The 115,343-nt window shown below is 45.6% G+C and carries 84 protein-coding genes, 1 tRNA gene, 6 pseudogenes and 1 riboswitch (1 of these 92 running past the window's edge); of the genes and pseudogenes, 46 read left to right on the forward strand and 45 right to left on the reverse strand.

Annotated features, from left to right (window positions below; all coding sequences use genetic code 11):
- Together NDI35_RS00005 and NDI35_RS00010 are read left to right on the forward strand one after the other, a co-directional pair.
- Positions 1-126, forward strand: a pseudogene (locus tag NDI35_RS00005) (photosystem II q(b) protein); the annotation flags it as partial.
- A gap of 438 nt (positions 127-564) precedes the next feature.
- A complete protein-coding gene (locus NDI35_RS00010) occupies positions 565-1,335 on the forward strand; it encodes a GerMN domain-containing protein (protein ID WP_445310941.1) in 771 nt (256 codons plus the stop codon).
- 129 nt (positions 1,336-1,464) lie between these two features.
- Here the strand turns inward: NDI35_RS00010 and NDI35_RS00015 are convergent, their stop codons facing one another.
- The 3 genes from NDI35_RS00015 to efp all read right to left on the reverse strand — a co-directional run bounded on the left by NDI35_RS00015 (position 1,465) and on the right by efp (position 3,202).
- A complete protein-coding gene (locus NDI35_RS00015; protein WP_006631662.1) occupies positions 1,465-1,857 on the reverse strand; it encodes an ArsR/SmtB family transcription factor in 393 nt (130 codons plus the stop codon).
- 30 nt (positions 1,858-1,887) lie between these two features.
- A complete protein-coding gene (gene accB / locus NDI35_RS00020; protein ID WP_445310942.1) occupies positions 1,888-2,445 on the reverse strand; it encodes an acetyl-CoA carboxylase biotin carboxyl carrier protein in 558 nt (185 codons plus the stop codon).
- A gap of 199 nt (positions 2,446-2,644) precedes the next feature.
- Positions 2,645-3,202 carry an elongation factor P gene (efp, locus tag NDI35_RS00025; protein ID WP_445310943.1) on the reverse strand — a complete coding sequence of 186 codons (558 nt, stop codon included), beginning with the start codon at positions 3,200-3,202 and terminating at the stop codon, positions 2,645-2,647.
- A 424-nt stretch (positions 3,203-3,626) separates the two neighbouring features.
- On the opposite strand from efp, the gene NDI35_RS00030 reads away from it, so the two are divergent.
- The 3 genes from NDI35_RS00030 to thiL all read left to right on the forward strand — a co-directional run bounded on the left by NDI35_RS00030 (position 3,627) and on the right by thiL (position 6,332).
- The gene (locus NDI35_RS00030) at positions 3,627-4,751 is read left to right on the forward strand and encodes a peptidylprolyl isomerase (RefSeq protein WP_445310944.1); all 1,125 of its coding nucleotides are present in this window, start codon (positions 3,627-3,629) and stop codon (positions 4,749-4,751) included.
- Positions 4,752-4,989: 238 nt separating this feature from the next.
- Positions 4,990-5,304, forward strand: a complete 315-nt coding sequence (locus NDI35_RS00035) for a hypothetical protein (RefSeq protein WP_190739081.1) — start codon at positions 4,990-4,992, stop codon at positions 5,302-5,304.
- A gap of 32 nt (positions 5,305-5,336) precedes the next feature.
- On the forward strand, positions 5,337-6,332 hold the full coding sequence (thiL, locus tag NDI35_RS00040) for a thiamine-phosphate kinase (protein WP_445310945.1): 996 nt from the start codon (positions 5,337-5,339) through the stop codon (positions 6,330-6,332).
- Between the two features lie 55 nt (positions 6,333-6,387).
- Here thiL and NDI35_RS00045 read toward each other — a convergent pair whose 3' ends face one another.
- The 4 genes from NDI35_RS00045 to NDI35_RS00060 all read right to left on the reverse strand — a co-directional run bounded on the left by NDI35_RS00045 (position 6,388) and on the right by NDI35_RS00060 (position 13,241).
- On the reverse strand, positions 6,388-7,863 hold the full coding sequence (locus NDI35_RS00045; RefSeq protein ID WP_445310946.1) for a hypothetical protein: 1,476 nt from the start codon (positions 7,861-7,863) through the stop codon (positions 6,388-6,390).
- The gene (locus NDI35_RS00050) at positions 7,850-8,209 is read right to left on the reverse strand and encodes a hypothetical protein (protein ID WP_445310947.1); all 360 of its coding nucleotides are present in this window, start codon (positions 8,207-8,209) and stop codon (positions 7,850-7,852) included. The genes NDI35_RS00045 and NDI35_RS00050 overlap by 14 nt, the downstream gene beginning before the upstream one ends.
- Before the next feature lie 121 nt (positions 8,210-8,330).
- Positions 8,331-11,942 carry a CHAT domain-containing protein gene (locus NDI35_RS00055; RefSeq protein ID WP_445310948.1) on the reverse strand — a complete coding sequence of 1,204 codons (3,612 nt, stop codon included), beginning with the start codon at positions 11,940-11,942 and terminating at the stop codon, positions 8,331-8,333.
- 276 nt (positions 11,943-12,218) lie between these two features.
- Positions 12,219-13,241, reverse strand: a complete 1,023-nt coding sequence (locus tag NDI35_RS00060) for a tetratricopeptide repeat protein (RefSeq protein WP_445310949.1) — start codon at positions 13,239-13,241, stop codon at positions 12,219-12,221.
- Positions 13,242-13,448: 207 nt separating this feature from the next.
- On the opposite strand from NDI35_RS00060, the pseudogene tnpC reads away from it, so the two are divergent.
- A pseudogene (tnpC, locus tag NDI35_RS00065) lies at positions 13,449-14,907 on the forward strand (IS66 family transposase).
- 109 nt (positions 14,908-15,016) lie between these two features.
- On the opposite strand, the gene NDI35_RS00070 reads toward tnpC, so the two are convergent.
- A complete protein-coding gene (locus NDI35_RS00070; protein WP_445310950.1) occupies positions 15,017-16,207 on the reverse strand; it encodes a cysteine desulfurase family protein in 1,191 nt (396 codons plus the stop codon).
- Between the two features lie 92 nt (positions 16,208-16,299).
- On the reverse strand, positions 16,300-16,701 hold the full coding sequence (locus tag NDI35_RS00075; protein ID WP_333072821.1) for a DUF7682 family zinc-binding protein: 402 nt from the start codon (positions 16,699-16,701) through the stop codon (positions 16,300-16,302).
- Between the two features lie 191 nt (positions 16,702-16,892).
- Between NDI35_RS00075 and NDI35_RS00080 the strand changes: the two genes are divergently transcribed.
- Together NDI35_RS00080 and NDI35_RS00085 are read left to right on the forward strand one after the other, a co-directional pair.
- On the forward strand, positions 16,893-18,557 hold the full coding sequence (locus NDI35_RS00080; protein WP_445310951.1) for a DUF655 domain-containing protein: 1,665 nt from the start codon (positions 16,893-16,895) through the stop codon (positions 18,555-18,557).
- Positions 18,558-18,885: 328 nt separating this feature from the next.
- The gene (locus NDI35_RS00085) at positions 18,886-19,530 is read left to right on the forward strand and encodes a hypothetical protein (protein ID WP_445310952.1); all 645 of its coding nucleotides are present in this window, start codon (positions 18,886-18,888) and stop codon (positions 19,528-19,530) included.
- Between the two features lie 137 nt (positions 19,531-19,667).
- Here the strand turns inward: NDI35_RS00085 and cax are convergent, their stop codons facing one another.
- A complete protein-coding gene (gene cax, locus NDI35_RS00090; RefSeq protein ID WP_333067675.1) occupies positions 19,668-20,768 on the reverse strand; it encodes a calcium/proton exchanger in 1,101 nt (366 codons plus the stop codon).
- 293 nt (positions 20,769-21,061) lie between these two features.
- On the opposite strand from cax, the pseudogene NDI35_RS00095 reads away from it, so the two are divergent.
- Positions 21,062-21,262, forward strand: a pseudogene (locus NDI35_RS00095) (Uma2 family endonuclease); the annotation flags it as partial.
- Positions 21,263-21,454: 192 nt separating this feature from the next.
- Here the strand turns inward: NDI35_RS00095 and NDI35_RS00100 are convergent.
- A pseudogene (locus tag NDI35_RS00100) lies at positions 21,455-22,816 on the reverse strand (IS5 family transposase); the annotation flags it as partial.
- A 67-nt stretch (positions 22,817-22,883) separates the two neighbouring features.
- Here NDI35_RS00100 and NDI35_RS00105 point away from each other — a divergent pair.
- Positions 22,884-23,381 carry a Uma2 family endonuclease gene (locus NDI35_RS00105; RefSeq protein ID WP_445310953.1) on the forward strand — a complete coding sequence of 166 codons (498 nt, stop codon included), beginning with the start codon at positions 22,884-22,886 and terminating at the stop codon, positions 23,379-23,381.
- 225 nt (positions 23,382-23,606) lie between these two features.
- Here NDI35_RS00105 and NDI35_RS00110 read toward each other — a convergent pair whose 3' ends face one another.
- From NDI35_RS00110 to NDI35_RS00125, 4 genes are all read right to left on the reverse strand, one after another.
- Positions 23,607-24,227 (reverse strand): DUF6391 domain-containing protein, encoded by a 621-nt coding sequence (locus tag NDI35_RS00110; RefSeq protein ID WP_445310954.1) that lies wholly within the window; start codon positions 24,225-24,227, stop codon positions 23,607-23,609.
- Between the two features lie 177 nt (positions 24,228-24,404).
- A complete protein-coding gene (locus tag NDI35_RS00115) occupies positions 24,405-25,118 on the reverse strand; it encodes an MORN repeat-containing protein (protein WP_333064846.1) in 714 nt (237 codons plus the stop codon).
- A 105-nt stretch (positions 25,119-25,223) separates the two neighbouring features.
- A complete protein-coding gene (locus NDI35_RS00120; protein WP_445310955.1) occupies positions 25,224-25,976 on the reverse strand; it encodes an MORN repeat-containing protein in 753 nt (250 codons plus the stop codon).
- A gap of 183 nt (positions 25,977-26,159) precedes the next feature.
- Positions 26,160-27,614, reverse strand: a complete 1,455-nt coding sequence (locus NDI35_RS00125; protein WP_445310956.1) for a hypothetical protein — start codon at positions 27,612-27,614, stop codon at positions 26,160-26,162.
- Positions 27,615-27,816: 202 nt separating this feature from the next.
- On the opposite strand from NDI35_RS00125, the gene NDI35_RS00130 reads away from it, so the two are divergent.
- From NDI35_RS00130 to NDI35_RS00150, 5 genes are all read left to right on the forward strand, one after another.
- Entirely contained in the window at positions 27,817-28,488 is a 672-nt protein-coding gene (locus NDI35_RS00130; RefSeq protein WP_445310957.1) for a retropepsin-like aspartic protease family protein, read from the forward strand.
- Between the two features lie 424 nt (positions 28,489-28,912).
- Positions 28,913-30,511, forward strand: coding sequence for a 2,3-bisphosphoglycerate-independent phosphoglycerate mutase (gene gpmI, locus NDI35_RS00135; protein ID WP_445310958.1), 1,599 nt, complete (start codon positions 28,913-28,915; stop codon positions 30,509-30,511).
- Positions 30,512-30,638: 127 nt separating this feature from the next.
- Complete coding sequence (gene secG / locus NDI35_RS00140) at positions 30,639-30,878, forward strand: preprotein translocase subunit SecG (protein WP_333263731.1); 240 nt, start codon at positions 30,639-30,641, stop codon at positions 30,876-30,878.
- Positions 30,879-30,979: 101 nt separating this feature from the next.
- Positions 30,980-31,726, forward strand: a complete 747-nt coding sequence (locus tag NDI35_RS00145; protein ID WP_445310959.1) for a peptidase — start codon at positions 30,980-30,982, stop codon at positions 31,724-31,726.
- 74 nt (positions 31,727-31,800) lie between these two features.
- Positions 31,801-32,235, forward strand: coding sequence for a bis(5'-nucleosyl)-tetraphosphatase (locus NDI35_RS00150; RefSeq protein ID WP_445310960.1), 435 nt, complete (start codon positions 31,801-31,803; stop codon positions 32,233-32,235).
- 301 nt (positions 32,236-32,536) lie between these two features.
- On the opposite strand, the gene NDI35_RS00155 is transcribed toward NDI35_RS00150, so the two are convergent.
- Positions 32,537-33,016: a rhodanese-like domain-containing protein gene (locus tag NDI35_RS00155; protein ID WP_333072833.1), complete on the reverse strand. Its 480-nt coding sequence runs from the start codon at positions 33,014-33,016 to the stop codon at positions 32,537-32,539.
- Between the two features lie 411 nt (positions 33,017-33,427).
- On the opposite strand from NDI35_RS00155, the gene NDI35_RS00160 reads away from it, so the two are divergent.
- From NDI35_RS00160 to NDI35_RS00170, 3 genes are read left to right on the forward strand one after another with little or no spacing between them, the layout of a single operon-like run.
- Positions 33,428-34,147, forward strand: a complete 720-nt coding sequence (locus tag NDI35_RS00160; RefSeq protein WP_445310961.1) for a hypothetical protein — start codon at positions 33,428-33,430, stop codon at positions 34,145-34,147.
- Positions 34,148-34,201: 54 nt separating this feature from the next.
- Positions 34,202-36,118 (forward strand): ATP-binding protein, encoded by a 1,917-nt coding sequence (locus NDI35_RS00165; RefSeq protein ID WP_445310962.1) that lies wholly within the window; start codon positions 34,202-34,204, stop codon positions 36,116-36,118.
- Positions 36,115-37,575: a DUF1802 family protein gene (locus NDI35_RS00170; RefSeq protein ID WP_445310963.1), complete on the forward strand. Its 1,461-nt coding sequence runs from the start codon at positions 36,115-36,117 to the stop codon at positions 37,573-37,575. The genes NDI35_RS00165 and NDI35_RS00170 overlap by 4 nt, the downstream gene beginning before the upstream one ends.
- A gap of 59 nt (positions 37,576-37,634) precedes the next feature.
- Here NDI35_RS00170 and NDI35_RS00175 read toward each other — a convergent pair whose 3' ends face one another.
- From NDI35_RS00175 to NDI35_RS00185, 3 genes are all read right to left on the reverse strand, one after another.
- A complete protein-coding gene (locus tag NDI35_RS00175) occupies positions 37,635-38,351 on the reverse strand; it encodes a Uma2 family endonuclease (protein ID WP_445310964.1) in 717 nt (238 codons plus the stop codon).
- Between the two features lie 133 nt (positions 38,352-38,484).
- The gene (locus NDI35_RS00180) at positions 38,485-41,496 is read right to left on the reverse strand and encodes an EAL domain-containing protein (protein WP_445311219.1); all 3,012 of its coding nucleotides are present in this window, start codon (positions 41,494-41,496) and stop codon (positions 38,485-38,487) included.
- A 267-nt stretch (positions 41,497-41,763) separates the two neighbouring features.
- Positions 41,764-42,597 carry a prohibitin family protein gene (locus tag NDI35_RS00185; protein WP_445310965.1) on the reverse strand — a complete coding sequence of 278 codons (834 nt, stop codon included), beginning with the start codon at positions 42,595-42,597 and terminating at the stop codon, positions 41,764-41,766.
- Between the two features lie 652 nt (positions 42,598-43,249).
- On the opposite strand from NDI35_RS00185, the gene nfi reads away from it, so the two are divergent.
- From nfi to NDI35_RS00240, 11 genes are all read left to right on the forward strand, one after another.
- Positions 43,250-43,903 carry a deoxyribonuclease V gene (gene nfi, locus NDI35_RS00190; protein WP_445310966.1) on the forward strand — a complete coding sequence of 218 codons (654 nt, stop codon included), beginning with the start codon at positions 43,250-43,252 and terminating at the stop codon, positions 43,901-43,903.
- Between the two features lie 454 nt (positions 43,904-44,357).
- Positions 44,358-44,588: a KGG domain-containing protein gene (locus tag NDI35_RS00195; protein WP_006631632.1), complete on the forward strand. Its 231-nt coding sequence runs from the start codon at positions 44,358-44,360 to the stop codon at positions 44,586-44,588.
- Positions 44,589-45,211: 623 nt separating this feature from the next.
- A complete protein-coding gene (locus NDI35_RS00200; protein WP_445310967.1) occupies positions 45,212-45,739 on the forward strand; it encodes an FHA domain-containing protein in 528 nt (175 codons plus the stop codon).
- A gap of 102 nt (positions 45,740-45,841) precedes the next feature.
- Positions 45,842-47,845, forward strand: coding sequence for an FHA domain-containing protein (locus NDI35_RS00205; protein ID WP_445310968.1), 2,004 nt, complete (start codon positions 45,842-45,844; stop codon positions 47,843-47,845).
- A gap of 157 nt (positions 47,846-48,002) precedes the next feature.
- Positions 48,003-48,431, forward strand: a complete 429-nt coding sequence (locus NDI35_RS00210) for a hypothetical protein (RefSeq protein ID WP_445310969.1) — start codon at positions 48,003-48,005, stop codon at positions 48,429-48,431.
- A 171-nt stretch (positions 48,432-48,602) separates the two neighbouring features.
- Positions 48,603-49,742: a DNA cytosine methyltransferase gene (locus NDI35_RS00215; RefSeq protein WP_445310970.1), complete on the forward strand. Its 1,140-nt coding sequence runs from the start codon at positions 48,603-48,605 to the stop codon at positions 49,740-49,742.
- Between the two features lie 195 nt (positions 49,743-49,937).
- Positions 49,938-51,281: a tRNA (N6-isopentenyl adenosine(37)-C2)-methylthiotransferase MiaB gene (gene miaB, locus NDI35_RS00220; protein WP_445310971.1), complete on the forward strand. Its 1,344-nt coding sequence runs from the start codon at positions 49,938-49,940 to the stop codon at positions 51,279-51,281.
- Between the two features lie 534 nt (positions 51,282-51,815).
- A complete protein-coding gene (locus tag NDI35_RS00225) occupies positions 51,816-52,886 on the forward strand; it encodes a D-alanine--D-alanine ligase family protein (RefSeq protein WP_445310972.1) in 1,071 nt (356 codons plus the stop codon).
- 261 nt (positions 52,887-53,147) lie between these two features.
- Positions 53,148-54,230 carry an AI-2E family transporter gene (locus NDI35_RS00230; protein WP_445310973.1) on the forward strand — a complete coding sequence of 361 codons (1,083 nt, stop codon included), beginning with the start codon at positions 53,148-53,150 and terminating at the stop codon, positions 54,228-54,230.
- Positions 54,231-54,761: 531 nt separating this feature from the next.
- The gene (locus tag NDI35_RS00235) at positions 54,762-56,051 is read left to right on the forward strand and encodes an HhoA/HhoB/HtrA family serine endopeptidase (RefSeq protein WP_445310974.1); all 1,290 of its coding nucleotides are present in this window, start codon (positions 54,762-54,764) and stop codon (positions 56,049-56,051) included.
- 246 nt (positions 56,052-56,297) lie between these two features.
- Positions 56,298-57,170, forward strand: coding sequence for an MBL fold metallo-hydrolase (locus NDI35_RS00240; protein WP_445310975.1), 873 nt, complete (start codon positions 56,298-56,300; stop codon positions 57,168-57,170).
- Between the two features lie 11 nt (positions 57,171-57,181).
- On the opposite strand, the pseudogene NDI35_RS00245 reads toward NDI35_RS00240, so the two are convergent.
- The 4 genes and pseudogenes from NDI35_RS00245 to gcvH form a co-directional block, all read right to left on the reverse strand.
- Positions 57,182-57,280 (reverse strand): annotated as a pseudogene (locus NDI35_RS00245) (radical SAM protein); the annotation flags it as partial.
- 196 nt (positions 57,281-57,476) lie between these two features.
- Positions 57,477-59,165, reverse strand: coding sequence for a glycoside hydrolase family 44 protein (locus tag NDI35_RS00250; protein WP_445310976.1), 1,689 nt, complete (start codon positions 59,163-59,165; stop codon positions 57,477-57,479).
- A 164-nt stretch (positions 59,166-59,329) separates the two neighbouring features.
- Positions 59,330-62,281 carry an aminomethyl-transferring glycine dehydrogenase gene (gcvP, locus tag NDI35_RS00255; RefSeq protein WP_445310977.1) on the reverse strand — a complete coding sequence of 984 codons (2,952 nt, stop codon included), beginning with the start codon at positions 62,279-62,281 and terminating at the stop codon, positions 59,330-59,332.
- A gap of 294 nt (positions 62,282-62,575) precedes the next feature.
- Entirely contained in the window at positions 62,576-62,965 is a 390-nt protein-coding gene (gene gcvH / locus NDI35_RS00260; RefSeq protein ID WP_333067642.1) for a glycine cleavage system protein GcvH, read from the reverse strand.
- Between the two features lie 59 nt (positions 62,966-63,024).
- Here gcvH and NDI35_RS00265 point away from each other — a divergent pair, with 59 nt between their 5' ends.
- A complete protein-coding gene (locus NDI35_RS00265) occupies positions 63,025-63,858 on the forward strand; it encodes an alpha/beta hydrolase (protein ID WP_445310978.1) in 834 nt (277 codons plus the stop codon).
- Between the two features lie 111 nt (positions 63,859-63,969).
- Here the strand turns inward: NDI35_RS00265 and gcvT are convergent, their stop codons facing one another.
- From gcvT to NDI35_RS00280, 3 genes are all read right to left on the reverse strand, one after another.
- Complete coding sequence (gcvT, locus tag NDI35_RS00270) at positions 63,970-65,121, reverse strand: glycine cleavage system aminomethyltransferase GcvT (RefSeq protein WP_445310979.1); 1,152 nt, start codon at positions 65,119-65,121, stop codon at positions 63,970-63,972.
- 193 nt (positions 65,122-65,314) lie between these two features.
- Positions 65,315-65,387, reverse strand: a tRNA-Ala gene (locus NDI35_RS00275).
- A gap of 153 nt (positions 65,388-65,540) precedes the next feature.
- The gene (locus tag NDI35_RS00280; RefSeq protein ID WP_333079270.1) at positions 65,541-65,744 is read right to left on the reverse strand and encodes a hypothetical protein; all 204 of its coding nucleotides are present in this window, start codon (positions 65,742-65,744) and stop codon (positions 65,541-65,543) included.
- Positions 65,745-66,105: 361 nt separating this feature from the next.
- Here NDI35_RS00280 and NDI35_RS00285 point away from each other — a divergent pair, with 361 nt between their 5' ends.
- Together NDI35_RS00285 and NDI35_RS00290 are read left to right on the forward strand one after the other, a co-directional pair.
- Entirely contained in the window at positions 66,106-67,746 is a 1,641-nt protein-coding gene (locus NDI35_RS00285) for a DNA methyltransferase (protein ID WP_445310980.1), read from the forward strand.
- Between the two features lie 33 nt (positions 67,747-67,779).
- Positions 67,780-69,489: an Eco57I restriction-modification methylase domain-containing protein gene (locus NDI35_RS00290; protein ID WP_445310981.1), complete on the forward strand. Its 1,710-nt coding sequence runs from the start codon at positions 67,780-67,782 to the stop codon at positions 69,487-69,489.
- Between the two features lie 88 nt (positions 69,490-69,577).
- Here NDI35_RS00290 and NDI35_RS00295 read toward each other — a convergent pair whose 3' ends face one another.
- The 3 genes from NDI35_RS00295 to NDI35_RS00305 all read right to left on the reverse strand — a co-directional run bounded on the left by NDI35_RS00295 (position 69,578) and on the right by NDI35_RS00305 (position 70,597).
- Positions 69,578-69,871, reverse strand: coding sequence for a type II toxin-antitoxin system Phd/YefM family antitoxin (locus NDI35_RS00295; RefSeq protein WP_445310982.1), 294 nt, complete (start codon positions 69,869-69,871; stop codon positions 69,578-69,580).
- Positions 69,864-70,193 carry a XisI protein gene (locus NDI35_RS00300; RefSeq protein WP_445310983.1) on the reverse strand — a complete coding sequence of 110 codons (330 nt, stop codon included), beginning with the start codon at positions 70,191-70,193 and terminating at the stop codon, positions 69,864-69,866. The genes NDI35_RS00295 and NDI35_RS00300 overlap by 8 nt, the downstream gene beginning before the upstream one ends.
- Positions 70,194-70,282: 89 nt before the next feature.
- Positions 70,283-70,597: a XisH family protein gene (locus NDI35_RS00305; protein WP_445310984.1), complete on the reverse strand. Its 315-nt coding sequence runs from the start codon at positions 70,595-70,597 to the stop codon at positions 70,283-70,285.
- Between the two features lie 65 nt (positions 70,598-70,662).
- On the opposite strand from NDI35_RS00305, the gene NDI35_RS00310 reads away from it, so the two are divergent.
- The gene (locus NDI35_RS00310) at positions 70,663-71,082 is read left to right on the forward strand and encodes a hypothetical protein (protein WP_445310985.1); all 420 of its coding nucleotides are present in this window, start codon (positions 70,663-70,665) and stop codon (positions 71,080-71,082) included.
- Positions 71,083-71,147: 65 nt separating this feature from the next.
- Here NDI35_RS00310 and NDI35_RS00315 read toward each other — a convergent pair whose 3' ends face one another.
- A complete protein-coding gene (locus tag NDI35_RS00315) occupies positions 71,148-75,875 on the reverse strand; it encodes a glutamate synthase-related protein (RefSeq protein WP_445310986.1) in 4,728 nt (1,575 codons plus the stop codon).
- A gap of 1,140 nt (positions 75,876-77,015) precedes the next feature.
- On the opposite strand from NDI35_RS00315, the gene NDI35_RS00320 reads away from it, so the two are divergent.
- From NDI35_RS00320 to NDI35_RS00340, 5 genes and pseudogenes are all read left to right on the forward strand, one after another.
- Positions 77,016-82,508, forward strand: coding sequence for a trifunctional serine/threonine-protein kinase/ATP-binding protein/sensor histidine kinase (locus tag NDI35_RS00320; protein WP_445310987.1), 5,493 nt, complete (start codon positions 77,016-77,018; stop codon positions 82,506-82,508).
- 178 nt (positions 82,509-82,686) lie between these two features.
- Complete coding sequence (locus NDI35_RS00325; RefSeq protein ID WP_445310988.1) at positions 82,687-84,819, forward strand: phosphodiester glycosidase family protein; 2,133 nt, start codon at positions 82,687-82,689, stop codon at positions 84,817-84,819.
- 215 nt (positions 84,820-85,034) lie between these two features.
- Positions 85,035-86,432, forward strand: a complete 1,398-nt coding sequence (locus tag NDI35_RS00330; RefSeq protein ID WP_445310989.1) for a protein kinase domain-containing protein — start codon at positions 85,035-85,037, stop codon at positions 86,430-86,432.
- A 513-nt stretch (positions 86,433-86,945) separates the two neighbouring features.
- On the forward strand, positions 86,946-87,128 hold the full coding sequence (locus NDI35_RS00335) for a transposase family protein (RefSeq protein ID WP_445310990.1): 183 nt from the start codon (positions 86,946-86,948) through the stop codon (positions 87,126-87,128).
- 139 nt (positions 87,129-87,267) lie between these two features.
- Positions 87,268-88,054, forward strand: a pseudogene (locus NDI35_RS00340) (ISAs1 family transposase).
- A gap of 275 nt (positions 88,055-88,329) precedes the next feature.
- On the opposite strand, the gene NDI35_RS00345 reads toward NDI35_RS00340, so the two are convergent.
- A complete protein-coding gene (locus tag NDI35_RS00345) occupies positions 88,330-89,406 on the reverse strand; it encodes a metal ABC transporter solute-binding protein, Zn/Mn family (protein WP_445310991.1) in 1,077 nt (358 codons plus the stop codon).
- A 90-nt stretch (positions 89,407-89,496) separates the two neighbouring features.
- Here NDI35_RS00345 and NDI35_RS00350 point away from each other — a divergent pair, with 90 nt between their 5' ends.
- Together NDI35_RS00350 and NDI35_RS00355 are read left to right on the forward strand one after the other, a co-directional pair.
- Complete coding sequence (locus NDI35_RS00350) at positions 89,497-90,216, forward strand: metal ABC transporter ATP-binding protein (protein ID WP_445310992.1); 720 nt, start codon at positions 89,497-89,499, stop codon at positions 90,214-90,216.
- A 96-nt stretch (positions 90,217-90,312) separates the two neighbouring features.
- Entirely contained in the window at positions 90,313-91,149 is an 837-nt protein-coding gene (locus NDI35_RS00355) for a metal ABC transporter permease (protein ID WP_445310993.1), read from the forward strand.
- Positions 91,150-91,307: 158 nt separating this feature from the next.
- On the opposite strand, the gene NDI35_RS00360 is transcribed toward NDI35_RS00355, so the two are convergent.
- From NDI35_RS00360 to NDI35_RS00375, 4 genes are all read right to left on the reverse strand, one after another.
- On the reverse strand, positions 91,308-92,414 hold the full coding sequence (locus tag NDI35_RS00360; protein WP_445310994.1) for a WD40 repeat domain-containing protein: 1,107 nt from the start codon (positions 92,412-92,414) through the stop codon (positions 91,308-91,310).
- Positions 92,402-93,373, reverse strand: coding sequence for a CobW family GTP-binding protein (locus tag NDI35_RS00365; protein WP_445310995.1), 972 nt, complete (start codon positions 93,371-93,373; stop codon positions 92,402-92,404). Before NDI35_RS00365 ends, NDI35_RS00360 begins: the two co-directional genes overlap by 13 nt.
- 182 nt (positions 93,374-93,555) lie before the next feature.
- Positions 93,556-94,590: a cobalamin biosynthesis protein CobW gene (cobW, locus tag NDI35_RS00370; protein ID WP_445310996.1), complete on the reverse strand. Its 1,035-nt coding sequence runs from the start codon at positions 94,588-94,590 to the stop codon at positions 93,556-93,558.
- Between the two features lie 368 nt (positions 94,591-94,958).
- Positions 94,959-95,366, reverse strand: coding sequence for a DUF1636 family protein (locus NDI35_RS00375; RefSeq protein ID WP_445310997.1), 408 nt, complete (start codon positions 95,364-95,366; stop codon positions 94,959-94,961).
- Positions 95,367-95,391: 25 nt separating this feature from the next.
- Positions 95,392-95,538: riboswitch (cobalamin riboswitch) on the reverse strand.
- Between the two features lie 269 nt (positions 95,539-95,807).
- On the opposite strand from NDI35_RS00375, the gene NDI35_RS00380 reads away from it, so the two are divergent.
- Together NDI35_RS00380 and NDI35_RS00385 are read left to right on the forward strand one after the other, a co-directional pair.
- On the forward strand, positions 95,808-97,847 hold the full coding sequence (locus NDI35_RS00380; RefSeq protein ID WP_445310998.1) for a serine/threonine protein kinase: 2,040 nt from the start codon (positions 95,808-95,810) through the stop codon (positions 97,845-97,847).
- 205 nt (positions 97,848-98,052) lie between these two features.
- Positions 98,053-99,309 (forward strand): serine/threonine protein kinase, encoded by a 1,257-nt coding sequence (locus NDI35_RS00385; RefSeq protein WP_445310999.1) that lies wholly within the window; start codon positions 98,053-98,055, stop codon positions 99,307-99,309.
- Here the strand turns inward: NDI35_RS00385 and NDI35_RS00390 are convergent.
- From NDI35_RS00390 to cynS, 3 genes are all read right to left on the reverse strand, one after another.
- Positions 99,301-99,903 carry a type IV pilin-like G/H family protein gene (locus tag NDI35_RS00390; RefSeq protein ID WP_445311000.1) on the reverse strand — a complete coding sequence of 201 codons (603 nt, stop codon included), beginning with the start codon at positions 99,901-99,903 and terminating at the stop codon, positions 99,301-99,303. The genes NDI35_RS00385 and NDI35_RS00390 overlap by 9 nt on opposite strands.
- A 55-nt stretch (positions 99,904-99,958) precedes the next feature.
- A complete protein-coding gene (clpX, locus tag NDI35_RS00395) occupies positions 99,959-101,341 on the reverse strand; it encodes an ATP-dependent protease ATP-binding subunit ClpX (RefSeq protein WP_445311001.1) in 1,383 nt (460 codons plus the stop codon).
- Positions 101,342-101,568: 227 nt separating this feature from the next.
- Positions 101,569-102,012: a cyanase gene (cynS, locus tag NDI35_RS00400; protein WP_445311002.1), complete on the reverse strand. Its 444-nt coding sequence runs from the start codon at positions 102,010-102,012 to the stop codon at positions 101,569-101,571.
- A 439-nt stretch (positions 102,013-102,451) separates the two neighbouring features.
- Between cynS and NDI35_RS00405 the strand changes: the two genes are divergently transcribed.
- The 4 genes from NDI35_RS00405 (at position 102,452) to NDI35_RS00420 (ending at position 108,614) form a co-directional block, all read left to right on the forward strand.
- A complete protein-coding gene (locus NDI35_RS00405) occupies positions 102,452-102,796 on the forward strand; it encodes a slr1659 superfamily regulator (protein ID WP_445311003.1) in 345 nt (114 codons plus the stop codon).
- Positions 102,797-102,943: 147 nt separating this feature from the next.
- Positions 102,944-105,079 carry a PAS domain-containing sensor histidine kinase gene (locus tag NDI35_RS00410; RefSeq protein WP_445311004.1) on the forward strand — a complete coding sequence of 712 codons (2,136 nt, stop codon included), beginning with the start codon at positions 102,944-102,946 and terminating at the stop codon, positions 105,077-105,079.
- 543 nt (positions 105,080-105,622) lie between these two features.
- Positions 105,623-105,898, forward strand: a complete 276-nt coding sequence (locus NDI35_RS00415) for a hypothetical protein (RefSeq protein ID WP_445311005.1) — start codon at positions 105,623-105,625, stop codon at positions 105,896-105,898.
- A 130-nt stretch (positions 105,899-106,028) separates the two neighbouring features.
- On the forward strand, positions 106,029-108,614 hold the full coding sequence (locus NDI35_RS00420) for a PAS domain S-box protein (protein ID WP_445311006.1): 2,586 nt from the start codon (positions 106,029-106,031) through the stop codon (positions 108,612-108,614).
- Between the two features lie 70 nt (positions 108,615-108,684).
- On the opposite strand, the gene NDI35_RS00425 is transcribed toward NDI35_RS00420, so the two are convergent.
- The 7 genes from NDI35_RS00425 to NDI35_RS00455 all read right to left on the reverse strand — a co-directional run.
- Positions 108,685-109,146: a VOC family protein gene (locus NDI35_RS00425; protein WP_445311007.1), complete on the reverse strand. Its 462-nt coding sequence runs from the start codon at positions 109,144-109,146 to the stop codon at positions 108,685-108,687.
- A gap of 490 nt (positions 109,147-109,636) precedes the next feature.
- Positions 109,637-110,122 carry a glutathione peroxidase gene (locus tag NDI35_RS00430; protein WP_445311008.1) on the reverse strand — a complete coding sequence of 162 codons (486 nt, stop codon included), beginning with the start codon at positions 110,120-110,122 and terminating at the stop codon, positions 109,637-109,639.
- A gap of 289 nt (positions 110,123-110,411) precedes the next feature.
- On the reverse strand, positions 110,412-111,305 hold the full coding sequence (locus NDI35_RS00435; protein ID WP_445311009.1) for a DUF2382 domain-containing protein: 894 nt from the start codon (positions 111,303-111,305) through the stop codon (positions 110,412-110,414).
- A 221-nt stretch (positions 111,306-111,526) separates the two neighbouring features.
- A complete protein-coding gene (locus NDI35_RS00440; protein WP_445311010.1) occupies positions 111,527-112,387 on the reverse strand; it encodes a DUF2382 domain-containing protein in 861 nt (286 codons plus the stop codon).
- Positions 112,388-112,777: 390 nt separating this feature from the next.
- Entirely contained in the window at positions 112,778-113,293 is a 516-nt protein-coding gene (locus NDI35_RS00445; RefSeq protein ID WP_445311011.1) for a DUF1499 domain-containing protein, read from the reverse strand.
- A gap of 68 nt (positions 113,294-113,361) precedes the next feature.
- Positions 113,362-115,020, reverse strand: a complete 1,659-nt coding sequence (locus NDI35_RS00450) for an adenylate/guanylate cyclase domain-containing protein (protein ID WP_445311012.1) — start codon at positions 115,018-115,020, stop codon at positions 113,362-113,364.
- Positions 114,995-115,343, reverse strand: the end of a protein-coding gene (locus NDI35_RS00455; RefSeq protein WP_445311013.1) for a response regulator. The gene runs 2,210 nt beyond the window's last position; 349 of the gene's 2,559 nt are visible here — the last part of the coding sequence; its start codon lies beyond the right edge, outside the window; the stop codon is at positions 114,995-114,997. The genes NDI35_RS00450 and NDI35_RS00455 overlap by 26 nt, the downstream gene beginning before the upstream one ends.

Below are 115,343 nucleotides of genomic sequence, written 5' to 3' on the forward strand. Positions count from 1 at the left end.
GTCATCAACCGCGCTAACTTGGGTATGGAAGTAATGCACGAGCGCAATGCTCACAACTTCCCGCTTGATTTGGCTGCTAGTGAAGTCACTCCAGTGGCAATGGTTGCTCCTTCTATCAATGGCTAAGTTTTAGCTATCGATTGACAAAAAGCGCTCCTAGTAATAGGGGCGCTTTTTGTTTGGGGAAAAATATTTTTAGAGACCGGCTTCTATCCGTTAAATCCCTTAAATCCGTTACCCCGTTTACCTCCGTTACATCCATTCGTTGCTTTCCTTCTTCCTTTTTACTTATTTTTTCTTCCTTTATTCTTTAATTTTTTATGATTACTATAGAATATAGCCACTAGGCCGATCGAGATACTGTGACATACTCCACGGGCGAAATCTTATATTATGGTCTAGGATTCCAATAGTCGGATTCAGAATATGTTGGGCTTGCTATAAAGTGTTCGCTAGCAGCAATGCAATTGTGTCAATTCCCGAATCTAACCATAGACAAATGTAGCTGATCAGGAGTCGCTCCTCACCGTCCCAAGCGCTCTATCTGTAAGGAGAATTTGTATTATGAAAGATGGACAAGAAGTACGCCGCGTCTCCACCGCAGTGATTGCTGGTGTTTGCGGATTGGCTTTAGTGGCGGGTGGGGGCATTGCCTGGTGGACGGCGAATCGTTCGCAAACTCCCGCAGACACACAGTCTTCCGCTCCGACTAACGCTCCGGCGCTGTCCCCAAGTCCTGCGGAATCGCCTGTTGTAATTATCCCGGTGCCCCCTCCAACTCCTGTCCCAGCCCCTACTGCTCAGACGCCTAACGCTCAGACGCCTAACGCTCAGACGCCTAACGCTCAGACGCCTAACGCTCTGGTGCCAAAGTCCTCGCAGCCAAAGCCTTTGCCGCAGACTGATGTCCAGACAGTGCAAGTCTACTGGGTTAAAGATGCCAGCGGTAAATTTGAGGCAGTTCCTACGAAAGTAGCTGTCAAACAAGCTGACAAGCCTGATGCAGCTTTACAAGCTGCTTTTAACAGTTTGTTGGCTGGGCCGAAGGATGGAACTGTTTCTAGCGAAATTCCGAAGGGGACAAAACTCAGGGGTTTGAGTGTTAAGAATGACGGAGTTTATGTCGATTTGTCGGCCGAATTTACTTCGGGGGGAGGGAGCAATTCGATGACTGGCCGGTTAGGGCAAGTTATCTATACGGCTACGAGTTTACAACCGAATACCAAGGTTTGGATTTCGGTGGAAGGGAAGCCTTTAGAACTTTTAGGCGGCGAAGGTTTGGAGGTGGCTCAGCCGAGTACCCGCCAAAGTTTTGACAAAAATTTTCCCCTTTAGTAATTATGAGTCATTAGTTAGGAGTCATTAGTTAGGAGTCATTAGTAACCGGTCTGAAGGCAGAGAGTAGGGATTGATAACTGATGACTCATGGCTGATGACTCATGACTGGGGGCTGGGCACTAATTTTCAGTGCTTCGTAGTTAGACTAAATGCCCGAAAGTGTAGGGCTTGCTGTTCGATCCTGCTGGCAAGCCGATCGCACACCATATTACACAGCTCAAAAATTAACTCGTCTTGCACCTTATAATAAGCTGAAGTTCCTTCACTCCGGCGAGTGAGGATACCAGCTTGGAGCATGAGTTTTAGGTGCTTAGAAACATTGGCTTGACTCGTTTGAGTAGCTTCCACCAATTCTTGCACGCATTTTTCGCCGTCGCGAAGCAAGTTCAAAATTCGTAAACGCATGGGTTCGCTCAAAATACTGAAATACTCAGCAACTTGTTGCACGACCTCTTGCGGGACAGGCTGGGATGACTTCATCAAACTCACCGGAGAGAAGTGATCGGGAAATATTAGCATTTATTCTGTCCATAACAATAAAGTAATCCTTTAATCCGGATTAATTCGCATCAACACTTGACCGTATTCGACAGGTTCGCCATTTTGAACTAAAATTTCCATCACTTGACCGGAGACTTCATCAGCATCGATCTCGTTCATCAGCTTCATCGCTTCGATAATACAGACTGTCTGATTGACCTTGATGCGATCGCCCACATTGACAAAAGGCGGCTCGTCAGGGGCCGCAGCGCGATAAAAGGTTCCTACCATCGGCGAGATAATTGGCACCCATTTCGTATCGACAGAAGCAGGTACGGCAGCAGGTACGGCGACAGGGGCGACGGGTACAGGGGCAGCCAGATCCGCTGCTAAATTTTGGTCAACAGCAGGAGGTGACGCTAATGTGGGGCTAGCAACAGCGGCCAACGCGCTCGGAGCGACTGTCGCCACGGCAGCAGGGAGAGCAGCAGAGGTGCCTGGTGAACTTGCCAGACTGCCTTTGCGTACTGTCAGTTCAATATCCCCACTTTTTAATGTCAGTTCCGAAATGCCAGTTTTGTCTAATACAGTTAGCAAGTCACAAAGCTGGTTTAAGTCTAGTTGCACAGCAGATTCAAGGGTAATTGAGAATTGAAAATTGAGAATTGAGAATTGAAAATTCAGAATCAGGCGAAGCTAGGAGCATCAACGACTTTGGAGGCAAAAGGGATAGTTTTTAAGCTGTGAGCAATGAGTATTGAATTTGCACTTCTTTAACTCATAACTCAGAACTAAAAACTAAAAACTCCCTTTTCCTTCCTCGTTTCTACTCTCGGCCGAGGTACTTGTCTTCACGAGTATCAATCCGAATCCGTTCTCCAATGGAAATAAATAGAGGCACCATAACCTGAGCTCCGGTGGAGACGATCGCGGGTTTGCTGCCACCGGTGGCAGTATCTCCTTTGACTCCGGGATCGGTTTGCAGCACTTCCAAGACCACAGAGTTGGGAAGTTCCACTTCCAGGATTTGGTCGTTCCAGCGCAGGATGTTGACTTCCATCCCTTCACTGAGGTACTTGACACGATCGCCTATTTGCTTAGCACTAAGGCGACTTTCCTCGTAAGTTTCCATATCCATAAAGACGAAATCGTCGCCCTCTTTATAGGTATGCTGCATCACACTCTTTTCCAGGTTGGCTTGAGGCATTGTCTCGCCCGCCCGGAAGGTTTGTTCTACTACGTTTCCGGTTTGGACGTTTTTTAATTTTGTCCGCACGAAAGCCGAGCCTTTTCCTGGCTTGACGTGGAGGAATTCGATAACCCGCCACACGCCGTTATTCCATTCAATTGAAACACCTGGTCGAAAGTCGTTACTGGAGATCATATAAATTTTTGCGGGCAATCCCGTCGCCTTGAGGCACGGGGGAACTACAGTCAGTCGATTTTAGATTTTAGATTTTAGATTTTAGATTTACTCCACAGATGAATTTGGGAGATTGAACCTTGGTCTAAAATTTTCATCTCTCCACGACAGGAGTCTGGGGATTGTATCCGTTTTTGAGCGGGTCAGGTTAAAGCTGCAGTCTAGCTGACGGCATCAAAAAGCAATTGGCATTTTATTTTACCGTTCAAAGGGAGCAAGTGCTTTACTGAAATGTTAATGGCAGTGGGCTGTTGTCAGTTGACTGTTGACTGTTGTTAGTCGGCATCTCCCTCCCGGGCCGAAGGAACAGACACTTTAGATGGGTAGCAGCTCAGAAGGCCGACAGCGCTGTGGGAAGATAATAGAGGCAATAAAAGTTAAAGTTATGTTGCATTGGCCTAATTTCTCGATCGATACGTGCAAGCGCTGGGGCAAAACCGTCGCTTTAGCGCTTCTGCTGTTCACTCTCTCCCTGAGTTTCAGTGCAGTCTCCCATGCCAAACGCCCCAGCAGCAGTATGCCTGCAGGGAATGCGATTACGGACGGCAGGGCGCTGCTGCGCTTCGCTTTACCTATTGACAATCAGACTGTGCGAGATTTGCAAATCAGTCTCGAAGACATTAATAACCACATACGGGCAAAACGTTGGGGGCCCATTAGCAGCGATGTCAGCAAGGCTTCCAGGATTCTCAACCTTCGCGAATCTGACCTTTTAGAGAGTATTCCCGACGCCAAAAAGCCGGAAGCTGAGGCGCTAGTTGCAGGAGTCAAGGAGAAAGTTGCTCAACTGGAAAAGGCTGTTGAGTCTAAAGACAGGGACAAAGTGATTGACTTGAAATCCACAATCCTAGGTTCCGTAGGCGAACTCGAAGAGTTGATGGTGACAAAGTTTCCATTTGAGGTGCCGGCCAAGTATGCTAATCTGCCTCAACTCAAAGGGCGCGCTACTGTGGCTGTACAAACTGAAAAAGGGGAAATTACTGTTGTGGTTGACGGCTACAGCGCCCCGGTTACGGCTGGTAATTTTGTGGATTTGGTCGATCGAGGTTTTTATGACGGTTTGCCGTTTATTCGATCGGAAGAATCCTACGTTTTGCAAACGGGAGACCCCGAAGGCAAGGAGGTTGGTTTTATTGACCCAGCTACTGGCAAATACCGGAATATACCGCTAGAAGTGCTCGTCAGGGAGGAAAAAGAACCTATTTACGGGATTACTCTAGAAGATGCGGGGCGTTATCGCGACGAACCTGTTTTGCCTTTTTCTGCTTTCGGTACGGTGGCGATGGCCCGCACTGAAACTGAACCAGACAGCGCTTCTTCTCAGTTTTTCTTTTTCTTGTTTGAACCTGAACTCACTCCCGCTGGCCTGAATCTGTTGGACGGTCGCTATGCTGTTTTTGGTTACATGATTGAAGGAAAAGAAGTTTTGGAGCAACTAAAGCAGGGAGACAAGATTGTATCTGCTAAGGTAGTTAAAGGAATCGAAAATTTGGTGCGACCTCAAGTTTAATTAATGACGGCGATTGAAATCGCTGCTTGTCAAAAGTGACGGCGATTGAAATCGGTTTTACACAAACAAAGCCCGCCTGCGCGGGCTGAAAAAATCAAGAGTGACTGCGATTGAAATCGTTTCTAGATGGTGAAGGAGATTGAAATCGCTTCTGCACAGATACATCCCGCCTCAGCGGGCGGGAAGAAGAGATAATTTTTATAGTTTCGTTATTGAAATTAGGAATTAAATCGAGAATATGGCTATTTTACAATTTTTATTGGTAATGGGTTTGGGCGGATTCGCAGGCTTGTTGATTGTGAAAAATGTGAATGAAAGCAAGCAAAAACAGCGGTTGGATGAGGCTTTTTATCAGTTATTGGAAACTCAAAACAGTCAAATTTCGTTGATTCAACTGGCGGCTAATGCTAGGGTTGAGGCTGAAGTGGCTCAGCAGTATTTAACTCGGCAAGTTAAAATTTTTTCGGCGGTTTTAGAGGTAGATGATGAAGGGGATACTTTTTATAGGTTTCCTAGGTTGCGCTTGCCACCGAGTTCGGGTAAGGAATGGTGAAGTGAGAAAGTGCGATCGACTAATTCAAATTTATGCAAGTTAAAGATATCGGTGAACAAGGCCTTTTAAGAATATTGCAAAAATTCTGCCCTGCAGAGATAGTGGGTGATGATTGCGCTGTCATGGCTACAAATGCCAACCAATCTCTCGCTATCACTACAGATATGTTGGTGGATGGAGTGCATTTTAGCGATCGCACTACGGGGCCTTATTACGCAGGATGGCGCGCCGCAGCCGCGAATTTGTCGGATCTGGCGGCTATGGGAGCAAAGCCTCTGGCGGTGACTGTAGCCCTCGCTGTGGCGGCGGATACGGCTGTGGAGTGGGTTGAAGAGTTTTATCGGGGGATGACGGCTTGCTTGCAAGAATATCATACGCCGATCGTCGGTGGCGATGTTGTGCGATCGCCCGTGGTGACTGTGGCGATTACGGCTTTTGGACAAGTTGAGTGCGATCGTACCATTAGTCGGTCAAATGCGCGATCGAGTTGGGCGATTGTGGCTACTGGGGTTCACGGAGCCTCCCGCGCGGGATTAGAATTGCTGTTAAATCCAGAATTCGGGCAAAATCTTACAGAAGTCGATCGAGCTTCCTTAATTCTCGCCCACCAGCGCCCTAAACCGAGGCTGGATGTTTTGCCGGTTGTTTGGGAAATTTTAGATTCTGCGGGTGAGTTTTCCATCGCCGGAATGGACAGCAGCGACGGTTTAGCTGATGCGATTATTCAAATTTGTCGGGCTAGCGGTATTGGCGCAAAGGTCGATCGCACAAAACTACCAATTCCCGATATTTTCAGCGAAATCGTATCAACCGAAAAAGCTTTAGATTGGGCATTATACGGCGGAGAAGACTTCGAGTTAGTGCTGTTTTTGCCCATCGCGAATGCTCAGTTATTAGTGGAAAAAATAGGAAATGGAGCCGCGATTGTGGGAATCGCTACTGAGAGCACCGATATCTGGTTGACTGATAGCACCGATATTTATCCTGATGCTATATTAAAGCTCGATCGAGGATTTCAACACTTCTGAATTATCTCTTATCTTAGTCTCGCGTTGCGCGGACATCGTTTGTGTAGCCGCGGTTTCAACCGCCCGGTTCCTGATTCGACAGTTCTTCCACCTCCGACGAGGTAGGATTAACTGGTGGACTTTGGGAAGCGCGTAATTGTGAAACTGAGTTACGACCCAGCAATCTCAATCTACCATTAATTTTCCATTTCCCATTAATCAAACCAACAACTCCAGCAACAATTACCACAGCCAGGAGACTCCACAACAGGCTAGCTATAGCAGGATGAATGCGATCGCCCGCTTGAGGTATTCTGATAACTAGGGGTGTCTGAACATAAGCAGAAACAGCAGAAACCACAATCCCTCCAGCCCCTAAGCCAGCACCTAATATTTGAATAGTTTTTTCCAAAGAGCGATCGCTTTCTGTTTGTTCAATTTCTACAATTCCTCCCACTAAATCTACCGCAATTTTAATCAAATCAGTGCCATGTTTAAAATAGCCTAAATCTCCCTTAATTTGTTCTTGAAAATACCGACAACTTCTATCAACAAAAAACTTAAATGTTGTCAATTTATCAGGAGATAATTGCCATTTATCGCCAATTTGCAACAACTTTTCTTGATAATTATAAACCTGAATACTAATCGTGTTATTGAAATCTTCTAAATATTCCAATGCTCTTTCATAATTCAAACTTTCTCGAAGTAACTCTTTTAGTTTGATTTTTAGATACTTTAAAGATTCATCTATATTAACACTTGGCCCCGAATTAACCTCGGTTGGCAATCCAATCCGAGTCACTTCTGTAATTTTTGTTTCCAAGCTTTCAATTGTTTGCTCAATTTCTAAATATCGTTCCTTAAGTAGAGCGTAATTTCTGCGACTATCAATAAAAGCTTTAGTGATTTTATGGCGGTGATAAAATAGCTCAAACAAAGGTTGAACAATCTTGGCTAATTTTCCCTCAATGTCATCATCAACCAGATAAACAAACACCTGTATTTCCTTTTTGGGAGAACTATACTCAAAAATCGGAGAATCGAATAATTCATCAGCATGATAAAAAGGTGGACGCACAGATACTTCTGGGAAGAGATGCTTTAAACATTCATCTGCAACTTGGCGGAAGTCATTTTTACTTGGCTGTTGATAAGTTTTTGATTTGTAAGTAATCAAAATGGTTTGTCCTAGCCAATTTTCATGACTATCAGCAACTAGGAGATTATTAACACTAAATTGTTTTAATGCTGTAATTTCTAGGTCTTTGTTTTCCTCAGTTTCTGGGCTGCCAATTCTCCCTAAAATGCCTTCACTATCATCGAGACGGCAAAATTTTAAAGAACCATTGATTTGATTTGAATGCGTGAATTTCTCGGCTCTCGTGAGGGGATAACTGAGGTTTGCTTGAGAAAAAACTTTGCTTTTGTCGGGGCTAAAATGTTGCCAGAAGTTATTTGCCCAAGTCCAGATTGAGTTAGCTTCGGTTTTGCTTTCGCTGCTGAGTTGGTAGCTGTAGATATAGATTTGGGGATGGTCAATTTTTAGCATCTGGTGCGGGGGGATTTGAGCCTTGATCAAGGCGTGTTTTCAAGTTTGCTTCTAGCTTTTTGATATCAGGATAGGTATTCGTGAGTGTGTCATAGCCCGGTGTGACTTCGGATTCTGCATCATCGAGATTTTTGCGTTTGAGAGCTTTGATTTTGTCTCGGACATCTTTAAACTGGCGATAGAGTAGATTGATAGCATTTTCTACTGTATCATTGTCGGCACCAGATTCTGCCAAAGGTAGAATTTTGGTAATTAATTCTTCGATAAATGGGGGAGTAAGAATTGCAGGTGCGGTGGTAATGGCTGTGTAGATTTGGGACAAAATATCGACTTCATTTTCACTCATAAATTTACCTCACAAATGGATGTACAATGTCAAGTGCTGTAGAGGCGGTTTTCACCAACAATAATTGCCGAAAATCAATCATCTCATATACTTCGACTACGCTCAGTAACCCGCCCCCGAACTATAAGCCGATCGCACAAAATGCTCCCCAATGATAAACATCGCCGTAGGGTTTTTCACCCACATCGTATCCGCCTAATTCCTTGAGTATCCGCTTTTGCTGGGAAGCCTCGAAACTCTCCGAACCTTCCACCCATTCTAGCAAATCAGAAGTAGTGGCCGACTTAAACCAGCGCTGGGTATCGTGGAGGGCTTGACCAATGCTAACTCCAGGTTGCAGTACCTCATAGAATTTTACCATGATCAAGGCAGTTGAGAGGTCATTGACAGCCCAAAGACTGGCCAAAGTTCCCATTGCTCCCGCGTAGAGAAATCCCGTCGGTAATCCAATATAATCGGAGCGATTCTGCGTATCAATTAGCGCGGTTTCGCAGGCGGAAAGCACCACGAGGCGGCACTGTTTGAATCGCAGTCGGAAAATTTCAGCCAAAGTCAGGCATTTGTCAATATCGGCTGTTTTGCCTTCGCGCCATTCAACATAACGCTCAGGGAGGGGTAGGCACGGGGGCACTACCCCTACGGGATCATTGTTTTCATCGGCGCTGGTAGGGGCGGTGCCCCCGTGCCCGCCCTCTGTGGTGGGAAGGGGTAGGCACGGGGGCACTACCCCTACGGGATCTGCCGCGATGATACCCCCTGACAAAATCAGAAACGACTTCAGCGGATCGTCAGCATTAAACGAGCCGTGACAGGAAAAATGCGCGCAATGAGCATTTTCTAACTGCTCTAAATATTGTTCCAAAAGATTAGTTTTACTCGCTTGTGAACCCGGAAGAATTTGACTGATGGCGAATTTGGGGGCGATGCTGGCCACTTCCACATCGGTGTATGGAAGATCCAAGGTGGGGTTTTGCAGGGCGAGGAGTTGGTCAAAATTCGGCTGGATTGTAATCTGTTGCAGGAGTTGGCAACTGGGGCTGTATTGAATTCCTTGGGTGAATCTATCTAACAAGAATTCGTCGTCAGTTAGGGGTAGGGCGTGGAGGGGGAACAGGTGCAGCATCCAGTGGGGAATTAGGATTAAGCGGGTATTTTCTGAGGGCAGAATTGTGGTGATTTGGAGGATTTCGGCAAGACGCTGGAGATAGTCGGAGAGTTTGGTTTGCCAGTGGGTTTTGCTTTTTTTGTAGTCGGCGCGGTAGTCGTTAACTAAGTCGATTAATTCATCGCATTGACGATTGCGATGCACTGTCAGCACGTCGGGGTAAGTGAGGACAAAGGTGATGATTTCTTTGTCGGTGATGTACCACTCAATTAAGGCGGTGTCTGGGGTGAGGAGTTGGGTAATTTCGGTGAATGTAATGGGTTTTAGGACTTGGGGGGTTTCCTGTTTTTGGGCGATGACTTCGGCAAGGTTGCGGGCTTTGTTGGCTTCGGCATATTCTAGTGCTTCTTGGTTGCTTTGGCGATCGAGGCATACTTGCACCATACCTTTGTAGAGTCTATCCCACTGCAAATCGTGTTTTTGCTTGGTTTCATCCCCCGATTCTAACTCTCGTAATTTGGTGGCTCCGGTTATGGCATTTTTAAAGGTATTGTAGGCACTTTGGAGAGTTGCTGCTTTTTGGTTGGTGTCTTCTGGTTTTTCTTGGTTGATGTTGTCTAGTTTTTCCAGATAAGTCCAGCCCCGGTTATTTAAGGTTTCTACATTATTGAGCGGGAAAGCCTCAAGGGTACGAACTGTTAAAGCAGCGTCATAAAAGCCGATCGCCCGTTCCAGATTATTCGCCCGCGTACCGTTGATTCTGTATAAGTAGGCACTAGCTAGGTTATTTTGAGTCATTGCCCAATCTTCAGGGAAATCCTCAAGGGTATAAACTGTTAAAGCTGCCTCATAAAAGCCGATCGCCCGTTCCAAATTATCCGCCCGCGAACCGTTGATTCTGTTTCTGTAGGCATTAGCTAGGTTATTTTGAGTCATTGCCCAATTTTCAGGGAAATCCTCAAGGGTATAAACTGTTAAAGCTGCCTCATAAAAGCCGATCGCCTGTTCCAGATTTTGGGCCTGCGAACCCTTGATTTTATCACTGTAGGCAAGAGCTAGGTTATTTTGAGTCATTGCCCAATTTTCAGGGAAATCTTCAAGGGTATAAACTGTTAAAGCAGCGTTATAAAAGCCAATCGCCCGTTCCAGATTATCCGCCTGCGAACCCTTGATTTTATCACTGTAGGCAAGAGCTAGGTTATTTTGAGTCATTGCCCATTTTTCAGGGAAATCTTCAAGGGTATAAACTGTTAAAGCAGCGTTATAAAAGCCAATCGCCCGTTCCAGATTATCCGCCCGCGAACCGTTGATTCTGTTACTGTAGGCATTAGCTAGGTTATTTTGAGTCGTTGCCCATTTTTCAGGGAAATCCTCAAGGGTATAAACTGTTAAAGCTGCCTCATAAAAGCCGATCGCCTGTTCCAGATTTTGGGCCCGCGAACCCTTGATTTTATCACTGTAGGCATTAGCTAGGTTATTTTGAGTCCTTGCCCAATTTTCAGGAAAATCCTCAAGGGTATAAACTGTTAAAGCAGCGTTATAAAAGCCAATCGCCCGTTCCAGATTTTGGGCCCGTGAACCCTTGATTTTATCACTGTAGGCAAGAGCTAGGTTATTTTGAGTCTCTGCCCATTTTTCAGGGAAATCCTCAAGGGTACGAACTGTTAAAGCAGCGTCATAAAATGCGATCGCCCGTTCCAGATTTTGGGCCCGCGAACCGTTGATTCTGTATAAGTAGGCATTAGCTAGGTTATTTTGAATCTCTGCCCATTTTTCAGGGAAATCCTCAAGGGTATAAACTGTTAAAACTGCCTCATAAAAGCCGATCGCCCGTTCCAGATTTTCTGCCCGCGAACCGTTGATTCTCTCACTGTAGGCAATAGCTAGGTTATTTTGAATCATTGCCCAATTTTCAGGGAAATTCTCAAGGGCATAGACTGTTAAAGCTGCCTCATAAAAGCCGATCGCCCGTTCCAGATTATCCGCCCGCGAACCCTTGATTCTGTTTCTGTAGGCATTAGCTAGGCTATTTTGAATTTGAGCATATTTTTCACTCCCCGGTTCCAGATTACTTAACAATAGTTGATAACCAGTAATAGCAATTTCAATATTATTCGCTCTATTCCCACGGGAAAAGTTACTAATATCAATACTCAATTTTCCAATGAGGCCGACAATTGAGCTAATTGTTTCTGGATTTTCGCCATCAAGTAACTTCTCGGCTAATTGCTGTAAAGTTTCGGCAAAACGGGCATTGAGGAGATGTTGCCGTTGATCGAGCATGGGGTAAATTACTTGAATATCGCCCTTGCTATCTTGTTCTGCTTGCAATAATTCTAGGATAAAGTTTGCATATTCTTGGGGATTTTCACCTTGAGAGTTATTGCTATCTCCGCCATCGTTCATATCGATGAATTGCCCTAGCTGACTGGCGAGATTTCGGAGGAAGTTAGCGCCATTCTCGCCTCCTTGTTCTGCCAAGGTTGATGCTACTAACTCGCAAGTTTCCAGAAATCCGCGATCCAATAATTCTGAGTTATCCTGTAATATCTGCGGTTCGTCTCCGTTGGGGCAATTCAGCAGGGTGTGAATTAATTGCTCGTAGGCTGCGATGCGGGTTTCTTCCATTGTGGCGAGTTGTCAATAACACCGGTATTTATTTTATCATGATTGGGGGTGGGTTTTTGGGTGGCGAGAAACCGGGTTTTTGCGAAGATATTTAATCGGAGGCGAAGATATCGGAAAAAAACCGATTTCTGAGATGGTGCGTGGTGACGAGAAACCTGGTTTTTGCGAAGATATTTAATCGGAGGCGAAGATATCAGAAAAAAACCCGGTTTCTGAGATGGTGCGCGAAGATGTCGGAAAAAACCCGGTTTCTGAGATTGTTAAAGCTGTATCACTTTAAGCATTAGCCAGCTTCTTTTTAATCATTGCCCAATACTCAGGGAAATCCTCACGGGTATATACTGTTAATGCTGCTTGATAAAAGGATCTCGCCTTTTCGAGATTTTCATCCCGCGAACCGTTGATTCTGTCATTATAGGCATTACCTAGATTATATTGAATCATGGCCCAATCTTCAGGAAAGTGTTCAGGGGTACGAACAGTTAAAGCAGCCTCAAAAAATGCGATCGCGCGATCGATATTTTCCGCCCGCGAACCGTTGATTCTGTTGGCGTAAGCAGCAGCTAGGTTATTTTGAGCCATTGCCCAATCTTCCGGGAAAGCCTCAAGGGTATATACTGTTAAAGCAGCGCCATAAAGGGCGATCGCCATTTCCACATTTTCGGCCCGCGAACCCTTTATTCTGGTAATGTAGGCAGCAGCTAAGTTGTTTTGAGTTTGAGCAAACTTTTGGCTTCCGGGTTGCCGATTATTTAAAACAAGTTGATAAGCAGCAAGGGCAATTTCAATATTATCGGCTCTATTCCCACCGGAAAAATTACTAATATTAATACTCAAGTCTTCAACGAGACTGACAATTGAATCAATAGTTTTTGCATTTTCCCCACCAACTAACCTCTCGACTACTTGCTCTAAAATGTCAGAAAAACGAGCATTTAGGAGATGTTTTCGTTCAGCTAGCATGGAGTGAATTACTGCTGTATTGCTATTGCTACCATCTTCTGCTTGCAATAATTCTAGAATAAAGTTTGCATACTCTTGGGGATTTTCACCTGCGGAGATATCACCATCGTTGATATCGATTAATGGTGCTAGCTGGCCGATCAGCTTCCGCAGGAAATTAGCGCCGTTTTGTCCTCCTTGCTGTGCCATTTTTTCTGCTACTAACTCGCAAGTTTCCAGAAATTCGACATCCAACAATTCTGAGTTATCTTGTAATATCTGCGGTTCTTCGCCGTTGGGGCAATTCAGCAGGGTGTGAATTAGTTCTAGGTAGGCTTGGGCGCGGCTTTCTTCCATTGTTGGGGAGTTGTGAATAATATCGAGATTTATTTTATCATGGTTGTGCGTGGGTGGCCAGAAACCGGGTTTTTGCGACAATCTTTGATCGGAAGCGAAGATATCGGAAAAAACCCGGTTGCTGAGATTGTCGGTGGGTGGCCAGAAGTAAGGATTCAGGTAAAAAATAGTGAGCGTGAGAGCTGAAAAATATGGTAATGTAGTCAGATGAGCGAAAAGTCAGAGTTATCAGCAGCACTAAAATTAGAAATGGTTGACCAGTTGAGCCACCAGGAGCTGGTCAAAATTGTGCTCACCCAACAGAAGCTGATTGAAAAATTACAACTCCAGCTCGAAAAGCTCCAAGAGAGACAGCCTAGCAATAGCAAAACATCATCGAAACCCCCATCAAGCGATCTGATACAGAAATCAGAGACAGCCAAAGTTGACAACTCAAAAGAGTCAGAGTCCGAGCCAAAGCGCAAACCAGGAGGACAGCCGGGACATATCGGCAAAACCCGAAAAGGATTTGGGCGAGTAGATAGATATCAAATCAGCACTCCTGACTCTTGCGAGCATTGTGGTAGCAGAGAATTAAGTGATGCGATCGGTTATAGCAAGCAGCAGGTAGCCTGCTTAGTTGCCTTACCTATTGAAGTGGTGGAATATCGACGAGTCAAATGTCAATGTCATGAATGTGGAGCAATAGTAATCGGCTCACCAGCATCCGGGATAGTTCCAGGACAAGACTTAAGCATCAACCTACAAGCATTATTGAGCTGGTTAGGTAATTATGGGCACATATCCTATGAAAAACAACAAGAATTTCTGCACGAACTAGGTGGAATTGAAATTGGGATCGGGACATTACAAGCAACAAATGCGCGGGTAGCTGATGCTGTCAAACCCGCCGTTGAAGCCTTATGGCAATGGGCACCATTACAAGCTTTCCGTCCATGTCGATGAAACTCCGTGGTGTGTCAAGGGAGTCAAAGAATGGTTGTGGACAGCTACGGGTCAAGATTTTTGCCTGTTTCATGCTGCGGATACTCGGAGTAGAGCCGAATTAGAGACGATGCTGGGGCATGAATTTGCTGGAGTGTTGAGTTCCGATGATTTTAGCGTATATAACGGTGTGATCGTGGGAGCGCAGCAGAAATGTTTAGCCCATTTACGGCGACATTTTAAGAAAGTTCTGCAAATCGGCCACGGTAACAATGCTGTCGTCGCAGAGGCATTTTTGGAATTAATTGATGAGGCATTTCGACAACATCAAAAATGGCGGCAACACCCCCAAGAGATTGATTATCAGACTTGGGCGAGGGACTTTAAGACCAAGCTGGAAAAATTGTTAAATACTTGGCAAGGTCATGTGGGTCATGCTGCCGGATTGTTATTGCGCTCGTTGCGTGATAAAGCGCAACAGTGGTGGTACTTTTTAGACCATCCGGAAATTCCCCCTGATAATAATTTGGCAGAACGTTCTTTGCGATTAGCCGTGACTAAACGTAAGGTATCTGGGGGTTCCCGGTCAATGTCTCGGTTTGAACAAACTGCTGATTTGTTATCTGTGATTCAGACTTGTCGGTTTCAGGGTAAAAGCGCAATGGCTTTTTTCCGTGATGCTATATCTGCCCATTCTTGTAACTTTTTTATGCCTTCTCTTATTCCTCAATCACAGACCTGAATCCTTACGGCCAGAAACCGGGTTTTTGCGAGAATATTTGATCGGAGGCAAAGATATCGGAAAAAACCCGGTTTCTTAGATTGTGTGTGCAGACAAACCGCCCGGTTTTCTAATTCCGACACAATGCTACTTTGGGCATTAATCTATCCAAAATTTGCTCGATCGCAATTACTGTCCAATCAATATCAGCTTCTGTGGTTTCTCGTCCTAGAGTCAATCGAATTCCACCAACTGCACCGATTTCGTCATATCCCATTGCTAATAATATCGGACTGGGAGTTAGTTTGCCGCTGCTACAAGCAGAACCGGAACTAATGCCAATTCCTGCTAAATTTAGCTGCCGCACTAGAGTTTTGCCTGTGATTCGTTCTGTATCTCTCTGTTGATAAGGGCGGGAAGAAGGGGAGACTATGCAAAAACTGACGTGGTGGGGGAGTCGGAAATATCGATCGCCAGTTGGTACTAAACTGGGTACGTGGGATAATCGGTCAAAAAGCCGATCGCGCAATGCAATTAACCTCGGCGTTTCCACATCTATTTCCTGCAATGCTAACTCCGCCGCCACCCCAAAACCGACGATTGCCGGCAGCGCTTGTGTCCCGGAACGCAGTTTCAATTCTTGACCACCACCGCCTAACATTGGCACTAATTCTACTCCCGGACGCACGTAAAGCGCCCCCGCACCTTGTGGCCCGTAAAGTTTGTGACTGGAAAGGGAAAGCAAGTCTACGGGCAGTTTCTGCACGTCAACTTGCAGCTTGCCGGCCACTTGAACTGCATCGGTATGAAACATGATATTGCGATCGCGCGCAATTTGTCCCAATGCCTCTATTGGTTGCAGCGTCCCAACTTCGCTTTGTCCGTAAATGATTGAAATTAACACTGTATTCGATCGCAGCGACTCTTGCAAATCCAAAGGGTGAATTCGCCCAAATTTATCCACGGGTAGGCGCGTCACTTCCCATCCCAACTGTTCGAGTTGTCGCGCCGGTTCTGCTACTGCGGAATGCTCTACGTTGGAGATAATGATATGCTGCGGCTTGGTATAAAGACGCGCAATTCCCATTATTGCCAAATTGTCCGCTTCAGTGCCCCCACTGGTAAAAATTATCGATTCCGGTAGCGCGTTAATCAAGCTAGCAACCTGCATTCTTGCTAATTCTAAAGCTGTCGCAGCCCTTTGTCCCCACTCGTGCAAACTGGAAGGATTACCCCACTGCTGAGTCAGGGCTTTTTGCATGGCTTGAATCGCTTCTGGGCGTGCGGGTGTTGTGGCACTATAGTCGAGGTAAATTTGCATGATAAATAACTAATTAATGAATGTTGACTGTTGACTGTTGAATGTTGACTGTTGTGAGTGGCTACCAATAACCAATAACCAATAACTGATGGCTAACTTCCTGGTTTGCAGACGTTGTAGTCTTCGTGCGACAAAACTTTTTGGGGTATTAAGAAAGTGCCGCAATCTTCACAAAGCATTCTGTAGTTGCGAGTTACAGGAATACTGATTATCAAACGGTTGTGACGCAGGCGTTTGCCGCCGAAATCTCTGTAATTCTTATTTTCGCCCAAAGCTGCTATAATTGCGCGGGCTTTAGTAACTACGTGGTCGGGCAGACCTCTGAGATCGATGATATCTCTAGCAAATGATGCTTCCCTCTCTTGTTTTTTGGTTTGTTTTTGTGTCAACACTTCAACGTAATGCTGCTGCGCCACCAACTCTTGCGTGCAGCGATGGCACGCTTTACCATATCCTTTGTGACCGCACGGAAAAATTCTTTTTCTTTTAGCCATAAAGCAGCGGTATAGGGTTTGACCCACGCCCCTGAATGCTGCTACCCTACCAGTGATGCTTCCGGCATCGAGGCAGTTCTACAAGACGCAAAATCTATTCCCTTGCATAAATTTAATAGGTTGTAACTTTACTTGATCCAATAGCTTAGAACTGTGGGATGGCTAATAACCTCTATATTTTTTAAAATTTTGTGGCTGTATTGTATTATCATTTACTCGGTTTCTGTTGTGCTGGGCTGGTGGCGCTCAATCTGGCGGGCTGCGGACAAACAAAGCAAGACGTGCAGAATTTACCTCTCAGTCTGGCTCCATTGCCTCAAGACCCCTTGTTGCAAGTATACTTCAATCAGTCGATCGCTTCGAGTTATACAGAGCCTTACCGCCAGCAAACTAGACCTGGAGATGATTTAGAAAACTCGATCGCTGTGGCGATCGCCAATGCTGGATCGACGGTAGATGTTGCGGTTCAGGAGTTTCGCTTGCCCAGTATTGCGAGGGTTTTGGCCGATCAACAGCGATCGGGAATTAAAGTGAGATTAATTGTCGAACATATCTATAGTCGCCCTTGGAGCGATTTTACAGCTCAGGAGTTAGCGAAATTACCGGAAAGAGAGCGCGATCGTTATAACGAATTTGTGCAACTTGCCGATCGCAATAAAGACGGTAAATTGAGTGCCGATGAAATCAAACAAAACGATGCTTTGGTAATTGTCAAGGATGCGGGTATTCCTGTAATTGACGATACTGCTGACGGCAGTAAAGGCAGCGGTTTGATGCACCACAAATTTGTGGTAATTGACGGCAAAACCGTAATCGTCACTTCTGCTAATTTTACCACAAGCGATATACACGGCGATTTCAAGACATCCGCAAGTCGCGGCAATGCGAACAATTTGCTAAAAATTGAAAATGCTCAAGTAGCGCAACTATTTACTCAAGAATTTAACATCATGTGGGGCGACGGGCCCAAAGGCAAACCGGACAGCAAGTTTGGCATCAAAAAGCCGTTTCGTCAAGTGCAAAAAGTAAGAGTAGGGAATTCAACAGTTGCGGTGCAATTTTCGCCGACGACTGCGACTTTGCCTTGGGAAAAAAGCAGCAACGGTTTGATAAATCGAACTTTGAGTAGTGCGAAAAAGTCGGTTGATTTGGCACTGTTTGTATTTTCGGCTCAGCGGTTGTCAAATACTTTGGAAATTCAAGCTAGCCGGGGAGTTGCGGTGCGAGCTTTAATTGACTCTAACTTTATTTATCGCTCTTACAGTGAAGGGTTGGATATGATGGGGGCGACTTTGATGCAAGATTGCGGGTTAGAAACTGACAATCGCCCTTGGAGAAAGCCGCTGACTACGGTGGGAGTGCCGTTGTTACCAATGGGCGATCGCCTGCACCACAAATTCGGCGTTGTGGACGGCAAAACGGTACTTACAGGTTCTCACAACTGGAGTGAGGCGGCAAATCACGGGAATGACGAGACGCTGCTGGCGATCGAGAGTCCCGTAGTTGCAGCCCATTTTGAGCGAGAGTTCGATCGGCTTTACAAAGGTGCAACCTTGGGAATTCCCGCCCGAATCAAACAGAGAATTGACGCTAAGAAAAAAGAGTGCGATTCACTACAAGCAGCATCAAAATCGGCGAGTGCTAAACCTCAAATTGCTGCGGGTAAAAAGTTAGTTAATTTGAATGCCGCGACTCAGGAAGAATTAGAAACCTTGCCCGGAGTTGGCCCGAAGTTAGCCGAGAGAATTATTGCAGCGCGGCAACAGCAACCTTTCACCTCTTTGGAGGATGTGGCACGGGTACAGGGAGTCGGGGACAAGATTTTAGAGAGATGGCGCGATCGAGTAACTTGGTAGTTAAGTTCATACTCCTGAGATGTTGCACCATTCTCAATTACTTGTTTAGGAACAGGCTTTTCGGCCTGTTCCACAAGAAAATTCACTCTTTGTGGAACAGGCCGAAAAGCCTGTTCTTCAGAATGGTGCAAGATGTGAGTAATCAGGACTTCATTCGTGACTCTAAAAAGTTCACAGTCATAACTTCCGTCCTTCTTTTCGCAACTCAGCATCCAAGACTCAAGTCCTCACTAGAAACCTATTCGATCCACTTTGACAACACCTCACGTCTCAAGTTAAAATAACTCCCAAACAAAATGCTATCTATTCACATGAGAGGTAGAGAGAGATGGAACACGCCAGATTTGTTACGGGGAGGTCACAAATCAAATTTCTAGCTATTTTCATGGGGGCAATTTTTTTGACGCTAGCAGCTTTCACAGTTGGCGCCCAGCAGACTAACGACGCACAATTTAGGGTCAAAAATGAAAACACTTTTAATATTAATTTGATTCAATTTAAGCGCGTTGAATATGTAGGTGCGTGTGCAGGTACTGTCATCTCCCCCGATTCGCAAAGCGCTCGATTTGTTTCCCGCAGGACTCCTCCGGGACCTAACAGGAGGGTAATGATTAAAAATGTGACTGATGGCATGGAAACTAACCCATATCCTTACACAGACCGAGGTTACGACAAAGGGGAGTTTTCCGAGGATTTTGGATTTAAGTTGGGTAACAGTCACAAAACAAGAACTTTTTCGGTTTTAGAGGGAGAAAATAAGTTTCTCTATGAAATTAAAGAAAATGACCAAGTTATAGAACAGGGCGCGCTTACGGCTGAAGTTTCTATACAAAGCTTAGGTACTTTTCCCCGTCAGCAAATTTGTGAAAATAAGATAGAATGTAAAGATACTTCTGATTGTCGCGATCGTAAAGGCAGAAAAAGAAGTTGCAGGCAACAGTGTTTTCCTGTTCAACAGTGTCGCTGTCCCTAACTACTTTCTGTCCCCAAAATATTTTCTTTAATTAATGGCAAAAGACTAAGAGGAATAACAAACCAGAAAGAAGATAAGTTATTTTCAAGGGAAGAGGGGCAACCACGGGAGATTGCCCCTGCAACAAAATTATTGGCTTAAGTAATCGGATGAAAGTAAAATGCGGCTCCTAAGACGGTGTATGTTGCTAAAAGCAGCACTCCTTCAAGCCAATTAGAGCGGCCGTCGAGACTGATTAGATTGGCAATTGTCACTGCGATGGCAACTGCAACTACTTCAAACGGATTGAAGTTTAAATCCATCGGCTGATGAATCACTAATCCGATAATCACCAACACCGGTGCTACCAGCAAAGCAACTAGCAAACTCGAACCCATCGCGACAGAAACTGACAAATCCATATTGTTTTTCATCGCAACTCCTACCGCAGTTACATATTCCGCCGCGCCGCCAACAATCGGCAACAGAATTACCCCTGTAAACAGCGGCGTCAATCCCAATCCTTTGGTAGTTTCTTCGACAACACCAACGAAAATTTCTGATTCAAAAGCAACGGCAACAGTTGAGGCAACTAGCACTCCTATCCACAGCCACAAATTCGGTTTGTGCGTAGTAGATTCCTCTTTGGTATTTTGCGGATTTTCTGATTCTAGTTCTAGTAACCCAACATCGTAAAGATAGCTGTGAGTTTTTAATGAAAATAGCAGAGTTAGAGCGTAAACTGCGATTAGGACGATCGCAGTTATTAAGGAAAGATTCTGAATGGCTGCGGGCTCGACCCCATTCGAGGTATAAATTACCATTGTCGGCAGCAGGATGGCAATCACTGCTAGAGTCATTGTGGAACCGTTTACCCGCGCGATAATGGGCTTAAATTCCTGTTCTTTGTAGCGGATTCCTCCTAACAGCATGGAAAATCCCATGACTAAGAGCAAGTTGCTAATAATTGTACCGGTTATGCTGGCTTTCACAATGTCAATTAAGCCAGCTTTCAGGGCAACTATGGCAATAATTAATTCCGTAGCATTCCCGAAGACTGCATTTAATAAGCCGCCTATGGAGGGGCCTGTAACGATCGCCACTTCTTCTGTTGCTGTACTCAACCAAATCGCCAGAGGTATAATGCCTAAAGCGGATGTGATGAAAACTGCCAGGGAACCCCAGTGCAAATACTCAGCGGCGATGGAAATGGGGATGAAAATTAACAGCGCTATGGAAAGAATTTTTTTGATTGACATAGGAACTCGGATGGTGTAAGGAATGGTGAGGTCGAGTTGTCGGGGCGATCGCAAAGTTGATTTTACACTATTCAACTATTCTCTGACAATTCTGGTGGCGAGTGCGATCGATAATTGGGAATTTTTAACCGCAAATGCACGCAGATCGAGGCAGATTAAATATAATAGAATTATATCGACATCGGTGAAAAGATATGTCTCAATCTGTAGTGCCAGTTGTTGAATCAAAGCAAATTGACACTTCACCCACCTTGACATTTGAATAATACCGATTTTATCAAACTGATTCCGAGCTACAATATGAACTGTACAAAGGCAAATTAATTTCGCTGCCAACCGCAACAGTTTTACATATCAAAATTTGCGAATATTTAGTTTACAACTTGCAGCGTTACCTAGCTGAACACAATCTTGACTTAGTAGCAAAAACAGGTTTAGGAGTGAGAACAGAAGAAGATACCTCTCGGATTCCTGATGTAGTTGGGGTTTACTGAATAAGTTAAGAAAAATCGCGTAGACGTAGCCAGCCGCACGCATTGCAATTAATGGGCTATTCAAGCTCCGCAAAACATAAGTTTTTGTTGACTATAACTTGCCCACTTATAGCTTTTAATAATCAGTGAACCGTAAATAGGTGTGATTTTCGGTTTGTGACATAAAAACACACAAAAAACCCCTCTTAATCAGGTAGAAAGGTTCATTACTAAAAAAGTAATAGCAATGGCTGTTTCAGAAGTATTATCAAGTTTTGCCATCACTCGATTTAGGCTAAATCTTCTTTTTCCTTGTCCAAATTTCCCCTCAATTGCATTTCTAATTCTTTCATCTTCTGAGGCTTGTTTCTTTGTTTCTTTGCTCACATTAGCTGGTGGCCTTCCTAAAGGGGGACCACTGATTCTAATTCCTCTTTCTTTACACCAGGCTCGATTTTCCCTGGTTCGATAAATGCGATCGGCATGGACTGATTCTGGATAGCATCCTGTATAATTTTTAAATGCTTCTACTTGTGCTTTTAAGTCTCCTGATTCGTTAAAATTATCCCAACTTATCCGGTCTAAAAATACATATTCTTCACTGCAACTCGCTGATATTTTGGCTCCAAACTCTACAGGTTTCCCTGCTTTTCCTCTGACAATGGGACGGATGTGCGGTTGGCTTAAACTTACTATTCTGTCCGATATACTCTGTTTTTTATTTTCCAATAACCAGAGTTGTTGCCGATAGACTTCTGTGAGAACTAGCAAGGTTTTATATTGCTTTTTGGTCAGACTTTGTAGGGTGGCACCTGATTCGATTAGCTGTTCAATATGAGCGAGGTTTCTTTTGATATATTGCAGTTGTTTTTTAAGGGCTTGGATTTTTTTGTTTCGTTTAGGTCGTCGTTGTTTGGCTACTGCTAAGTAGTCTTTCCTGGCTATTTTTCGGTAGGTTCTGGGTTTTTTATTGATTTTTAGTTTGAGGGATTTATAAAGAATGTCGATGATTTTTTCGGTGTGAATTCTTGCCTTGTTTAATAGTCCTAAGTCGGTGGGATAGCTAATATCTGCTGGGGCACAGGTGGCATCTATGATTAATTTTCCTTGATTGGTTGATTCATTTTTGGCGTCCGAATCCTTTTTTTTTTCAGGCGGCTTTGGGGTGGTTTCGCGCATTTTTTCCACCATTCGTTCGTTGATTTTATTAATTATATTCGCACTAATTCGTTGCCGAAAGTAGACTAATAGTGATGGGTCAAATGGGGGTTCATTACTGTAGGTTGATTGACCGATAAAGTATTGTAGGTAAGGGTTTTCACGGATTTGTTCTACTGTTTCTATGTCGCTGATTCCGAGTTTTTCTTTGATAATTAATGCCCCTAATGCCATCCTAAATGATTTGGCGGGTGCTCCCATTTCGGTGGGGAAATTTTTAGCATAATCTGATTCAAATTCTGACCACGGAATTAGTTGAGCCATTTTCACCCAACGGTTATCTTCTGACAATCTTCCTTCAAAGGGGAGTTCAAAGTCGGATGAGGGGCTTGAGGTAAGCTCAGCTTTTCGGTACACGATCGCAAATGGTGATGCACGGGTTTTGAGCCATTATACCTGTTTTTCTTGCACCCTTACTACTTTTTTGGTCGGAAAACCCATACACTGTTTACTTTTCTCACTGATTCAGCAAGCCCTAGTTGTTTGCACTCAAAGTCTTTTGGAACAAGCTGCTGCTAGACCAGGTTCTGGTATCCTCGATTTTGAGGAAAAGCCCCTGTTAGTCATAGAGGTAGTGAGTCAAAATCGGCGCGCAGATTATGTGATTAAACGAGCTGATTACGAACTAGCTAACGTACCTGAATATGTAATTGTTGACCCTACACCTAACAAGGAACTCGTGCGAATTGTAGCCTTTACTGAAGGTGAAGACATCTATACCCAGACGGATTTTAGGGCGGGGCAACAAATGGTGTCTGTAGTATTTCCCAATCTGACATTATCAGTGAATGAAATACTGTCTCCGCCATTAGTTGAAGGGTTGATTAAAGCGGAACAAGCTCGGTTCCAGGAACTTGAACAACGTGCTGAAAGATTGGCGGTGAGGTTGCGAGAATTAGGAGTAGATCCCGATCGCATTTAGGAGCTTGGATGACCCAGAAGTCCTGAGTTAATTGTTATTAGTTAGATCAAATCCGCTTTGCATCGGAATTATTCAGATATCTATGCTTTTCATCTGCGTGAATCCGCGTCAATCCCTTGTCATCTGCGGTTAATAAATTCTCTTTTTTTGACCGCAGATACAGGCAGATTAACACAGATTAACGCAGATGAGTTAGATATATCGATCGGGCTTGATACTGTGCAACTATTCAACCCAACGTACCCGCACAAAATGAGCTTCGCGTCCCCAGAAGTCGTGACTTACAGTAATATCAACAACACTCAAATTAAACGGAATAGCAGTTGTGACGTACCGCTGAGCTAGAGATCCCACATCTGGAGCTAACTGAGCAGCAGCAGCAGCCGCTGCACCCAAACCTAACAGTTGCAGAATGGGCCCGCGAGGCAGGGCTAAATTGATGCCAACAGCAAGTCCAGCCGTTAGCAGCATTGCCACCGACAAATTCGTGCCACAGCGGGGATGTACAGCTAAATCCCATTCTCCGCTGCCAATCCGCTGCAAAGCCTCGCGCACTGCCTGACGCAACTGTGCAATGTTAACGTGGCCATAAAGATAAAACCCTTGGTCTGTGGACATCCCGCCCAATAACTCATTATCGGTTCTTGCTGTCGTCGCACCAATCGATTGGCCAAGTACCCAAACAGTAGCGTGTTCCAAAGCATGAACTTGGCGCAAAGCCAATATTTCCTTCAAGCCGGGCACAAAATTGAGTTGTCGCAACAAATCAGCATCTTGAGTCCGCTGCGGGGCAAAGTCGAAGGGAAACTGGCCGGTGTGGCCGGAAGCAGAAGCAGTAGTTGTCATATCAAAACGCCTCCATTAACTCCATTAAGTGGATATTTAACATTAGCAATTCGCTTGAGAAAAAGCCGGTCATAAATTATCAATAGTTTTGACTTTAAAACCTAGCAAGGGCAGGTTTTGTGCAAAAATTATTAGCCCTCAACCTGCCCTTACTAATAGATCGCACTTATTCCCAGTTTATTGCTCTTGCCGCTGGCCGTCGCGGAATACTCCCGGAATTCGCCGGCCTCTGGTATCAATAATTGTGCCTTTGCCGTGAGGCAATCCCTTGCGTAACTCTCCCTGATAGCGGATACCGTTGGAGAACGAACAGTTACCCCTGCCATCAAGTTCTTGAGTATAGAACTGTCCCGAACACCGACTGCCGTCAGCGCGGGTGAACGCTCCCGTACCTAAAGGCTTGCCTCCTAAAAATTGACCCACAAAGCGATCGCCATTAGCAAAAATGAATTGCCCTTGTCCCGTGGGCACGCCTACTTTTTGATCGAGAGAAAACGACCCTATATAGCGATCGCCATTAGTAAAAATAGCTGTCCCGGAACTAACTTTGCCATCTCGGAATATGCCCTCGACGCGAGCGTCGTCCTTAAATATAAATTGTCCTCGACCATTTGGTTTGCCGAGACGGAACTGCCCCTCATAGCGATCGCCGTTGGAATATATGTATACCCCAGTGCCACTGGGCAAACCATTGACGAACTGTCCGATGTAGCTATCACCGCTGTCATAATCACACCTAACTCTACCTGTAGGGATAGCTGGCACGCAGCGACCGGTTCTAGCTTCTGTTCCTTGCGCCATTGAGGGCAAGGGATAAGTCGCGTAACTACCAATTCCCGACACTGATGCAACTAATAAAGCGATTCCACTGATCCAAGAACGGGAAATCATCAATCAACTTTCTCCTATGCGCTGTTAGATATTATCTTCTTCTGTCCTTTGTCTTTTGTCCCATTTGTTGTCAAAACTTGGCTGAAAACCTCAATCATTTATCCTTTACGAAACTCCGGGCTTGCCGTTGCGAAATACCCCCGGAAAGCGCCTACCGCTAGCATCGATCATCGTCCCGACACCGTGAGGCACTCCCTTTCGCAATTCTCCTTCATAGCGCGTCCCGTTGGGGAAAGTGCAGGTGACACTAGCATCAAGTTCTTGATTAAAAAACCTGCCAGAACAGCGAGTGCCGTCTTTGCGTACTAATACCCCAGGGCCAAAGGGCGAGCCTGCAAAGAATTGTCCTTCATAGCGATCGCCATTGGTATAAAAAAATTGACCCCGCCCTGCTGGTTGGCTGCTAATAACTTTAGTCTGAAGGTTCTGGACGACTCCGAAGTCTCCCACGTAGCGCTCACCGTTGGGGAAAACGACCGTCCCCGATCTCATCGTGCCGTCTTGGAACACGCCTATGTAGCGGCCATCATCTTTAAAAATGAAGGTCCCTCTACCATTGGGCACTCCCCTCCGAAATTGTCCTTCGTAGCGATCGCCATTAGCGTACACGTAGACTCCGCTGCCGTCGGGGAGGCCGTTAACGAAGTTTCCCTCGTAGTTATCGCCTGTCTCGTAATTGCATTTCACTCTTCCCGTAGGAAGGCTGCCTTGGCAGAAGGGAGAGCGTTTTTCTTCTTCTGGTTTTGGGTCAGGTGTTGCTTGAGCCATTGATGGCTGGGGATTCAAGAGATTAGTGGCGCTGCTGATACAAGAAGCAACTAATATCACCATCCCCAATTTTTGAATTGAACCGAGCATGATCAATCTCCTTTAACTTCCATTACTAATAGGGATTTTCTAAAAGCTAATACTTGCTGAAAAGTCCTCTATTTTTTAATCCCTCTACTAATTTTACCTTCAGGTTCGAGATCTGCCCTAAATGCAAAAAGGCAAAAACTCTCATTTTTGCCTTTAGCATTTTTCCTGCTTTACTGTCAATTTTCAGCGTCGCGCTGAGCTATTCGGATTTGGGAGACGGCTAATAACTGCATTGGCTGGTTGTGTTTGGCGACTGGCGGGTTTTTCGCCAACACCTTTGGCTACCTCAACGCCGTTTTCCTCCAGAATCACGATCGGATCTGCTCCTTGCTTGAGATCGACCCGCTTCACCAACACTTGCCCGTTAGACAGCCGCTGCCCGACTTTGACATATCGGCTGGTTGGTTCATTCGGTACTTTGACAATCACTTGCGTCTCGTTCCCGACTTTTACCACCCCGCTGACTTCAGTGCCTGTAGCGAGGTCAGTAGAAGGCGGTGGGGGAACTACTGGGATGACGGGAGGCGGGGGCGGATTGGGGTCTACCCACTGGGGCGGGCGCTGGTCTACTGGCAGTTCCGGCAGATCCGGTACTCCTATGGGTCTCGCTGCTATTGGCTGGGGCGGGCGCGGGGGTGCTGGAGGGCGAGGCTGGCGAGGCTGCGGATTCCGCCCATCTTGGGTTCTACCTCCTATTGGCCCAGTTGTACGACGACCGGTGCCCGGACCTGTTCTGGCAACAGGATTTGGGTCTCTCCATGGGGGCGGGCGCTTGTCTACTGGCAGTTCTGGCAGATCCGGGACTCCTATGGGTCTAGCTGCAATGGGTTCGAGTCCAGGCGGGGATGTACGAGTACGACCTAACTGAGGAGCATCTAGCCCCGGAACTATGGGCGGCAAGCCAATTTGTCCCCCGGTGCCTCCGGGTAAGGAACCATTTCTGCCACCGCCACCGCCACCTAACCGAGGAGGAGTTCCCCCTGGTGGAACTATGGGACGCGAGTCAATTTGCGCCCCATTACCTCCTGGAAGTAAAGGGCCTCCCGATCGAGCTCGTACTTGCTGAGTGCCTCCTCGACCGTCCGTGGGTGACCTGGGGATAGTAACCGTCTGATTAGGCCTGTTAATTGGGGGGGGAGCCAATAACTCGGGAAGTTCGGGTAGCACGGCAACTTGTCGCTGTGGCAGTTTGGGGATTTCTGAGGTAGTCCCACCCGCTCCGTTGGCTCCTGGAGGGATTTGTAATGTGATCGGCGGCAGCGGCCCAAAGGGGTCTAACTGAGAAGGATTCGCTGTCACAGGGCCTTGGGGCACTGGCTGAAGCGGAAGCGTTGGATTCCTGTCCTTTTTGTCGCCGATATTTGTTTGAGCCTGTCTTGCTCGTTCGTCTGGGTTGGTCGATCTAATTAACCCTGGAGGCTGGGCGGCTACTATTGGAGACTGGAAAGTCTGAGTTCCTGGAGTGGGGCTGGCAGAGGCTGCCGGAGACGGAGAGGCTGCACTAGGGCTGGGGCTGGGGCTGGCTGTGTTGCTGGCCTCGTCGCCACCGCATCCTCCGATCGAGAAAGCTAGTAGTCCTATAGTCGCAAAATATAAAAGTTTGTGCATTGCCGATCGCCCCCAAATGCTTAATTTCAAGATATCCAGCAAGGCTCTGCAATTACAGCCTGTTGCCGTTTATCAGTTTATCTGTGTTTCGATGTTATGTGATCGCTTGAAAATTGCCAAGTTTTCCTCACGATCCGATCGGACTCTTAGGGCGATCGGTTTTTGGGAGCGGGTTAGGATATCAGTGGCGGTCGTTGTTCGACATCATTGAATCAATTAAGGTATTTAGATAATGGCAAAAGTGATTCTCAAGCGGATTTGGCGATCGGGCTTTGTTTTTGCGATCGTTCTGGTGGGTGTGGGATCGGTACGGGACGGCGAGGTGCATTCTGATTCACATCAGCCAGAAACTCAGGTGATGACATTGGTTCCCGATGTGAGTTCCCAGCAGCACGCGCGGCGCAGCTATCCCGAAGGGAATCGCACTATCACGCGATCGGGATTGACAACTGGCAAATTGTACTCTCAGTTTTGGAACCCGTCAAATCGTGGTGCCAAACCCCCAGCAAATCAACCGGCTAAGCCACGGGGGAATCCACAGGTATTTCAAGCTAAAATCAAGCGCCGCGCCGGCGGGACGCCGGTGATTGATGTGGTATTTAACGGCAACAAGACTTTTGAGATGATTCTCGATACCGGGGCCAGCGGCACTTTGATTTCTCAGCGGATGGCTACTGCACTGGGAGTGAGGCCGGTGCGTACCATCAGAGCGGGGATCGCTGACGGTAGCGTTGTCGAGTTCCCGATCGGTCTAGTGCGATCGATTCGGGTTGGGGGTGCTGTGATCCAAAATGTCGAAGTGGCGATCGCCAAACAAATGCCAATAGGTCTGCTTGGTCACGATTTCTTTGGCAATTACGATGTCACAATTAAAAAAGATGTTGTAGAATTTTATGTCCGCTGAGAGTGAGCTGATTCGGAAACGGATTTGTGCTCAACTGGTTTAAAGTTATTCCCAGCCCAGTCAAGGGTTTTAAATTTATTGGTTGAGGCGGTAGCAAAATGCAACCAAGTGTGGTATCGTTCTTAGTGTTTCAAGAGCCACCGACGGTTAAACTATCCCTGAAATGCGGCCACAAAAGCACGGCTGCTGTTGGTGAGATCGGTAACACTCTCCGACAACGATTCACAGTACAAGGCAAGGCAATCAATTAAACAATTCCCAAAGCAGGTGGAAATTAGTTCCCAAAATGCTGTGGCTGAGGGAATTTTGGTTGGCATTGTTCAGCCGGAGCCGAGAAAATATGTAAACTGATTAGCGGCAGATGTTCCGCAAAATCGGAAATCATGACGATCGAGAAATTAATTATTGTAAATAAGGTATTCACATGGCACAAGCGTCTGTATCTCCTGTAGTGCTGATTATTCTAGACGGCTGGGGTTATCGTGAAGAACAAGACGGAAATGCGATCGCCGCGGCGAAAACACCCGTGATGGACAGTCTCTGGGCCGCTTATCCCAGAACTCTGATTAAAACATCGGGCCGGGCGGTAGGGCTTCCTGACGGGCAAATGGGTAATTCAGAGGTTGGTCACTTGAATCTGGGCGCGGGCCGCGTCGTTCCTCAAGAGTTGGTGCGGATCTCGGATGCAGTCGAAGACGGTTCTTTGCTCGACAACCGCGCGCTGGTTGAGCTTTGCGAGAAAGTCCGCGCCACGGGCGGCAAGTTGCACCTGACGGGTCTTTGTTCTGAAGGCGGGGTTCATTCCCATCTCAGTCATATTAAGGGTTTGCTGCAATTAGCAAAGGCACAGGGAATTTCTGAGGTTTGCATTCACGCGATTACAGACGGCCGTGATACTACTCCGAAAGAGGGTGTCGAAGCTTTAGGCAAGATTGAAAGTTATATCGCAGAGGTAGGGGTGGGTCGGATTGCGACCATTAGCGGCCGCTACTACGCGATGGACAGGGACAAGCGCTGGGATCGGGTGCAGCGGGCTTACGAGGTGATGACGACTGAGGGTGCTCCTGATGGTCGATCGGCTGTTGATGTGTTGCAGGCCTCCTATGCTGAAGGAGTGACTGACGAGTTTGCTGTTCCGACTCGGATTTCTCCGGGGGCGGTGGCATCCGGGGATGGGGTAATTTTCTTTAATTTTCGCCCGGACAGGGCTAGAGAATTGACTCAGGCTTTTGTATCTCCCGATTTTAAGGGGTTTGAGCGGCAGTTAATTGAGCCGCTGGCGTTTGCGACTTTTACTCAGTACGACCCGAAACTGTCGGTAATGGTGGCTTTTGAACCGCAGAATTTGAACAATATTCTGGGTGAGGTGATTTCTAAGCACGGTTTGCAGCAGTTGCGGACGGCAGAAACTGAAAAGTACGCTCATGTGACTTATTTTTTTAATGGGGGTCTGGAAGAGCCTTTTATCGGGGAACACCGGGAATTGGTGCAGAGCCCGATGGTGGGGACTTACGATGAGGCGCCCCAGATGTCGGCGGACATGGTGACGGATGGGGTGGTGACGGCTTTGGAAAGAGGCATCTATTCGTTTATGGTGATTAACTACGCTAACCCGGATATGGTTGGTCATACGGGGATGATGGATGCGACGATAATTGCGATCGAAACTGTGGATAAATGTTTGGGGCGGCTGTTGAGTGCCATTAGTAAAGCTGGCGGAACGGCAATTATTATTGCTGACCACGGAAATGCTGAGCAGATGTTTGACGAGGACGGGAATCCCTGGACGGCTCACACTACTAACCCAGTGCCATTTATTCTGGTAGAAGGTGAAGGTCGGAAGATTCCGGGTCACGGAACGGATGTTCCTCTGAGGGCGGATGGTTGTTTGGCGGATATTGCGCCGACGATTCTGGAGCTGTTGAGGTTGCCTCAGCCCCCGGAGATGACGGGACGTTCTATGATTCGATCGGCTGAGTTTGAAGTTCGCGCCAATCGCACTCCTGTGCGAGTCCGATTGTAGCAAGGCTCGGCGAAATCTTGCTAAAGGTGGGGACACGGCGGCGTGTCCCTAACTGAGTTTGTGTGCGATCGACCGAATTTGATATGATAATAAATTACCGATTACTAATTACCAATTACCCCAGATTATGGATATTGTTTCTGTGTTACAAGTTATCTGGTCTTTGTCTGCTTTAGGACTTGTGATTTTTGTGTTGCTGCACAGTCCTAAAGGCGATGGTATTGGAGGGATTGGCGGACAAGCTCAATTGTTTACCAGCGCCAAGAGTGCAGAAACGAGTCTGAACCGGATTACTTGGGGTCTGTCTATTGTTTTTATGGGTTTGACTGTGATTTTGAGTGCTGGTTGGTTGGCGCCTAAGTTATAAGATTCGGATTTTTAACCGCAGATGAACGCAGATAGACGCAGATAATATCAAGTTCATCTGCGTTTATTTTCGTCTATTTTCGTCTATCTGCGGTTGCAAAAATGCGGTTGTGGAAAGTTACAGTAAAACCTCGATTGCTGGCTGGTTTGGGATTGGCTTTATGTTGTTTTAGCCTGATAATTTTTAGTCAGGTTAATACTCCGGCGGCGAGTCTTTCTTCTCTCCCGAATAGTTTTCCGAATCCACAGGTTCACCCTTTGCCGCCCACGCTAGCGAATTGGCAAGATTCCACGGATAGCGGTGATTATTTTGACCAGGTTAAGCCACCGAATTTCGGTCATTTGTTGTGGTCAAAGTTTCCGATTCAGGTTTATGTTGAGCGTCCAGTTGATGCTAATAAGTCTGAAGAATGGGTGGCGGCTGTATTGGATGTGGTGCGGGAATGGGGGGTTTATTTGCCTTTGGAAGTGGTGGATAGTTCGGAGGTGGCTGATATTAGGATTTTACGTCGGGCTCCGCCTTTGCGTCAAGGAGTTTTGCGATCGCGCTCTGGAGAGGCTACCTATGAATTGTATGCCCGTCGCGATGGGGATAAAACAGTTTTATCTCATCGGTTTTCGGTTTATTTGAATCCGAATCAAGTGGGTAAGTATATTCCGGCGACGGCGCGGCACGAGTTGGGTCACGCTTTGGGAATTTGGGGCCACAGTTTGATGGAAACTGATGTGCTTTATTTTTCTCAGGTGAGAAATCCTCCGCCTATTTCAGCGAGGGATGTTAATACTTTGAAGCGGGTTTATGAACAGCAGACTCGCTTGGGGTGGGAATTTCAGAGACTCGGCGATTGAAATCGCATCTACACAAATTAAGTTCGCTTACGCGGACTAAAAAAACATAATAGTTAATAGGAAATATCAGGAAAATGAAAGATGAATGTTTTGGGATTGTGCCAATTTTTGGAAAGGAAGCTGATGCTTTGTTTTTGCTGATTCAACATCAAGCGGGACATTGGGCGTTTCCGAAAGGTCATGCGAATCCGGGGGAATCCCCAGCGGAAACGGCAAGGCGGGAATTTGAGGAGGAAACTGGTATATCGGATTTTGAAATGCTGGATGAGCCGAGTTTTACCGAACACTATTCTTTTGTTAAGGATGGGGAGCCGATTGAAAAGACTGTGACTTACTTTTTAGGTTTTGTCAATTCGATGGAAGTTGTTTTGCAAGAGGAGGAAGTTCAAAATTCTGCTTGGCTTTCTTTTGAGGAAGCTGTTAAACGGATTACTTTTGATGCAAACCGCTTAATGTTTGGGGAAGTTAAGGCATATTTGGATGGCAGGAAGTTAAGAGTCGGTGGTTGAAACCGCTACTAGACAAACGAAGTCACTCTGTAAGAAACTAAGAAAATTGAGGCAGGATTTGGTATAAGTCAATATGGTTCAGTTAAGCCCGATCCCCCCTAGCCCCCCTTAAGAAAGGGGGGACAATAAGTTACTCAAAGTCCCCCTTCTTAAGGGGGATTTAGGGGGATCTCCGGGGAATAAACAGTTTTAACCCAAGCGTATTGGGGTATAAGTTCTGATAGAAAAACCCGGTAACTTTTGCGATACCGGGTTTATTAAGTGTCAGATTTTATGGGCGACTCCTGCCGCCAATCTGAGGTTATTTGTTGATTTTCTGAGCTTCGGCGTGGTGTTGCAAGCGAGAAAAAACGTTGTAGGCGTCGGGGCCGGGAGTATCGTGTTCTAGAGCGCCGTCGATGGGGCCGTCAATGGCTTTCCAAGCAGGAATTCCGCCTTTTAGTTCGGCTACTTTTTGAAAGCCTGCTGCGCGGAGAAGATTGGCAGCTTCGGCGGTTTGTTGGTCGTTTTCGCCGTAGATGTAGATGTCGCGGATGGGTTCTAAACTCGATTGTGCTCGAGCGACTAATTCGTCCATTGGCATCATGACGGCGCCGGTAATGTGACTTTTGGTGAAGCTTTCAAAGTCACGGGCGTCGATGATTGTGAGTCCGGGTTCGCCCCAATCTAAACGGGCTTTGAGGTCGTGGCTAGATGCTTGAGCTTTTAAACCGGGAGGGGTGGGAGTTAAATCGGGAAGTTTTTCTTTGATGTCGGAAATTTGGTCGGGAATATTTTTCATGGGTAAAATGTTGTTCAATGTTTTGATTGCTATTGCAATGTAACAAGATGTTTAGGTTGAATTCGTCTTTCTAAAGGCTGAATCTGGCATTGAACTAAAGTCGCAGTTAAGCTGGGTTGCAGGTGGTTAACTAAGGTTGGGATCGCTAGATTTGTTGAGTTTGCTAGAGGAAAGCGGGCTGTGCTTCAGATTGTTTTATCGCATTTATTGCAGAGAATTGGAACTGCGATCGCTCGTTTGATTCGCTATTTTATCAAAAGAACACATTTTAGTCAATTCCAATTATTTTTAAATGAAATTTGCATAAGTTGTGGGTAGCCTCCGGCGTAATTTTGCGGAAAAGTTTAAATGTTTCCCAGCAAGGTTTCTGGTAAGATTTGATAGTAAGAACAAGTATTTAAAGGTATAGATATGTCTGAGAAAGATGAAATTCCGGTGCCTCAAACTTTGACACCGGAAGAGCAAGCGGTGTGGGATGCGAAGGCTAAAGTTCGGGTACTGCTGAATTTGTGGGATTTGAGCGGCGGGAAGATGAAGGTGAAAAAGGGGGAGTTGACTAAGCGGATTGTGCGGACTAATGAGACGAGTCAGAGATATGTGGAAGTGCTCGGCGAGTTGCAGGCGACTGGGGCGATCGAGTATTCGCTGATAAATCGGGTGACGATGGTGGAATTGAGCGCGAAAGGGAAAGAAGTTTTAGCGCAGGGGCTCAAAAGTAAGGATTCTCTGTTTGAGTTTGATGGTTCTCAAATTGGTACTCGGCTGGGAAATTCTTTGTTGAAGTGGATTCGGCATCAGGATAGTGCGGCAAGTGTTGCGGTTGAGAAGGGGAAGGCAGATGTAGGGACGATCGCATCCTATGACGATTTTAAGGTTGTGGCGCTGGATGTGTATGACAGCTTGAACCGGGATTATAACTTAGACGATTTAGTGCCCATTTATCGGATGCGTCGGGCGATCGGGGAAAGGGTAGGGCGATCGGAGTTCAATGAGTGGCTGTTGGAAATGCAGGCTAATGACATTTTTCAACTTATAGGTGGCAGTGTAGAAGACAGCGCCCCCGACAAAATCGAAGATTCTATCACCACAAAAGTGAACGGTTTGCGCTGCTATGTCAAGCGTTTAACCTAATTAACTTGAGTTAGTAGTGCATTCGCTCCTTTATCTTCACACGGACACAAAACGATGAATGACTTTCACTCCTCAATCCCCGATCTCAATAAAGCTATTGCAAGTCAAAACCCTTTTGACAGATCGTTAATAGTCAGGAGCAATGATATTTGGAAGCCAAGTTTTCCTGACGTTCCTTCTATAAATGCTCATGCCTCTGATGCTATCTTTCAGGCGATAGAGCAAATCCGCGCCGGGTATCGTACAGTTAGTGGCATCACGATCAAAGCTGAAAAAGGTCTAGGAAAAAGCCACCTCATCAGTCGGATTCGCCGCCGCCTTCTAGAGGAAGGTGGTTCTTTCTTTGTTTATATGAGCGACGTAGACTATGGAAACTTAAACCGAGTCCACGCTAACTTTCTCACCACTTTGTCTTTAAGCCTGAAACAGATTGGTAACGAAGGCGTAATGCAGTGGCAAGAATTAGCAACTGCTTTGATCAATGAGGCATTAGGAAAAACTCTCATACCTCAAAATTTAGTCAAGCAATTTTCGGGGGCATTAGCTAAAAATCCTAAATTAGTTGATACCTTAACTGCCAAAGTGCTTCAAATTAAGCCAAACATCGAAAATCCTTATTTGATCCAGGCTATTCTGTGGACACTTGCTTCAGATAAAGTGAGCTTTGCAACCAACTGGCTGTCTGGAAAAGCCTTGGCACAAGCACAAGCTGATGCAATGGGTTTACCAAATTCTACAGAAGAGGATAAAGAAGGTGAAGCATTTCAGACTGTCTGCCAAATTTTAGACTTAATCGGTGATTACAGAACTCTAGTAATTGGATTTGATGAGTTAGAGAGTGTAGATCGGAATGAAGCTGGTTTCAGCAGGGCGCAGGTCGTCGCGCTCTTAGTAAAAGACCTGTACGGTAAAATTAAACGAGGTGTCTTAATGACAGCTATCTTTGATGAAACTTGGCAATTTCAAATTAGAGCATTACCCCAGGCAGAGTCAGTCACAGCTAGAATGGGTGAAAAGATTTTTGATTTACAGTATCTGAATGCTGATGATGTATTGACTCTAGTTTCTCAATGGCTCAAAGAATTTTATGAGAGTAAAGGTTTAACTCCACCTTATCCCGTTTATCCTTTTAATGAAGGTGAATTAAGAGAACTGGGAAAAGAAAGGTTAATTGTCAGAAAGGTTTTAGAGGAGTGTGCTAAGAATTGGAAAGTACCTAACGATCCTACTCCACCGCCAACAGCAGCAGATCCACTCCATCAAGTTGAACTTGCTTTTAACAACGAACTGAATGCACTTGAGGAAACAATCGAGAAATATTTTGACGATAGCAATATTTTAGCCGAGGCTCTATATTTCGCCTTCCTTGCACTCAAAGGCGAGACTGTGGAACGATTGCAAGTTGAGGAGATTGAAAAGGTACAAACTAAAGCTGTAGACAAAGGTTATCTCCACTTTAGAGTTCGAGGCCAAGAAGATGGAAGGTCTACCAAGATAGTAGTAGCAGTTGTTCAAGAATCGGGGGCAAAGTTTGTCAGTGCCGCATTAAAGCGATTAATTGAGTATCAAAAGTTTGATATGACTCGTGGTTGTTTAGTTCGTTCTAAAGATGTTAAACCGAAGACAGTAGGAAAACAGTGTTTGGATCAACTTCTTTCTCAAGAACTAGGTGGAGAATTTGTCAAGCTTGCAAGTGAAGATATCAAGCCTCTCTTAGCTATTTATTTTGTCAACAAGGCTCGCACAGATTACGATGTAACCGAAGACCAAATACTGGAGTTTATTGTTCAGAAAAAGCTCGCGGCTGAGAATTATATAATTTGTGAAATTCTTAGCGATCCGTCGGGTCAGATTCCTAATGGGTTGGTTGATGAAAATGAGATAGCTGAAAGTACCTCCATACCTGATACAACGGAAATTAACAACCTCGACGAAGCCCTTGATAATTTATTAGGTCAAATAAGTGGATGAGTTATTCTGTTTTTGTTGATACGGCTTTGCAGTTACCTGCGCCAGATGTGGAAGCCTTAATCGAAGGGCGAGTGATTGCAGCCATGCCTCGAATTTTCATCGAGCCTGGTAGGTCATTTGCCCTATATCCAGCCAATATCTCGATTAATTTGCTCCCCCCTGAGCAATACTACCGATCGAGTTTTTTACCAATTGCTAACACCTCATTTTCTCAGTTAACTTCTGAGACGATTTTGATAAAAGCTTGGGCTAAATGCGAATTTTGCAAAATACTAGACGATCGAGAATCATTAGAGGCTTTGTCGCAGTTAACAGTGTGGACAACAGAGGCATTACAGCAAATTATCCTGCAACGACGTTATATTTTTCTAACTCATCTTCGCGTTTATCTGCTACCTCAGCCACTGGAAATGCCAGTGCATCCCAGCGGCAACTTTGTATCTTTGCCAAAATCCCTAACTGTTACTGATTCAACTCCAGTGTTGAGCGAGTCTATCTTTGCTAAACGCCGTCAAAAGCTGGAAAAACTAGAGCCTCCTGAAGATCCACAATTGGAAGAGTTGCAAAGTGCATTAGTGCATTTATCCACCACCAACCCAAAAGCCAAACAACTAGACGCAGAAATCAAAATGTTTCTAGGTTGGAGTAGCGATAAGCCTGTAAAACCAATCAAACCGGATTTAGCTTGGATAAATACCATAGCAGCTTTGGGAAATCGCACCAAAGAACTAGATACAAACAAAAGCAACTATCAAGCAGGAACAGACTTTGAAATTGTAGTGCGCGATAGCCTTGAGTTTTTGGGATTTACCATAGATTATGCTCACAAAGGTGGTGCTGGCGGCTTAGATTTATTATGCTCAAAACCTTACCCCTTAGTTGGCGAGTGCAAAGCCGGTAAAAAAATCCCTAACGATACAGCAGTTCAATTGCTGAATTTAGGAACGCTACGGCTCAAAGATAAAGAAACACTCGCAAAAGCAACTAAGTTGATTATTGGGCCTGGCGTTCCAACTCCTCAACTTATGGATGCAGCAAAAGTACACGGTATGGCAATTATGAACCCTGAAACGCTTGAGAACCTGGTTAAACTTCAAAGCAACTATCCTAACTCGGTGGACTTATTTAAACTTAAAAACTACTTAAAACCGGGACAATCTGATGATGAAGTTGCTAAATATATTGAGCAAGTTGAACAAGAAATTAAAGTGCGATCGCACGTTCTTTCTATTCTGAAAAAGTATCACGAAAATTCTGGTTCTGAACAAGCAAGTGTGGATGCTCTTAGCGGTGCGTATTCAATGTCTAACCCACCCAAGAAGTTGTCCCGCGAAGAGTTGCACGAAATGTTAGTAGAACTTTCTTCTCCTCTGACAGGTTATGCAGGGCGAATTAAAGGCGAAAACTCAGGGCGCGATCGCTTTTATTTCTTGCGCGATTTGCCGCTAAATGATTAAGATACGTCAAGGGCGATTCCCTGCGGGATATCTTCGCTTCACGTACTTCATCCAATTTCCTACACCGCATCAGGATCTACGCCCAACTCCCGCAACCTCGCCGCCAATCTTTCAGCTTTCTGCAATTGAGCTTGTTCTGCCTTAATTAACCCTTCCACCAATGGCGGATCTAAAATTTCATTGACTGATAATCTCAGATTGGGAAATACTACAGATTCCATTTCCTCACCAGGCAAGAAATCTGTATACGTGTAACCCTCTTCACCTTCAATCAATGCAAAAAGCCGGATTTTTTGCTTGCCCCTTTTAGGGTCAACAAGGCAATATTCTGGCACATTCGCTAATTCGTACTCTCCGCGTTTAATCACGTAATCTTCGCGGCGATTTTCGCTGACTACTTCTACCACTAACAGCGGCTTTTCATCAAATTCGAGGATACCTGCACCGGGTCGAGCAGCAGCTTGTTCCAAAAGACTTTGAGTGCAGACAACTACATCGGGAATCCGAGATTTATCTTCATCTGTTCTCACTCCCAGACCCGTTTTTACTACTAAGTCGATATTGTGTTCAGCTAGGTAACGCTGCAATTGGTAAACTAAATATTCGCAAATTTTGATGTGTAAAACTGTGGCTGTTGGCATCGGGATTAATTTCCCTTTGTACAGTTCATATTTTACATCAGATTCTCCTTGATAAAATCGGTATTCTTCAAAAGTTAATGTCGGCGAAGTATCGAGCTGTTTTTCTTCGACTGCTGGCACAACAGATTGAGACATATATTTTTACCTATCTCGATAGTTTTCTATTATACTCAATTTTGATTTTAACACTCAAGGCATTGAGTACGAAAAGATCGATCGCCCTTAGTGACAATCAAGCAATTTGATTCGGTTAAATATTTGGTTTAGTTCACCATTTGGGCGATCGCCTCAACAAGGCTGTAGCTGCCTCACTGTCGAGAGGTTTAGAGAAAAAGTATCCCTGACCGTACTCGCAGCCGATCGCCCGCATTTGAGCCAATTGGACGGCGGTTTCGACACCTTCTGCCACTACCTCCATCCCCAAACTGCGGGCCAGCATGACGATCGCCCGCACGATTTCCAAATTTTCGCCCATTTCCCCAATTCGACTGACAAAAGAGCGATCGACCTTCAAAATATTAATCGGGAACTTGTGCAAATAACTCAGAGACGAATAACCAGTGCCGAAATCATCAATACACAGCCCGATCCCCAAGTCTCTCAACTGCGAAAGCATCGCTGCCGCCGCTTCCCCATCTTCCATCACCACAGTCTCAGTAATCTCCAACTTCAAACAGCGAGCGTCAACACCCGTTTCCTGCAAAACTTGCTTAATTTGCTCGATCGATTCGGGTTCTGCAAACTGCCTCCCGGAAAGATTTACTGCGACTGTCAGCGGCGAATTTCCCAGAGGTAAATTCAAACTCTGCCACTTAATAATTTGGCGGCAGCTTTCGTTCAAAACCCACAAACCCAAAGGGGTAATTAACCCTGTTTCCTCCGCCATCGCAATAAATTCCATCGGGGAAACTAAACCCCTTTCCGGGTGCAGCCAGCGCACCAGCGCCTCAAATCCGATAACTGAACCACTTGTTAAACTAACGATCGGCTGATAATAAACAGTAAAAGGACATTCCAATTTTAAAGCAGTCACTTGCGACTTCGGACGCTCCAATCTCCGATCGGTTTCACTCATCGGCGAGTTGTCCGCCGCCGTCCCACAGGCGAAATCCACTATCGAAGATTTCAAATTTAGTTCTTCAACCGACTCCCGCAAATCGTGTTCCAAGTGCATCAAAGCCACAGCTTGAGTGTGCATCGCACTGGTAAAAACTTCGTAGCGAGCTTTACCGAGAGCTTTGGCCCGGTACATCGCAATATCAGCATCGCGCAAAATATCTCCCGGCCACTGATATTTGTTGGTACTTAAGGCAATGCCGATGCTAGCAGTAATTAAAACTTTATTACCTTCCAAATAAAGCGGTCGTTCGATCGTTTTGAGAATTTCCTTTGCTTGGGCGATCGCCTCCTCAACACCTTTAATTTCCTCCAGCAAAATCACAAACTCATCTCCCCCCAGACGAGCCACCGTATCGCCGGGCCGCAAACAAGTCAAGAGACGGCGAGCCACAGCCACCAACAGCCGATCGCCCGTGCGGTGTCCCTGACTGTCATTAATCACCTTAAACCTGTCCAAATCCAGAAACAACACCGCAAACTGCTCGCTCGGATGCCGTTGGGCGCGGGCAAAAGCTTGCCCCAACCTGTCAGTAAACAAAGCACGGTTCGGCAACTCCGTCAGCGCATCGTGCAAAGCATCGTGCAACAATTGTTCTTCAGCCATCTTGCGCTCAGTCACGTCGTGACAGTTGACCACAATTCCCCGCACCGAAGGTTCGTTGAGCAAATTCGTCGCCACCGCTTCCAACACGCACCAGGAACCGTCCTTGTGCTGCACTCGGTATTCCGCCATTCCCAGGCTAACTCTCGGCGTTTGCATGACACCTTTGAACACTTGATCCACTATCAGCAATTCGTCAGGGTGAATCAAGTCAAATATAGATCTGCCGAGGACTTCCGCCGTCGGGTAGCCCAAAATCCGCTCTAGGGAAGGAGATACATAGCGGCAAAAGCCTTTCTCGTCGAGAATCACAATAATGTCTCTAGCATTTTCAATCAACGATCGAAAGCGCTTCTCGCTTTGCCGCAGCTCTTGTTCCGTGCGCTTTTGGTCGGTAATATCGGTATTCATGTAAATCAGACCGACAATTTTCCCTGTGCGGTCTTTAATAGCATCTGCCCGCAGCAACACTTGCAAAGTTTCACCGCTTTTAGTGCGGTTGGTAATTTCACCAAACCAAGAATAACCTTCGGCGATCGTGTCGAGTACCTCCCTGGCGACTGCGGGGTCAGCAAAAACTGCCGATATACCTCCGGCTAGTTTACATTCCTCTGCGGTGTCCCATTCAAATAGCTGAGAAAACGCTTGATTTTGATAGATGTGAGTGCCGTTGGCATCGCTGATGCCGATCGCGTCACTCGAACTTTCCACCGCCTTGCGAGTCAGCACCAGAGCTTCTTCTGCCCGCTTGCGCTCGGTAATGTCAATCCCTACCAGACAAGCTGCTTTGCCCCGATCGTACTTTTGAGCCACAATCAAATAGTATCCCTCCGACTGTCCCCCGTCGGTTTGTACCTTAACGTTGAGTTCTTTAACCGCTTCCGTAGCGTCGCCGGCAAAAAACTCCACCACAAAAGAGTTAAAATCCGAGCTAGCGCCCAGAAAACCAATATCTTGACCGACAAAAGCCGACGGTGGCAAACCATGCAGTTTGGCTAAGTGCTGGTTAACCCCCAAATAGCGCAAATCCGAGCTAATCCAAGATACTGTTCCCGGAACTGCTTCCAAAATCGTTTGCAGTTGGTCGTTAGCTTGCTGCAATGCTTGCTGCACTTCACAGATTGGTTCCGACAAGTCAGACTGAACTCCTACGAAGTGAGTCAAATTAGCGTTGTCGTCTCGCACTGGAGATAGCGATAATTTGCTCCAAAAAGGAGTGCCGTCTTTGCGGTAATTTTTGATTGGTGTCTGGATTTCTCGACCTTGGCGCAAGGCCTCGCGGATCTTAGCTACGGTAGTTCGATCGCTATCCGGGCCTTGCAAAAATCTGCAATTACGCCCCAAGATGTCACTGGCGCAGTAACCTGTCATCCGTTCAAAGGCCGGATTGCAATAAATTATGGGACAATCGGGTGCATTGGCGTCAGCAATGACAATGCCGCAGCTAGTAGCTGCCAAGGCTCGATCGCGCAGCCACAGGGCTTCTGACGCAGTTTGGCGATCGCCGGCACTCCCCACTTCACCTAAATTAGAAATTGACTGGTTCTCCCGATCTCCCATCAGCCGAACTTTCAAGCAAACCTTTACAATTTCCGAGTTGCTTCTTACTTTAACGTTTTTCAGGACTCGCGCAACGTAAATTGTATCTGGGCATTTAAGTAAGCGGGATTTCACGTTAGTTGCTTGGTATTTTCTACCCTTGCTGTTGGGCATTTAAAAAAGCACATCTTCACATCCGCAGTGCAAAACCCTCTATTCTTCTCCCCCTCAGACTCTCTCCCCCTCTCCCCTTCTCCCCGCGCCTTGGCAATCACGATCGGCAGCAGCTTATTTAGCAGGAGTTGCAGCTTGAGAAGTCGGCGGCGCAATATTAATTAATGGCAAAGTTCCGCCTCCTCCCATTACTGTCGGAAACTGGCCGTTCCATTTTTCAATTGCTTGTTGCTGCAAAATTTCGGCTGTTAAAGTTTGCCGCTGCAAGCGTTGAGCTTCAGCTTTACCTTTAGCGCGGTTAATTTCTGCCTGAGCATCTTGGGTGGCTTTTTGAACTGTAAATTCTGCTTGTTTAGCTTCTTGTTCTGCTATTTGTTTGGATTCGATGGCTTTGCTAAATTCTGGAGAAAAGCCAAAATTTATTAACGAAACATCTCTGACGATGACGCCGTAAGGTTCCAAGCGCTTTTTGAGGCTGTTGTCAATTTCTGTTTTGAGTTCCGTGCGCTTAGTGATAATTTCTTCGGCGGTTTTTTTAGAAGTTGCTGCTTTTAGAACTTCCGAAATTGCCGGACTCAGAATGCTGGTCACAATTTGTTCTTCGTCTCCCACTTGTTGGAAAACTTGATTTACTTTGGCGGGGTCAACATTCCAGTTAACTGCCAAATCTGTAGTAATACTTTGCAAATCTTTGGATGCTGCATCTGCTTTCAAATCTGTTTTTTGTACGCGCACGCTGATAGTTTTTACAGAGGTGACGATCGGTAAAATTGGGTGGATGCCTTCATCTAAAATCGCGTCTTGAACTTTCCCGAAGCGCATCATAACGCCGCGTTCCCCTGCGCCGACGAGGGCAAAAGGTCTTAAAATTAAGGCGGCGATGATGAAGACGATGCCACCGACTAAGTAGAGAGCTAGGTTGTACCGGACACTTTGCATGGTTTTCATATGTTGATTCACCTAGTTTTTTTACTGGATATTAGTTGTCTATTCGCTCTTATCTAAGATTATAACTTCCTGTTAATGGTGCAACAACTCATAAATTCATTTATTTTTTTCATAAAAGTCATAGGATTTTGAGCGTCGGAAAGCTTCTTAAATCAAAAAGATATTAGATTGCCGTTACATTGAGGCTCTGGTATGAACAATGGCATTTGTACCTAGCTGAAATTATTGATTAATAAATGTTTCAATGGTCTTGACAAAGAGGTTTTTTTTAGATAAGGCAGAAGTAAATAGATAGCTCGATCGCTCTGCGACAAGGGATAAAATGGCTATGGGAAAGAGAAAGCTTTCTAGAAAGCTAAAAAAACAGCATCACATAGGTATTTTTCGTAAATTTTGAGTAGAAAATTGGAGGTGCGTGCCGATAAAACCTGTGGGGGTTGCTTCAAGCACAAGCGAAAGATAGAATTTCACTCTCCGACCTACAGACTCTATTGGTAGAATTGGCATCGGCCCACCTTGCTCAACCCTCCTGAGTAGAAAAAAGACTCCTTGGGCCAGCTAGGAATTTATAACTACAAACGATAAAAATCTGAGTTTAAAAATGGCCGAAAATAAGTTAAGCTTAGATGAGAACGGTTGAAGAAAAATCAAAATGTTGCAGCGACACCCTTGGCCGCAGACAGTTGAAGAGGCGATCGCCATTCAAGAACAGCTTCGGTCAGAGGTAATTACCGCCAATCAACTGGAGACAGTTCGCTACGTCGCAGGCGTAGATGTCGGCTACGACAGTGCAAACGATGTATCGCGGGCCGCTGTAACAGTTCTGAGTTTTCCCGACTTGCAGTTACAGCAGCAAGCTGTGGTTCGCAGTCCTACAACTTTTCCTTATATTCCGGGTTTCCTGTCTTTTCGAGAAGTGCCTGCAGTTCTCGAAGCTTTGGAAAATATCAGTTTGACGCCAGACTTGATATTGTGCGACGGTCAAGGACTAGCCCACCCCCGGAGATTCGGTCTTGCGTGCCATTTGGGGGTTTTGACACGGATTCCCACGATCGGAGTTGCCAAAAATCGATTTATTGGAGAACATTCAGAAGTCGGACTCGATCGGGGCAGTTGGCAACCCTTGCTGCTGGAGGGATCAACGATAGGCGCAGCGCTAAGGACGCAAACAGGGGTAAAGCCGATGTATGTTTCGATAGGTCATAAGGTAAACTTGATAAGTGCGATCGAGTACGTCCTGCGCTGCGCCCCAAAATATCGCTTACCAGAAACAACTCGATCGGCAGACCAACTAACATCGGGATAACTGGCAAGCGCGGAAGGCATCAAAAAAAAAGTAAAAAGACCAAAAAAGCATCCGTCTTTGGACTTTTAATTTTTGAGGTGGCGCCGCCCTAGTTAAAAAATCCTCTGAGTCTACCGCCAATCAGCTTTCGGTTCCATCCTTCCAGCGAACTAAAGAATGACTATACCTGAGAAAGAGGTATAAAAGTTGGGGGGGTTTATAGAATGATTGAAAGACAGTAACCAGCTTAAAACATTGTCGGCTCTAACTATAGTGCCCGGGCGTGAACTATTTTTAGTTCACATTTGTAAATTATGAAAGACTCATCCTGCGAGTTAAACCAAAAGCTTAGATTCGTGTGATGAGGTTTCATAAATTACCGTCGGATATCTCACCACTGACTGGAAGTAACCACGACAGTGGGAGGCGAAGGCGCGATCGAGCTAAAAAATCAGAAACAAACAAGGAGACAGTCATGGCTGAGAAAAGCAAACGCGGATTCGCTTCTATGGATGCAGAAAAACAGCGCGCAATTGCTAGCAAAGGCGGAAAAGCTGCACACGAGAAAGGAACTGCACACGAATTCACCCCTGAAGAAGCCAGACAAGCTGGTCAAAAAGGTGGCGAAGCTGTCAGCAGAAATCGCGAACACATGGCTCAAATTGGTCGCGAAGGCGGTCGGAAAAGCCGCAAGAGCGAAGCTTAAGTCTTTCAAGGCTGGCCCTGTAATGAAAGATTGCACAGTTGCAGCGTTAGAGATAGCACTAGGACAGTGAACGTTTGAGGAGGTGGGGCAATCGAATTTCCCAAGGTAGTTCGATCGCCCAACCTCCAAAATTCGTCACTAGCGCACCAAAGCTTTGCAAATTTGAAAACCCCACAGCAAGTAGTTTTTAGCAATCGCTGGCAAATCTTTAACGGCAATTTTTTAACAAAGCTGCACAGGGGTCAATAATTTTGCGGGAAAGAAAAGCTGGCTAGCGCGAGTCAGTCTCTCAAAACAAGCCAATACGAGCACTAAAAGCCCCGAACTCAGGGCTTTTTTGTTTAGCTGCACATAATATTTTTATATCAATTCCGGTTGCACCCGAATGATTGTTGACTGTTGACTGTTGACTGTTGACTGTTGACGGGCGGGTCGAAAAACTGAATAGTTGAGTGTTAACTGTTGACTCGATTTTATTATTCCGATGCAACCGGAAACGATATTAGAAGGAAGTTCGATCGAGTCGGGCCCAATAATTATAATTAAGTTTTTTGGTGAGGAACTCCGTCCTCAAAATAAATCAGTTAATATTTTTTTATATTTTTGAGCAAACTATACGAATCATGACAAACCAGCTAACTTTAGCATGGACAGAAGCTGGGGTGCGTCAAACTCGAACCATTCAAAACGGACAGCCGAGCAAAAATCCGGGAACCGTGAGGCTAGGGCGCGATCCGGCGAAGTGCGATATAGTATTTTCGCATCCCAGCGTATCGGGGCTGCACGTTGAAATATTTTTTAATCAGGAATTGCAGGAGTATGCAGTGCGGAATTTGCGCCAAAGCAATCCGCCGCTGGTAGATGGAAAAATTCTCGCCCTAGGTGAAGCAAAATTGAACTCAGGAAGCCACATCCATTTAGGGCAAGTGCAAATCGAGGTGGTGAATGTGACGGAGGTGCAGGTAGCCGCGCCCCAGACAGTTTTGCTGGGGCCTCCCGCACCTGGTAACTTTCAACCGACGGGGCCTTCAAAATATGGTTTGCAGTGTCCCAAGTGCAGCCGAATTTCGCCTTACGCGCAGTTGAATGCGGGGTGTCCGTGGTGCGGTACTTCTTTGGCGGCGGCGGCGAGTGTGATGATCTCTCCGTGAGAGTTTGAAAAAGGGAAAATCGGGCTATCCGCTAAACACTCTCAACTTCAAAAATCTTTTTTTGCAGAAAGCTCAAAGCCGACGGCTGATGTTTAAAAAATCATGAATTCTCAACCCTTGCGCCTGCGACTGACTTGGACAGATACAGCTACAGGGGATTGTCGATCCCCCATACTCGACTTACCCATCGCTTTGGGACGAATTTTTGAAGCTATGCCCGCCACAATCAACGGGAAACGAGTTTCTCGAATTGCCCTCAGCAGCAGTCAAGTTTCTCGCTTTCACGCAGTGATTGGCACCGAAGGTAACAGTATTTTACTTACTGACACGGGTAGCCGCAACGGTACTTTTGTCAACGGCGTTCGCCAAACCCGGTGCGTGCTGGCAAACGGGGATATGCTGCAAGTTGGGCCCTACGCGATCGGCATTTCTTTTGCTGTGAATTCCCCTGAAACGCCGTCGGTCAATTTTCACATTTTCTTTAACCCGCAGACCAATGGGCCAGATCCCGCGTTGGGTCAGCCAATAATGTTGCAGCTTCCTCAAACAATTAGTAGGGAAGAATTTCCGCCGATCGCATTTTTGCAAGCTTCTCAAGTGTCAATGCGATCGCTCGAATCTAGGGGACTGCCTGTGACAGAAGTTGATTGGGCTGCCGTTGGCGGCGGTTTGGGCAGCTTTATTTGGGTGGATTTGCTGAGAATTTGCGGCGTGAAAATCGATAGAATTGCGGTTTTGGGCATGGAAAACCAGCCTTACGCCCGCTACCTGCGTCTGTGCCTGAATTCTCAAATTCCGCTGCGGGAACGCCTACGATCGAATTCTGACTCTTGTCCAGACAATATTTGGGGGTGGCCTCCCTATGCTTTGCGGGAAGCTTGGCAGGAATTGCTCAAAGGGCGTTTGGGGATGTCGTTGAAGTTGATGTGGCAGGTATTTGCTGAACCGACTTTTGCCGAAACTTATACGCCTCGCGCAGGGAATGTGTTTGATTCTATTGACAGGGAAGTCGATCGAATTGGGTGGAATCAGATGTTTCGCTACGGTAGAGTGCGGGGAATTCGCAAAACAGATGACGGCAGGTACGCGATCGCTTATTCTCGATCGGATGCGGATCACCGCGAACACGCTTTTTTAATCGCCAAATACGTACACTTAGCCACCGGCTATCCCGCCATTCAATTTTTGCCGGACTTGCAAGCTTATCGCGAAACAACCCAGGATTTTGAGTCGGTTGTCAACGCTTACGAAAGCCACGACGGCGTTTACGAAAAATTGGAGGCCAGGGGCGGCAGCGTGTTAATCAGAGGTCGGGGAATAGTCGCTTCGCGGGTGGTGCAGCGAATTTACGAAGCGCGACAGCGGAACCGTAATATTCAAGTATTGCATTTGATGCGATCGCCCAAACCTCAAGGTAACAAATTTAAACTCGCTGAGCGCAGCGTCGAAAATCACTACGAATTTCAACCTTTCAACTGGCCGAAAGCTTGCTGGGGTGGGGAACTCCGCGTACTTTTGGAAAAAGCCGCCCCTGAATTGCGGCCGCAGTTGCTCACAGACTGGGGCGGCACTACCACAGCCCAGCGCAGCGACTGGCGGCGGATTGTCAAAGAAGGCTTAAGTCAAGGATGGTATCAAATTACCTTCGGGGAAGTCGAGCGAGTCGAGCGCGACAGTCAAAACCGCACCGTGACGTACATTCAGGAGAAGGAACTTAAAGGGCAAATTAAGTTAGAAGCTGATTTTATTATTGATGCTACGGGTTTGGACGCTAAGGTAAAAACCAGTCCCCTGTTAAACGATTTGGTAGTTCAATACAATCTTCCCCTCAACGGTTTGGGGCGACTGAGTGTTAACAACGATTTTGAAGTGCCCGAATTGCGGAATTCTTCTGCTAGCAACGGAGAAGGCCGGGTATACGCAGCAGGCGCGATTACTTTGGGTGGGCCTTACGCGCCGGTAGACAGTTTTTTGGGCTTGCAATACGCCGCCTTGCGTTCTGTTGAAAGTCTGGCCGCCCACCGAGTTGCTGGTGTTCGGAAATTGAGCGTTTGGCGATCGTTTGTGCAGTGGTTGAAGTGGATTTTAAATAAATCTCCCGACTAATTTGAAGGACGAAGTTCGGCAACAAGCAATGTACAGGATTTAAGGGATTTAACAAAGTTTCCCATTCAATCTAAAATCTAAAATCTAAAATCTAAAATCTAAAATCGAACAACCTTCCCATTCAATCTAAAATCTAAAATCTAAAATCTAAAATCGCATGACTCCCACCTTATCCGGCCGTTGGCAAACTCGGTTATTGCTATTTGCAACCGTAGGCGTTTTAGTAACGCTGCCGTTTTTTATAGGTTTAATGACCTCCAAATCTGGAGCCATTTTTTTCTGGATTTTAGGGTATGTAGCGATTTTTGGTCTCGGCTGGGATGCTTTATATATCTACATCCAGCAGTTTCGCTGGGATCGAGATTGGCCCGGCGCGTTTCAATTACTCGCTGGAATTTGGGAAGCGCTTTTTGTGTTATTTTTAATCAAAATTATCGGTTTGCCGGGGATACCTGCAAAAGATTTTGACTTGGGAGCTTTTGCTTGGCATTATAGTTTAGTGTGGCTGGCTATTTATCTGGCATCCCAAACACTGATGCGGATTTTGTTTCCCCACTGGCGTTTCCGAGGCGGGCAATGGTTGTAATAATACCTGTAGCGGCGGTTTTTACCAACAATAATCGCCTCAAACCCGCCCCGGCTATTCTACCAATTCCCAATTCCTAATTCCCAATAGAATTTATAGTCAGGTATACCGAGCCCTGGGCACCCAACATAATTTATAGTAAGCTCAACTCAAAATTGCTGTGATCCTTCAATGCACCGTCCTCCTTGTATTTTCTCATTTTTTTCGGGTTCTGGCTTGCTCGATCTGGGTTTTGAGTCGATCGGCTTTAATGTAGCGTATGTCAATGAAATTTTCCCACCTTTCATGCAAGCATACCGCTATTCTCGGCAGTGCCTGAATTTGCCACTACCAGAATACGGATATTGCGAAGGAGAGGAAGCAGATGTAACTCGACTGGTAGGGGGAGAACCAGCTTTTCGCCTGCGGGAATTAATGCAGGATGCCCGCAAGCATCACGATATTGTAGGATTTATCGCGGGGCCACCTTGTCCTGACTTTTCTATTGGTGGCAAAAACCGAGGTCAAGAAGGAGATAAAGGCAAACTTTCCGCTTCATACATTGAATTGATTTGTCAGCAGCAGCCAGATTTCTTTTTATTTGAAAATGTCAAAGGTTTGTGGAGAACAAAAAAACATAAAGCTTTTTACGACCAACTAAAACATCAGTTGGCGGATGCCGGGTACGTTTTTGGCGAACGTTTAATTAATGCGATAGAATACGGGGTTCCGCAAGATAGGGAGAGAATTATTTTGATTGGACTTAGAAAAAACCTTGTCAAAAATCTGGGCATTTCCCTAGAGGAAAAAAGCCCAATGTTAGCCGAAAGTTTATTTCCTTGGCAAAGTCAGGTATTATATCCCAAATCAGAAATTTTTTCTCATCCTTGGCCTGATAGAACTGCCTTTGCAGGTGAGGGTTTCTTGCCTTGTCCTGATGGCATTCCTCAAGATTTAACGGTAGAATTTTGGTTCCAAAAAAATGACGTTCTCAACCATCCCAATGCCAAACACTATTTCCAACCCAAAGCAGGCCTTAAGCGGTTTGCTTCCGTTGATGAAGGAGATGATTCAAAAAAATCTTTCAAGCGATTGCACCGATGGCGTTATTCACCAACAGCTTGTTACGGCAATAACGAAGTTCACTTGCACCCTTACAAACTTCGCCGGCTTTCTGTTGCAGAAACACTGGCTATTCAGTCACTGCCAAAAGATTTTGCACTGCCGGCCAAAATGACGTTGACTAATATGTTTAAAACTGTTGGCAATGGGGTTCCTTATTTGGCGGCACAAGGTATTGCCAAAACAATTTTACAGTTTTTATATCACTAAAAAAACAGAATAGCCAGATACCCGACTTCGCAGATTTTGTCGGTATCTAAAACTATTTGTAGCGATAAGGGGCGCATTGCACACCCTCTAATTATTAAAATTCCCAATTCCCAGACGTATGTCGTTTAACAGAGAAGTGTTATAATAAAGTGTTAAGGTTGAAAACCTATATTTTTTATTTGCCTGCAATTCGCCATGACCGTTAAACCCCGCCGCTATCACATCACTACTTTCGGATGCCAGATGAATAAAGCCGACTCGGAACGGATGGCCGGCATTCTGGAAAATATGGGCTTTGAGTTCTCGGAAGACCCGAACGAAGCTAGCTTGATTCTCTACAATACTTGCACGATTCGCGACAATGCCGAACAAAGAGTTTATTCTAACCTCGGAAGGCAAGCTCATCGCAAGCGCCAAGAACCGGGTTTAACTTTAATTGTAGCTGGATGCGTGGCGCAGCAGGAAGGTGAAGCGCTGCTGCGGAGAGTACCGGAATTAGACTTAGTAATGGGGCCGCAACACGCTAACCGACTTGAAGATTTGCTGGAACAAGTTTTTGAGGGCAATCAAGTTGTGGCGACTGAAGCTGTTGAGATTATGGAGGATATTACTAAGCCGCGCCGCGACAGCAAGGTGACTGCTTGGGTGAATGTAATTTACGGCTGCAATGAACGCTGCACTTATTGTGTTGTCCCCAATGTTCGCGGGGTTGAACAGTCGCGAATGCCGGAGGCAATTCGGGCGGAGATGGAGGATTTGGGCCACCAAGGCTACAAGGAAGTAACTTTGTTGGGGCAAAATATTGATGCTTACGGGCGCGATTTGCCGGGGACAAAACCGGACGGCAGCAACCAGCATACTTTGACGGATTTGCTTTATTTTGTGCAGGATGTGCCGGGAGTCGATCGCCTCAGATTTGCTACTAGCCACCCGCGCTATTTTACGGAAAGATTGATTAAGGCTTGTGCTGAATTACCGCAGGTTTGCGAACATTTTCACATTCCTTTTCAGTCCGGGGATAATGATGTTTTGAAGGCGATGTCGCGAGGCTATACTCAGGAGAAATACCGCCGGATTATTGATACAATTCGCCATTATATGCCGGATGCTTCGATTACTGCGGATGCGATTGTCGGTTTTCCTGGGGAGACGGAAGCCCAGTTTGAGAAGACTTTGAAGTTAATCGAAGACGTTGGTTTCGATTTGGTGAATACTGCGGCTTATTCGCCTCGCCCTGGGACGCCAGCGGCTTTGTGGGAAAATCAGTTGAGTGAGGAGGTGAAAGCCGATCGCCTGCAACGAATCAATCATGTAGTTACAACAACGGCGATGGAACGATCGCAGCGCTATTTCGGACGCACTGAAGAGGTTTTGGTGGAAGTCCAGAATCTCAAAGATTCAACTCAGGTGATGGGACGCACTCGCGGCAATCGTCTCACATTTTTTAAGGGCGATATTGCAGAATTGGCGGGTAAAATTGTGCGGGTTAAAATTAAAGATATTCGCGCTTTTAGTTTGACTGGAGAAATGGTGGAATAGTTTTGAGTTTTGGGTTTTGAGTTGAATTACCAAAAATAATGTTGGCCAACTCAATACTCAAAACATAAATTTTATGGTGTCAAATCGCCACTTTATTCCTGGCAAAAAATAATTTACTACCAGCAGCAAATTATGCAGAAACTAATTCGCATTTTGCTACCAATAACTATTTCTAAAAATAAGCAGGACTGGAGTCTTGAATTCCGGGAATATCTAAGTGCGCTGAAAGACGATGAAGGAAATAAACAGTTTCAATTCAGGGCAAGAAACCGGGATCGAATGCGGAGTGGAAGGATGCAATTTTTGAGTAACTGTGGCTGTTTCCTGTGGATTGTGGCGACGTTTTAACTGAAAATGACCGGGGGTGAATTTAGGCTTTTGACAGGCGGGAGGGGGGATTTTAACCGCAGAGATCGCAGAGAACACAGAGGAAGAGTGGGAGGGAGGAGATAAGTAGTTTTAAGGCGGTTCGTTTCTGCGTTGGCTGCGCTAACTGCGTGTATATTTGTCAAAAAGTGCTAGGAGTATTGAAAAATGACAACGATGCGGATCGGGCTATTGTTCGGGGGGCGATCGGGCGAACACGAAGTCTCAATTAGTTCAGCGCGGGCGATCGCCCGTGCCCTCGCTGCGGAGGAAAATGCCTCTAAATACGAAGTTCTGCCTTTTTACATCCAAAAAAACGGCCGCTGGCTGTCGGGAACATTACCTCAACAAATCTTAGCCACCGGAAAACCTCTGGAAATAGAGGAACAAACAGGACAAGACGACTCTCCCGCTGGACAGTTTCCTAATTTTAATGCCGTAGATGTTTGGTTCCCTGTTTTGCACGGGCCAAACGGCGAAGATGGTACGGTGCAAGGATTGCTGAAATTAATGCAAGTTCCTTTTGTCGGTTCCGGGGTTTTAGGTTCGGCACTGGGAATGGATAAAATTGCCATGAAAATGGCTTTTGCTCAGGCTGGTTTACCGCAGGTAAAATACATCGCTGTCAACCGTTCTGAAATCTGGTCTAATCCTTGCATTTTCCCCAAACTGTGTGATAAAATTGAAGCAAATTTGGGCTATCCTTGCTTTGTAAAACCCGCTAATTTGGGCTCGTCTGTGGGAATTTCTAAAGCTCGATCGCGCGCTGAATTAGAAGCAGCTCTCGACAGCGCCGCCAGCTACGACAGGCGGATAATTGTCGAAGCTGGTGTGGTTGCTAGAGAATTAGAATGTGCTGTTTTGGGTAACGACAACCCCCAAGCTTCAACGGTGGGAGAAATTACTTTTCAAAGCGATTTCTACGACTACGAAACTAAATATACCCAGGGACAAGCCGACTGCTCAATCCCGGCAAAAGTCAGCAGTGCGATCGTCTCGCAAATCCAAGAAATGGCAGTGCAAGCATTTTTGGCTATAGACGCGGCAGGTTTAGCGCGAGTAGACTTTTTCTACATTGAATCAACCGGAGAAGTTTTGATTAACGAAATCAACACTTTTCCCGGCTTTACAGCTACCAGTATGTATCCGCAAATGTGGGCAGCGGACGGCATTTCTTTCCCTGAATTAGTAGACCGTTTAATTCAATTAGCTCTCGAACGGCACGGGGAAAAAGGTTGAATCCCGCGCTGCAAACGGCTGCCTTGCCAACAGCAAAAAATATTTTTTTCGCAGGTGATATATCCATACCAGCGGAAACGATATAACATGGTTGTGGCAGGCACTGCCTGCCAGCAACCTAATTTCCGCTGCGGGTCGAGCAACTGGGAATTTTCAGCAGTCGGGTATAAATAAATGCACTATAAAATGGTTAACAGAGAACGGCAAATAGCAGTGTCAATCTCACATCTTGCATCTCAAATTTTAACTCGGTTAACTTAGATGAGACGTTTCACTCAACTGCCGCAGTGGTGGACTTACGGACTGGTATTTCCCCTAGCGGTACTCAACTGCTGGTTAGCCCTCCTAGTCTTTGAATATTTTCGCGCCCTGATTACAGTTTTGGTAGTGGCTACAGTGCTGTCTTTTTTGCTAGATTATCCAGTGCGCTTTCTGCACAGATACGGCTTGAAGCGCGATCGAGCAGTTTTGTCGGTATTGTTTTTGACTTTACTGGTATTGGTGGTTTTAGGTCTAACTCTGGCTCCCATTCTGCTAAACCAAATCACTGAACTCGCCACCCGACTGCCGACTTGGATAGTTTCTGGCACAGAACAGATTGAAGCATTCCACAATTGGGCGGAAAATCGCAATCTCCGCATTGATGTTAGCGGTTTGACTACCCAATTGAGCGATCGACTTTCCTCTCAATTGCAGTCTCTCACTGGCGAAATTCTCAAATTTGGCTTGGGTGCTGCAGACAGTCTGTTGAATTTCCTCCTCACAATAGTCGTGACATTCTACTTGTTATTGCACGGCGATCGCGTATGGGAAGGATTGTTTAAATGGTTTCCCTCCAAGCTGAGCCTTCAATTGCGAGAGTTGCTGGCGCGAAGCTTCCACAACTACTTCGTCGGGCAAGCAACTTTGGCGGGTTTGATGGGACTGTCTATCACTGTTGCTTTTTTAATTTTGCGAGTTCCCTTCGGATTGCTGTTCGGTTTGGGTGTGGGTGTAATGACTATGATTCCCTTCGGGGCACCTTTCAGTATTTGCATTGTCAGTTTGCTGATCACATTAAACAACTTTTGGCTCGGCGTCACAGTTTTAGCTGTCGCTACAGTAATTGAGCAAATAATTGAAAGCGGGGTTGCTCCTCGGTTATTAGGCGGTTTTATCGGTCTCAATCCTGTGTGGATTTTAGTGGCGCTGCTGGTGGGGGTTAAGGTGGCGGGAGTAGCAGGTTTGTTAGTGGCTGTGCCGATGGCTGGTTTTATTAAGAATACTGTTGATATTTTGGAAAGTTCGAGGAACAAGTCGAGGGAAATCGATTCGGTTAGTTCCATTGAACCTATGGAGCAATAAAATTCCTCCATAGGTTCAAATTTTAGATTTGAAGAGAGTTTTTGCAGGCGATTCTGACTTAGGTTTACTTGGTACTTTAGCTTGAGGCTTTACAGGTTTTTTACTTCCTGCTTTAGGGTGAGGCTTTCCGGTGCTTTAGCTGTTATCCTTCCTAGATGCAGGCGGGGTCAAAAATCCCGTTTCTAGGTTAACGTCGATCGGTCACAACGAAGATTTTGCCTCGAATCCTGGTTTTTTTGAGTGCAGGATTGTTGTTGACTTCGGATATCAATCCTGTGAAAAGTTTGCGGGAAATACGGAATATGCGAGCTGGCTAGCGTAGTTTGTATTATCGCACTCAGACAGCAATTCGCCAGTGTAGACCCTGTTCGATCGCACTCAAAAGCTGGAATCCACAAACAATTTGCCTGCCACTGTCCGGTTTCTACCCCAGCTTGTAGGGTAAACCCCACCAGTCAAGCAGACCTCATCAATGATTGAATTAAAATTAAAGAACCTTTAGTTGTAATTTAATTACAGTAGGTGCTAAAAATGCAAAATCCTAATTATAACTCTCCCTCTAACTCCCACAAACTCAATACTATGTCAACCAAAAATATGCCTGCTACAACTGTGCGTTCTCGCCGTTTTTATGTGCCTAAAAAACTGGCTTTTTTATCCCTTGTTTTGCTGGGTTCCACCGCAACTGTTGGGTGCAACGCCCTAACTTCTCAAGTTCCTGGAAGTTCTAACGCTATTCAAGCTGAACCTTCAACTACAGCGCCAATCTCAGCGTTGCCTGCCAATATACTGCCCTCTCAAGACTCTAATTTTGTCACTAAAGTTGTGCAGGAAGTCGGCCCGGCAGTGGTGCGGATCAACTCCTCTCGCACGGTGACAAACCAAGTTCCCGATGAGATACCTGAGCAATTCCGTCGCTTCTTCGGTTCAGAATCTCCGATTGCGCCGGGAAATCGGGTAGAACGGGGTTCCGGTTCGGGTTTTGTTTTTGGTTCTGATGGCCGCATTTTGACTAACGCTCATGTCGTTGACCGCGCGGATACGGTGACGGTAAAACTGAAGGATGGCCGCGAATTTGTCGGCAAGGTTTTAGGCGTAGATACAGTTACTGATGTGGCTGTTGTTAAAATTGAAGCTAACAATTTGCCTGTGGTGAGTTTGGGCAAATCTGAAGAGTTACAGCCGGGAGAATGGGCGATCGCGATCGGCAATCCCCTCGGTTTGGACAATACTGTGACTGTGGGCATTATTAGCGCTACAGGCCGTTCTAGCGCCGATGTCGGTGTTCCCGACAAGCGCGTCAACTTTATTCAAACTGATGCTGCGATCAATCCCGGCAATTCAGGTGGGCCACTGCTGAACCAGCGCGGTCAAGTTATCGGCATGAATACGGCTATTATTCAAGGCGCTCAAGGATTGGGTTTTGCGATTCCGATCGATCGAGCACAACAAATTGCCGACCAATTAGTAACAACAGGAAAAGCCGAACATCCTTATCTCGGCGTTCGGATGTTGAGCATTACTCCCGCAATCAAGAGAGAATTTAATAACAATCCCAACACGAAATTGAGGCTGACTGAAGATAAAGGCGTGTTAGTTTTGGGAGTTGCTAGAAATTCTCCGGCGGCACAAGCTGGAGTTCGCCTTGCCGATGTGATCAAGAAAATCAACGGTACAGAAGTAACTGATGCTGGCAGCGTACAGCAAATTGTCGAGAAAAGTACAGTGGGCAGCGATCTGCAGCTTGAATTGAGCCGCGGCGGACAACCTGTTACTGTGGCGGTGAAAGCGGGTGCTTTTCCAGCGGATCAGCAGCGGTAGAATTGTTGATGGCAACTTAGATATTGCACCATTGTCAATAATCCTTTTATGAACAGGCTTTCCGGCCTGTTCCACAAGAAAATTAATCTCTTGTGGAACGGGCCGGAGAGCCCGTTTTTGAGAATGGTGCAAGAGGTGAGTTTTAACCGGATTGTGCTATGAGACGGTTTCAACCCCCGGCGGGATGTGGGGGTACTCATTATAGTAAGTTACCATAATTTATATGGGTTATTAAGAGGTAGAACAATGGCTAACATTAATCGGAGGCGTACTGAAAATATTAATGGTAACTTTTATGTAGACAATACCTGCATTGACTGTGATACTTGTCGGTGGATGGCACCTGAAGTATTTGGTCAAGCGGGAGAACAGTCTGCAGTTTACCACCAGCCAACTAATGAAACTGAAGAAATACGATCGCTCGCGGCTCTTTTGTCTTGTCCCACAAGTTCGATCGGCACTGTAGAAAAACCCAAAAGCATCAAACAAGCCCAGCAACTGTTTCCCGCACTCGTAGCAGAAAATGTCTATCACTGCGGCTACCACTCTGAGAAATCCTACGCCGCAGCCAGCTATTTAATTGTCCGCCCTGAAGGAAACATTTTAGTTGATTCTCCCCGTTTTGTGCCGCCGCTAGTTAAAAATATAGAGGCAATGGGCGGCATTCGCTATCTGTACTTGACTCACCGCGACGATGTGGCCGATCATCAACAATACCACGATCATTTTGGGTGCGAGCGCATTCTCCATGCTGACGAAATTAACACGGGTACTCGCAGTGTAGAAATTCAATTGTCAGGCAGAGAACCGCATCAAATAGCAGATGACTTGTTGATTATACCTGTTCCCGGCCACACGAAAGGTCACACAGTTTTGCTTTACAATAACAAGTTTTTGTTCACCGGCGATCATCTTGCTTGGTCGGAAAGTTTGCAGCAGCTAGTTGGCTTTCGCCAAGCCTGTTGGTATTCTTGGCCGGAACAAATCAAATCTATGCAGCATTTAGCTAATTACTCGTTTGAATGGGTGTTGCCGGGACACGGCCGCAGGTATAATGCCGATCGACAAACAATGAGCAATCAAATGCAAAAGTGTGTTGCTTGGATGCTCAATGCTTAATGCGATCGGGTTCATAACTCCGACTCAGCCAGATTCATTTGACCCCGGTAGCCGGTGAAAATCCGACTGCCATCTTTGAGAATGTGAATCTCCATCCGATCGCTCGCCCATTCCTATCTCTATTCTCGACCTCTGCGTGAATCTGCGTCAATCCCTTGTCATCTGCGGTTAATACATTCTCTTTTTTTGACCGCAGATGAGGTCAGATCAACACAGATGAATTCCGGTTGCACCATCGGGAATTGTTCACTGTTGACTGGATTTTACTATTCAGATGCTACCGGAATTTAGATAAGTTAAGTCGCACTAAGAATTAGCCTTGGGAATAGCCACCAAAGTCATAGAATTAGCGGGGTAAGTTGCCTGGAATCCAGTATCACTGACAACTAAATCGCTCTGACGGACGATCGCCTGCAAATTCGCCTCGCTGTAAGTGTAAAATTCAGCTTTCCCCCCCGGTTTAAATCCTGTCAAACTCAAGTTGCTGGTCAAATTTTTGTTGGTTTTATTAATAATTACCAGCGTCAGAGTACCATCACTGCTGCGATCTGCTCCGTAGATTGACAAAAGTCCCTGATCTTGGCTAAGTGATCGCACCCAAGTATCGCCATACTTACCGCCTTTTCCATCGTAATTCATGTACATTCGGAAAGCATAAGCCCCCGGTTCCGAAGACTTCGGAGGCCCCCACAGCGTCGCTAAATCGAGTTGTTCTCGCCCAAAAATCCCCAGTACGTCGGCTTGGGCTAAGGCGCCGTTCATCGACTCCAAACCGCCCCAATTGTATTCAGTAATGGCAATTTTTGTACCGGGATAATCCTGTTTAACCCACTCTCGAAACCGGGGAATAATTGTTAAGGGTGGATTGTATTTTCCTATCCAACTTTCATCAGTATAGGTAGCATCCCAGAGAGAACGAGTCGATCGCAGTCGCAGCGCTTGGGTTTTGGCATCGCCGGCGGGACAATTGGCCAAACAGATATCGTCCGCCGCAGGATAGTAGTGTTCGTCGAAATAGTCGAGAATCCGAACACCTTTTTGCTTTTCATAAGCGCGCATTTGTTGCAAGTACCAGCGCGCAAACCAGACACCGCCGTGTTTTTCGCGATCGCCTTTTACGAGAGAATCCACATATACAGGCCAGGCAAAATCCGACGGCCCAAGTACCTTAGCCGTGGGCTCGGTAGCTTTTACCATTGACGCATATTGATAAGTGCGATCGCGCAATTCCTCGTAACTCGTTGCTTCTGGATGAACATCGCGGTGAGTGTTTCCCCAGCCACTTGGTTCGTTGTCCATTTGATAAATTTGCACACCGCCGTTAGCAGCAGTACCGTGGGTTTTAACTAAGTGTTTAACCCAAGCTTGTTGAAAAGCTGGGTCGCTAATAATACTGACATCAAGGCGATTATTATCAGTTATCAAAGTACCGTCGGGACGCTTACCGTTACCGCACTTATCTCCTTCTGGAAAAATGTAGGAATTTGTTTTTTCTTGCGGGCCGTATTTGGATACTCTAAACCCGCAGTTCCAAGTGCTAAATTTATTTACATAGCCAATCATTGGAATTGTAACGATGCTTTTGCTGCCGTTTTGGCGGTTGGTTTGGACAATTTTATCTATAGAATCGCCGGGAACAGGCTTTTTATTGTCACCGCCACCTATGAAAAAGAAGTCATCGCCTCTGTTGGAAGAATCGACAAGCCAATTGTAGCGACTGGTGTGATTAGCCCCCCAGCGTTCCACTGGAATTCGTAACTCTTGCGCGAGTGTGGGATCGATCGCATAATCATTCATACCGTAGATGTCGGGACTGATGGGATGTCTATCCGTTGTCACATCAACAGACAAAGCCGGGCCGATAGTTTGGGCGATCGCCATTTTGATGTAAGCTGTTGTTGCCACTACCCCCAAAGCAGCCAAAAAACCTAACAATAATAGGATAATCCAACGCGATTTATTTTCGGGAGCCAACCACAAAAATCGTTTATTCATTTTTTATTTTACCTGGGGATGTTTGGATTCTTGTATTACATTGTTTTCGGCGCGTTTATCTAGCTTGATAAGCTGTTATACATTTAAATTTTATTTTTTGGGCTGGCTAGAAGCACCCCACAAGAGTATATGTGTAAGGTGCCCATTGCCCCGGAGAGACTTATTTAACCTTGACTGTAAGCCTCCATTGGTAAACAAGAACAGACAAAATTGCGATCGCCAAACGCATTATCTATCCGACCCACCGCCGGCCAAAACTTATGTTCGCGAGTCCAAGGTGCCGGATAAGCCGCTTGCGCGCGAGTATAAGGACGATTCCACTCATCAACCATCAGAGATTCTGCGGTGTGCGGCGCATTTTTCAAGACGTTATTTTGCGCGTCAACATTACCGTTTTCAATCTCCGCAATTTCAGATCTAATTGCAATCATTGCATCGCAAAAACGGTCTAATTCCTGCTTCGATTCGCTTTCTGTCGGTTCCACCATCACCGTACCAGCGACCGGCCAAGAAACCGTCGGCGCGTGATAGCCGTAATCCATCAAACGTTTAGCGATATCTTCAACTTCAATAGCCGCAGACTTTTTGAGCGATCGCAAATCCAGAATACACTCATGCGCCACTAAACCCGCTTTCCCTTTGTACAAAACCGGATAATAAGATTCTAAGCGTTTTGCCATGTAATTAGCATTAAGAATTGCTACTTTTGTTGCCTCAGTTAAACCCACTCCTCCCATCATCCGAATGTACATCCAAGAAATAGGCAAAATGCTAGCACTTCCCCAAGGCGCTGCGGAAACAGCACCAACTGATGTTTGTTGACTGTTGACTGTTGACTGTTGACTGTTAAGAATAGAATGACTGGGCAAAAATTCCACCAAATGAGACATTACCCCAATCGGCCCCATTCCCGGCCCGCCGCCGCCGTGGGGAATACAGAAAGTTTTGTGCAAATTCAAGTGACAAACATCAGCACCAAAATCACCGGGGCGGCACAAACCAACTTGAGCATTCATATTTGCGCCGTCCATATAAACTTGTCCGCCACAGTTGTGGACAATATCGCAAATCTCTTTAATTTCTTCCTCAAAAACGCCGTGCGTTGATGGATATGTCACCATCAAAGCCGCCAGTTCATTTTTGTGTTTCTCTGCTTTTTTATGTAAATCGGCAACATCAATATTGCCCTGAGAATCGCACTCGACAGCAACTACTTTCATCCCCGCCATCACCGCGCTAGCCGGATTTGTACCGTGGGCTGACTGGGGAATCAAACAGATATTTCGGTGAGATTCGCCTCGGTGTTCGTGGTATTGGCGAATAACTAACAAACCCGCGTATTCGCCTTGGGAACCAGCGTTAGGCTGCAAAGAAATTCCCGCAAAACCTGTGATTTCTGCCAGCCACTGTTCTAGTTGCACGAACATCATTTGATAGCCGCGAGTTTGATCGCGGGGTGCAAAGGGATGTATCTTGCCAAATTCCGCCCAAGTCACCGGCATCATCTCTGCTGTTGCATTCAATTTCATTGTGCAAGAACCCAATGGAATCATCGATGTGTTCAGCGATAAATCCTTGGCTTCTAAACGGTGCAAATAGCGCAAAAGTTCAGTTTCTGAATGGTAGCTGTTGAAAACTGGATGGGCGAGATAGCTGCTGGTGCGATCGCAAAAATCTGGCAATGTCAGATATAAACTCAATGCGTCTGCATCCAGCGGAATGTTGAGAGCATTCTGCCCGTCCGCCCTGATATAATCTTTATCCTGTGCAAAAATTTTCCACAACTCTTGTACATCTTCAACGCTGACAGTTTCATCTAACGTGATTCCCACTGTCGAATTATCGAAAATTCGGAGATTAATTTTGCGAACTTTAGCAGCTTCTAGAATTTCTGACAGCGGTTTATCTCCCAATTCTACCCGCAAAGTATCGAAGAAATGTGGAGAACCAATTGTGTATCCGAAACTTCTTAAACCGGATGCCAAAAGTGCCGTTAAACTCCATACTTTCTCAGCAATGTCTTTCAGTCCAGACGGGCCGTGATAAACAGCATACATACTTGCCATCACTGCCAGCAAAACTTGAGCAGTACAAATATTGCTAGTAGCTTTTTCGCGGCGGATGTGCTGTTCGCGAGTTTGCAAGGCCAAGCGCAAAGCAGATTTGCCGTTAGCATCTTTAGAAACGCCGACAATTCGCCCCGGAACTTGCCGTTTAAACTCTTCTCGCGTGGCGAAATAGGCGGCGTGGGGCCCTCCGAATCCCATCGGCACTCCGAAGCGCTGAGTGCTTCCTACGGCTATATCCGCGCCGAATTCGCCGGGGGGTGTGAGCAAGCAAAGGCTCAAAATGTCGGCGGCCACTGTGACTAATGCGCCCACTTCGTGTGCCGATCGAATAAAATCGGTATAGTCGTAAATTGCGCCGTCTGTGGCGGGGTATTGCAGGAGAGCGCCGAAGATTGTACGATCGAACTCAAAGCTTTGATGGTCGCCGACAATTACCTCAATTCCCAGCGGCTTAGCGCGAGTTTGCACCACTTCAATAGTTTGAGGGTGGCAATCTTGGGAAACAAAAAACGCTTTTGCCCCCTTTTTGCTGGCGCCGTAACTCACCGCCATCGCTTCCGCCGCCGCTGTCCCTTCATCCAGCAAAGAAGCGTTGGCAATTTCCAAACCCGTGAGGTCAATTATCATGGTTTGGAAGTTCAGTAAAGCTTCCAATCGCCCTTGAGCAATTTCAGCTTGGTAGGGAGTGTAAGCTGTATACCAGCCGGGATTTTCTAGGATATTCCGCTGAATGACCGGGGGTGTGATGCAGTCGTGATATCCAGTGCCGATGTACGATCGAAATACCTGATTTTTTGCCGCAATTTCTTTCAATTCTGCCAAAGCGCTGTACTCGCTTTGCGCTGCGGGAAGTTGTAGGGGTGCAGAAATGCGAATCGCCGCTGGAACCGTTTTGTCAATCAACTCATCGAGGCTGGAAATGCCCAAAACATTGAGCATTTGCTGGATTTCGCTGCGTGTCGGACCAATGTGCCGCCCCGCAAAACCATTGATGGAGGAAAGGTTTTGCTGCTGACTGGGTTCAAGTTGAGGGCTGTAGAGTACCAAGGCGGATTCTCCTGAATAGACTTGTGCTTCTTTGTTTGTAACATTTTGCTAAGAAAACCAGGAAGATTTTCTGCGTCTATCAAAGTGCGACAGTCCGACAGGGGTTTCAACCCCTGTCTCATAGCTAAAGTCGTCTGAAGACGACTGTAGATTAAGGCGCACTTATCGCCACTCCCCGCGCAACTGGTTAGTATTTCAGTCGTCAAAAGACGACTTGTGCTACAAGCCCCGTGGGTTTCAACCCCTGGCGGATTGTGGAATTATCAACGGGCCCCATGCCCTATGCCCTATTCCCTATTCCCCTTCGACCATTTGGCGATACTTCTCGGCGGATAAAGCGTCATCGACTTCGCTGGTGTTGTCTACGCGCACTTTCAGCAGCCACCCGTCCCTGTAGGGGTCTTCGGCCAAATTTTCGGGAGACTCTACAATGTCATCATTGCGTTCTACGACGATACCGGTAACTGGTGCTTTCAAGTCTTCAACCGCTTTGACTGACTCGACTGTACCGAAAGCTTCGCCCTTTTCCAACCCTGCACCGACTTCGGGCAAATCTAGAAACACAATATCGCCGAGTTGGTCAACTGCAAAGGCACTAATGCCGATGGTGGCAATTTCGCCTTCGAGTCGGATGTATTCGTGAGTGTCTAGGTATTTCAGGTCATCGGGGTATGTTAGTGCCATGTCTTTTCTCGCAATAAAAAAGTATTAGTTAAATCTTATTCAACTATGAGCCTTTAATAATGACTAAGTGGAACAAAAAAAATATTAAACGCTTGCTTTTTGGAGAATTTTCTGTCAAAAGACTGATGCGCTCTATAATTTTTATTTACGTATTTCTTTGTTTTTACGGTTTCTTTTTTTCAGAACGGCTAATTTTTCAACCTCCGCCATCTAGCCAGAGTGATAGCAGAGAATTTATCAAAGTTAGCTCAGCTAATGGCGTGAAAATTTCTGCTGTTCATTTTCCTAACCCGCAAGCTAAATATACCATACTTTACAGTCACGGAAATGCGGAAGACTTGGACGGCATTTTGTGGCTACTCAGAGAGATTCGAGATAGTGGGTTTGCTGTGTTTGCCTATGATTATCAAGGTTACGGCACGAGTCAGGGAAATCCTTCTGAGTATAATACTTATCGTGATATTGATGCTGTTTACAATTATTTAACCCAACAGTTGGGAGTACCTGCAGAGCAAATTATTCTTTATGGGCGTTCTGTGGGCGCTGGGCCGGCAATTGATTTGGCTTCACGGGAAAAAGTCGGCGGTTTGGTGATTGAAAGTTCCTTTGTTTCGGCTTTTCGGGTGTTGACGCGGATTCCGATTTTACCCTTTGATAAGTTTGTGAATATTGATAAGATTGGCAAAGTTCGATCGCCTGTTTTGGTGATTCATGGTAAGGCTGATGAGGTGGTTCATTTTTGGCATGGAGAGCAGTTGTTTGCAGCGGCGAAGCAGCCGAAATTGAATTTTTGGGTTGATGGGGCCGGTCATAATGATTTGATGGATGTGGCGGGCGATCGCTATGCTGCAACTTTGCGAAAATTTGCTAAGCTAGTAGATGAATCTTCTTGACCAATATGAGCAACGGGCTAGAAGCCCGTTCCACAACAACACATACACTTACACTTTATTGTGAACCGTTGCTATGAGCAACGCCCCTGAATTAAGGCTTACCTACTTAAGTTAACTAGGTCGGTTTGGCGATCGATAAAATGGTTTTTTCACCACACTAGCCGGATAGTTTTTACCGCGAATTTCGATTTCTAATTGCTGACCGATTTTCGCTAATTTTGCGGGAACAAATGCGAGGGCTACCGCACGATTCAAAGTAGGCGATAATGTACCGCTAGTAACTTCTCCTACTGTTTCGCCTTCAAATATTACCGGATAGCCGTGGCGTGCAATGTGCCGCCCCTGCATTTCTAACCCTACCAACCGCTTCGATACTCCACTCGCTTTCTGCTGTTCCAAAACCTCCCGCCCAATAAAATCGCCTTTGGTGTCGAGGTGAACTACCCAACCCAATCCAGCCTCTAAAGGCGTGATATTGTCGTCTATATCTTGACCGTAAAGAGCCATTGCTGCTTCTAAACGCAAGGTATCTCTCGCACCCAAACCGCAGGGTACAACGCCAGCAGCTAACAATTTTTGCCACAGTTCTTTTCCTACTTCGGCATCCACCATGATTTCAAACCCATCTTCGCCGGTGTAACCTGTTCTGGCGATAAAACTTGGCTGTCCCAAAAGATTTGTTTCTAAGTGGCCGAATGCCTTAATTGGTGCGAGGCTGTCTTCCACAAAAGGCTGGAGATAGTTAACGGCTTCCGGCCCTTGAATGGCAATTAAAACTTTATCTTCGGAGAGGTCTGTAAAACTCAGTTCGCTCAATTCTAAGTGAGTGGTGATCCATGCTTTGTCGGCGATGCGAGTGGCGGCGTTGACAATGATTACTGCACGTTCTTCGCTAGTGATAGGGTCTGGTTCTTGGCAGTAGAAAATAATGTCGTCTAAGATGCAGCCTTTGGCATTTAGCAAGACTGTATATTGAGCTTGACCGGGTTGCAAGCGGCTCAAGTCTGAGGGTACTAAGGGTTGAAATTTTTCTATTACTTGTTTCCCTCTCAAACCAAATTTTCCCATGTGGGAAATGTCGAACATTCCTGCTTGTTGGCGTACTGCTTGGTGTTCGCTGCTGATGCCTGCGTACTGTACTGCCATCTCCCACCCGGAAAAGGGCACCATTCGGCCTTTGAGTTCTAATGATAGGTCGTACAGAGGCGTGCGGGCAAGTTGGCTCGGACTCTCTGGATTGCTGGATTCAGTTGACTTTGCCACAGGTAGCGCTTTGGTTGCGGGTAGACTGTTTTGATTTTACGGGAAAATTGGTTTTCGCGGTGTGTAGCCCGATCGAATTTAATGACACGCCAATGCTGTTTAGGTACAAGTCGCGATCGAATTTAAGCACGCGGTGGTACTGTTTAGGTACAAATTAGGATACGGCAGTGCCGTTTCCCTACTGTAATGTTTATGGAGAATAGCGGGCTCGAACCGCTGACCCCTACAATGCCATTGTAGTGCTCTACCAACTGAGCTAATTCCCCTTTCTTTTCGCGCTCTCAATCATGCCTTAACTGACCAATACTTGTCAAGCTTTTTGGGGAAATTAGTTTTGAGCCTGCGGCTGGCAAGGCTTTCGGCTTTTTTTCCACAAAACTCTCCTCGCTTCTGGACAAGGGTCAATCCCCTACTATGATCTAGTAAGTATGTTGGGATATTTCGGTTAAATGGCTCAAACAAGACCCCATGAGAAAGTAGACGACTAGCAGGGCGGCGGCTGAGACCGCAACTAGAGCACCTGCTAGCATTAGTGAAAATTCCCGTTGCGCGATCGCCTCTTGCATCAAGTGCAAAGACCAGGCAACGAGGGCAACGTCAATTATTAAAATAGAAATCAGCATAAGTTACGATTTGTAACAGCTCACCTATTGTAACAAAACTTTTCGCTCCGTGCAGATAAGCTCAGGCGTATTTAACTTTTGCTGTAAAACGCGGAGGGAGCAGCGGAAAGCTACTGAGAAAAAATGATAGCTTTTGGTGATAATTACAATATGCAAAGTAAATGAGAGCTAGCTCAGCTTTAGAGGTGGCGTTTTTGACTCTTGAGCGAGCGATTAAGAACCCGATAGCTGAGCTTTAGACGCTTTTTTGAGGGGTCAGGGTGCGATCGACCTTTGAGTATAACTGATTTGATAGCAGAAGGTCTGAGCCGCTGTTGCACTTGGATGCTGTAAAATTAACTTTATTAACCTGCTTGAAAAGATGACAAATCGCTCTACTCGCGCCCTTTTTCACAGCAAAACACTCAACACTGCTTTGCGTGCTTTTAGCTTTCCGCAAGATATGGAAGTGCGCCACCAAAAATTGGGAACGTGGATTGCTGCACTTAAAACGGGTACGTTAGACGAAGTTAAAGAAGTTTCGCTGCACGGCAGTTTTATTAATGATATTTTTCAGGATATTTTGGGATATTGCTCGGTAATTCAAGGTGCGGGGAAAGCTTGGGAAATTAACGCGGAACAAACGATATCTGATGGCGGCGGTTCTGCTGACGGGGCGATCGGCTTTTTTACTGCTGCTGGCAATCCTAAAGGCAAAGCCGTGTCCCTGCAAGGTAAAGTGATTGCTCCGATCGAACTCAAGGGAGCGAAAAATGATTTAGACCGTCCCGCATCCGGGCGATCGGAATCAGCAGTTGACCAAGGTTGGCGCTACGCTAATTATACACCAGATTGTCGCTGGATTATTGTCTCGAATTATCGAGAGTTGCGACTTGATCATACCAATAAAACTCCCGCTTATTACGAAAAATTTTTTCTGGCTGACTTGGCGGATATTGCAGCTTTTAAGCGGTTTTACTTTCTGCTGTGTCGCCGCAATTTTTTGCCTAAAAACCAAGATCAAACAGTTTCTGTTATTGACAGACTGTTAAAAGACTCTGAGGAAGCTCAAGAAGAAATTACCAATAAATTATATCAAGAGTACAAAGCAATTCGACTCGCTCTCGTCAAGCATTTTCGCTTTACTGGGCCGCAGGAGATCCCCAACCGCGATCGCGTACTCATCGAAAAAGCTCAAAAAACTTTAGACCGCGTTTTATTCATTGCTTTTTGTGAAGATAAAGGGTTGCTGCCGCGAAACACGCTCAGCACCGCTCACGACCACAAAGACCAATACAATCCTAGATTAATTTGGGAAAATTATCAATCTGTATTTCGCTGGGTTGATGTGGGAAATGATGACCCTCCTGTACCGGGATACAACGGCGGTTTATTTAAATTCGATCCGGTTTTAGACGCACAATTGACTGTGCCAAATCCCTTATGCACTCAGCTTAAGAATTTGACGCGATTTGATTTTGATACTGAAGTTTCCGTCGATATTTGGGGGCATATCTTCGAGCAGTCTGTTACAGATTTGGAAGAATTAAATGCTGAAACTGCCGGACAGGAATACAATCAGAAAAAAGGCAAGCGGAAAACTCAAGGTGTGTTTTACACGCCAGCTTTTATTACTCAATATATTGTCGAGGTTTCTCTCGGCGGCTATTTGCAGCGTCGAGAGCAAGAATTGCGCGATTTATTCCTAATGGGCGAAGTTGTTGAAGTGTCGGTTCAGCCACAAAAGAAAACTGCAATTAAGTTTTGGAAAGCGTATCGAGACGAGGTGCTGCAAAAAACGCGGGTCATCGATCCGGCGTGCGGTTCGGGAGCTTTTTTGATTGCGGCTTTTGATTATTTGATGCAGCAGTACGAAAGAGTCGATCGAGAATTGAATGCTTTGGGATGTAAGCCAAAAGACGGCAACTCCCTTGAATTTGACAGAAGCATTTTAAGCAACAACCTGTACGGCGTAGATTTGTTGCCGGAATCGGCGGAAATTACCAAACTTTCCCTGTGGTAGAAGACAGCGGAACCGGGTAAAACGCTGACTTATTTGGATGATAATATTAAAGCGGGAAACTCGATCGTCGCTGACAGTAATGTAGCAGATACAGCGTTTGATTGGCAAGCTGAATTTCCCCAGATTTTTGCTGATGGCGGTTTTGATGTTGTCCTTGGCAATCCGCCTTACGTGCGACAGGAGTTGCTATCTCCAATTAAACCATACTTGCAAGCAAATTATGAATCATATAACGGCGTAGCAGACCTTTATACTTACTTTTATGAACTCGGGTTAAAGATTCTCAAACCGGGGGGAGTGCTTTCGTATATTGTCACAAATAAATGGCTGAGGTCTGGATACGGCGAACCTCTACGCAAGTTCTTTGCCAGTCAAGGTTTATTAGAGCAAATTATTGATTTCGGACACGCGCCAATTTTTGAGGATGCTGATACTTTTCCCTGTATTGTCGCAGTCAGAAAACCTAACGCTTCTCTATGTATCTCTGAAACTGAAAGCGAGATTGAGCAAGGTAAATCTGAACCTAACTCGCCTGTGATTGTTTGTCCGGTTCCGCGCGAGGAACTTGCTAATATCAACCTTACACAATACGTTCAACAACACGGTTATCAAATTTCGCGATCGCGTTTCACTGCGACTGCTTGGAGTCTGGAACCTCCTGCTGTTGATGAGTTAATGCAAAAAATTAAACAAGTGGGAGTTCCGCTCAAAGATTTTGCAGGCGTTAAGCCTTTATATGGCATAAAAACAGAATTTAACGAAGCTTTTTTGATTGAGGAAGCTACTAAAAATAGTCTCGTTCAAGCAGACCCTAAATCCGCTGAAATTATCAAGCCTTATTTACGAGGTCAAGATATTAAACGCTGGAGTCCAGAGTGGGCAAATCTTTGGATTATTTTGCTGAAATCTAGCAGCGATAGTGTATGGCCGTGGAGTAAAGCAAACGATAAAGCAGAGGAAGTATTTGCACAAACATTTCCATCGGTATATAAGTATATGAAGCCGATGCAAGAAAAACTGTCTAAGCGTTCCGACAAAGGGCGTTACTGGTGGGAACTGCGTAGCTGTGCTTACTACAGGACTTTTGAAAACCCCAAAATTATTTATCAGGTTATTCAAACTTTGCCACAATACGCATGGGATAATTCTAGTGCTTATGGAAATGATAAAACATTCATTCTGGCTAACAGCGATTTATGTCTGCTAGGTTGGCTCAATTCACCGCTAATTTGGTGGTACAGCCATCGAGTTTTTACTCAAATGCTGTCAGGGGCCATTAGCCCAATGGGATATTTATTTGAAACTTTACCGATCGCACCACCCACTGACTCAATTCGTGCCGAAGTCGAACTAATTGTCAGCCGTTTAATTGAAATTGCCAAAACTAATCAAGAAACTCACCGAGATGTCTTGCAATGGCTGGAAATCACTTATTTAATTGATAAACTCGGACAAAAACTCGAAGATTTTTCTGCCCTTTCCTTTGCAGAATTCGTAGCAGAAATCAGAAAGCGAATGCCGAAAACTAAATCCTCCGATCCTCTCGGCGTTGCTGGACTAAAAGCAGTCCGCGAAACTTATAATGAATATGCACCGGCCATTCAATCTCGCAAAGCTGAGGCGTTGAGACTCGAACACCGTTTATCCGACTTAGTTAATCTAGCTTATGGATTGACACCGGAGGAAATAGATTTGATGTGGAAAACAGCACCTCCGCGAATGCCGATCGCCCGACAGATTTGATAGAATAACTGTTTGTAAACCATCAAGTTTTGCCTTTTCCCAGTTGTTTTAGTGTTTCTACAAAGGTTTGGGCACCCACCATTTGAGACTAACTCAGGGCGGATTTTGCAGAATCGCCTAAAAGCATATCTTCTAATTCTATCAGTCGCTCTATCAAGCGCTGATAGGCATCAGCGGACATAATTACGTGACTGGGCTGCGATTTATCAGTGAGTAAAACTGGCTCGACAGCAGCTTGGTTAAAGACTGTCCCCTGTGGATTGCAGGCTTCTGCGAGAGTGTAACTTTGCATAACAGAGGTTATTTTCTGGGTTATGTCTATGTTAGGCAAAACGGGCAGGAATTGGGAGATCGATCGATCGCCAATGTCACGTTTAGCCAACAGCAAACTCGGTATATTGCCGTCTGTAGGGAGCGTAAAATGCCAAAACAATATCTGTCTTGGGAACTCCGGCTTCTACTAATTCATTAGCCACTCCGATTTCTGTTCCATCGCGCTCAATCCAAATTTTGCCATCTTTGATTTCGATGTAGATGATACAGCCAAATACCCGCGTCATATCTTGCCAACCGATATGCAAAACTTGATAGCGATCGCGCTCTTGGTCAAATATTAAATGAGTTTCTGTATCCCTCGGCGAATAATTTTCAGTGCGAGTTTTAAGAATTTTCTGCACCAATTCGCGATAATTTAATTTGTCCACAATACAATCTCCTCCCGCTCTACATTAAAAATTAAAAATCTTAGTTGATGTTCTGCAATTACTCTTTGAATAAATCGGCGATTAAAAAATTACTCGTAAATATCTATCGCTACTGCCAAATACAACACCCGTTCTGGCTGCGTCAATCTTAAAGCTGAACGGTAATTGAGAAATTGACCGAGAGCTGAGTGAAACTCATTTACTTCTGATGCTCCTAGAAACGATTTTATCTCTACTGCTATCTTTTGACCAGCTTTTTCGGCTGCTAAAACTTTTTCCGCCCCTAAATCTATATAAAAATCAACATCTTCAGCCCGGATGAATAGAGGATCGTCTGTAATCGTCCAACCATCTTTTTCTATAGCTATTTTAACTACATTGTGGAATTTATCTTTAGCTGCCATGAATAAACTTTAATTTTGCACTAATTTTAGTATAACCAATAGAAGAAACCGAGGAGGATTGACCAATGGGTAGAAAATACATGATTTTTCGTGCCGAATGGACTGAAGAAGAGGGGGCAGATAATAGGTTATTAGCCCACACAGGGGCATACACTGATATCCTTGCAGAGTATTTTGACTCATCCAACGCACCTATCCCCGCACCGGGGTACAGATTGCTGGAGTTTCACAGCGCTGACGGTTCCGGTTCTAGCACCCACTACCGCACTGGAGACTGGGAAGTGGTGAGGGTGGAAGAGTACCCAACAGCAATACCTAATAACGAGTTTGAGGCGATTGTAGTTGGATACTGCAAATATGTCCCCGCCGAAACTCCGCTGATACCAATGCCAAAAGCTCAGGTTTCGATCGACTCTTTTGGAGATGAATCGGCTTATCAAGAATTCCTTCAGAGCGAGGCAGTTAAAGATTACACCCTAGTGTAACTTAAGTAGATTAAAAAAAAAGGGGCAACTCGCGTCGCCCCTCATCTATTTAACCAGCTACCAAATTAAACTTCTACAGCAATCTTTTGTTCCGAAGCCTCCGGCGAATTCGCTTCACTTGGCGGCACAACTTGCCAGAACTTAGGCAAATATTCCGACCAATTTGCTAAAATCTTCTCAGCTTTCTTGCTGCCAGTTCGATCGCACTGAGCCTCAATCAACTCCTTCAATTGTGCCTCCCCAGCCGCCGTGCAAACCCGCTGCATCTTCACAATCTCCCCGTTGACATGAGCCGGGAAACTCCCATCTTCATCGAGGAAATAAGCCAAGCCGCCAGTCATTCCAGCGCCGACGTTGCGGCCGACTTTTCCTAATACGACAATCACGCCGCCAGTCATGTACTCGCAGCAGTGATCGCCCGCACCTTCAATGACTGCTTTCGCCATCGAGTTACGCACCGCAAACCGTTCGCCAGCTTTACCCGCAGCTAACAGAGTTCCCCCCGTCGCACCATACAAACAAGTGTTACCGACGATCGCATTTTCGGAAGCATCATAAGTCGCACCAGCCGGCGGTGCGATCGCGATTTCGCCACCGTGCATCCCTTTACCAACGTAGTCATTGGCTTGGCCTGACAGTACCAGCGTCATCCCCGGCAAATTGAACGCGCCGAAGCTTTGGCCGGCGCTACCAGTGCAATTGAGAGTGATTTGACCGCTAAAGCCGGTGTTACCGTGTTGCTGTGCGATCGCACCTGCTAAACGTGCGCCTACAGTGCGATCGGTATTCACCAATTTTACACTCTTGCTAACAGTGCCGTGATTGGCGATCGCACTTTGAATCTCCGCATCCGCGAGCAAATCGTCGTCTAACACTGGCCCGTTGGTGTGTACGTCGCCGTGGATCAAGAAAGATCGATCGCTCTTAGTATCCGGTAACTTAGTCAAACAATCCAAATTAATCGCTTGAGTTTTAGTTAGTTGCACCCCCTCGCGCATTTTCAGCAAATCCGCGCGGCCGATGATATCTGCGATCGACTTATAACCCAATTTCGCCAACAAACTCCGCACTTCTTGTGCTACGAAATAGAAGAAATTAACCACGTGTTCCGGTGTACCGGGGAACCGTTTCCGCAAGTGTTCTTGTTGAGTTGTCACCCCCACCGGACAACTATTCATGTGGCAAACGCGAGCCATAATACAGCCTTCTGCAATCATTGCCACCGTGCCGAAACCGTATTCTTCGCCGCCCATTAAAGCGCCTACAATCACGTCCCAGCCGCTTTTAAAGCCACCGTCAACGCGCAGCAAAACTCGATCGCGCAATTTATTTTCCATCAGCACCCGGTGAACTTCTGTCAATCCGAGTTCCCACGGAGAACCTGCGTGCTTAATGGAACTCAGTGGCGAAGCACCGGTGCCGCCATCGTGGCCGGAAATTTGAATGACATCAGCATTTGCCTTGGCGACACCAGCGGCGACAGTGCCAATGCCGACTTCCGACACCAACTTCACCGAAACTCCTGCTTTCGGATTGATTTGGTGCAAGTCAAAAATCAACTGCGCCAAATCCTCGATCGAATAAATATCGTGGTGAGGAGGAGGCGAAATCAGCGTGACACCCGGTTTCGATCGGCGCAAATAAGCAATGTACTCGCTCACTTTCGCCCCTGGCAATTGACCGCCTTCACCCGGTTTCGCACCTTGTGCGATCTTAATTTCGATTTGTTCGGCGTTCATCAGGTATTCAGGAGTCACCCCGAAGCGTCCAGAAGCTACCTGTTTGATGGATGAAGAAGCTGTATCGCCGTTCTGCAAACCTTTCAAGTGAGGTAGCGTTTGTGAGAAGCCGGCCTCGCTCACATCGTTTAGCACTTTGTAGCGCACCGGGTCTTCGCCGCCTTCGCCGGAGTTGGATTTGCCGCCGATACGGTTCATGGCAATCGCTAGCGTTTCGTGGGCTTCCGGGGACAAAGCGCCGAGAGACATTCCGCCGGTGGCGAAGCGCTTGACAACATCGGCTACCGATTCTACTTCTTCAATGGGAATGGAAGGACGATCGCTCTGGAAATCGAGCAAATCCCGCAAAGCAGTTACCGGGCGGTTTTCGAGCTGTTTCTTGTAAACCTCGTAATGGTCGTAGGCACTTTCACCATTTTTGTCACCAATTGGTGTCATTTTTGGTTCGGCCCCATTGCCGTTACTGTTAGTGTGAGCCTTAAAAGTAGTTACAGCCTTGTGCAAAGCCTTCGCCATTTCCGGGCTGTTCATGTGATATTCACCACCCCGGCGGTACTGCACGAAGCCGAAGTTTTCCAGCTTTTTCAGAACCAATTCTGGGAAAGCCTGACTGTGGAAAGACATTACCTCGTTAGCCAGTTCCGCCACACTCAAACCGCCGATGCGGGAAACAGTGCCTTTGAAACCCAAATCGAGTAAATCACCGCCAATGCCGATCGCCTCAAAGATTTGCGCCCCCTGATAGCTAGCCAGCAGCGAAATCCCCATTTTCGACATAATCTTCAGCAAGCCGTTTTCCACCGCTGTGCGGTATCTAGCTTGAGCCTGCGTCACGGTAATATTGGGAACTTTGCCGTGCTGCATCAAATTTTGAGTCTTGGCGTCAGACCACCAGGCGCGCACGCTTTCCAATGCCAGGTAAGGGCAAACAGCCACCGCCCCGTAACCGAGCAAACAAGCGAAGTGGTGAGTGCTCCAACATTGGGCGGTATCCACAACCAGCGAAGTTTGCATCCGCAGGCCGACCTTAATTAAGTGGTGGTGAACCGCACCAACTGCCAGGAAGGGCGGAATATAAGTGCATTCTGCACTCAATCCAACAGAAGATTCGCCTTCTGCCTTCGAGACTCGATCGCTCAAAATCAGAATTCTCGAACCCTCGCGCACCGCTTGAGCCGCGTTTTGACAAAGTTGCTCGACTGCGGTTTTCAAACCTCCAGGCCCGGCCGCAATTTTGTAAAGCGTTGACAATTCGGTTGCTAGGAAAGACTTTTGGTCTTTCAAGACAGACAGTTCAGCGTCGTTGAGTACGGGGGAATCAATTTTCAGCCGCTTGGCATTTTCCGGTATTGCTTGCAGTAAATTGCCCCGCAGGCCCACATTCATCGTCAGCGACATCACCATCCCCTCGCGCAGGGGGTCGATCGGCGGATTTGTCACTTGAGCGAACCGCTGTTTGAAATAGTTGTACAGCAACTGAGGCTTTTCTGACAACACAGCCAAGGGAACGTCGTCGCCCATGCAGAAAGTCGGTTCTTTCCCGGAACTCGCCATCTCGACGATTACCATGTCCAAATCTTCGGCTGTATAACCGAAAGCAGTTTGGGTTGCTAACAGCGTTTGCGAGTCGAGGGTTGGGGTTTCGGCAAAAGGCTGCGGTTCCAAGGTTTCGCGGTGTTTTTGCAGCCATTCGCCGTAGGGATGCCGCTTAGCAATTCGCTGTTTGAGTTGCCAATTTTTGAGAATTTCTTGGGTTTGCAGGTCAACTGCAATCATTTGTCCGGGCCCCAAACGGCCTTTTTCGACAATATCTGCTTCGGGAATATCGACAACTCCTGCTTCGGAGGCCACAATTACCAAACCGTCTTTAGTAATGCAGTAGCGGGCCGGCCGCAAACCGTTGCGATCGAGCGTAGCACCTACTTGTTTGCCGTCGCTGAACACCAGCAGTGCGGGGCCGTCCCAAGGTTCTTGAATGCCGCTGTAATACTCGTAAAAATCGACAATTTCTGGATAAGGAGCCAAATCCGGCTGATTTTTGTAGGCTTCGGGTACCAGAATTGTCAGGGATTCTAGGGGGGTGCGACCGGAGTGCACCAACAACTCCATCACGTTGTCCAAGTTTGCCGAATCGCTGCTTTCGGGATTGACAATTGGGTTGAACGTGTCGATATCAGCTTGACTCCAATTCGGGTGAGCTAAATTCGCTTGTCGGGCCTTCATCCAGGTAATATTGCCCAACAGCGTGTTAATTTCCCCGTTGTGTCCCAGCAAGCGCATCGGCTGGGCTAAGTGCCAGCGGGGCATCGTGTTGGTGCTGAAGCGCCGGTGATAGACGGCAAAGGAGCTTTTATAAGCGGGATTTTTCAGGTCTGGGTAAAATTCTGCCAGTACGGCCGATCGCACCATGCCTTTATAGACGATCGTGCGGCAGGAGAAAGAGCAAGTATAAAAGTCTTGGCGGGTGAAGTTGGGGCGATTTGACAGCGCGTGTCCGATCGTGCGGCGCGCCAAAAATAGATGTTTGTCGAGTTCGTCTCCGGCTAAGTGCGGTGAACTGACTATTACTTGTTCGATTTGAGGTTGATTTTCTAGCGCTTGCTCGCCCAAAACCGACGGTACAATGGGAACTTTGCGCCATCCCACAAGTTTCAGCCCGCGATCGGTCAGAACTTGCTCCACCACCTGCCGCGCTATAGTCGCTTGAAATTTATCTTGAGACAGAAACAGCATTCCCACGCCGCAGTTTTCCCGCGCGGGAGGCACAATTCCCTGTTCGGCAAACCAAGTATCCAGCAATTCCCAAGGAATCGCGGTCATCAAACCCGCACCGTCGCCAGAATCTTGGTCGGCGCTGCAACCGCCGCGGTGTTCCAGACAAGTTAAAGCTGGCAGCGCTTTTTGAATAATCGAGTGGGTGGCTTCACCGCTTTGGTTGGCAATAAAGCCTACACCGCAGGCATCTCTTTCTTCCACTAACCAGCTTTGGCCGGCATAGGGAGTTCCTCGCTCAGTTTGATGCACGTTTCTGTTTGGATCGATCGTGTTACCCATGTTGATTGAATGTTATTTCCGTGATTGTGTGGTTGATGCGTTTTTATAGCTCGGAGAGAGAAGGCTGCCGAGCGGTGGGAGCCTAGTAAACTTTAAGACAGCACATTGGAAGCTGATTTGATTAAAAATTTACGTCTATGCGGCCTGTACTTAGCACTGAAACCCTGTTTGCAGATTTTAAATTATCTCGCTCGCATCCTCTCGGAGATGTCTCCTAGAATACCCTGCTGTTAAAAAGCTGTGATTCTTTGGGAAATCGCCGCCCTGCAACTAGATACATTGCAGGCGATCTAGTTTTTTGTGTGGGTTTTTCCTGAGTTCGGAAGGGTAGCCTTGCGAACACAGGTAGATAGTAACTTTAGCGTTATTTTGCTTGCTGCGCTGTTGAGTTGCTTTCGTCAGCGCCCGCAGACACAAAAGCCACCTGCCCGCTCAGTCGGTAGGTGCAATGTAGCAGCGCGGTTCACAACTGGTGAAACCTGTCTTATTGTGAAGTCAACTCTCAAGCCGCGAACATCAAGTTTATCAAAAAATTGATAAAATTTCACCCATTACAGTCAGAGTTGGGGTGCAAGTCTTGTCAGCGATCGTCCAGAACCCAGGCTAAGATGCCTAGCCGAAAAAGGTTGACAGTTTTCCCTAAGCCTATTTTGTATTTTTTTACCCACAAACGTTTTTGACACTCTCAGATCTACAGACGCGCTTGATTCTTGATTCGTTGATGCGATTTGCTGAGGCAGAATTTCTAACCGCAAGCGTATCTGAAGTAAATACTTTTGCAAAGTATTTACTTCAGATACTGAACTAATACCAAGACGCATCATTAATTAACTTAGCTAGACCAGGATTTTTCACCCTATTTTTTATCATATTAATTAGATTATTAACTTCCTCTTCAATGAACGGCTGTCATTCAATTAGCGTTATACTCCTTCATTTTCTACTTAGCCTAAACTCCAGTATCAATATCTCTTACCTAAAATATTAAGTCTTGTTTTTAAAATGGCGTTTTCCTAATTTGAGCTACAAAGTAGATTAAACTAAGTATAGTTAATCAATAGCACGGCCGATAGAGCGAAAATAGTAGATAGTAACTCTAAAAAGCTTCAGGCTTGACAGAAGCAGTAGGAATACGTAGATATGGCTAGCATAACAAATATTTTTCGAGGATATCAGATTAACGAGCAAATATACGCAGGCAATCGAACTCTAGTTTATCGTGCCCGTCGGTCTTCCGATCAGCAGCCCGTAGTGATCAAACTGCTGCGAAATGACTTTCCCCGCTTCCACGAACTGGTTCACTTCCGCAATCAGTTTGTCATTACTAAAAACTTAGAGATACCCGGCACTGTCAAGGCATACAGCCTGGAAACTTACCATAACCACTATGCTCTGGTGATGGAAGACTTTGGCGGAATTTCCTTAAGTAGCTACCTCGCTAGTCTAGTGTTCGCCAGCAACGAACCCCTAGAAGGCTTGCCCATTAACGAGTTTCTTCCCATTGCCATTCAAATTGCCAACTCGCTTGATGGACTTTATCGCCACCACATCATCCATAAAGACCTCAAACCGGCGAACATTTTAATTAACCCTGTCAGCAAACAAGTTAAGTTGATTGACTTCAGCATCGCTTCTCTGTTGCCGCGCCAAACCCAAGAAATTCAAAATCCCAACCTCCTCGAAGGCACTTTACCTTACATATCTCCCGAACAAACTGGGCGAATGAACCGAGGCATTGATTACCGCACAGATTTCTACTCTCTAGGAGTCACATTCTACGAACTGCTGACGAGACAGTTGCCTTTCCAAAGCGAAGATCCGATAGAGTTAGTACACTGTCACCTTGCCAAGCAGCCTATCCCTGTTCATCACCTCAACAATAACGTTCCATTGGTGCTATCTGAAATTGTTAGCAAACTGATGGCGAAGAATGCTGAAGATAGGTATCAAAGTGCGATCGGACTTAAGTTTGATTTGGAAACTTGTTTGTACCAATGGCAAAAAACTGGAGAAATCGCCTCTTTTAAACTAGGGCAGCGAGATTTGTGCGATCGCTTCATCATTCCCGAAAAATTATATGGTAGAGAGAGCGAAGTATTCTCCCTACTGGCAGCCTTCGATCGCGTGAGTGCCGGAAGCGCGGAAATGATGCTGGTGGCTGGCTTCTCAGGTATTGGCAAAACCGCCGTCGTCAACGAAGTTCACAAACCGATTGTCGCAGCTAGAGGCTACTTCATCAAAGGCAAATTCGACCAATTTGGACGCAGCCAACCCTTCTCAGCTTTTGTACAAGCTTTTCGCGATTTAATGGGTCAATTGTTGAGTGAAACCGACGCTAAAGTTGAGCAGTGGAAAACTCAAATCCTGACAGCATTGGGCGAGAATGCTCAGGTAATCGTTGAGGTAATTCCTGAACTAGAACGGATTATCGGAGAGCAACCACCCGCACCAGAGCTTTCGGGCAGTGCTGCCCAAAATCGCTTCAATCGGTTACTTGAGAACTTCATTCAACTCTTCACAACCAAAGAACATCCCCTCGTCATCTTCTTAGATGACTTGCAATGGGCCGACTCAGCCTCATTAAAGTTGATTCAACTTTTGACGAGCGATCGCGATCGGCACTATCTCTTATTAATTGGAGCATATCGAGATAACGAAGTCAGTCCCGTACACCCTTTAATTCTGACATTATCCGACATTCAACAAACCGGAGCCACAGTCAACACTATTACTCTCGCGCCGCTCGATTGCTTCAATTTGAATTGTTTGATTGCCGATACTCTAGTTTGTTCTAGAGCGTTGGCTATGCCCTTAACAGAACTGATCGATCAAAAAACCCAAGGCAATCCATTTTTCAGCACACAATTTCTCAAATCTTTGCATGAAGATGGGCTAATTACCTTTAATTTGGACGAGCGGTATTGGCAGTGCGATATCGCGACAGTGCGAACCTTAGCCCTGACCGATGATGTTGTCGAGTTCATGGCAATTCAATTGCAAAAGTTGCCAATCCAGACGCAAGAAGTTTTAAAGTTAGCTGCCTGCATTGGCAACGAATTCGATATAGCAACGCTGGCGGTAGTTTGTGAAAAATCTTCTTCAGATACGGCAGCTAACTTGTGGCCTGCTTTGCAAGCAGGGTTGATTCTCCCACTAACTGAAGTTTATAAATTTTTCACTTCAGAGGAGTTTGAATTCAGAAATCAGAATTCAGAAGGAGAAAGCAATACTTCTGACTCGTGGTTCCAGAATTCCGAATCCTGTTATTACAAATTTCTGCACGATCGCGTACAGCAAGCAGCTTACGTTTTGATTCCCGAATCCCAGAAACAATCCACTCACCTCAATATTGGTCAACTTTTGTTGATTAATACTCCAACAACCGAAAGGGAAGAGAAAATTTTTAATATAGTCAACCAGTTGAATTATGGTGTTGATTTAATTGCCGAGCCAACAGAGCGTTACCAACTGGCTGAGTTGAATTTGATCGCGGGGCGCAAGGCGAAGACTGCTACTGCTTATGCTGCTGCACGCAAATATTTAAGTTTTGGCAGGCAAATCCTAGCTCTTGATAGCTGGCAAACTCACTATGAAACAGCCCTGGAACTGCACGTAATAGGGGCAGAAACCGCATACCTGAGCTATGATTTTCAGGACATGGAGGAATTAGCAGCTTTAGTCCTGCACAATGCCAGAACGCTGCTGGATAAGGTGAAAGTTTATGAAATCGAGCTATCTGCTTGTACGGCGCAAGTCAAACCTCAACAAGCCGTTGAAATGGGGTTAGCAGTTCTCAAACTCTTGGGAATCTGCTTTCCCGAAAATCCAACACCGGCAGATATTCAGCAGGGACTAGAACAAACCGCATCACTTTTTGCTGGGAAAAAAATTGCGGACTTTATTGATTTGCCAGAAATGGAAAATCTCCAAAAGCAAGCAGCCTTGCGAATTTTATCAGCTATAGTTTCTCCAGCCTACATCACTGCTCCACTTCTCCTGCCACTGGTTATTGTCGAAATGGTTCAGTTGTCGGTTAGTTATGGGAATGCTCCCTTATCTGCTTTTGCTTACGGCTTGTATGGATTGGTATTAAGCGGTGTAGTTCAAGACATTGAAACAGGGTTTGAATTTGGGCAGTTAGCGTTAAATATTGTGGATTTATTTAATGCTAATTACCTCAAAACCAAAGTGTATTATACAGTCGGCGTTCACATCATACATGGCAAACATCATGTTAAAGAAACCATCCCTCTTTTAAAAGAGGGTTACGCGATAGGACTGGAAACGGGAGAGCTAGAATTAGGATATTCAGCCAAAGAAATCTCTCAATATTCATATTTAATCGGTCGGGAAATTGCCGGACTAGAAGAGGAGGTAGCGACTTACTGCAATGCCTTGGTTCAATTTAAACAAGAAGCAGCGTTAAATTATACTCAAATCGTTCATCAGGCTTTATTAAATCTGCTGGGGCGATCGGAAAATCCCTGTCAATTTGTGGGAGATGCCTACAATGAAGAAACAATGCTCCCATTTCACATCCAAGCAAACGATCGCAACGGACTCCACTATTTTTACTTCCATAAACTGCTTGTGTGTTACCTGTTTGGAGAAACCGAGCAAGCTTTAGAAAATGCTCGGCAAGCCGAACAGTATTTAGACGCGGTGACGGGTATGCTCAATGTGCCGATGTTCTACTTTTATGACTCTTTAGCAAGGCTGGGAGTTTGTACCGCAGTGGATTCCTCGGAAGAGAAACAAGAACATCTGCAAAAAGTGAAAAGTAACCAGGAAACCCTTCATAAATGGGCACATAACGCCCCCATGAATTTCTCTCACAAATGTTACCTAGTGGAAGCCGAGCTGTTCCGAGTGCTGGGTGAAAATGTGCTGGCGATGGAGAGTTACGATCGCGCCATTTTTCTTGCTAAAGAAAACGATTATCTCAACGAAGAAGCTCTGGCGAATGAATTGGCTGCTAAATTCTACCTGGTATGGGGGAAAGAAAAAGTTGCCCAGGTATATCTAAGAGATGCTTACTATGCTTATGCTCGTTGGGGAGCGAAAGCAAAAATCGACGATCTAGAACAACGCTATCCCGAACTTCTGGCTTCTATCTTGAAACAGGAAAATGCTCGTTCGTTCGAGAAAGGTACTACCTCCCATGAGAATTCATTGATTTCTAGTCATCGCCAAACAATTGCTGGAAGTACGAGTACCACAGTAATAGATTTACCAACTGTTATCAAAGCTTATCAAGCTTTGTCTAGCGAAATTAAGCTTGAACAATTGCTCACTACCCTGATGGAAGTGGCGCTTCAGAATGCAGGCGCTCAAACAGGAGTATTAATTTTGAAAGAAGAGGACAACTGGACAATCGCCGTCCACTGTAGCGATCGCCAAGGCTGTCTTCTGCAAGAAACTATTGGGATTGAGGAGAGCGAATCTATTCCCCAGACTGTGATTAATTACGTCAAACGCACCCATAAAACGCTAGTTTTTGATGATGTCAAGACTGAATTAATATTTGCTTCTGATCCCTATATCAAGCAGCAGCAACCTAAGAGCATCCTATGTACTCCGATTATCCATCAAGGCAAAATGATGGCAATTCTGTATTTGGAAAATAATCTGACGACAGGGGCATTCACTCACGATCGCGTCACCCTTCTCAACATTCTCTGCTCCCAAGCTGCGATCTCGCTGGAAAACGCCCGCTTGTATCAGGAATCTCAACAGCTTTATGAGCAATCCCAGGATTATGCTCAAAAACTGGAGCAGTCTATCCAGGATCTCAAACAGATGCAACTGCAATTGGTGCAGGGTGAAAAGATGTCTGCTCTCGGAAATTTAGTCGCAGGGGTAGCGCACGAAATTAACAATCCCGTAGGCTTTATCGCTGGCAATTTGCAACCTGCTCAAGAATATGTGGGGGATTTATTCAATTTGATTGATTTGTATCAAGAAAAATTTCCTAATCCGGGAGAGGAAATTGAAATAGAAATTAAGGATATGGACTTAGAGTATTTGCGGGAAGATTTGCCCAAATTGATTGCCTCAATGAAGGAGGGAGTCGAGCGCATTCGCAATATCAGTACGAGTTTGAGAACGTTTTCGAGGGCAGATAGCGATCGACCAGTTTCTTTCAATATTCATGATGGACTCGAAAGCACTCTGCTAATTCTCAAGCACCGTTTAAAAGCTAGCGAGTTTCGCCCTGCCATTGAAGTTGTGAGAGAGTATGGTAAATTGCCTCTAGTTAAATGCTTTCCCGGACAGTTAAACCAGGTATTTATGAATGTGCTGGCTAATGCCATTGACGCTCTGGAGGAGTCAAATAAGGGGCGGAGTTTTAGTGAAGTTAAAGCCCTACCTAACCGAATCACGGTTCAAACCGCTCTGAGCGAAGACCAAACTCAGGTTTTGATTCACATTCAGGATAATGGAGTGGGGATGTCGAACGAAGTCAAGGAAAACATCTTTAACCACTTATTCACAACCAAGCCTGTGGGTCAAGGAACTGGATTAGGATTGTCGATCGCCCATCAAATTGTTGTGGAAAAACATGGAGGTACGTTACTCGTGAATTCTTCTTTGGGGCAGGGTTCGGAGTTTGTGATTTCTATTCCGGGGTGAGCCTGTTGTAGTAGGGCTTGAGGGCAATTAGTGCGATCGGCTAACCTAGACTCGATCGAGAGCTTCCTCCCAATCGTAGTCATCGTCAAAAATAGCGGGTTTAGTAGGAAGAAAGATACGGATGTTCCGGGTTTCTACATCCCCATGCGTTTAGGATTGAAATTGTGAGTTGTAAGCTGTGAAACGTAATTTTTTCTATTGGCGTCCAATATTGTCAGTCTCGATTTTACCCGTACTGGCGATCGCCCCGTCTTTGCTCTGGAATCAACCCGGAAGAACACAAGAGGGGGAGAGGGGTGGGCTGATTCATGCTTCGAGAACCCGCCAGGGAATGAATTCCCTGGCTGATAGCGAAAGTCGGTTAAAACCGACTGAAATATTGAGCGATAGTTCTCTTGAGAGAACTTCAGCTATGAGACAGGGAATTCATTCCCTGTCGGAATATAGGTTTTTGGCTCAATCTTTACCGCCCTCTTCGATAATTAGACAAGGCCGCCAAGTGTCCCTAAACGGCCGCATTCTCCCCCTAAGTTGGACTCAGCAGCCGGCAAACAGCACTTCTGCGGATTTCCGAACTTGGATTGCTGATGTTGGATTGATGCAAAGTGCGGGAGTGGATTTGCTTAGCAGCGCCGACAGTGCCAAACAACCGGTGCAGTGGTTTTCGGTATCTTTAACCGGCGCTCAAAGCTTAGCAGCGCGGGCAACAGGCCCGTATCGTTACTTAGATGTTACCGATTTTGCTAGACTTGCTGGCTGGGAGATATCTGCTGATGGGAATATTTTAAAAATTACTTCTCAAACTGCAAGTGTTACCGGAATTCGGCAAGCAGAAATAGAATCGGGCGATCGCATTGTTGTAGATATCGATCGACCGGCCCCTTGGCAAGTCAACTTTGTCAATAAACCAATCCCGTCGCCGACACCCACACCCAACCCCCCGGACGACCCCACAAAGCCCGCTATCCCACTGCCAAACCTCCGCACAGCGCCAAACCTCGAAACACCAGACGACCCGACCAAACCCGCCCTCCCGCTGCCAATAACGCCCGCAGCGCCGATCGCCGGTCAAGAATGGTCGATCGCGATCGATGCCAAAATCGCTCCCGCCATAATTCAGCAGACTTTCTCAACCAGCAAACAATTGCTATCAGTAAAAGTCGAACCTGACGGCGCTCAAACTAAAGTCAAAGTGAAGATTCCTTTAGGTTGGCGGCCGCAAGTTTTCAGCCTGGGAAATCCCAATCGATTAGTGATCGACATTCGACCAGATTCGTTAGTAGAAAAAAACATTGTTTGGGCTCCCGGTGTGCAGTGGCGGCAGCAGTATCAAAATTTAGGAAGTGATCGTTTTCCGGTAGTTTGGTTAGAAGTGAATCCGCGTCAATCCGGTGTAAAAATTCGACCAATTCTCAGCAATCCGCCGACAGATCAAGGCACTGCACCTTTATTGCAAACAGCAGAAGTGTCGGGTGCGGCTGCGGCGATTAATGCAGGTTTTTTTAATCGAATTAATCGCTTAGCTTTAGGTGCAATTCGGCGCGACAATAAATGGCTTTCCGGGCCGATATTAAACCGGGGGGCGATCGCCTGGAACGATCGGGGAGAATTTGCGATCGATCGTTTGACTTTGCAAGAAACGGTGATAAGTCCGGCCAATCAATTTTTGCCTGTTTCTCATCTCAATAGTGCCTACGTACAACCGGGAATCGGTCGCTACAATTCTGATTGGGGAACAACTTATACTCCGTTGTCTGGCAATGAAATAGTTGTGACAGTTGCGGGCGAGCGAGTTGTCAGTCAATCCCCCGGAGGTGCGGTGGGAACAACAACTTTTCCCATTCCAGCTAACGGTTATATTTTGGTTTTACGTTCCGGTTTTTTCCCTGCATCTGAACTCTCTATCGGCACTTTATTGCGTTTAGAAACTAATACTTTTCCTGCTGATTTTAACCGTTTTCCGTACATTCTCGGCGGCGGACCGGTGTTGGTACAAAACAGTCAAGTTGTGCTGGATGCGAAGGCGGAAGGGTTTAGCGATGCGTATGTTAGACAGACAGCAATTAGAAGTGCGATCGGGCGAAATGCTGCGGGGAATTTGCTGATTGTAGCCGTGCACAATCGTGCGGGCGGGGCGGGGCCAAATTTCGCAGAACTGGCGCAGATATTGCAGCAAATGGGTGCTGTGGAGGCTTTAAATTTGGATGGGGGAAGTTCGACGAGTTTGTATTTGGGAGGTAGTTTGCTCGATCGACCTCCGGCAACTGCTGCGAGAGTTCATAATGCGATCGGTATTTTCATTCAACCATAAACCGTCACGTTAAATAGTAGGGTGAGTCAGTGTGCGTTATCTTCTCAACAATCGAGAATCTCCGCACTGACGCACCCTACAAACTCTTGTCCTCCCCTTATTAAGGGTGGCTAGGGGGCGATCGAGAAGACTGTACAAGAAAGAAAAAACTCAACATAATTCCCCCGTCTCAGCTATAATCAAAACCATCCTCTCCACATCCTCACATACCCATCATGAGGCACTGGCCCCCTGGACAACAACTCCACCAAGGCAAATACCTAATCGAAGAAATCCTCGGCGGTGGCGGATTCGGTGTCACCTACCGTGCTCAAAACCGCAAAGAAGGTAAAGTAGTCGCCATCAAAACCCTAAATGCCAACGTTCAAGGTAAGCCAAACTTTCGCGAATTCCAAACCAAATTTGTCAACGAAGCTTTATCTTTAGCCCGGTGCAGCCATCCTCACGTCGTCCAAGTTTACGAAGTATTTCCCGAAATGGTGGGAAATATCGAATTGTGGTGCATGGTGATGGAATTAATCGATGGAATTGACTTAGCTAGCCATCTCGAAGATAACGGCCTTTTGTCGGAAGCCAAAGCTTTGCCGATTGTTCAGCAAGTCGGAAGCGCGCTGAGTTTTGTTCACCAGCAAGGATTTACTCACCTCGATGTTAAACCCCAAAATATTATGCTCAGGCAGCGGGGTCTTGAAGCCGTTTTGATTGATTTTGGCATAGCGCGACAGGTGACGGCACCGGGGAAATTGAGGACAAATAGCAATTCCGGGACTGAGTGTTACGCACCCATCGAACTATTAGAAAGACGCGCTGAACTGGGCGCTTATACAGATGTTTATTCCCTGACAGCAACGCTTTATGTCATGTTGACTGGTGAGTTGCCGTTTCCGTCGCAATTCAGGAAACAAAATATTCCTTTAACTCCGCCAAAGCAATTCAAATCGGAGATTAGCGACAGGGTGAATGCGGCGATTATGAAAGGAATGGAGTTGGAACCGCAAAATCGCCCGCAGTCGGTGCAGGAATGGTTGGATTTGCTGGTGCCGAAACCTGTGGTATTGCCATCACCAAAAGTTAGCCCTCAGTCCGCACAAAAATCTTTTGAAACGCCGCCGAAACCAGCGCATCCTGATACTGCGCGGGTGATTTCAGTCCTGGGGATTAATTATATAAACTTGGAAAATTTATTAGCCGCCAAAAAGTGGCAAGAAGCAGATGAAGAAACCAGGAGAGTGATGTTGAAGGTGGCGAGTAGGGAGCAAGAAGGATGGCTGGAGCCAGAAAGTATTGAAAAATTTCCTTGTGAAGACTTGCGAACCATTGACCAACTTTGGTTAAAATACAGCGATGGACGCTTCGGCTTTTCGGTGCAGAAGCGCATCTATTCAAGTTTGGGGGGAACTAGGAAATATCCTGAGAAAGCATGGGAGAATTTTTGCGAGCGTGTAGGCTGGATAAAAAACAACCAATGCCTGTACTACACCGACCTCACTTTTTCAGAGAAAGCACCAGAAGCTCACCTCCCGGCAGCTTGGTGTCGCTCAAAAGCTGGAGAGGTGAGGGGGAGTGGTTGGATGTGGTGGTTCTTCTCTCGCGTCGAGACTTGTAAAGTGTAACATCTAAGCGTTTCAGATTTTTATTAAGACTTGCGAACCCAACTTTTTCCACGATCGCCACTTCTAAGTTAATGCCTAAACCCCCAGTTACCATGACTATAAGATAAACTTTATTATTAACTGTAGGGGCGAAGCATTCGGCGAAAAATATGAGCTTCAAAACCAACAATATATTGCCAGAATGCTTCGCCCAGGCTTCCGCGCTAGATACAATTCCGATGTTTTAGAAATTGATTTATCTGATTTCCCAACGCAGATATTGGTTAACCCGCGCTGATTAGTGATAACCCTGAAGATTCGAGTTTACTCGCGTGAATTGGGCGAAGCATTCGGATGGTTTCGGCAGTTAAAAAAACAAACAACCACCGAAAAAACTAAAAAAATGCTCTTACTCCCCCCCTTACCAAGGGGGGGCTGGGGCAGGGCGGTTTCATTCTCGGGTGAGATCGCATAAAGTAAAAGCGATCGCAGGGATGATAAAATCTCAAGCAACCGCGCTCATAACAAATATATATGCTAACTTTAATCACATTTCTCAAAAAAGTCAATGACCCACGCCAGAACTCAGGAAAAAGACATTCTTTATGGCTGATATTACTCTTAGTCATTTTGGGTATGATGTTTGGTCATCTTGGCTATAGAGACATCACAGCATTTGCTCTCATCTCACCAAAAATTAATTGTTCAGTTTTTTAAAGTTGCGGGCGATCGAATGCCATCTTATTCGACAATTAGACGGGTAATGATGTTGGTGGACACCTCAAATTTCATCGAGGTATTTAATCAGTAGGGTCGCAGCTTAACCCCGGTCAATTCAGATAATGATTGGGTATCAATAGATGGTAAATGTCTCAAAAGTACCTGTGTTAACCATGACAATAATTCTCAAAATTATGTGTCAATGGTGTCTTTATTCAGTCAAACGAGTGGCTTGGTACTTGGGTTACAAAAAATTGAGAACAAAAAAACTTCAGAAATCAAGTGCGTACAAGAACTGGTAAAAACAGAGACAACTAGCGGTAGAGTATTTACCTTGGATGCTTTACACTGCCAAAAACAGACAACTACTCTAATAACTCAATCAAAAAATGATTATACGATCGCCCTCAAAGGCAATCAAAAAAAAATTGTTAAAAGCTGCCTTAAAAATTAGCAACGAGCGCCGGCCTCTCACCGAAAATCAAACAGTAGATATCAGCCACGGTCATCAGATACTAAGAAAGGTATCCGTCTTTAATATTGAGTCTCTAAACTCCGATGAATTTAACTCAGAAGAGTGGGCCAATATTAGGAGCTTAGTTAAAGTAGAGAGAAGTGGAACTCGCGGTAAAAAAAATTACGAGCATCTCGCTTATTACATTAGCAGTTTATCTGCATCGGCAGAGACATTTGCGTCAAAAATCCGGGGTCATTGGTTAATTGAAAATCAATTACATTGGGTAAAGGATGTAATTTTTCGAGAATATATGTGGCCGAGACACAATTATAAAGCCGTCACTAACTTATCGATTTTAAGTACGATAGCCCTCAATTTTTACCGAGTTTTAGGCTTTTTGTCAGTAAAAACAGGACAACGATGGTTGGGTTATAACTTATCCAAGCTAATACTTATCAGCATTTAACACACTATTCGAGCGGTTTATTGTCGCTCTAATTTAAAACATTTTATCAGTTAAACCGTTGCTCCGCAATGCAGACGGTTAATTTTCATATTAAATATTAGCGAGTTTTGAGGGAGCGCAAAAATCGGGGCGTTCCCTAAACATAATGATGTCCCATTCTCAAATTTTAGCGCTGCTAAAATTTGAGAATGAAACCGCCCTGGGGGTTAGGGGGGATCGAGCTTAACTGAACCCTATTGAAATATAAAGTGCTTGCTAGGCGCACTTTATAAAGTCTATGGTTTGGGATTTGGTGCAGTTTCTCCTGCAAAGGAAGTACAATTGCCACCGAGGCCAGAAATAATCGCGCAAGTATTAGTTTTCAGCATTCCCTGATATGTATCAGCACCAGTGCCGGGGCCGCCCAACTCGTCGCTGTAAAGTTCTTTGTCCCAAATTTTGACATTTGCCTCCCTCGCCACAGTCTCCATCAACTTCGGATTAGTTGTGGTTTCGGCAAAAATTGTCGGCACTCCTGTGCTCTTAATTTCTGAAGACAATTCGGCAATTCTTGCGGCCGTGGGCTGTTCCTCTGTCGTCACACCCTGCAAAGCTCCAGCAATCTCCAAACCGTAAGCATCGGCATAGTAACTCAGAGCATCGTGAGTGGTTACTAACTTGCGTCTTTGGGCGGGAATAGTCGCAATTTGAGCTTTTATCCAAGTATCTATTTTTTGCAACTCATCTGTTAAGCTGGCTGCATTTTTTGTAAAAAGTTGAGCATTGGTGGGGGAAACTTTGATCAATTGGTCGCGAATTGTTTCTACCATACGGATGCCATTTTGAGGGTTATGCCAAACGTGAGGGTCAGGGACTTTTTCGCCTTCTGCGTGGGGTTGGTTTTGGGCTTTCTCTTCGCCGTGTTCGTGCTCGTGTTCGCCTATCAGTGGTTTGGGAACTGCGAGTTCGTGTACGGCGATTTTGGGTGCGGAATTACTGCTGGATTGAATTAACTTAATGATGCTTGGTTCGTGGTTGTAGCCGCCGTATAAAATCAGATTTGCTGTTTCAATCGCTTTGCGGTCTTCCGGCTTGGTTTGATAAGCGTGGGGGTCGTCTCCCGGCTGGAGCAGACAGGTGGTGTCGATCGAACTTTGAGCGATTTCTTTAGTTAGGTTGCAGATAACGCCAGTCGTGGCGACGACTTTGGGCAAGTTGGCGGCGGGACTGGCTTGAGTTTGAGTTGCGGCGGGACTCTCTGGCAGCCGATTGCTAGCGTTCTGCCCTCCACTGCACCCAACCACTCCGCAGCCAATTGCCAAAACAGCCGCACCGCACAATCTGCCGCTTTTTCCAGCCCAGTTCTTTAACATTTTCACCTTTGGAACGATAATCGTTATTGCTTTTTCGAGTTATCCTATTGTAGTAGCTACGAACAAGAATCGTTCTCAAAAACTTGAATTATGTTAGAAGTGCAAGACTTAGCTGTGAATTATCGAGGAATTTCCGCCCTCAATAGCGTGAATTTCCAGTTAGAATCGGGGCAATTAACCGGTGTGTTCGGCCCCAACGGCGCGGGGAAAAGCACGATGGTGAAAGCGATGCTGGGGTTGATCCCGGCCTGTCGGGGTTTGGTGAAATATCAGGGGCGGTTGTTGAAGCAACAGTTATCGCGGGTGGCTTATGTCCCGCAGCGATCGCAAATTGACTGGGATTATCCGATTACGGTGTGGAATGCGGTGATGATGGCGCGAACCGTCCAGACTGGTTGGTTTCGCAGTCCCTCAAAGCAGTCGCAAGAATTGGTGAAAGCTGCTTTGCTGCGGGTGGGAATGTGGGATTTGCGCGATCGGCAAATTGGCGAACTGTCTGGCGGACAGCAGCAGCGGATTTTTTTAGCAAGGTCGATCGCCCAACAAGCCGATTTATTCTTCTTCGACGAACCTTTTAACGCGATCGACAAAGCAACCGAAGAAATTATTTTCGATATTTTTGCCGAACTAAAAGCCCAAAATAAAACATTGCTAGTAATCAGCCACGATTTAGGCGAAACTTTAAAACAGTACGACCATTTATTATTGCTAAATAAGCAGTTAATTGCAACTGGTTCCTGCCGGGAAGTCCTCACCGCCGCCAATATTCAAAAAGCCTATGGATACGATTTAAGTTTAGTTTCGGCGTAAGCAAAAAAAGATTTATCTTTAAAATTGATTGTGGCACGGGCATCCTGCCTGTGCAGTTGATTGTGGTTGAAAAAACCCTATTATTAACCTAATTCAATGTTAAATTTTCTAATTGAGCCGCTACAATTCGAGTTCATGCGAAATGCGATCGCCGTCGGCGTTTTGCTAGGCATTCTCTGCGCCGTTGTCGGCTCCTATTTAATTGTACAGCAAATGGGAATGATGGTTGACATGATTGCCCATTCAGTATTAGCAGGATTGCCGGTGGCTTTTTCTTTAGGTTTCAATATTTCGATCGGCGCGTTTATATCGGGAATTATCAGCGCGGTAATTATGGCTTGGATTCAATCGCAATCGCGCCTAAAAATAGATGCAGTTATGGCATTAATTTTGTCTACCTTTTTAGCAATTAGCGTCACCTTGATTAGCTTGTTGCGGACAACAAAATTAGACTTAGACGGGTTTTTGTTCGGGAATATCTTGTCAGTTGCACCTGCTGACGTGCAGCAGACTTTTGTCATAACTTTGATTATTTTGGCGACCGTTAAAATTTTTTACAAAGAACTGCTATTCTATACTTTTGACCCCCTGGGAGCGCAAGCGTGCGGTTTGCCTGTAAACTGGATTTATTTGGGGATGATTTCGGCGATTACGCTGACGATTGTTGCGAGTTTGCAAACCGTGGGGGCGTTGTTAGTAATTTCGCTATTAATCGGACCGGGAATGACGGCGTATTTGTTGGTAAAAGAGCTACATTTAATGATGGGATTAGGAGCTGTTATTGGGATTATAGCTAGCGTTACTGGTATGTATCTCAGCTATTATTGGAATATGCCGTCTGGTGCGGCAATTGTATTAGTTGTTTTTGGGTTATTTTTAGTAGCTTTGCTTTTCAGTCCCAGTCAAGGGATTTTGACGAGAAAGAGAGGATAACACTCCAGGACGCACTTCGACGCTCAGAAACCGGGTTTTTTACTCAATGCGGTCTGCAACGAAGTAGACGCTGGAAAAACCCGGTTTCTGGGTACTCGTGGGTAAGTCCTAAAGTTTTCAATTGTATATGTTTTGGTCAAATGGGTGCGTATGCGAACTTAGCGCCGCCCGAAGCCTTTGCCGCGCATAGACTTTGACCAAACAAGCAATTCGCCACCACCACCGCCAGCGGCGAGAAACTGGCCTTCGGGATGCCATGCGAGACAGGAAAAACCGCCCTCTGCACCTTCTAGAATTTGCAGCAATTGTTCTGCTTCGTCCCACAAACAAACTTGACCGTCTGCGGCTGCGGAAGCTAATAAAAATGTGGTAGGTTGAAAGGCGATCGCATTTACAACTTTTTCATGCACTTCTAACGCCCAACCTTCCCAACCGACTCTTTCATCCGCGTCTCTTTCCCAGACAGAAATGCCTTGAGAACTCGAAGCAGCTAACAAAGGCGCACCCAAAGAATTAGTTTTATCCGACCAAGCTAATTGCCGAACTTTCCCCGGAAAACCCTGCATTACCCACGGTTGATAACTGCCCCATTCATTAACAATTAGGGTGTTGTCCATATTGCCGCAAGCTAAATATTGCCCTGACGTATCCCAAGAAATTGCACCTGTTGCAGACGGTACTGACAAGACGTGCGGGTCTTCGTCCCAGTCTTCGCCGTCCCAAACTTTGACGCCTTGATAGCCGCTAACTGCCAGATATTTAACAACAGGATGCCATGCTAAATCGAGGATAGATGATGAGTCGAAATTCAGCGTTACTTCAACAACATTATCCTCAGCATTCCAGACTTGAACGCAGCGACCCATACTGAAAGCTAACTGATTGCAGTTGGGACTCCAAGCTAACTTATCAACCCAGACGCGCTGGTTATCCAAATCAGCAATTAATTCCCCAGAATTAACGCGCCAAATTTGCACCCGTCCGTCTTGTCCGCCAGCAGCTAGGAATTGACTGTCGGAGGAAAAAGACAAGCAATCGGCTGATTTACCCGTGGCACTTTGTAGCGTTTGCAAGGACAATTCATTCATTGCCCCTACAGTCCCTAACATCACTTCGCCCGCAGCGGAACAGACTGCTAAAGTTTTGCCGTCCGGCGACCAAGTAACAGCAGTTACGTAGTCAGACAGCATGGCTTTAGCGTGAAATTGCAGGGTTAGTTCGCGGCTGCCGCTCTTTTTTTTTCCCGTTTCTTTTAAGCTAGACACCGACGGAAATCCTCTCGCAATTGATTTTCGTTTAAGTCGCGACCGATGAATACAAGCTCGTTTTTCCGAGTTTCTGTATCTTTCCAAGGTCGATCCGGTCTGCCATCGAACAGCATATGCACTCCTTGAAACACAAATCTGTTGTTTTCTCCAGCCATATTCAAAATGCCTTTTGTCCGAAAGATATTCGGGCCTTGAGTCCGCAACAATTCCTCAATCCAATCGCTAAATTTGTTGCCGTCAATAGCACCGGATTCTACTATTGCTACTGAGGTAACAGTTTCGTCGTGTTCGTGGGTGTGTTCGCCCAAAAAGTCTGGTTCGATTTCTAATGCCCGGTTCAAATCAAATGCTTTGACGCCCAACAAAGCATCCATTTGTAATTCAGCGTTGTGAGTACGGTAAATTTTTGCCATTGCATTCATGGCGCGAATTCGCTTTTCTAATTCTGCCAATTCTTCATCAGTCACTAAATCAGTTTTGTTTATCAAAACTACATCGGCGAATGCAATTTGTTCTTGAGCTTCGTCTGCGTCCCAGTGAGCCGATATGTGCTTGGCATCAACTACCGTGACAACTGCATCTAGCAGTAATGTGTCCCGCATATCTTCGTCTACAAAAAATGTCTGAATTACGGGTGCAGGGTCGGCTAAACCTGTGGTTTCGATGACTATGTGGTCAAATTTGTCTCGCCGCTTCATTAAGTTACCGATAATCCGGATTAAATCGCCTCGGACTGTACAGCAAATGCAGCCGTTGTTCATCTCGAAAATTTCTTCGTCGGCATCAATTATCAGTTGGTTGTCGATCCCTACTTCGCCGAACTCGTTGACGATGACTGCAACTTTTTTGCCGTGTTCCTCTGTTAAAATGCGGTTCAGTAGCGTAGTTTTGCCTGCACCCAGATAGCCCGTGAGAACGGTAACAGGAACTGATTCGATCGCCCCAGCAGTCACCATACTTGACCTCGATTATTGTACAATGATAACCATTATCGCTATTTTACACCAGACTTGCTGGCAGTAGTCACAATATTAAATAATGTTAATAAATTGTTGGTGAGAGCTTGGAGGAGCGAGTTTTACCAATAATATTTGCTGCAATTCAAAATATCGATAAACCCGCCCCTCTCAGATGACAATTAGTTGTTAATCATAGCTGCAATTCGATCGCGCTCTAACTCTCGACCGATCAGCACTAATTTGGTTTGACGGAGTTCGGAAGGTTGCCAAGGACGATCGTAAAAATATTCTATCCGCGAGCCCACACCTTGCAACACCATCCTCATCGGTTTCTTGGGAACCGCCACAAACCCTTTAATCCGATAAATTTCCTCCTGCTGCATCAAGGATTGCAGTTTTTTCACCAAAGCTTCAGGTTCAAATTCGCGATCGGCAATAAAGAAAGTCGAGTTAATATCATCATCATGTTCGTGTTCCTCCTCAGTGTCGTGGTGACTTGGGCGAGACTCCAAATCATCCTCAACCGCCGCATTAAATCCCATTAGCACATCAGGGTTAATTTCGCCACCTTTGCAAGGCACAATTTTCACACTCGGACGCAACTCTTGCTGCAACCAGCTTTGGACTTTCTTGTGAGTTTCAGCATCTACGCGATCGACCTTCGTTAAAAGTACCATATCGGCACAGGCTAACTGGTCTTCAAACAATTCCTCGATCGGAGTTTCGTGATCTAAACTATCATCAGCTTGTCGCTGTGCCATCAAAGCATCGATATCACCGACAAAAGTACCGCTAGCAATAGCTTCGCAATCGACAACAGCAACAACACCATCCACTGTAGCACCCGTGCGAATTTCCGGCCAGCGAAAAGCTTGAATCAAAGGTTTAGGAAGTGCGAGTCCCGAAGTTTCAATTAAGATACAATCAATTTGCTCTCTACGCTTCAACAATTCCTGCATAGTGGGCAAAAATTCCTCTTGAACTGTGCAGCAAAGACAACCATTTGTTAGTTCTACAATATTGCTGCTGATATTTTCTTCTTCGTCGCAAACTTGGCAATCGCGCAGCAGTTCTCCATCAATTCCGATTTCGCCAAATTCGTTAACCAGAACAGCAATTCTGCGACCTTGATTATTTTGCAATAAGTGGCGAATTAAGGTAGTTTTGCCGCTACCGAGAAAACCAGTGATGACAGTAACAGGAATTTTGTGCATTGATAATTTTGTGGTTATTTGGTGGTGGAATATCTTGTTCCCAAGCTCTGCCTGGGAAGGCCGATCTAGAGGCTCTGCCTCGCTGGAATAAAAGAGCGCTTTTAACACGAGGCCGAGCCTCTGGCTATGCGCTCCCAAGCCGAGAATGTAGGTGACAACTTAAGACGGAAACCTACAATAAAAGTCGTTGTTCGGCGAAGTCTAGATCCCCCTAAATCCCCCTTAAGAAGGGGGACTTTGAGAATATTTCTTGTCCCCCCCTTATTAAGGGGGGTTAGGGGGGATCTAGATTTCGATAAAAACAAGAGAGACGGTGGGTTGAACGTTAAGTTGTCACAAAGGGGCAGATCCTAAAAATAAGAAAAACTCTAACTAGGAAGCGGTGGAATCTTCGCCAAAATGCCTTTTTTCAGAGCTTGAGGACGCTCAGACCAAGGCAACAAACCGTCCGGTTTAGCATAGTATTGACCCGCACATTCGAGTACAGCCGCGACGCTTTCCGACTCATTTGCAGGTAAATCGCCAAACAGATAAGTGTACTTTCCAACAGCAGCAAAAGACACCGCACAAGAGTGACTGCAAGCACTCATGCACTCAACCTCTTGAATCTCAAACTTATCAGAAAACTCCCAATCTTTAGCGAGTTGCGACAAATTTTCCATGAATTGTTGACCGCCGCTTTTGCCTTCGCGCTTGCCGTTTTTCCAAACACTAGCGCAATCAGTGCAAACAAATAGACTGTGCTTTGTGCGTACAGCCTTGTTAATTCCATCCATCATCCGTACCTCGCAGATGCGTTCAAAAGTGAGTTAGATATCGGCGGGCATTCTGACTTTAGAAACCACAAGGGTTTCATTACAGTTGCGGGACAGCGCCGGACTTGCACCGAACTTTCCCCGTTTCCTCTAGCGACTGCTCCCCGCTAGAACCGATCGCGAAATCACATCATACCGCACTTGCCGCCTTTTTGGAAAAAAGTTATGTTGGTAACGTCGATCCATCCCCAAAAAAATAACTCTTTGTGGAACGGGCATCTTGCCTGTTGCTGACAGGATATAACCCCACAAAAAAAAATAACTCTTTGTGGAACAGGCATCTTGCCTGTTGCTGACAGGATAGAAACCCATCCCCAAAAAAATAACTCTTTGTGGAAGAGGCATCTTGCCTGTTAATGACGGGCTAGAAGCCCCTCCCACAAGAACATTACTACAAACTATATGAACGCCTTCCCCGATTTTTCCACTCACGGCTATCAGATTGAAAAAGAACTCGGACACAACAGTCTCGGCGGCAGAGTTACATACTTAGCGAAAAATACGAAGACTCAAAAATTAGTTGTAATTAAGCAATTTAAATTTGCCCAATTAGGTGCTAGCTGGACAGAGTACGAAGCTTACGAACAAGAAATTAAAGTTTTGCAAAAACTGGATTTCCCGGGCATTCCCCGCTATCTCGATTCTTTTCAAACTGACAGCGGTTTCTGCATGGTGCAGGAATACAAAAATGCCGAATCTGCTGTCGCCCGGACTTTTTCGCTGCCGGATATCAAACAAATTGCGATCGCAACTTTAGAGATTTTAGTTTACCTGCAAGCTCAGAAACAGCCGATTATTCACCGCGACATCAAACCGGAAAACTTGTTAATCGACGAACAGTTAAATGTTTACTTAGTAGACTTCGGTTTTGCCAGGTTAGGAGGTGGAAATATCGCGGCTAGCAGCGTCGTAAAAGGCACGATGGGATTTATGCCACCGGAACAAATGTTCAACCGAAAATTAACAAAAGCATCCGACCTTTACGGCTTGGGGATAACGCTGATTTGTTTGTTAACTGGGACTAAATCTGCGGATGTCGGTAATTTAGTTGATGCCAATTATGGCATTCATTTCCGGCATTTAGTACCGCCATTGCAGCAGGGTTGGATGAATTGGTTGGAGAGGATGGTAGCGCCGAGATTGCAAGACAGATATCCATCGGCTGCTGAGGCTTTAACTGCGCTAAAATCTTTGGATGTCAGCAGCTTGCCGAAAGTGAGAATTGAGCGCGATCGCATTCAATTTACCGCCACAGAATATGGAGAAATCTTAACACAAACTATTGCCATTAGCAACCCAATTCCCGATACAATGCTTTGTGGCAGGTGGGAAGTCGCGCCGCATCCGAACGATCCGCCTCACACGCCCTACGACCACTCTTGGATCTCCTTTGAACCGCAGGCATTTGAAAGCAATAATATCGAGTGCAAAATCGCAGTCGATACGAGCAAATTGCTGGCAAGTCAAACTTACAACCGCCAAATCATCTTGCGCGCAAATTCTGAACCCGGAACTTATACAATAGAATTGCAAGCTACAACAGCCCCGCTGCCCGTACCGCAAAAAACTAATTTTTTGTCGGTATTCAGGCTGATTTTTATGTTCTGTTTGATATTAGCAAGTTTTATGTGCTGTTTGCTGTTAACAGTTTTCATATTTTACTGGATTGATTATCAGTTCGTCCCTCCGGAGGTTGACATCTTTTTGTATTCTGGGACTACTACTATCCTGCTTCCAATCTGTTTTACGAGTGGCTTATTGGGATTTTTAGTCGCCGAAATCGCCATTACAGCCCAATCAAACAAATATGATTTTAATTGGTTTCTAGCTTTATGTGGAGGGTTAATAGGATTGATTTTTTCGGGTTTTATTAGCAGCATACTAACCAGTCTTCTTGTTGATATCGCGAAGGGTACGATCGATTATCAATTAATAAATTTTGTGTATGCTGGGTCAGGGCTGGTTTCGATCCCAGTAACTTTACTTGCAGCCTTAATACTAGGACAAAGGATTACGAATGTTACGATCGAAAATGTTACGATAGTAGCAGTTATTATGCTGTTATCATTTTCATTGTATACTCAGACCGTTAGAGTCGTCTTGATTCTAGCGCTGGCATCCCTGATTTACAAAATAGTCTATTCGGTATTTAACAAGCTGATTGACCAGCAGATAGCCAGACAAATTCTTGAAGTAGATGCTACCAAAAGAGCTTTTCTTACTGCAGGATTTTGTATGAGTTTGTCTGTAGCATTTCTTCTGTTTAGAAGATTTGATTTTCCCTTTAAAGGGGTTGAAACAAGAGAAATATTAGTTGTAGGAGGAACGATAATGACATCTCTAGCCGTCACTGGAATTCCGTTAATTGACTCGATCTTTTTTAAACCAAAAAGAATGCTTGCCAACTATCGCAAATCCCGACCAAATTTAATTAAACCGTAAAAACTTGTTCGCAGCAAGGACTTTCAACCTCAATGACTGAAGTCCTCACTACAAACCTTACCAAACATTAAGAGTCTGCATTCCTGCCTGTTGTTGGCGGATTGTTTCGAGAGTTCGCTTTAAATCTAACTTTTAAAAACCTCGCTATTAACTATCACAACTCTCAACTACTAACTATCAACTATCAACTATCAACTATTTACCTATGAATGCTTTTCCTGACTTTTCCAACTACGGCTATCAAATAACCCGCGAGCTCGGACACAATCGCGCTGGCGGTAGAGTTACTTATCTCGCTACCGAAATTAATACCAAACGTTCCGTCGCCGTCAAACAATTTCAATTTGCCCAAACTGGCGCTAATTGGGTTCAATATCAAGCTTGCGAACAAGAAATTCAGATTTTGCGAGAACTCGACCATCCCAGCATTCCCCGGTATTTAGATTCCTTCCCAACTGCATCGGGTTTCTGCATGGTGCAAGAATACAAAAATGCCCCTTCCTTGGCAAATTCTAACCGCTGGAAGCCCCCACAAATCAAGCAAATTGCTATCTCTGTTTTAGAAATACTCAAATACCTGCAAAATCGGGTTCCGCCAGTCATCCACAGAGATTTAAAACCCGAAAATATCTTAGTAAATGACCGGATGAACGTCAGCCTTGTCGATTTCGGATTTGCTAGAATCGGCGGGGGAGAAGTGGCGGCCAGCAGCGTTGTGAAAGGCACTTTGGGCTTTATGCCGCCAGAACAAATGTTCAATCGGCAGCTAACTGTTGCATCGGATTTATACAGTCTCGGCGCGACGCTAATTTGCTTGCTAATCGGCATCAATTCTACCGAAGTTGGCAGTTTGATGGACGATACCGGGCGGATTAATTTTAAACATCGCTTGCCGCAGCTAACTCCAGAGTTTCTTGACTGGCTGCAAAAAATGGTGGAACCTAATTTCAAACACCGCTATCCTTCGGCGGATGCTGCCCTCAATGCTTTGATTCCCCTAGAGGTAGTTCAGCAGCGTAACAAGTCAAAACTCGCACTGATATCAGTCGGATTATTAACAGCAATTGCTGCTATTTTTATTCCTTTGCTCTGGAAATTTGTCGCTCTCAAACCAGTAATCACCGCAAAAAAGTTAAATCCTCAGACTCAAGTGATGTTAACTGACGAAGTAGAATCGACAAAAACTAGAGATTTTTGGTCTTTGAAGCAAAAGAAAAAAGTCTATTTTGCTGTCAGTGCTGCTAACTTGCCAGAAGGAAAATATAGAAGTTATTGTAAGGTTGTCAACCCTCAAGGACTATTCGCAGCCCAGAGTCAATCTTATTTAAAAACGACGGGCGATCGATTAAATACTTGGTGCTGGTACAATTTTAAAAAAGATGACAAACCGGGCAATTGGCAGTTTCAATTTTACTTAGGGGGTCAAAGAGTGGCGCAAAATAGTTTCAAGGTTTTACCTTAACATAGTTGTTCCGGGCTGGCATTTAATTTCTTTGCCGTCAAAAGTTGGCGGGTTCCAAGTTTCTGCATAAGTTCCGTTCTCGCGATCGCTCTCGCATATAGCCCAAATAGTTTTTATTAGATTGCTACCCTTTTCTTTGTAAGCAAATACTGCGCCAGTGTAGGATTTCCCGGGGTTCCTAGCAGTAGGTTTGGCGCTCGCGATCGCGCTTTCAAATTGTGCTGGTTCGCGGTGATTGTGCCTAGTTTGAACCGGGCCCATTGATGAGACGATCGTGTAATTATAGTTCTCGGTCTGTTCTTTAAGTCCTAGATTCAGTTGGGTAATGTTATCGCTAAATTGACCGTACTCTGCATAATAAGCTTGCTGCGCTTTATTGATGATTGCAATATACTGTCTGCCTTCTAAATATGTCTGACCCCTTGACCGGGACGAGGGCAGGGCGATCGTATTGAGTTTGAAATCGTAACATGACGCCATGATGCCAGCCACAAGCGCGCTGTAAATTGCAATCCTCGGCAGCAAACTGGATACTGACAATCTCGATTTTTTACTGGCTTTAGCTACATTGACTGACATTTTTTTAACTGTCATAAAGTAAATTTGCCAAGCTTGTAGGGTGCGCCACAAGCACCCTACAGATTACAAATTATGCAGTTTCGTGCTGTTTGCGCCATGCGGGATGCCACAGCAATTCGGCAGTCGATCGCTTCTCGACCATTTCAGGAGTAATCATACAGTGAGCCACATCCTTGCGAGAAGGCAACTCGTACATGACATCCAGCATTAACTCCTCTAAAATGCTGCGGAGAGCTCTGGCGCCAGTTTTGCGACGATAGGCCTCCTGGGCGATCGCCCGTAGCGCTTCCGGCTGGAATTCCAATTCCACGCTGTCCATCTTCAACAGCTTTTGATACTGCTTCACCAGCGCATTCCGGGGCTCGGTCAATATCTGCATCAAAGCTGCTTCATCCAGCGGCGAAATCACCGTCACCACCGGTATCCGCCCGACAAACTCAGGAATCAAACCAAACTTGACTAAATCGTCCGGCTGTACCTGCTGCAAAATATCAGCGGCCCGCTTGTCTTTCGCCGGCAAAGTCGAGTTGCTGTCGCTTTCTGTTGGCTGAATAAAGCCCAAGGATTTTTTACCCAAACGCTGTTCAACTATTTTTTCCAAACCGACAAAAGCACCGCCACAAATAAATAGAATTTTGCTAGTGTCAACTTGAATAAAATCTTGGTAAGGATGTTTGCGGCCGCCTTGCGGGGGCACGTTAACCACTGTTCCTTCCAACATTTTTAGCAGCGCTTGCTGCACTCCTTCTCCCGATACATCCCTAGTGATCGAAGTGTTTTCGCTTTTGCGAGCAATCTTGTCAATTTCATCAATATAAATAATGCCTCGCTGCGCCGCTTCGACATCAAAATCCGACATTTGCAACAGCCGCAGCAAAATATTTTCTACATCGTCGCCGACATATCCAGCTTCTGTCAGAGTCGTCGCATCGGCTACAGCAAACGGAACTTCGAGCATTTGCGCCAAACTTTGCGCTAACAAAGTTTTGCCACAACCTGTCGGTCCGACTAGCAGGATGTTAGATTTTTGCAGTTCTACATCGCTGTCAGGGGAAGACTTGTCGCTATCTTTAGCTTGGTCAACGCTCAAGCGCTTGTAGTGGTTATAAACTGCTACAGAAAGGACTTTTTTTGCTGAATGCTGGCCGATGACGTGGTTGTCTAAATGCTGCTTAATCTCTGTTGGTTTCGGAATTTGACCTAAAACGATTTTCGATTTATTCGATCGACCCGGACGCCGCGTTCCTTGTCCCTGAGACTCTCGCACCTCTGATTGGGGAATCTGTTGACCAATTGTTTTACTGGAGTCAAAGAACTCCTCCTCTAAAATTTCATTGCACAGTTCCACGCATTCATCGCAAATGTAGACGCCGGGCCCAGCGATTAACTTGCGGACGTACTCTTGCGACTTGCCGCAAAACGAGCATCTGAGATGGGAGTCATATTTTGACATATTTGCCTCTTACTTTACGGTTGCGGTTGCTTGTTTCGACTGGGGAAGTTGCCGCGGGAGCGACCTTAGCTTTGCCCTAGAAGGGTTTCCCGATCGGATACCCAAGCCAGTCAAGCTTCGCGATCTCTATTTCTAAGTTAACACTTTTGAGGCTTTAGTCATTAGTCACGAGTCATTCGAGCAAATTTGAATTTTTATTTTTCACTTGAAAGTAAAGCGGCCCGGGCTTACCATTTTTTGTATTCCAAAAATTTTCCCGACATAATTATTTTTACTCGATCGCCTTTTGGGTCTGCTTCTTTCTCGACATCCATAGTAAAGTCGATCGCGCTCATAATCCCGTCACCAAATTTTTCGTGAATCACTGCTTTGAGCGGCATCCCGTAAACCTGCATTATTTCATAGAATCGATAAATCAGAGGGTCAACCGGAACCGAGGCCTCCAAAGAACCTTTTAACGGAGGTTCACAGAGAACCGCAGCCGTCTCGCTATCTAGTCCCAAAGCCGAGACAATTTTCTCGGCTTCATCTTCTGATGCGGTAGCTTGACGGTAAATAACCGCCGCAATCCAAACTTCGTCGCGCCCCAAAACTTTTTCCAAATCTGCAAAGCTAATTCCCTTAGCTTTTTTAGCGGCCAAAAGCTTTTCTGTAATTCCTGAAATTGCCATTAAATATTCTCCCCTTCACTTCAGTGTCAGATGTGCAATATGTCTCACATTTTGGTAATTTTGTCAATACTAACTTGAGAAAAAAAATCGAATTGATAGCTCGCAACTTCAGCAAAAGTTGGTCTCCTTAACCCCCGCAACTCATACAATTTGAGATTTGAGATGTTAGATTAGCAATGACTGATGACTACTAGGGTTGAGAGCGAGTCAACAGTTGCATTCTTTTTTCCAACTGGTCTTACAATTGGTAAATCATAAAATAACTCATAACGGCCCTGTGGCAATGGTACAGTTGGCAGTATATGTAATAAAAGTTACACAGGCAAAGGTCTTCGGCATTCGGCAAACGGCTGAATTTTGATCGTGCTAGCCTGAAGCTCGATCCTCGCTCACGCAGCCAAAGCCCCTTTACCACTCAAAATCGGCAACTGACAAAAGTATGGAGATTCAGACCAAAGATTACACGATCCAGTACGATAGCGCTACGCAAACAGTCACATGTAGCGGCTCGTTCCGACTCAGCCAGGTAGAAGAGTACGCACCGATCGTCGATCTGCTCAACGAAGTGGCTGACTCCTGCCCAAATACGGTGACTCTAGACTTGCGAAAGCTAGAATTTTTAAATAGTTCTGGAATTAATATTGTCTCAAAATTTGTGATCAAAGTGCGCCAGCAAAAAAATATTCAAATCGCCATCAAAGGTTCTAAACAGATCCCCTGGCAGATCAAATCCCTGAAGAACTTGCAGCGGCTGATGCCTTCCTTGCACTTAGAATTCGAATAGCAACGAAAAAGGTAAAGATAAATCCCCGGCTAAGTCGGGGAACCAGGATGAGGGTGGCTGAAGTTAATCGGAATAAGTCATAGTTAAACTAGCACAAAACCCTAAAAAACTTCAGAACCGACTAAAAATTACCAATTTTCAATTGCTATGCAGGAAGAACCCTCGACAGAACAGCTACTTTTCGACGTTCAGCGGCTGAGTGCGGAACTTGAAAACTTGAAGCGCGAAAAGGTTGACCTAGAAATTTTGCTGGAGACTACCACCGAACATTCAGATACGATGGAAGCTCACTTGCTGAGCAAAGCTCAGTTGGCGCTGCGTTCAAGCGAAGAGCAGTTTCGGGCGATCGCCTCGGCAACTCCCGTGCCGATATTAGTTTCTCGCCTCTGTGACGGCTTAATTCTGTATGCGAACGCTCAATTGGCTTCTCTCCTGAACATACCCCTAGAAAAATTGATCGGCTGCAGCACTCCCGACTTTTACTTCAACCCCGCCGATCGCCCAAAGGTACTGGAGGCACTTGCTCAAAACGGATACCTCCAAAACTACGAACTCCACTGCAAAAAATCAGACGGCACCGCTTTCTGGGCGATGATCTCGGTTCAGTCGCTGGTTTTTAACGGGCAACAGACGGCATTGTGCGCCTTGTACGACCTCACCCAGCGCAAGGAAGCAGAACAAACCCTCCAAGAGAGCGAAAAGCGTCTCCGCCGCCAGAGTTTGGCTTTGTTGCAGCTAGGTCGGCAGAGAACTCTCAATAGCGGTGCGCTGAATGTGGGAATTCGCGAAATTACTGAGGCTGCAGCCCGGACTTTGGATGTGGAAAAAGTCAGCGTCTGGCTTTACAACCATGGAAGATTTGGAACTCGCTACCCCAGCGATCAGCTAAATTTTACCGAGAGAGTTCTCGCCCAGAACCAAACAGAGGCACTCGGTACAGAGGCCGCTGCCCCAGAGCAACACGAGGGGGTTAATCATTCTAAGTTTAAAATCCCCAACCCCAAATTAGTTTGTCTCGACTTGTACGATCGCACCCAAGAGAATCATTTGAGCCGGGAGTCCATATCGGCAAGCGATTTAAATTTATCAAGTTTAGATGTTGAAGGCGACACACCGGGCGAAAATTTGCGATCGGACAATGCTTTAGAACCTACGACAAAGACTCAAAATTCTCTACAAACAAATTTGTCCCATTCATCTTCGCTAGCCGAACATTCCGCTGTGCTGCCAAATGCCAGCAAGCCCAATTCATCCATATTAAATGTAGCAATTAGGCTCGGTGGGCAGATCGTGGGCATCCTCTCTCTCGAACATATCGGCGCGCCCCGCCAGTGGGCTCTGGAGGAGCGCACCTTCGCTGATTCTTTGGCAAATTTGGTAGCGCTGGCGATCGAAGGATTTGAGCGCCAGCGGGCTCAGGAAGCACTCTCCAAAGCCAAAGCGCAGCTAGAAATGACCGTCGATCAGCGCACCACTCAACTCACCACTGCCAATAAACTGCTCCGCATCGAAATTGCCGAGCGCAAAAGAGCCGAAATAGCCTTGCAAGAAGCCTTACACAAAGCTGAAGCAGCTTCGAGAGCTAAAAGCACTTTTTTAGCCAATATGAGCCACGAGCTGCGGACGCCGCTCAACGCGATTATCGGTTACAGCGAAATGCTACAAGAAGAAGCACGGGAATCAGGACTCGAAGAGATCATTCCCGATACCCAAAAAATTTATAACGCCGGCAAACATTTGCTGACTTTAATTAACGATATTCTAGACCTTTCTAAGATAGAAGCTGGTCGGATGGAGCTTTATTTAGAAAAATTTGACCTCAGTAATTTAATAGAAGAAGTCGTTGCAACTTTGCACCCTTTGGTCGAAAAAAATCACAATCAATTGCAAGTTTCTTGCTCTGAAAATTTGGGAGTGATGTATGCAGATTTGACTAAAGTCCGGCAAATTCTGTTCAATTTGCTCTCGAATGCCCTGAAGTTTACCGAAGGTGGAACGGTGCTGTTGAGCGCGACTCGCGAACCAGCAGGCGGAAGCGATTGGGTTTATTTGCAGGTATCTGATACGGGGATTGGAATGTCGGCAGAACAGCAGCAGGGTTTGTTTGAACCTTTTATTCAAGGGGACGCTTCCACTACTCGCAAGTACGGCGGCACAGGTTTAGGATTGGCTATTAGCCGCTTGTTTTGCCAGATGATGGGAGGCGATATCACTGTTGAGAGTCAGTTGGATGTTGGCTCTACTTTTACGGTTCATTTAAAGGCAAAAGTTGATATTAGTTAGAAGCAAGTTGGGTAACTAGCAATCTAGGGGATTTAAGGGATTTAACGGGTGGGGGCTTTGCCAGCAATTGTGTACCGGATTTAACGGATTTAACGCATGGCAAAAGAGGGAATAATTCCCCCATTACCAATTACCCATTACCAATTACCCATTACCAATTACCCATTACCTTTTTAATTGTGACACCGATCGCGATCAACCTCTGTTGTCGATCACACAGTAGCATTTTTTTTCAGCCTAGAATACCTATATTATCCCAAAATTGTCCTGCAGGCACGATCGGGCGCCTCGCTGCATTTACAAATCCCACCTCAACCCAGTTAAGGGGGTGGGGGGTTGCTTCCAGAAGGGCAATTTGGTAAAAGTAATGCTATGGTCGCGAAGCAGTAGAAGGCAAAAGTTAACAGGAAATCAGGAAGTTTCAAAAGTCTCTGGACGCAGAAACACAATTCTGCTTTTTACCTTCATACTGCTTCTACTGGCGAGATAGCACTGCTGCTGAAAGCAATGCACAATTTCTCAGAATCAAAGGAGTGCATCTACATGATTAAACCTTGCAGTCAACCGCTAAAAATAAATCCTTTTACTTGTTATCGCGATCCGGCTACAGGCAGGTGGACTACTGTAGTTACAAGTGTTGAAAACACTTGCGAAACAGACTCTAGTTTGAAAGCAGAAGCCGAAGGCGAAAACGAAGGTAAAGCAGAAACCATCCTTTCTGCTTCGCCTGCTGTCTCGCTGCCGAAAAAAGTCCTTTCTTTCTCCGTGCCTCAGTATAAACACCGTGCCAAAAAATCTGCTGTTAGTGTCAGCAGGTAGCTATCGCAGGGGTCTAATCTAGTTTCCACGGTTAGTCCCCGACGATCGCCAAATAAAAAAAACGAACTTATCCATAGCCTAAACTGTCAAAAAGCGATATACTGGCAGCAAACTTTCTCCTTCAATATCCGTGAAGTATTTGCTCGATCGCTGCCTCCACTTTGTATGGACAGACCGACCAATTCGCCAGCGGGGAACAGTCATCATTGCTATCCCCATTATTTTTCTGTTTGCTTCGCTGCTAGCAATTGCACGCCTCCGGGAGATTACCCTACAGATAAGAGAGCGAGCAGATACTAATAGGGCAATACTTCAGGAAACTAACCGCTTGTTAACCCTCGTGGTGGATGCGGAAACGGGCATTCGAGGTTACGGGTTGACTAAGCGTCGCGCATTTCTCTCACCCTACTTAGAAGCCAAGAAGAGTTTGCCTCCCCTACTGGCTGAACTCAAGGTGATGGTTCAAGAAAACAAACTGCAAGCTCAGCGATTTGAAGATATAAAAAAAAGTACCGAACAGCATATAAATTTCTTGCAAAACACTTTGAATAAGCTCGACAGTTCGCCAACAAGCGTGCAGTCGCCGGAAATAATTGAGGTGTTCACTCAAGGCAAATTGAGGAGAGATAACCTGCGCGCACAAATTAATGTGTTTTCTAATGCCGGCGAAGCCTACCAGAAAGATCTAGATCAGCAAAGACGAGGTTTGATAGATTTCACTAATTTTGTGCAAGTTGCTGGTTTGCTTTTCGGCTGTTTGGGCGCAGGGGCTTCCTGGTATTTATTTGATAGTTTAGAGAAGGAATTGAGGAAGCGGGAAGCTGGCTTGGAAGAAAGTAAAAGTCGCATTCAAGCTGTGGTTGACAATGCGGCTGACGGGATTATTACTTTGGACGAACGGGGAAATATTGAGTCTTTTAATAGGGCAGCAGAAAACATTTTTGGCGAGAAAGCCGATCGAATAATTGGCTCTAACCTACGGCGGCTGATCTCTCAACCGCAGCCCTACAGCAGCGTGGGGGATTATTCAATCGAATATTTTGTGTTACATCCCGATAGTACGCTAAAGACTTACCAGCAAGAAACAGTTGGACTTCGCCACGACGGAACGAAGTTTCCGATGGAGTTGGCTGTCAGTGAAATGCGTCTGGCGGAGCAACACTTGTTTATTGCGATTTGCCGCGATGCCAGAGGACGAAAACAAGCCGAGGAAACTCTGCGAAAGCAAGCGCAAATGCTGGATTTGGCAAACGATACGATCGCGGTCCTAGACTTGAATGGGGCAATTTCTTATTGGAATTCGGGGGCAAAGTGGCTCTACGGCTGGCGGAAGTCGCAAGCAATAGGAAAAAATATTCACAAGCTTTTAAAAACAGAATGGAGTCAACCTTTTGAGGTAATTCAAAAAGTATTTTTCGAGCAGGGTTCTTGGCAAGGAGAACTGGTGCGAACCAAGAAAGATGGCACAAAAATAACGGTGGCAAGCCGGTGGACTTTGCAGTACGATGATCAAGATCAACCGGTTGCTATTTTAGAAATTAGCAATGATATTAGCGATCGCAAACGCTCAGAAATTGCTTTAGCCCAAAGCGCGCAGCGGTTTCGCGCTACTTTTGAGCAGGCGGCAGTCGGCATGGCCCAAGCGACTGTGGAAGGCAAATTTCTTTTAGTCAATCAAAAACTTTGCGATATTTTGGGCTACAGTCGCCAAGAATTGGGGGAGAAAAGATTTCAGGATATTACTTGGCCTGGAGATTTGGCAAGCGAACTGGAACTTTTGCGCCAATTGTTAGCAGCAGAAATTGAAAATTTCTCTCTGGAAAAGCGCTACATCCGCAAAGACGGAGAGTTAGTGTGGGCAAACTTAACGGTTTCGCTGTTGCGAGAACAAGATGGCAGTCAATTTCTGATGAGTGTGATAGAAGATATTAGGGAACGCAAACAAGCTGAGGAATCGCTGCGGTTGCGCGCTCAAGAATTGAGGTTGACAGCCCAAAATCTGGCTCAAACGACGAATAGTTTAAGAAAGCGGAATCAAGAATTAGACCAGTTTGCTTATGTAGTTTCTCACGATTTGAAAGCGCCACTCAGGGCGATCGCCAATCTCAGCAGTTGGATAGAAGAAGACCTCAGCGAGTCGATGACAGAGGATACTCTGCACCAAATGAACCTGCTGCGCGGCAGAGTTCACAGGATGGAAGGTTTGATTGAGGGACTGCTGCAATATTCCCGCGTCGGACGGATTCAAGTGCCTTCAGAAATGGTAAAAGTTGAGAAGTTATTAGCAGAAATTATTGATTCTTTGGCGCCGCCGTCGGGATTTGAGGTGAAAGTTGAACCGGGAATGCCAACTTTTGTGACAGAAAAATTACTGTTGCAGCAGGTTTTTTCTAATTTAATTAGCAACGCAATTAAGCACAACCGAGCTGAATCGGGTCATGTAAAAATCTCGGTTAAAGAGTTAGATAATTTTTACGAGTTTTCTGTAGAGGATGACGGGCCGGGGATTGATCCTCAATATCACGATAAAGTTTTTGTAATTTTTCAGACCTTGGAAGCTCGCGATAAAGTTGAAAATACTGGGATAGGTTTGTCGCTGGTGAAAAAAATTGTCGAAGGTCAAGGGGGCAGTATTTCCCTAGAATCTGCTGAAGGTGAGGGAGCAACTTTTCGGTTTACTTGGCCGAAGCAACCTATTAGCCAAGACGGAAAATAAAACTACTCACGGCGATCCAAAGAGTAAATGTAGGGTGCACCCGGACTACCAAGAACCCGATAGCGAGTGTTTAAACTGGATCACAACGGATTTCGATGATAAATCCATCAGGATCGTAAAAGTAAATGCCGCGTCCTGTAGCGCGAGTGACGGGGCCGCTATCGATCGCAATTTGATTTGACTTTAGCACTTCCAGAGCGCGATCGAACAAATCCGGCTCGATGTCGAAGGCTAAGTGGTTGGCGCGGGTAAAAGCTTTCTCCGGGTCTGGGTTTGGCGGTTCTAAGTCTGGCTGCCAAAATAAGTCAATAACAGTGCCCTCTGGGGTGACGAAATTAGCGACTTTACCAGCGGCTACCATTTCTGTTAAAGTTGCGGGAATTTCTGCACCTGTTAGTTCGTGGAGGCCGAGAATTGTACCGTAGAAGTGCCGGGAAGCTTTCATGTCGCGCACGTTTAAAGCGATATGGTGAACGCGGCGCAAATTCCCCGGCGCGAGGGCAATTTTGACGTTGTTTTCGGTAGTTTGCATGATTGTCAATTGCGAATCTTCAAATTGAATGCAGTTTGATTTATTCAGATGGTACCCTGTAAAATAAGCATTTTAAGTTGGTAGTGAGGAGTGCAGCCCTCCAATTTCTAGGATAACTGAAGTCCTCACTACCAAAACTTTTATTCGAGTTGTGCGATCGCACATCATGTCCATTAGTATTATTTTTCTTTAGGAAACGATGCCATGCCTACAAATAGCATTGCCAGACCCCCTGCCAGAATTGCGAAGGCAAGTACACCTACAACTAAATCTAATCCCGATGTATTTTCCATTAAATTAAACAGTTCTCCAATTAAATACAATCATCGGTATTTGTTCATGGTTGAGTGCTTGCACACAATGGGGAAGAGCAGAAAAAAAAATAGCTCTCAATTTATTAGAAAAAAAGCCTATTAATTTCTTCCGTCTTCCCTAAACATCCATCCGTTAAATCAGTTAAATCCTGTACACAGCTTAGTTGGCGAACTTCTTATTTTGCCAATTCTCGCTCAATAGCAGCGATTAGTTCTGGCGAATCGGGGCCAACACTGCTGCGGAATCTGGCCACCACTTCACCCTGTTTGCTAACTAAGAATTTCTCAAAATTCCAGGAAACCTCACCCTTGGGATCGACTGCACTCGTAAGCTTAGCGTATAGCGGGTGCTGCTGAGTACCTTTAGCGCGTACTTTGTCAAATAATTCAAAGCTGACGCCGTATTTAGTAGTACAGAAATTGACGATTTCTGGATTACTTCCGGGTTCTTGACCTCCGAAGTCGTTGCAGGGAAATCCTAAAACACGGAGTCCAGCCGCGCTGTACTTCTGGCTTAATTCTTCGAGTCCTTTGTATTGAGGTGTATAGCCACATTTGGAAGCTACATTAACTATCAAGAGTACCTTGCCAGCGTACTCTCCTAGCTGCTTGTCTTCGCCTGCGATCGTTTTTACTTTAATGTCGGAGATTGTGCTGGGCATTTTCAAATACTTTTAAATTTGACCACCACAATTTTACCGCAAGTCGTTACAATTTTGTCGAGAGGTCGATCGCTAAAAATTTAAATAGCCCGGTCGGGGCGGGTTGACGGATATCGGGCTTATATTATAGATATTGGTGAACCCGCCTCTACCAAAATCACGGTTAATTTACCGAACATGATCTTAGTAGATGGCGGTGAACTTTCCCACAGCATCTATCGCCACAGTCAGCTATTAGATTTAAGTTTCTCGCTAATAGCTAAAATCTACACCAAAAAGGACGAATATTTTAACTCTCTGAGTGGTGTTCCGTCATCCATTTTTGGTAAGTATCCTCAAGTTGCTTGTCTTCGAGAACGAGTTCTAGGCGAACTTTGACGCAACCGTGACGGGGTTGAGAGGCGATCGAATTTAAGATTTTGCTAGCTTTCTGCACAGAGGTAAATTCAGCCTTAACTGTCGGTTCTTGGCGATCGCTTTTAACCTCCGTCAAATCTATACCGGTGATGTTTCCCTCGCCTAAATCTATTTCGGCCAACACCTTCGGATCGTCGCCGACTTGTTCGACAATCAGCTTTTCCCACTGGATGGGTACTTGTACCATCCGAGTTTCAATTTCTTTACGCACTATGACTTCGCCGACTTTGCGCTTGCTGCGATTGATCACCAATCGTTCTTCTAGCAGGCGAATTACTTCTTGATCGACAATATCGAAGTTTTCCTCATCCTCATCTGTCTCCAAATTTGGATCTGTGAGCTCGGCATCTGTTAGATTTGACATATCTGTTGAGGGATTGGTTAACTCACTGTTGCTATATTCACTATGCGTTTCAGAGGCATTTTCTAAATACGAATGCCCGCCATGAGCCGACACTACCGGCAGCATATCGACTCGATCCGAATTAATAGTTACAAACAGCGACTTTTGGTGATAATCTACTTTTTTGAGCAGCTTAATACTTAATAAAAAAGTGCGGGGGTTTTCGCTGCCTAGCCCGGCCACCACAAAGTTTAACTGACCGTTAGCATCAAAATAGACATCTTTAACTTTGCCGACCAAGTGACCTTGGTTGTCTTTGACGGTAAAACTTTTTAGCTTAGTTCTGACTTTTTCAGGCACCCGGTTGAGACGGGTTATTGATTTGGCAGTTGCTATCTTTTCTGCTGATGCTTGACCGTTCATTTTTTAAACTTTCCTGCTTAGGGATTTTTATTATGAATTGGTAAGGGGAAATTGGTAAAGGCGGGGAAAGTGCATAAACGTTGCCAAAACTAGACAAGTTTTGTACCCCCCCCGCCGCTCACATAGGAATTGCCCGATCGCCACCAGTTCAATCAAACCTGGGCGGTGACAGAATTATGTCATTAAGGCGCAATTCCTATGCAATAGCTGTTGCGGTTGGTTTAGATCTTTGGATTTTTATTATCTACAACCGCAGTTCCATCAGTCTTAACGTCTAATTCTTCACGACGCAAGGTTTCTTCGCCCTCAACCGTGCTGCGAACAACTTCTTTTCTGACGTTGACTTCTTCGCGCACGAAAGCTTCCTTGTGGATGTCGGCAGTTTCTTCGTAGACTTCCATGCGTGCAACTTCCCCAGATTGGAAGTCAGCCTCACCGACTGAAACTACTCGACCCGCTTCTACCGGGGTTACTCGATCGATTACAACTCGTTCTTTTTCAATGGGTACTGAAGCTCGCGCTGTTTCAGTTTCTACGCGCTTGCCAACTGCTACTTCGCCTGTTTTTGCGCGGTGTTTGTTGGCAATCAAGCGTTCTTCATAAAGCTTGAGATTTTGGTGCTGCTGTTCGTTGGTTTCGTAGAGGGGGCGATCCATATCGTAGCTGTAGCTGCTGCGATCGTAGCTAGCAGGAGTTGCAGTGCGGGCAGCGGCAGTTTCTTGATTGCGGTAGACGCCTCTTACCTGTTCTTCGCGATCGTAATCTAATGGTTCTAAATCATTGTAAGCCGGCAATTGTTCTGCTTGAGCTTTGTTGCGAAGGCCTGTGGCGTGGACGCGACGGGCTCCGTAGTCGAAGCGGGCCGAGCCGATTGGCAACAATACTTTTTTGCCAAAAATCCAAATACCGGTATCAATTACCAGATAGCGAAAACGACCAGTGTCATCAACCAAGGCATCATAAACCGTGCCTACTTTTTCATCAGAGTCGCCAGCATAAACATCAAATCCCTTGATGTCGTCTCCAGCAAAGATTTCTTCCTGGTAGTTAGGATAAAATTCTGCTAATTTTTGAAGGGCCATGTGTTTTTTCCTCTTTGCTCTACTTAAATTAATAGTAGAAATTAATTCGTTCAGTTCCCTCTCCCTAAAGTCAGAAGTGTATAATTTAGGTTGTTTAATACTATAGGAATACTACGGCATCTCTTCTTCTGTGCTAGCGCGCTCAGCTATTTTAAAGATTCTAAAACTCTACAATCATCAATCTTATAACAAGTATTAAAACTAAAAGCCAACCGTAGGGACACGGCATTGCTGTGTCCTACTCCCCCTGTAGGACACTCCTTTGCGCTGTACTTACTGTTAATAATTGTTAACTAGGGGGTAAAAAATCAACCTTATATAGTAAGACACAAATATCAAAGCCCCTCATCTTGCAGGAGAGGGGCTTCCGAAAAGCTAGAAATTTTAAGTTCAGAGTTGATTGAATTGAGTTCTGATAGCTTCTATCCGACTGCGGTTAACTCCCATATCCGACTGTCCCAGACGCGAAGCCGATCGCACATGGATAACTTTTGCTTCATCATCTACCAAAAATTCAACGTCATCAACAAACCCCATCAAAGCACTGGTGAACTCCGCATACAGGTAATTATCAGTTGCCGTGATAATTTTAGTTTTTCCATAGGACTCGATCGCCCCTTTGAGCTTTACCATCGCTTCAGCAGGGGACGAAGTGTATGCCAAAGGCTCAATTTTGTGTTCGGCATCTTGACTGAAGCTGCTGACGCAGTTGGGGGAACTCGGGCACGCTGCGAGTTTTCCTGACTGAATCCCGATATTGGCAGGTCTGGTTCCAGCAAACATTGTTTTTTCTCCGGGTATAGCGATAAAAGTAGCGATCGACAGTACCGCTACTGCTAGCAGTGATATTAAAATAACCACGACTTTTTTCCATGCTGTCGGCGATTTTGTTTCAACTGTTTGCAAAGGATTAGCCCTCCTGAAAGTATAAATGCGGTATACTTTTCATATTAATTGAAATTAACATCAAAAAATTAAAAAGTTTTCTTTTGTTCTTCAATTAACCAGTAAGTCAGCATTCTTCCTTTACCTTTAATCGGGATATGGCCCCGTTCTTCCAAAACAAACTGCTCTTTCAAACGCTCGTAAGTCGCCGCTGTCACTTGAATTTTACCAGGCAATCCGTTAGACTCCATGCGTGAAGCAACATTAACAGTATCTCCCCACAAATCATAGCTAAATTTACTAATCCCAATAATTCCAGCCACCACCGAACCGCTGTGAATTCCGAGCCTCAATTGAAAATTTTCTCCCATTTTGGCATTAAACCTCCTCAAAGCTGCCTGCATCTCCAAAGCTAAAAGTGCGATCGCCTCAGAGTGATCCTCCCGCGGCGTCGGCAAACCCCCAACCACCATGTAAGCATCCCCAATCGTCTTAATCTTTTCTAACCCGTGCAATTCAGACAACCTATCGAACTCCGAGAAAATTCCGTTCAAAATTTCTACCAACTGCGTCGGACTTTTGTGAGCAGAAAACTCTGTAAAACCCACCAAATCAGCAAACAAGACGCTCACCTCATCAAAATGATCCGCTATCAACTTTTGTTCTTTTTGCAAGCGATCCGCAATAGGTTTCGGTAAAATATTCAGCAGCAATTTCTCTGTTTGCTCTTGCTGCACTTTCAGCGCTGCTTCAGCTTGTTTTCGCTGAATCAACGAACCGAGCTGCGTAGCAACCGCGCTCACTAATTCCAACAAGCGCGGCTGACATTTCAGAACTTTTTCACGATAAAAAATCAAAATAGCTAACACTTGATTGTCCGCTACAATTGGCACTCCAAAAGCCGCTTTCAATCCCACACTCACCGCAATTTCCGCTCGTAAAAAAACTTGTTCCGGTGCAGTAGAAACATCATCGATCCATTCAGACTGCTGCGACTGCCAAATCCTACCTGGGAGTCCCACACCGGGAGCAAAAATTAACTGCCAACTGGTTTCTCGGAATTGGGCAAAACTCAAGTCACTGACGTACCTGCCTGTAGCACATTTTAAAAAGCCCTCACTGCAAGGAATCCAAGCTTCGCCCAGATTCCATTCAATTGTTTGGCAAATTAAACCTAAAATCACATCTATAGCCGACTCAAAATCCTCAGATTTGCTAATAGCTTGAGTGGCCTGCAGCAGCAATCTTGTTTCCATTTCCACCTGGTGGCGTTCAGCGATTTCTTGGTGCAACTGGATATTTTGAGCCGTCAATTTTTGATTTTTTTCTTGCAATTGGATTTGCAATGAACGCACAGTAAGTTGATTGCTCACTCGCGCCAATACTTCTTTCACCTGAAAAGGTTTAGTTATATAATCCGCTCCGCCCACTTCAAAAGCTTTGGCTTTATTTATTCCTTCTTCTAGCGCACTCAGAAAAATGATGGGAATTTCCCTAAATTGCGGTTGTGATTTTAATTTTTTACATAGTTCGTAGCCGTCAATATCCGGCATCATAATATCGAGTAAAATCAAATCTGGTGCGCTAGATTGAATGGCATCTAACGCCGAAAAACCATTAGTAACTGGTCGAACTTTATAGCCATTTTTTTGCAAAAGTCTAATCAACAAACGCAGATTATCTGGCGTATCGTCAACTACTAAAATATCTGCTTGATAGTTTTCAGTTTGTTCCGCCTTCATCTGCATGATCTGATTCCTCCGCCTCGGCAATTAAATTGAGAATTTTCTGGTAATCAAAATTATCGAGATGACCCTGGAGGATTTCCGCCAATTCAGGATGAGGCTCCCTTATTTCGTCGATTGTTCTGACAATTAAGTCAAAATCAGCACTGCGGATTACCTGCTTCATGTTGTCTATCCATTCTGCGGGAAGTCTAGGTAAATAAGCAAGCGCAGCATTAGGGAGCGAGTCAGATAAATTATTGCGATCGCCTATTGAGATAAAGTCCGTTGAGTTAGAGTAGAGATACTTAACCCCCAAATGTTTGGTGAGGGTATCAAATATATCT

The organism is Microcoleus vaginatus FACHB-2002 (genome assembly GCF_040004035.1).
Taxonomy (GTDB): Bacteria; Cyanobacteriota; Cyanobacteriia; order Cyanobacteriales; family Microcoleaceae; genus Microcoleus; species Microcoleus vaginatus_C.

Bases quoted from the DNA above. Each gene is read 5' to 3' on its own strand.
- NDI35_RS00405 (WP_445311003.1), top strand. From the start codon at position 102,452: ATGGAGATTCAGACCAAAGATTACACGATCCAGTACGATAGCGCTACG.
- NDI35_RS00355 (WP_445310993.1), top strand. From the start codon at position 90,313: ATGTTAAATTTTCTAATTGAGCCGCTACAATTCGAGTTCATGCGAAAT.
- NDI35_RS00230 (WP_445310973.1), top strand. From the start codon at position 53,148: ATGAGACGTTTCACTCAACTGCCGCAGTGGTGGACTTACGGACTGGTA.
- NDI35_RS00215 (WP_445310970.1), top strand. From the start codon at position 48,603: ATGCACCGTCCTCCTTGTATTTTCTCATTTTTTTCGGGTTCTGGCTTG.
- NDI35_RS00175 (WP_445310964.1), bottom strand. From the start codon at position 38,351: ATGTCTCAATCTGTTGTGCCAGCAGTCGAAGAAAAACAGCTCGATACT.
- NDI35_RS00415 (WP_445311005.1), top strand. From the start codon at position 105,623: ATGATTAAACCTTGCAGTCAACCGCTAAAAATAAATCCTTTTACTTGT.
- NDI35_RS00335 (WP_445310990.1), top strand. From the start codon at position 86,946: ATGCTAACTTTAATCACATTTCTCAAAAAAGTCAATGACCCACGCCAG.
- NDI35_RS00070 (WP_445310950.1), bottom strand. From the start codon at position 16,207: ATGCAAATTTACCTCGACTATAGTGCCACAACACCCGCACGCCCAGAA.
- NDI35_RS00110 (WP_445310954.1), bottom strand. From the start codon at position 24,227: ATGACAACTACTGCTTCTGCTTCCGGCCACACCGGCCAGTTTCCCTTC.
- NDI35_RS00305 (WP_445310984.1), bottom strand. From the start codon at position 70,597: ATGGCAGCTAAAGATAAATTCCACAATGTAGTTAAAATAGCTATAGAA.
- NDI35_RS00050 (WP_445310947.1), bottom strand. From the start codon at position 8,209: ATGAGTGAAAATGAAGTCGATATTTTGTCCCAAATCTACACAGCCATT.
- NDI35_RS00145 (WP_445310959.1), top strand. From the start codon at position 30,980: ATGCGGTTGTGGAAAGTTACAGTAAAACCTCGATTGCTGGCTGGTTTG.
- NDI35_RS00410 (WP_445311004.1), top strand. From the start codon at position 102,944: ATGCAGGAAGAACCCTCGACAGAACAGCTACTTTTCGACGTTCAGCGG.
- NDI35_RS00225 (WP_445310972.1), top strand. From the start codon at position 51,816: ATGACAACGATGCGGATCGGGCTATTGTTCGGGGGGCGATCGGGCGAA.
- NDI35_RS00210 (WP_445310969.1), top strand. From the start codon at position 48,003: ATGACTCCCACCTTATCCGGCCGTTGGCAAACTCGGTTATTGCTATTT.
- NDI35_RS00330 (WP_445310989.1), top strand. From the start codon at position 85,035: ATGAGGCACTGGCCCCCTGGACAACAACTCCACCAAGGCAAATACCTA.
- NDI35_RS00120 (WP_445310955.1), bottom strand. From the start codon at position 25,976: ATGCTCGGTTCAATTCAAAAATTGGGGATGGTGATATTAGTTGCTTCT.
- NDI35_RS00375 (WP_445310997.1), bottom strand. From the start codon at position 95,366: ATGGATGGAATTAACAAGGCTGTACGCACAAAGCACAGTCTATTTGTT.
- NDI35_RS00205 (WP_445310968.1), top strand. From the start codon at position 45,842: ATGAATTCTCAACCCTTGCGCCTGCGACTGACTTGGACAGATACAGCT.
- NDI35_RS00165 (WP_445310962.1), top strand. From the start codon at position 34,202: ATGAATGACTTTCACTCCTCAATCCCCGATCTCAATAAAGCTATTGCA.
- NDI35_RS00380 (WP_445310998.1), top strand. From the start codon at position 95,808: ATGAACGCCTTCCCCGATTTTTCCACTCACGGCTATCAGATTGAAAAA.
- NDI35_RS00130 (WP_445310957.1), top strand. From the start codon at position 27,817: ATGGCAAAAGTGATTCTCAAGCGGATTTGGCGATCGGGCTTTGTTTTT.
- NDI35_RS00390 (WP_445311000.1), bottom strand. From the start codon at position 99,903: ATGACAGTTAAAAAAATGTCAGTCAATGTAGCTAAAGCCAGTAAAAAA.
- cynS (WP_445311002.1), bottom strand. From the start codon at position 102,012: ATGGCAATTTCAGGAATTACAGAAAAGCTTTTGGCCGCTAAAAAAGCT.
- NDI35_RS00180 (WP_445311219.1), bottom strand. From the start codon at position 41,496: ATGGGAGATCGGGAGAACCAGTCAATTTCTAATTTAGGTGAAGTGGGG.
- NDI35_RS00235 (WP_445310974.1), top strand. From the start codon at position 54,762: ATGCAAAATCCTAATTATAACTCTCCCTCTAACTCCCACAAACTCAAT.
- NDI35_RS00085 (WP_445310952.1), top strand. From the start codon at position 18,886: ATGGAACACGCCAGATTTGTTACGGGGAGGTCACAAATCAAATTTCTA.
- efp (WP_445310943.1), bottom strand. From the start codon at position 3,202: ATGATCTCCAGTAACGACTTTCGACCAGGTGTTTCAATTGAATGGAAT.
- NDI35_RS00350 (WP_445310992.1), top strand. From the start codon at position 89,497: ATGTTAGAAGTGCAAGACTTAGCTGTGAATTATCGAGGAATTTCCGCC.
- NDI35_RS00450 (WP_445311012.1), bottom strand. From the start codon at position 115,020: ATGCAGATGAAGGCGGAACAAACTGAAAACTATCAAGCAGATATTTTA.
- NDI35_RS00170 (WP_445310963.1), top strand. From the start codon at position 36,115: ATGAGTTATTCTGTTTTTGTTGATACGGCTTTGCAGTTACCTGCGCCA.
- NDI35_RS00045 (WP_445310946.1), bottom strand. From the start codon at position 7,863: ATGCTAAAAATTGACCATCCCCAAATCTATATCTACAGCTACCAACTC.
- NDI35_RS00345 (WP_445310991.1), bottom strand. From the start codon at position 89,406: ATGTTAAAGAACTGGGCTGGAAAAAGCGGCAGATTGTGCGGTGCGGCT.
- NDI35_RS00385 (WP_445310999.1), top strand. From the start codon at position 98,053: ATGAATGCTTTTCCTGACTTTTCCAACTACGGCTATCAAATAACCCGC.
- NDI35_RS00160 (WP_445310961.1), top strand. From the start codon at position 33,428: ATGTCTGAGAAAGATGAAATTCCGGTGCCTCAAACTTTGACACCGGAA.
- NDI35_RS00155 (WP_333072833.1), bottom strand. From the start codon at position 33,016: ATGAAAAATATTCCCGACCAAATTTCCGACATCAAAGAAAAACTTCCC.
- NDI35_RS00280 (WP_333079270.1), bottom strand. From the start codon at position 65,744: ATGCTGATTTCTATTTTAATAATTGACGTTGCCCTCGTTGCCTGGTCT.
- NDI35_RS00055 (WP_445310948.1), bottom strand. From the start codon at position 11,942: ATGGAAGAAACCCGCATCGCAGCCTACGAGCAATTAATTCACACCCTG.
- NDI35_RS00265 (WP_445310978.1), top strand. From the start codon at position 63,025: ATGACTAAGTGGAACAAAAAAAATATTAAACGCTTGCTTTTTGGAGAA.
- NDI35_RS00030 (WP_445310944.1), top strand. From the start codon at position 3,627: ATGTTGCATTGGCCTAATTTCTCGATCGATACGTGCAAGCGCTGGGGC.
- NDI35_RS00285 (WP_445310980.1), top strand. From the start codon at position 66,106: ATGACAAATCGCTCTACTCGCGCCCTTTTTCACAGCAAAACACTCAAC.
- cax (WP_333067675.1), bottom strand. From the start codon at position 20,768: ATGTCAATCAAAAAAATTCTTTCCATAGCGCTGTTAATTTTCATCCCC.
- cobW (WP_445310996.1), bottom strand. From the start codon at position 94,590: ATGCACAAAATTCCTGTTACTGTCATCACTGGTTTTCTCGGTAGCGGC.
- NDI35_RS00195 (WP_006631632.1), top strand. From the start codon at position 44,358: ATGGCTGAGAAAAGCAAACGCGGATTCGCTTCTATGGATGCAGAAAAA.
- clpX (WP_445311001.1), bottom strand. From the start codon at position 101,341: ATGTCAAAATATGACTCCCATCTCAGATGCTCGTTTTGCGGCAAGTCG.
- NDI35_RS00035 (WP_190739081.1), top strand. From the start codon at position 4,990: ATGGCTATTTTACAATTTTTATTGGTAATGGGTTTGGGCGGATTCGCA.
- NDI35_RS00315 (WP_445310986.1), bottom strand. From the start codon at position 75,875: ATGGGTAACACGATCGATCCAAACAGAAACGTGCATCAAACTGAGCGA.
- NDI35_RS00435 (WP_445311009.1), bottom strand. From the start codon at position 111,305: ATGAACGGTCAAGCATCAGCAGAAAAGATAGCAACTGCCAAATCAATA.
- NDI35_RS00365 (WP_445310995.1), bottom strand. From the start codon at position 93,373: ATGGTGACTGCTGGGGCGATCGAATCAGTTCCTGTTACCGTTCTCACG.
- NDI35_RS00425 (WP_445311007.1), bottom strand. From the start codon at position 109,146: ATGCAAACTACCGAAAACAACGTCAAAATTGCCCTCGCGCCGGGGAAT.
- NDI35_RS00010 (WP_445310941.1), top strand. From the start codon at position 565: ATGAAAGATGGACAAGAAGTACGCCGCGTCTCCACCGCAGTGATTGCT.
- gcvH (WP_333067642.1), bottom strand. From the start codon at position 62,965: ATGGCACTAACATACCCCGATGACCTGAAATACCTAGACACTCACGAA.
- NDI35_RS00200 (WP_445310967.1), top strand. From the start codon at position 45,212: ATGACAAACCAGCTAACTTTAGCATGGACAGAAGCTGGGGTGCGTCAA.
- NDI35_RS00250 (WP_445310976.1), bottom strand. From the start codon at position 59,165: ATGAATAAACGATTTTTGTGGTTGGCTCCCGAAAATAAATCGCGTTGG.
- miaB (WP_445310971.1), top strand. From the start codon at position 49,938: ATGACCGTTAAACCCCGCCGCTATCACATCACTACTTTCGGATGCCAG.
- NDI35_RS00150 (WP_445310960.1), top strand. From the start codon at position 31,801: ATGAAAGATGAATGTTTTGGGATTGTGCCAATTTTTGGAAAGGAAGCT.
- thiL (WP_445310945.1), top strand. From the start codon at position 5,337: ATGCAAGTTAAAGATATCGGTGAACAAGGCCTTTTAAGAATATTGCAA.
- NDI35_RS00060 (WP_445310949.1), bottom strand. From the start codon at position 13,241: ATGGAAGAAAGCCGCGCCCAAGCCTACCTAGAACTAATTCACACCCTG.
- NDI35_RS00310 (WP_445310985.1), top strand. From the start codon at position 70,663: ATGGGTAGAAAATACATGATTTTTCGTGCCGAATGGACTGAAGAAGAG.
- gpmI (WP_445310958.1), top strand. From the start codon at position 28,913: ATGGCACAAGCGTCTGTATCTCCTGTAGTGCTGATTATTCTAGACGGC.
- secG (WP_333263731.1), top strand. From the start codon at position 30,639: ATGGATATTGTTTCTGTGTTACAAGTTATCTGGTCTTTGTCTGCTTTA.
- NDI35_RS00185 (WP_445310965.1), bottom strand. From the start codon at position 42,597: ATGAAAACCATGCAAAGTGTCCGGTACAACCTAGCTCTCTACTTAGTC.
- NDI35_RS00015 (WP_006631662.1), bottom strand. From the start codon at position 1,857: ATGCTAATATTTCCCGATCACTTCTCTCCGGTGAGTTTGATGAAGTCA.
- NDI35_RS00320 (WP_445310987.1), top strand. From the start codon at position 77,016: ATGGCTAGCATAACAAATATTTTTCGAGGATATCAGATTAACGAGCAA.
- NDI35_RS00115 (WP_333064846.1), bottom strand. From the start codon at position 25,118: ATGATTTCCCGTTCTTGGATCAGTGGAATCGCTTTATTAGTTGCATCA.
- NDI35_RS00240 (WP_445310975.1), top strand. From the start codon at position 56,298: ATGGCTAACATTAATCGGAGGCGTACTGAAAATATTAATGGTAACTTT.
- NDI35_RS00430 (WP_445311008.1), bottom strand. From the start codon at position 110,122: ATGCCCAGCACAATCTCCGACATTAAAGTAAAAACGATCGCAGGCGAA.
- NDI35_RS00440 (WP_445311010.1), bottom strand. From the start codon at position 112,387: ATGGCCCTTCAAAAATTAGCAGAATTTTATCCTAACTACCAGGAAGAA.
- NDI35_RS00075 (WP_333072821.1), bottom strand. From the start codon at position 16,701: ATGGCTAAAAGAAAAAGAATTTTTCCGTGCGGTCACAAAGGATATGGT.
- nfi (WP_445310966.1), top strand. From the start codon at position 43,250: ATGTTGCAGCGACACCCTTGGCCGCAGACAGTTGAAGAGGCGATCGCC.